The organism is Novosphingobium sp. G106 (assembly GCF_019075875.1).
Lineage (GTDB): Bacteria > Pseudomonadota > Alphaproteobacteria > Sphingomonadales > Sphingomonadaceae > Novosphingobium.
In genome coordinates, this window is sequence record NZ_JAHOOZ010000001.1 from 1,928,821 (window position 1) to 2,044,163 (window position 115,343).

Below are 115,343 nucleotides of genomic sequence, written 5' to 3' on the forward strand. Positions count from 1 at the left end.
TCCTCACTGGAAATGCCGGCCTCGAGCAGCAGCGCGCGGGTCTTCTCGTAGGGCGCGCGCTCCTTGCCCGCGGCGAGCTCGTCCTTGGTGGCGTTGTAGTTGTCACCCACGCCCGCGTGCGGCCCGAGGCGATAGGTCATGGCTTCGACGAAGACCGGGCCCTTGCCCTCACGAACGTAGTCGATGACTTCCTTCATGCCCTTGTAGAAGGCGGCGGGATCGTTGCCGTCGAGCTGGACGCCCTTGAAGCCCAGCGCTTCGGCGCGGCCGAAGAAGTTCGGGCTGGCGGTATAGGTCGGGATGCGCGTGTATTCGCCCCAGGTGTTGTTCTGGCACATGAAGATCACCGGCAGCTTCCAGGCGCCGGCAAGGTTCATCGCTTCGTGCACGGCACCGATCGAGGTCGCGCCGTCGCCGAAGTTGACGATCGTCACGCGGTCCTCGCCGCGCTCCTTGGCCGCGATGGCGAGGCCGTTGGCGATCGGCGCACCGGCGCCGACGATCGCGGTGGTGACCATCGACCCCGACGAAGGATCGGAGATGTGCGGGGAACCGCCCTTGCCCTTGTTGACGCCGTCTTCGCGGCCGAGCGCTTCGGCGAACATGCCGTACAGGTCGACGCCCTTGGCGACCTGGTCATGGATGCCGCGATAGGTGGTGATCATGTAGTCGCGGCTCGTGGTGAGCTGCGAGATCGTCGCCGGAATGCACTCCTGGCCGGTCATCGGCCAGTAGGTGAACATGAACTTGCCCGACGAAAGCCCGGCCTGGACGGCCTTGTCGACCGCACGGATGCGCGCCATCTGGCCGTAGATCGCCTTGAGGACTTCAGGCTCGATTCCAAGATTTCCTTGTTGCATCACGTCACTCCCGATCGATTGTGAGGCGCGACGGCACACAGCCCACCCGCCGCCAGATTTCCCGCCATCAGAGCTCGCGGAGCAGCCCGGCGAGCGTGGTGCCGAGTTCGGACGGCGACGGCGAAACACGGATGCCCGCGGCTTCCATCGCCGCGATCTTGTCCTCGGCGCCGCCCTGGCCGCCCGAGACGATCGCGCCGGCATGGCCCATGCGGCGGCCCGGAGGCGCCGTGCGGCCGGCGATGAAGCCGACCATCGGCTTGCGGCGGCCCTTCTTGGCTTCGTCCTTGATGAACTGCGCGGCTTCTTCCTCGGCCGAACCGCCGATCTCGCCGATCATGATGATCGACTTGGTGGCGTCGTCGGCCAGGAACAGCTCGAGCACGTCGATGAAGTTGGTGCCGTTGACCGGGTCGCCGCCGATGCCGACCGCGGTGGTTTGGCCCAAGCCTTCGTTGGTCGTCTGGAACACGGCTTCATAGGTCAGCGTGCCCGAACGCGAAACGACACCGACCGAGCCCTTCGAGAAGATGGAGCCGGGCATGATGCCGATCTTGCACTCGCCGGGGGTCAGGACGCCGGGGCAGTTCGGGCCGATCAGGCGCGACTTCGAGCCCGAGAGCGCGCGCTTGACGCGGACCATGTCGAGCACGGGAATGCCCTCGGTAATGGCGACGATCAGCTCGATCTGGGCGTCGATTGCCTCGAGGATCGCATCGGCGGCGCCGGCGGGCGGCACGTAGATGCAACTCGCGGTGGCGCCGGTCGCGGCCTTGGCCTCGGCGACGGTGTCATACTGCGGCAGGTTGAGGTGCGTCTGGCCGCCCTTGCCGGGGGTCACGCCCGCGACCATCTGCGTGCCATAGGCCAGTGCGGCTTCGGTGTGGAAGCTGCCGGTTGAGCCGGTCATGCCCTGGGTGATGACCTTGGTGTTCTTGTCGACGAGAATGGACATTTTCAGGCGGCCTTCTTCACTTCGGCGACGATCTTCTTGGCGGCGTCGCCCAGATCGTCGGCCGGAACGATGGCCAGACCCGAGTTGGCCAGGATCGCCTTGCCCTGATCGACATTGGTGCCCTCGAGGCGAACGACCAGCGGCACCGACAGGTTCACTTCCTTGGCGGCGGTGACGATGCCTTCGGCGATCGTGTCGCACTTCATGATGCCGCCGAAGATGTTGACGAGGATGCCCTTCACCGCGGGGTCGGCGAGAATGATCTTGAACGCCGCCGTCACCTTCTCGGTCGTGGCGCCGCCGCCGACGTCGAGGAAGTTGGCCGGGAACATGCCGTTGAGCTTGATGATGTCCATCGTCGCCATGGCGAGGCCGGCGCCGTTGACCATGCAGCCGATGTCGCCATCGAGCTTGATGTAGGCGAGGTCGTACTTGGAGGCTTCGACTTCGGCCGGGTCTTCCTCGGTTTCGTCGCGTAGCGCGGCGATCTCAGCGTGGCGGAACAGCGCGTTGCCATCGAAGCTGACCTTGGCGTCGAGCACCTGGATCTTGGCGGCGCCAGAAGAATCGGGGGCGGTCTCGATCAGCGGATTGATCTCGAGCATTTCCATGTCGGTAGCAATGAACGCGTCATAAAGCTGCGAGGCGACCTTCTGCGCCTGCTTGTTGAGATCGCCCTTGAGCTTCAGCGCGAAAGCGACGGCACGGCCGTGGTGCGGCTGGAAGCCTTCGGCCGGGTCGATCGTGATCGTGGTGATCTTCTCGGGGGTCGAGTGCGCGACCTCCTCGATGTCCATGCCGCCTTCGGTCGAGACGATCATGGCGATGCGGCCCGTCGCGCGGTCGACCAGCATCGACAGGTAGTATTCCTTGGCGATGTCGGCGCCGTCGGTGATGTAGAGGCGGCCCACCTGCTTGCCGGCCTCGCCCGTCTGGATCGTCACCAGCGTCTTGCCGAGCATGTCGGTGGCGTTGGTGCGGACCTCGTCGAGGGTCTTCGACAGGCGAACACCGCCCTTGGCGTCGGGCCCCAGTTCCTTGAACTTGCCCTTGCCGCGGCCGCCGGCGTGGATCTGCGCCTTCACGACATAGAGCGGCCCGGGCAACTTGCCGGCAGCGGCAACGGCCTCGTCGACGGTCAGAGCGGGATAGCCCGCGGGTACCGCAACGCCGAATTTCGCAAGCAGTTCCTTGGCCTGATACTCGTGAATATTCATCTTAGATCTTTCCGGTGAGTTCGGGGACGGCGCCGAACAGGTCGGCGACGAGGCCGATGTCGGCGACCTGGAAGATCGGCGCGTCCTCGTCCTTGTTGATGGCGATGATGGTCTTCGAATCCTTCATGCCCGCGAGGTGCTGGATCGCGCCCGAGATGCCGATGGCGATGTAGACTTCGGGGGCGACGATCTTGCCCGTCTGGCCGACCTGGTAGTCGTTGGGCACGTAGCCCGCGTCGACCGCGGCGCGCGATGCACCGACGGCGGCGCCGAGCTTGTCGGCGAGCGGGAAGATGACCTGTTCGAAAGTCGGGCCGTCCTTGAGAGCGCGGCCGCCCGAGACGATGATCTTGGCGCTGGTCAGCTCGGGGCGTTCCAGCTTGGCGATCTCGGCGCCGGCGAAGCTCGAGATGCCGGCATCGCCCGCTCCCGAAACGCTCTCGACGCTGGCCGAACCGCCGCTCGCGTCAGCCTTGGCGAAGGCCGTGCCGCGCACGGTGATGACCTTCTTGGCATCGACCGACTGAACCGTGGCGATGGCGTTGCCCGCATAGATCGGACGCGTGAAGGTGTCGGCGCTCTCGACCGAGAGGATGTCGCTGATCTGCATCACATCGAGCGAAGCGGCGACGCGCGGGGCGATGTTCTTGCCGTGCGCCGTGGCGGGCGCGAGGAAGGCGTCGTAGCCCGCCATCAGGCCGGCGACGAGCGGTGCGACGTTCTCGGCCAGCTGGTTGGCATAGGCCGCGTCGTCGGCCAGCAGCACCGTGGCGACGCCGGCGACCTTGGCGGCCTGGTCGGCGACCGCGGCAGCGCCGCTGCCCGCGACGAGGACGTGGACTTCGCCGAGCTGGGTGCCAGCGGTGACGACGGCGAGCGTGGCGTCCTTCAGCGACGCGTTGTCATGCTCTGCGTAGACGAGGACGCTCATGCGGCGACTCCCATTTCCTTGAGTTTGGCGACCAGCGCGTCGACGTCGGCAACCTTGATGCCGGCGCTGCGGACGGGCGGCTCGCCGACCTTGAGCGTCTTGAGGCGCGGTGCGGTGTCGACGCCGTAGTCGGCGGGGGTCCTGTTCGCCAGCGGCTTGGACTTCGCCTTCATGATGTTGGGCAGCGAAGCATAGCGCGGCTCGTTGAGGCGCAGGTCGGTGGTGACGATGGCGGGAAGCGTGAGCTTCACCGTCTCGAGGCCGCCATCGACTTCGCGCTTCACGATGACCGAATCGCCTTCGACGGTAACTTCGCTGGCGAAAGTGCCCTGCGGGCGGCCGAGCAGCGCGGCGAGCATCTGGCCGGTCTGGTTGCTGTCGTCATCGATCGCCTGCTTGCCGAGAATGACGAGGCCAGGCTGCTCTTCCTCGGCGATCGCCTTGAGGATCTTGGCAACGGCCAGCGGCTCGACTTCGTCGTCGGTCTGGACGAGGATGGCGCGGTCGGCGCCCATGGCGAGCGCGGTGCGCAGCGTTTCCTGGGCCTTCTGCGGCCCGACGGAAACCGCGATGATCTCGGTCGCGACGCCCTTTTCACGCAGGCGGATGGCTTCCTCGACGGCGATTTCGTCGAAGGGGTTCATGCTCATCTTGACGTTGGCGAGGTCGACGCCGGTGCCGTCGGACTTGACCCGCGGCTTCACGTTGTAATCGATCACCCGCTTCACGGGCACGATGATCTTCATGCAATTCGTCCTTCGCTGCAAAGTATCGCGGAAAGCGTCCCTAGCCGGGGAATCGGCCAAAATTCCGCAGGTCCACTGAACGAAATTAATGATTCGAGCAAGGTGCATTTCAATTTACACCGAACACACCAAACTTGCTCCGGGCTGGACGAAATGCTGCCTCAAGCCCTCAACGGCCGCTTCTCAATCTCGCCGAAGCAGCAGCGCACCGTAGCCAAATCCGCCGTTCGAGACCGCACATGTTCTCGCTCCCGCTACCTGACGGTCTCCGCCGCGTCCCCACAGTTGAATGCAGGCTTCGTGAGTGTGGCCATAGCCATGGAAACGCCCCGCAGACAGCTGGCCGCCGCTCGTATTCAGCGGCAATTCTCCGCCCAAACCGATACGACTTCCCCCTTCGACGAAGGAAGCAGCTTCACCAGGCTTGCACAGTCCAAGCGCCTCAAGCCAGAGAAGCGTCAGGATCGAAAATCCGTCATAGATCTGGGCAACATCGACGTCCTTTGGCTTCAAGTCCGTCCGCGACCAAAGCATGTCTCCTGCTCGCCTGGCGGGAAGTTCGGTAAAATCCCCGCTGATGTGTCCCAGACCTAGAGCCCCAATGGACATTCCCATTGCTTCGATGTGGATGGGTGGTTGCCGCAGGTCCCCGGCCACATCCCGCCGTGAGAACACGATCGCTGTGGATCCATCGATATGGGTATCGCAATCGAAAAGGCGCAGCGGCGTGGTGATCACGCGTGACGCCATATATTCATCAATTGTCAGTGGCTTGCGGTAGATCGCATTTGGATTGCCTGCGGCCATCGCTCGGCTGTTTACGGCGATGGCTCCAAGTTGCTCAGCCCGGGCGCCATACTTCTGGAAATAGGCCTGGGCATATAGCGCCCAAAGGTGCGCAGGTGAAATGGCATTGAACGGTACGTTCCAGGACTGTCCTCCCTCGACCCGCAGACTTCCTTTTCCCAGGAGTGCGGAATCATGAGCGGCCAGGCGCGCCGTTGCCTGGTTCACGGTTCGGAATACCAGGACATGCCGGCACAGGCCTGACGCGATAGCCTGGATCGCGCTGATGATCGCACCCATGTGCGCATGCCCTTCGGTAGAGGCTCCGATCCAGGTGGGAGCCAATCCCATTGCGAACATGGTCTCGGTGGCACCAACTGGTGAGAAGCCCCCTGCTCCCTGCACAGGTCCAGGATAGGTCGTAAAGCCATCGATATCGGCCGCTGTCAGGCCAGCGTCCGCGATGGCCTGCTCGCATGCCTCGATCGTCAGGATGAGAGCGCTCTTGTCCGAGGGGCGCCCTACCTTGGATTGTCCAACGCCGGTGATGCACACCTGTTTTTCTGGATAGGATGGCACGCTCATCGACCGACCTCACGCGGCTGGAACAAGGGCAGGAAGACGTCCTCACGCTCCTCGAACAGCACTTCGACAGGCATATCGATGGTGACGGCCTCTACCGGACAGTTGACGATATTGGTGAGGACGTAGAGCTCGAATTGCTCTTCCAGCTCGACCGCTGCAAAGACGAAAGGCTCGCTAAGCACTGGCGTCCAGGCTTGCACATTCACGGTGAACGTCTTGACCCTCCCTCTGCCTGAAACCGGTTCAGGCTGAACCTTGGCGCTGCGGCAGAAGCTGCAACGCGGCTGCGGCGGATGCGTGTACGCCCGGCAATCTGCGCAGCGGCAAATTCGAAGATGGCCGTCGGCGCCGCTTTGCCAGAAGGCGCGATTGGCGCTGTCCAGCAGTGGTAGCTGCCGAGGCGTTTCCTCGGGCGCCTGGTGTCGATCGATGGCTGTCAATTCACGCTCCCTTGTTATCGCGTCCCCGCCGCCGCTTCGTGAAGCGCAATGCCGGCCGAACCGGACCGGTCTCCAGGTGCGCGACCGCGATGCAGGCATCCTCCCTTGCGCGGTCTCGTCCGCATGGCTGCGAAGGGACTAGCCTGAATTCCGAGTTTCCGGCCCTGCAGGCCTTGAGACAACCTGGCAGGATCAGCGGCCCTCACCCGAGAAACTGGGTAGCGCCACCGCTCGCTCGCCAGGACACGATCTTATTTCAGTAGGTCCCCGCGGGTTCGTTCAGGCGGCCGCGATCTCGGGATCAACATCATCGAACTGGTAGAAGCGCGCATATTGCCGGCGATAGGCGAGCAGCGGCCCATCGCCTTTCACCAGCATCGGCCGTTCCTGGAAGCGTTTGGCGTTCCATATCGGAATGTCTTGGTTCACCTGCTTGACGAGGTCGCGAATACGCGCCTGGGTCACGCGCTGCTTGCCCTCGCTTATGCCCGGGGGCACGAACATCTGCCAACGCAGGTGGGTATGCTCGGCGTCGATCGGCGTTACCTGCTGAGCCTGAACGACATGGCAGACGTCGATATACTCGACCATCGACTGACCCGGGCCAACCGCGGTCGTGTCGATCTTACCGGTCATGGGCCCACGGGGCGTGTTCATCTCAGCGACCACCGTGTTGCGACGTGTCCAGCCTTCGAGTTTGAACTCGCCCTTGGGCGCAAAAGGCACGCCGTGGACCGCGCCGAAATGAGCGTGGTCCTGACCGTTCTCGGTGATTTCCTGGACATGGATGTTGATCACCCAGTCATAGGTGTCGTGCAGCACCCACTCGCCATCCGGGCAATCGGGCAGTTTCGCGACTTCCCATTTGGGCGCCACCTTCTTGGGATGGTACCAGACATAGATCACGCCGTCAGATTCCGTCGTCGGCCAAGTGGGCAAGCAGCCGCGTTTGGCCTGAGGCGGAATGACATCAGAGTAGGGGATGTCGGTGACGGCGCCCTGCCCGTCGAAGCTCCAATGGTGGAATGCGCAGCGCAGATCGTTGCCGACCACCTCGCTGGCAACGCCGAGGTGTGCACCCAGGTGCGGGCAAAACGGATCGACGGCATGGACACTTCCGTCGACCCCGCGCCACATCACGAACTCGGTGGCGAAGTAGCGCAGGGTCTTCACCTCGCCCGGTGCGACGTCGCCAGACGTGGCGACGGCGAACCAGCCGAAGGGATCGGCAGTTTGGCAAAGCCGCGATCGAGAGGAGAGGTGGCAGCGTCCATCACATACTCCGAAAGAATCCCGATCCATCGACTCACGCAATGCACCAGATGAATTTCATTATATCCCGCGATGCCGGGCAGGTCAAAGTAGTGCAGGTTAGCGGCCTCTCGGGATCTCCCGGAAGGGCACGTTCTTGTCGACGCGGATGTCACCCGGCAGCCCGAGCACGCGTTCGGCAATGATGTTCTTCATGATCTCGTCGGTGCCGCCGCCGAGGCGCAGACCCGGCGCCCAGAGGAAACGGTGCTGGAACGCGCCGTTCATCGCCGCCTCGTCGGGATCGTCCATCAGGCCAGCGTGATCGAGCAGGTCGAGCGCCTTGTCGGTCAGGTTCTGGGCGAGGTTCGACCAGAGCAGCTTGCCCGCCGAGCCTTCGGGACCGGGCGTCGCACCCTTGGACAGCGAGGTCAGCGTGCGAAAGCTCATCAGGCGGATCGCCTCGGCATCGACGTAGAGGTCGGCCAGCCATTCGCGGAATGCGGGATCCTCGAGCGCGGGCCCGTCGAACGAAGGCGTTTCGGCAGCAAGTGCCATAATGTCGCGCCAGTTGAGCCCGGTGCCCGAACCGAGCGAGGCACGCTCGTTCATCAAGGTGGTGATGATGACCTTCCACCCACCGCCCTCTTCACCGACGCGCTGGCTGTCGGGCAGGCGCACGTCGGTGAGGAACACTTCGTTCAGTTCGTTGTCGCCCGACATCATGCGGATCGGCCGGACCTCGACGCCGGGGGTCTTCATGTCGAGCCAGAAGACGGTCAGGCCCTTGTGCTTGGGTAGGTCCGGATTGGTGCGGGCGACGAGCATGCCATAGTCGGCGATCTGCGCGCCGCTGTTCCAGACTTTCTGGCCGTTGATCACCCAGCCATCTCCATCCCGAACGGCAGCGCAGCGCACGCCGGCGGAATCGGAACCGCTCGCCGGTTCGGAGAACAGCTGGCACCAGATCTCCTCGCCGCGCACCGCCGGGGGCACGCGGGCGAGTGAGGCCTCGTCCTTGTTGTGCTCCATCAGCGCGGGCAGCAGCATGTCGAGCCCGGTGCGGAAGTAGTTGAACTGGAGCCCGGCGCGCAGTTCCTCCTGGCCGAAGATCGCCTCCTCGATCGCGGTGCCACCGGCTCCGCCCCACTCCGGGGACCAGGAAATGCAGGCGTATCCCGCCGCGGCCTTGGTCGCCTGCCAGACGCGCGCGACGTCCTTGTGCTTGTCGTGCCACTGGCGCCGCTCGGTCGGGGTGAGCCCGCTCATGTCGGGCGCGTTGTCGGCGATCCAGGCGCGGACTTTGGCGCGGTAGCCGGCCTCTTCAGGGCTTTCGTCGAAGTTCATGGCTGTTGTCCTTCGAGCGCGACGCGTTGCTCCAACCGATCCGCGAGCCGGCGCTTCCAGTCGCGCGGCGCTCCCAGGATCAGTCCGAGGTGCCGTGCGCGGCGGTAGAAGAAATGGCAGTCGGCCTCCCAGGTAAAGCCGATCCCGCCGTGCGTCTGAATGTTCTCGCGCGAGGCCAGGAGATAAGCGTTCGATCCCGCCACCCGCGCGGCGGCGGCGGCCAGCGGCAGTTCGGGCGCGTCGGTCGAGAGCGCCCAGGCGCCATAATAGGCATTGGCGCGCGCGACTTCGTTGCGGATGAAGACGTCGGCCAGCTTGTGCTTGATCGCCTGGTAGGAGCCGATCGGCCGGCCGAAGGCATAGCGTTCGAGCGCATAGTCGCGCGCCATTTCAAGCGCCCGGTCTGCCCCGCCGAGTTGCTCGAAGGCGACGAGGATCGCGGCACGGTCCTGGATGCGGGAGAGCAAAGCACGGCCCTCTCCCGCCGCGCCAAGCGGCTCAGCCACCACAGCCGAGAAGGTGATCCTGGCTTCGCCCCGCGTGGGATCGATCGTCGAGACCAGGCTGCGCACAACCCCATCGCCGTTCAGATCTACGAGATAGAGCCTGGGACCCTGGTCGGAATTGGCCAGAACGACAGCGCGATCAGCGGCGAGGCCGTCGGCCACGGGCAGCTTGGTTCCGCTAAGCTTGCCATCGGTAAAGCGCGCCGCGATGCGGTCCATCGTCGGCACGCCAGGCCCTTCCGACACGGCAAGCGTGCCGATCAGCGAACCCGCGGCAACTTGTGGCAAAAGCCCAGCCTTCTGTTCGGTCGAACCCGCCAGCAGAATGGCTTCGGCAAATTGATAGACGGTCGATGCGAAAGGTACCGGCGCCAGTGCCCGGCCCAGCTCCTCGGCCAGGGCGCAGAGTTCGACATAGCCCATGCCGATGCCGCCGAATTCCTCAGGGATGGCGGCACCGCACCAGCCCTGCTCACCGATGCGCTGCCACAAAGCTTCATCATACCCGGCGGCGGGATTCTCCAGCGCTGCACGCACGACCGTGAGCGGCGAAACTGCCGTAAGAAACCGCCGCGCCTCGTCTTTCAGCGCCTTTTGCTCATCGGTGTAGTCGAAATTCACGGCAGCTCTCCCGGCGGTCAGCCAGCTTTACAATACTCGACGCTCGTTGCAATACTAAGTGCACTCCTCGGTGCCGAAAATTGGATGGCTTTGGGGCTGCGCTCGAATACCGCGGGAGTGCTCTCGATCGCCAGGCTCGAGACATTGTGGAGGAGGTGCACGCAGGCCGGTTCGCGCAACTTTGACCACCAGACTGATGATCGAACGCCGCCGTGCGCCCTCTATCTTTATGGTTGCGCCCGGCCTCGTTTGCCCAATGGCAGCGAGCCGTGACGGCTAGACCCGCGACGGTAGGCCCATGACGGCGGCGGCATTGTCGTAGAGGAACTTCGGCCAGACCTCATCCTTGAACGGGATCTGATCCATTTCCGCAAAAATGCGCTTGAGCTCGAGCCCCATCGGAAAATAGCCGCCGTAGATCACCTTGCCGGCGCCGCGTGAATTGGCAAACTTGATGATCTCCTCCGGCCAGTATTTCGGCGCGAAAGCAGAGGTCGAGTAGTAGAGGTTGGGCCACTTCAGCAGCAGCTTGACCGCCAGCGCCTCGTCGGGCTCCGCGCCGTGGCGCATAACGACTTTGAGCTCGGGCAGGTCGTAGGCCACCTCGTCAAGATGGCCGACCCATTGGGGCATCATCGGAATACGTGGGCCGGGCACGCCGACATTTATGAAGATCGGCAGGCCCAGCTCGATGCACTTGGCATAGATCGGGTAAGCCCGCTTGTCGTTGATCGGCACCGGCGGGTTCTGGCCCGAGGGGAAGAATGACACCCCGTTGATATGGCCCTGGTCGAACTCGTGCTGGATCAGCCTGACGGCATCCATCCCCTTATTGGGGTCGACCGGCCGGATGGCAGCGAAGCGATCAGGGTGCCGGCGCATCGCCTCGATCGCACGGTCGTCCGACATGTGAATCACGCCGACACGGATGTTATGAGCATCCATTTGCGCGATCGTTTCATCGATCGAGGATAAGCGATCATCCCCGCTCCCAATCTCCTCGGGAATCTCCTTGAACATGTACTCGGCGGGATGCCGCTGCCAGTCGCCTTTCGTACTGGCAACGCCCATCTGATGGGTGTCACGAAAGCCGATGAGGGTATCGATTACAGGAATATCGCGGGGACGTGGCACGTATCGCCTTCCTCTCTAACGTCGGCACTGAAAGCGAGCCGGCCGCCACCTGCATCCGTTCCGAGAAACCGATGGCAGTTCGTTACCGCGGCCGACCTCCCTACTTGCCGGTGCCCCCGGGCTCTGCGAAGCGTTGGGGAATAGTCCTCACGATTTCCGCTTGGCCACCGGTTTAGTTGATTTCGAACTGGCCTTCGGACGTGAAGCGCCGAAGCGACCGTTGATGAACAGGTCGATCTTCACCTCGATGTCCGCTTCGGTGGGCGCTGCGCTGGCCCAGCCGAAGTAAATCATGACCGTGTGATTTCCGAGAAGGAGATCGACGAACAGTTCGGCCGACTGGTCGTGATCGCCGTCGGGAATGAGCTTCCTCTCGGCAAGTTCGCGGAAAAGCGCTGCCACATTGCTGGTGAAGCGCGTGAAGATCGTTGTCGCGATCTTGGTCATCAAGTCGGGAAAGCGGGCGCTTTCCGCGATCATCAGGCGCATCAGTTCGATTGACCGCGAGCGCAGAGCGACCTGGTAGGAATAATGTGCCGCCTTGCGCAGCGCGGAGTCGAGATCCTCAACCTCCGCGAGCACCGGCGGATCGATCTTGGCGGTGTCGCGAGCGAAGATCACTTCGCGGAATATCGCCTCCTTGTCACCGAAGTGCTGGTAGAGCGTGCGGGTCGCCACACCGGCCTTCTTGGCGATGTCGAGCAGGGTGGTCGCCGCAAAGCCGCGCCTGATGAACATCTCGGTCGCAACTTCCATGACCTTGAGCTTGCGCCGCTCGAGCTCGTCAAGCGTCGGGCGCCCGGCGCGGTTCCGCTTACGCTTGGGCGGCGCCTTGGCGCGCAGCGGCAGCGCCGCGACGCGGCCGCTGGCCTTTTTCGAAACTGGAGCAACCTTTTCCAAAATCTCACCTCATGAACGGCAGAAAAGCGTGTTTTCTCACAAAAGAATGCAACGCAATGGGGCCCAAATGGTCAATTTTTTATGTCGACACAACCCCATTCGCCTAGTTTTTCACCAGAGGCATTGCATTTCTGGACATCAAATCCGCCGCGCCAGGTAGGCTGCCTCGTGGATAGCATTGCCATAGGAGCGAGGGCTGCGGGCATCACCGACGACGTGAACCTCGATTCCGGTTCCGTGCAGACCCGCCGAAAGCGGGTCATGCGCCACGCGGCCCGGCGCTACCACGATGTGCGCGCAAGAGACGATCTCCTCACGGCTATCCCCGTGGCGGAGTACAACCTTGCCCCCGCCGACTTCGAGCAGTTCGACCGATGTCTCCGGCACCAGTTCCGCCTGCGCTGCCCACAGCATCACATAGCGCGCGCGCGAACCGATATAGGCGGCCGGCGCGAAGATAGCGCGCGGATCGAGCAGCCGGACCTTGCGGCCGCCGCGGGCGAGATCGAGCGCCAGCTCGACGCCTTCTGCCGCGCCCCAGACCAGGATCAGGCCTTCACCCAGCCCCTCGCTCCCTTCGGCCAACACGCGGTCGATCGTCCGGGCGAAGCCGCTTTCGAGAGCAGCGGCGAGGCCCGGTATCGCGGGCAGCGCCGGCCTCGCCCCTGTTGCGATCACGACGACATCGGGCCTCTCTGCCTTGATCCGGTCGATCGTCAGTTCTTCGCCGAGGCGCACCTCGACGCCGCGCTTGGCGATCATCGTCCGGTGCCAGTCGGGCTGGTAGGCGATCTGCTCCATGTTGCGCAGCGTCTTGTAATTGCCTGCCCAGTTCATCACCCCGCCGAGCTCATCAGCCCTCTCGAACAGCGTGACCTTGTGGCCGATCTCGTGCGCGGTCAGGCCATATTCCATGCCGCCCGAACCGCCGCCGGCGATCAGAACGCGCTTGGGGCGGCCCGTCGGAACCAGGCGGTACTCGCGGTCGCGTCCGAAGTTGGGGTTCTGTGCCGAACCGGCGACGCCTTTGCCGAAGATGTTGCCCTGAAGCAGCGAGGCGCCGGTGCGCGTCGACTTGCGGATCTCGTCTTCGCGGCCTTCGGCGATCTTGCGCGGGAAATCGGGATCGTCGAGCGACTGGCGGCACGAGGCGAAGAAGTCCGCCGCGCCGTCCCCTATCATTGCGCGCATCTGTTCAGGCGTATTGACGTTGCACGAGCCCATCAGCGGCATCGAGATGCCCTTCGCCTCCAAACCTTCGCGCATCCGCTTGATATAGGGCAACGTCACCAGGTTGGGGACGTAGAACCCGCCGCCGATGATCTCGCCCGAATTGATCTCGGGATCGCGGCTCTTGGCCGGCAACATCGACCCGAACGTGCAGTCGAGCGCGTCGATGCCCAGCGCATGGAGCCGCGGCGCGTAGTGCTCGATGAAGTAGTCGAGATCATAGCCGCCGACGAAGTTCTCGTCGCAGACGAGGCGCGGGATGATCGGGAAGTCCTTGCCGCAGAGCTCCTGCGTGCGCTGAAGGATCTGCTCGCAAAACAGAAAGCGATCGGAATATTCGTCGTTGCGGCCGGTATTTTCGAGGAGCGACAAGGTCACGTGCGGCAGCGAGCCATGGCAGAAGTGGAACGAGACGTAGTCGTAGCCTGCTTCTTTCGAGCGCCGCGCCGCCTGGGCATAGTCCTCGACGAGATCGCGATAGACCTCGGTCGGAACGACGCCTGGTTCCTTGTTGCCAATCGGGAATTTACCGGTCGGCCCCCAGGATACCGTGCCGGGGATCCAGCCTTTGCCCGGCTCGAGCGGGAAGGTCGCGCCGACGCCGGGGATCAGCCCGCCGTAGAACAGCTGGATGCCCGCCAGGGCATTGTTGTGGTGGATCACTTCGACCAGCTCGCGCTGGCTGATGATGTAGGTGTCGTCGTAAAATCCGAGCATGCGCTCGTTGATCAGCCCGTCCCAGCGAACACAGGTCGCGCCGACGCAGACCGCGCCATAGCCCCCCGCCGCCAGCGCCTCATAGGCGCCGACGGCCTGGCGGGTCACATAGCCGCGGTCGTCCGACATATTCATCGTCGTCGGTGCGTGAACCATACGGTTCTTGAAGGTCAGGCCACGCGTCCTGAAGGGCTGCAGCAAGGGATCAGTCACAAAGGGTCCTTTTGCAAATTAGTGTCTAAATCAAGCGCCCTGGGCGCGATCGATCGAGATGGTGGAGCCGGATATGAAGCTGGCGCGGTCGGATGCGAGGAAAAGTACGAGGTCGGCGATTTCCTCGGGCTGCGCGGGCCGGCCGCTGGCGAATACGGCCAGAGTCTTGTCGCGCCCGCCCAGCTTCTCGTCGAACTGATCGTAGACCGCCTGGGCCATCGCGGTTTCGGTAAAGCCCGGCAGGACGGCATTGACGCGGATGTCGCTGCCCGCCCGGTTGCATTCGAGCGCGGCGCTTCGCGTGAAGTGCGAAACAGCGGCCTTGCTCGCGCCATAGGAAGCCATCGCCGGGTTGCCCTTGAGCGAAGCGGTCGAGGAAATGTTGACGATCGCGCCTTTGCCCGCCGCGCGCATGAAACGCAGGGCCATGGTCATGCCAAACAGGGTACCATCGACATTTACCGCGAAAACTTCGCGGTATGTTTTGGCGATGCTCTCGTCGACGCGGTCGAATCGGGCGATGCCGGCGCTGTTGACCAGGACATCTACCTTGCCCCACCCTGCTTCCAGCCAGCTGCCAAGCCCCCGCCAGGCGGCCTCGTCGGTCACGTCGAGCGTGCGTGCAATCGCTTTGCCTCCAGAGGCTTCGATCGCATCCACGGTCGCGGCAGCACCGCTCTCGTCGCGGTCTAGCACGACGGTCATGGCGCCGGCTGCAGCAATTGCTCTGGCTGAGGCACGGCCTATGCCGGCCGCGGCGCCCGTCACCAATGCAAGCTTGCCGGAAAGGTCGATCCAGCCTTCAGAAGTTCCACTCATGCCGCGAACCTATGCTTTCTCGAGTATATGAACGCCGGCAGCGGCACCGAAGCCGAGGACGTGAGACAGGCCAATCTTTGCGCCCGACACTTGGCGCGCTCCCGCTTCGCCGCGCAGATGCTCGACGATCTCGACAATGTTGGCGACGCCGGTCGCACCGATCGGGTGACCCTTGGAGAGCAGCCCACCCGAGACGTTGACTGGAATTCGTCCCCCGAGCGCGGTGTCGCCGCTGTCGATCAGTCGGCCCGCTTCACCCTCGCCGCAGAGGCCGAGATTCTCGTAGTGCAGGATTTCCGCCGTGGCGAAACAGTCGTGGAGTTCGACGACATCGAGGTCCTGCGGTCCCAGCCCCGCCATCTCGTAGGCCTTGGCTGCGGCGAGACGCGTCACCGAATTGGCGTCGAACATCACCGGGTTGCGCGGCTCGTAGGGATCCGAAGTCAGCATCGAGGCGCGGATGCGCACCGCGCGGCTCATGCCGAGCTCTCGCGCCTTTTTCTCAGACACGAGGACGAGCGCCGCAGCCCCGTCGACGTTGGCCGAGCACATCAGCTTGGTCAGCGGCCAGGCGATCATCTCGCTCGCGAGCACTTCGTCGAGCGGCGTCTCCTTGCGATAGGCCGCCTTGGGATTCATCGTCGCGTGCTGGTGGTTCTTGACCGCCACTTTCGCGAACTGCTCGATCGTCGTGCCATAGGCGGCGGCGTGGACCATGCCCGCCTCGGCGAAGACCGCGGGCATCGATTCCGAACCGAACAGGCCTTCGGGCGGCGGGCCGTCGTGCGGCGCACCGCCCAGCATGCCGCGCGGGTTCTTTTCCGAACCGACCACGAGCACGGCGTCATAGATCCCGCTCTTGATGCCGATAAACGCCTCGCGCACCGCGGTCGCGCCCGAGGCGCAGGCATTCGAGACGTTGATGCAGGGCACGCCGGTCTGGCCTATCTCCTTGAGCACTTTTTGCCCAAGCATCGACTGCGCATTGAAGCATGACGAGGCATAGACCGCACCGATGTCCTTGATCGACAGCCCGGCGTCGTCGAGCGCCTTCAGCGAAGCCTCGGCGCCGAGCTGGTAGTAGGTCCGGTCGGGATAGCGCCCGAAGGCGATCATGTCGGCGCCGACGATATAGACGTCGCTCATCAAGCATCTCCTCGCGGTATGAAGTGGAAGCCGACGTAAGGCACGCCGTCTTTGTCACGCGCGCCGCCGGCGTCGTCGAACACCAGCGCGACCGGCATTCCCTGCCGCACGGCATCCGCATCGACGCCGCGCAGGGTGCCCTTGAGCGTCAGTCCATCCTCGAGATCGACGATCGCCGAAACGAACGGCACGGCAACGCCCGGATAGCTGCGATGGACCACCGACCAGCTGTAAAGCTTGCCGGTGTCCACCGCGCGAAATGCCTCCGGCGCATTGCGACTGGCGCAGCGACGACAGGCCATAGTCTGCTCGGTGAAGGCCGCGCCGCAGTCACCGCAGCGAAACCCTTCGATCCATGGGCGCCCATCGGCGCCGATGCGGATCACGCCGGTCGCAGGTTTCGGCATCACCAAGCTGTCTGTCGTCAAATCATATCTCCTGCGGTCAGACCATTTTTCCGCGCTGACCGCGACGCATCGCCCGCCAGGGAGCGCACTTTAAAAGGGCCGCCCCTCCATAGCCCAGCCACGATTGGAGTAAAGAATGAATACGACCTATTGCAATATCTCCATCAGCGGTTAGTGCAGCGATGCGTGCCCGGTGAGCGTCGCTGCCAGACACATTGGCCCGACGCGGATCGGGCAATTCAATTGGCGGGCGAACTCGATGCGAGCGCTGCGCTAAACCGAGAGCTGGATCGAAATGACAAGCAATCCCGACCCGCAATCCCTGAAAGATCTCGTCGCCAGCGAGCCGCAGCTTCTGGACGCGCATCTCGCTGCGCTCGATCCGGTACCGCTGCTGCTGGTCTACACCCATCTTTCCGGCGACGAGTCGCTGCTCGAGAAGTTTCGCCCGCACATCAAGGGCGCCTGGAGCTTCGAGGTCGACATCCCCCAAGCGCTTCAAGCCGAACTGCGCGAAAAGGCGATTGCGACGTTCAAGGACTACGCGGAGAATGATCGCCCGTTGCCGCCGGCGCCAGACGCCGACCGGCTGCAGCGCATGTGCGACACCGCTGTGGGCCAGCATGTCCCGTCTGAATACCTGCCGATGGTCGTCGAAGAGCTCAACTTCGCGAAGACCGACGCCAAGTCAGTCCAGTGGCGTAAATCGGTCCCGGAAGAGGTGCTGGAGCGGTACCACGTGCTGGTAATCGGTTCGGGCTATTCGGGGCTGGCGATGGCGATCAAGCTCAAGGAAGCGGGCATCCCGTTCACTGTCATCGAGAAGAACGACGATGTCGGCGGCACCTGGTACGAGAACACCTATCCGGGCGTCGCGGTCGACACCCCCAACCACTTCTATTCCTATTCCTTTCGCACCTCATCCGACTGGGACCACTATTTCGCGCAAGGCCCGGAGATCATCAGCTACATCCGCACCGTCTACCGGGAAGCGGACATCGCCGATCACATGCGCTTCGAGCAGGAAGTCGTGCGCGCGGTCTGGGACGAAGCTGGCCAGATCTGGGTCGTCACGATCCGCCGCAAGGACGGCAGTGTCTACGAGATGAAAGTCAACGTGCTGGTCAGCGGCACGGGCCTACTCAACCGGCCGTCGATTCCGCCGATCCCGGGCCTCGAGGACTTCAAGGGACCCAAGTTCCACTCGGCCCGCTGGGACCACTCCGTCGACCTGACGGGAAAGCGCGTCGTCCAGATCGGCACGGGCGCGAGCGGCATGCAGCTCGGCCCCCAGATCGCCCCCAAGGTTGGCCACCTGACCATCTTCCAGCGCTCACCGCATTGGGCCCGCAAGAACCCGCTGCTCTTCGCCGAAGTAAGTGAAGGCCTCAAATGGGGGCTCGAGCACGTCCCGTTCTACACGAAGTGGTGGCGCTTCCAGCTGCTTTACGCGACTTCGGACGGCATGCTGCCGCACCTGCGCCGGGACCCGAACTGGCCCGAGCCCGAGACATCGCTCAACGCCTTCAACAAGGACATCCGCGAACAGCTGATCTCCGAAATGCGCGCCGAACTGAACGGCGACGAGGAACTGCTCGCCAAGGTCACGCCGAGCTTCCCGCCTTATGGCAAGCGCATGCTGCGTGACAGCAAGTGGTTCTCCACGCTGACCCGCGACAATGTCGAGCTCGTTACGGGGACCGTGCAGAAGGTCACCTCGACCGGTGCGATCGACAAGGACGGCATCGAGCATCCGGCCGACGTCATCATTCTGGCGACGGGGTTCAAGGCCCAGACGCCGCTCTTCCCGATGGAGATCGTAGGTACCGACGGATCGCTGCGCGACAAATGGGGCGACGACGATCCGCGCGCCCATCTTGGGATCACCGTCCCTGACTTCCCCAACCTGTTCATCCTCTACGGTCCCGGCACCAACGGAGGCCACGGCGGCAGCGCGGTGTTCAATTCAGAGTGCCAGGTTCGCTACACGATGCTGGCCCTGCGTGAACTGATCGAGCGCGAGGCGACGAGCCTCGATGTTCGGCGCGAACCATTCGACGCCTACCAGGCCGAGTTCGATGCCGAGCATGAGCAGCTCGTCTGGTCGCATCCCGGCGTCACCAACTGGTATCGCAACAAGGCGGGCCGCGTCGTGACCAACAATCCCTGGCGGCTCTCGCGCTACCGCAACATGACCGCGAACTTCGACCCCGAGGAATACCACATCAAGACGGAGAAGGTGCCGGCATGAGCCTCGATTCCCTGCTCAGCCCGCGCTCGATCGCGGTCGTTGGCGCGTCGGACAATGCCAAGCGCATCGGCGGCGTGCCGGTGGACCTGCTGAAGCGCGCCGGCTTCGAGCGTCTCTATCCGGTTAACCCCAAGAATGAGACAGTTCAGGGCCTGACCGCGTACAAGGACATCGAGGACGTGCCCGAAGTGGTCGATCTCGTCGTGGTCGCGCTCTCGGCCGAGGCCACCCTCCCCTATCTCGAGCGCTGCCACGCGCTCGGTATTCCTGCCGCCATCGTTTTTGCCTCGGGCTATGCCGAGACAGGCGAGGCCGAAGGTGCCGCCAAACAGGCGGAACTGGTCGCATTCGCCGGGCGTACGGGCATGAAGGTTGCTGGCCCTAACTGCATGGGCAACGCCAATTTCTCGGACTCTATTTTCACCACTTTCGGCCAGTCGTTCCAGCCGGGCGAACCGGCAGGCAACACCGCGCTTGTTACCCAGAGTGGCAACATGTGCGCGACGGTGTTCCGCATTGCCCGGCGCGCAGGCGTAACTTTCAGCCAGGTGATCAACACGGGCAACGAGGCCAGTGTCGAGCTCAGCGACTACCTCGAATGGCTGGCGGACGATCCCAACACGACGTCGGCGCTTTGCTACATCGAAGAGCTCCGCGACGGGCCCAAGTTTCTCGCAGCCGCAGCCAAGTTCCGGGCCGCAGGAAAGTTGCTCGCAGTCTACAAGGTGGGAACGAGCGAGAAAGGCGCGGAAGCAACCCGCTCGCACACAGCCGCGCTCGCCGGAGACAGCGCCGCCTACGATGCTGCCTTCTCGCGTGCCGGCGTGGCACGCGCCGGCAAGTTATCGGAGCTCGCAGACCTCGCCTACCTGCACACCCTGGGAGACAAAATCGCGGGCAGCAATTGCGCGATCCTGTCGATCTCGGGGGCCGCGGGAGCAATTCTCGCAGACGCGCTGACGCTGGGCGGGGCAGAAGTGCCGACGTTACCTGCAGATGTACAGGCGGCTCTCACCGCGCAGATCCCCGGCCATTCGATGGTCTCGAACCCGATCGACATGACCGGCAACATGGTCAACTCGAACGACTTCCTCAGCGAATGCATTCGCCTGGCGCTCAGCCCCGATGATATCGACGTGCTGCTGCTCTATACCCCGGGCGCGTTCCTGACGGGCGCCCTCGACCAGGTCGAGGCCGCTGCGGCCGCGAGCAGCAAGGCGATCATCGTCATCGACACCTTCGCATTGGCCGATCAGACCCGGCTTGCAGAACACGGCATCGGCTACTTCGAAGATTTCGACCAGGCCGCCTGCGCCGTCGCGGCCTATGGCAAATGGAAGAGCGCGACAGGAAAGGTGACCGCCAATTTCGCGCCGACCGCCAGCTGGCCCGCCTTCCCCGCGGGTCGCAACGCATTATCCGAAACCGAAGGCAAAGAAGCGCTCGCCGCGTTCGGCGTGCCCGTCGTACATGACGCGCTGGTCCAAGGTGTCGAAGAGGCCCGCGCCGCCGCTGACAAGATCGGCTATCCCCTGGTGGCCAAGCTGGTCAGCCCCGACGTCGCGCACAAGACCGAGCATGGGCTCATCCGTCTTGGCCTGAGCGACGCCGATGCGGTGGCCCAAGCTTTCCGGCAGATGATGGCCAAGGCCCAGTCCATGTCCGGTGTCCATATCGAGGGCGTGACGCTCGAACCCATGCTCCAGGGCGGGGTCGAGATCCTCGCCGGCGTCACCCGTGATCCGGTTTTCGGCTGGATGCTCACGGTCGGCCTCGGCGGCGTCTGGACCGAGCTGATGCAGGACGCCTGCCATTCACTGCTGCCGGTGGATGCGAGCGAGGCAGCGGCGATGCTGCGAAGCCTGAAGGGCTTCAAGTTGCTCGACGGCTACCGCGGGGCCCCCAAGGCCGATGTCGCAGCGGCATCCCGGGCTATTGCCGCGCTGGGCCAGGCCGTTCTCGCGGGCGGTGAGCGCCTGCGCGAAGTGGAGATCAATCCGCTGCTGGTCCTTCCGCAAGGAAAAGGCGCCGTTGCGGTCGATGCGCTGGTGTTGCTGAATGCCGCAGCGGAAGAGGAGGAACTGGCATGAGCGACGACTTGGTGACCCCGCAGAAGGTCGACATCGTCTACGAGACCGAGGAACCCGTGCTCTATGAGGCCGCGGACGGCGTGGCCTTGATCACGATGAACCGGCCGCAGTTCAACAACGCCCAGAACGGGCAGATGACCTATGCGCTCGACGATGCTTTCCGCAGGGCCACGAACGACGACGCTGTGCGCTGCATCGTCCTCGCCGGCAACGGCAAGCATTTCTCGGCAGGCCACGACATCGGCACGCCGGGACGCGACCTGCATAAGGATTTCGACAACCGCCACCTGATCCCGGGCCACGTCAACAAGCCGGCGGCCGAACTGCTCTACACGCGCGAGCAGGAGCAGTACCTCGGCATGTGCCGCCGCTGGCGCGACATTCCCAAGCCGACCATTGCGATGGTGCAAGGTGCGTGCATCGCCGGCGGCCTGATGCTGGCCTGGGTCTGCGACCTGATCGTCGCGAGCGAGGACGCGTTCTTCCAGGACCCGGTGAACCCGTTGATGGGCATCCCCGGCGTCGAATACTTCGCCCACGCCTACGAACTGCCGCCACGCGTCGCGAAGGAGTTCCTGCTGCTGGGCGAGCGCATGAAAGCCCAGCGGGCCTGCGATTTCGGCATGGTCAACAAGGTGGTCCCGCGCGAGGAACTGCGCGCCGCGACCGAGGCCTGGGCGGCCAAGCTTGCCGGCCAGGGGCGTCTCGGCAACTGGCTGACCAAGCAGGCGGTCAACCACGTCGAGGAACTGCGCGGCAAGCGCGCGGCGATGGATGCAGTGTTCCACATGCATCATTTCGCCCATGCCCAGAACGATCTTGTCACCGGCAGTTCGATCGGCGGTGTGAGCGGCAAGGCTGCGGCGGCGGCGAACAAGAAGGCGGCTGGGGAGTGAACCTCGAATATACCGCCGAACAGCGCGCGTTCCGCCTGGAAGTGCGGGCGTGGATGGAAGCGAACGTCCCGAAGGAACGCCTGCCCTCGTTCGACCTGACGCGCGAAGGCTTCGAGGCGCACCGCGACTGGGAGCGTAAGCTGAGCGATGGCCGCTGGGGCATGGTCACTTGGCCCGAGGAACTGGGCGGCCGCGGGCTCGATCTGATCCGCTGGCTGATCTTCGAGGAGGAATATTACCGCGCCGAAGCGCCCGTGCGGGTAAACCAGAATGGCATCTTCCTGCTTGGCCCGACCATGATGGAATACGGAACCGAGGAGCAGAAGGCCCGCTTCCTGCCCCGCATGGCGGCTGGCGACGATATTTGGGCGCAGGCCTGGTCCGAGCCAGGCGCAGGCAGCGATCTTGCCGGAGTGCGATCGACCTGTACGCGTGATGGCGATCACTATGTGCTCAATGGCCAGAAGATCTGGTCGACCCGGGCCGTCTATGCCGACTGGGCCTTCGGCCTGTTCCGTGAGCCGGGCAGCGAGCGGCACAAGGGCATGAGCCTGATCCTGTTCCCGCTCGACGCGCCCGGGGTCACTCGCCGCCCAATCGAGCGGATGGACGGCGAGAAGGTCTTCGCCGAGATTTTCCTCGACAACGTGCGCGTCCCGGTAGCCGACCGGCTCGGCGGCGAAGGCGCAGGCTGGAAGGTCTGCATGGCGACCGCCGGCTTCGAGCGCGGGCTGCTGCTGCGCTCGCCGGCGCGCTACCAGCAGGCGGCCAAGCGGCTGATCGGCCTTTACGACCGCCACAAGAGCGAGTTGCCAGCCTCGATGGCGGAACGCGTTGCGCAAAGCTGGATGGACGCCGATGCCTATGCGCTGGCGATTTACGCGATGTGCTCACGCTTGGCCGCAGGCGGGACGATCGGGCCTGAAAGCTCGACCAACAAGATCTTCTGGTCCGAACTCGACATGTCGCTGTCGCAGACCGCGCTCGACATTCTGGGACCGCGCGCGGAACTGACCGAAGGCGATCCCGAACGCTGGCTCGACTACTACATCTTCGCGCTCGCCGGACCGATCTATGCCGGTTCGAACGAGATCCAACGCAACATCATCGCCGAGCGCATGCTCGGACTGCCGAAAGGCTGAGCGAAATGCATTTCGCCTTCACCGAAGACCAGGTCGCGATCACCGAAGCCGCGCGCGAGATGCTGGCCGAAAGCTGCACGCCCGCCGATCTTCGCCGACTGCTGGCGAGCGGCGAGGTGCGGGACAAGCATCGCTGGCAGACCATAGTCGACATGGGCCTGCTCGGCATCTGCGTGCCCGAGGACAAGGGCGGCCTTGGCCTCGGCTTGATCGACCTCATCAGTATCGCGGAGGCCGCCGGCTACGTCGCCCTCCCCGAACCGCTGATCGACCAAGCAGGGATCGTGGCACCGCTTCTCGCGGACCTCGATGACGACAAAGGCTGGCTGGAGCGCGTAATGGCTGGCGCCATCGTCGCCATCGGCCATCCCGCCAATCCCTTTATAACGGATGCGGACAGTGCCGAGGCTCTCCTGCTCGTTCACGGCGACGACCTTCATCTCGTTGAGCCAAGCGCTGTCACGCTTACACGCCTGGAAAGCTTCGATCCCCTGCGCCGCTTGTTCGAAGCGAAGTGGCAGCCTTCGGCCGCTACCCTCGTTGGCAAGGGTCGGGACGACGCAGCGCAGCGCGGTTCGGTCCTGGCTGGCGCTCAGATGCTCGGACTCGCCCAGCGCTGCGTCGACTTGGCCGTGGTTTATGCAAAGGACCGGCAGCAATTCGGCAAGCCGATCGGCTCCTACCAGGCGGTGAAGCACCTCATCGCTAACGCGCAGGTTAAGATCGAGTTCGCCCGACCTGTCGTTCAGGCCGCCGCGGCCGAACTGCCGCTCGGCAACCTCGCCGCCAAGGCCCGCGCCGCCCACGCTAAGCTCGCCGCGGCCGATGCCGCCGATCTGGCCGCACGCACCGCGGTGCAGGTCCACGGCGCCATGGGCATGACCTGGGAAGTCGACGTCCACTTCTTTCTCAAGCGCATCCTCGCTTTAAAAACCGCCTGGGGAACGGCGATGGAGCATCGCGCCAAGGTGATTGAACGGATGACCTCCGAACCAACCGGCCCAGCTTTCACCTTTGCTAGCGAGGGCGGCGGATAGCCCGACCCAAGGCTTCACCTGTCAAAACTGCTGAGCCCGACCTCGAATACCTGCACCCTACTTCCTATTGAGCATCGGAAAATCATGACAAACCAGGTCGCAGCCGCTCGGCTCGGACTTATCGGCATATGGTCCATGGAACTGCGCGACGGTGATCCGAGCGAGGTCGTGGACGCGGCAGCTGAACTTGATGAGCTTGGCTACGGAACGCTGTGGATTCCGGGCGCCATGGGGGGAGGCCTGCTCAGCGATACCAGTCGCCTGCTATCCGCGACGAGTAACGCAACCATTGCCACGGGCATTTTGAATATCTGGATGCATGACGCCCGCGAAGTCGCAGCTTGGTGGCGTGATCTGCCCGAGCACCATCGCTCGCGTTTCCTTTTGGGCCTAGGCGTCAGCCACGGCGCAACGATCGGTGACGCCTATCGCAAACCTCTAAGCGCCATGACCGAATATCTGGAGAACCTGTCGGGCGAAGGTTTTCCATCCGAGGACATCTGTCTTGCCGCCCTGGGACCCAAAATGCTCGAACTGGCGCGGGACAGAACTGCAGGCGCGCATCCTTACCTCGTAACCCCGGAACACACTGCCACAGCCCGCGCCGTGCTGGGAACAGGTCCATTCCTGGCGCCCGAACAGGGCGTCGTGCTGGAAAGCGATCCGCAGCGTGCCCGAGACATCGCGCGCCCTTTTGTCAAAGGCTATGGGCAGCTCGAAAATTACGCGAACAGTTGGCGGCGTCTGGGCTTTTCCGAGGAAGATATCGCCACCACGAGTGACCGGCTTGTCGACGCCCTATTCGCCTGGGGCGACGAGAACCGGATTGCCGAACGGATCAACGCCCATTTTGCCGCAGGTGCCGATCATGTCTGCCTTCAGGTCGTCGGCCCTCGTCCCGGCGTTGCCGACATCGGCGCTCTGCGACCCGCCTGGCGAAGCCTCGCGAAGGCCCTGATCTAACACGTTTGCTGCGGGCAAATCCGGCCGGCTGCTCGCAAAGCGTACCTCCTGTCAGGAATAGGCTGGGTCTTCCCACCACGGATAGTAGTCCGGCATGTCGGCCGAGACACGGTCGGAAAACGCGGGCGCTCGTTTTTCGAGAAAAGCAGCAACCCCTTCGGCGGCGTCTTTGCTACGCCCACGCGACAGGGTGCCGCGGCTCTCGACCCGGTGCGCATCCATCGGGTGGTTCATGCCGAGGCCCCGCCAGAGCATTTGCCGCGTCAATGCGACCGCGACCGGAGCAGTATTGTGGGCAATTTCCTGCGCGATGCGGCGCGCTTCTGGCAATAAATCCGCGAGCGGTACGACGGCGCTCACCAGACCTTCGCGTAACGCTTCCGCCGCAGGCACGAGCCGCCCCGTCAGGCACCATTCCAGCGACTTGGCTATGCCGACGACGCGCGGCAGGAACCATGACGAACCCACTTCGGGGACCATGCCGCGCCGGGCAAAAACGAAACCAAAGCGCGCCTCCTCGCTGGCAATTCGAATATCCATGGGCAAGATCATCGTCGCCCCCATGCCCACCGCGGCCCCATTGATCGCGGCGATAACGGGCTTGGTCATGGCATAAAGCCGGAGCGAAAAGACACCGCCCACCTCTCGTGCGGCCTCTGACCCGTAGTCCGCAGATCCATCCGCCGCGAATAGCGAGTCCGATCCGGGTCCCTTGAAGGTCTCGGCTCCCCGGGACATGTCTGCTCCCGCGCAGAATGCCCGGCCTTCGCCCGTGACAATCAGCACCCGGACATCGTCATCGGTATCTGCACGCTCGAGCGCGTCGCGCAGTTCCGAAATCATCGCGCCACTTATCGCATTGAGCTTGTCCGGCCGCGCAAGGGTCAGCAGCGCCACATGGTCGGCGACCTCGTAGCGAATGAAATTGTAACTCATGCCGCTCGCCCGCCTTGTCTCATCTTGAGGAATTTACCGCGATCGACTTTGCCTGAGGCCGTGCGCGGTAAGGGATCCGCGCTCAGGAGAACGGACCTTGGCACCTTGTAGATCGCGAGATGTTCGCGGCAGTGCGCCTTGATGTCGTCTTCGGTCACGGTGGCTTGTGGGGAGACCACCACGGTCGCGACCAATCGCTCGCCGAGCCGAACATCGCTCTCGCCATAGGCAATGCAGTCGCGGACGGCCGGATGGTCTGCGAGGACTCGCTCGACCTCGGCGCAGTAAATGTTCTCGCCCCCGGAGATGATCATGTTCTTCTTGCGATCGACAATCGTGAATATGCCCTGGGCGTCGACGGTCGCGACATCGCCTGATGCGAGCCAGCCATCCTGCAAGGTCTCGGAGGTGGACTTGGCATCACCGACATATTCGCTCATCAGCCCGGCGCTGCTGACCCACAACTCTCCCGCCTCGCCTATGGCGGCTTCGCTGCCGTCGTCTCGGCGCACGCTGGCATGTATTGTCGGTGCCGCCCATCCGCACGATGCCGGATTGTCCAGATAAGCCCGGCCACTGATCGAACATGTCCAGGCAGTCGTCTCGGTCTGACCGTAGGTATTGGACAGCAGGCAATTGGGCATGCGCGCGCGAATCTCTTCTAGCAGGGTCGGATTCAGCGCGGCTGCCCCGTTTGCCATATAGGCGACCTTGCCCAGCATCTCGGGCGTCGCACGGGGAGATCGCAGCATGTCCCAAAGCATGGCGGGAACGAACGAGAGCCGGCTCATCCCCACGTTCTCGATGGTGTCGAAAGCGATATCGACATTCCACTTGCTCATGATGTGGATTGTCGTTCCAAGACTAATCGCCCGAAAGATCGGCATGATCCCTGACAGATGGAACATCGGACCCAGGATCACCGCCGGCGTTGCCATGGATCGGCGTTCAGCCGGAAGGACTACGCCGGTCTCTTCCTCGTAGCGTGCGTCTTGCACAAGCCCCATGAAACAGGCGATCGACACGGAGTGAGCGAGGGCCCCATGGCTCAGGAGGGCGCCTTTAGGAAAGCCGGTGGTTCCCGAGGTGAACAGGATGATCCCGCCATCCTCGGGGGGCGCGTTCGTCTGGCTCGAATGCAAGTTCCTGGCGCGGAGCGCTCAGGAGACCAAAGTCTGCATCCTTTCCGGAACGCAACGACCCCGCGTCTGCGCCGACCACGATACGCGGCCAGACGGGATCGGGCAGTTCACCGGTAAGGATGCGGTCCCGCTCTGCGTCGAGGATCGCGAGTTTGCAGTCGGCTGTCGCAACTGCCCGGACCATTTCCTCGCCCACGCCTCGACTATTCACCAATGCGGCCACGCCGCCCACGGCGGTGATCGCCAAGACGCTCACAATCCATTCGGCACGATTGCCCATGACAACAGCGACGCGGTCGCCGGGCGCTACGCCAAATCGGTTCCGCAGGGCGTCCGCCAAAGCTGCGGCCTGGGCAAAGACTTCGGCATAGGTCCAGCGCAAATCGTCCTGAACGACCATCAGCCGCTCGCCGAATGCCATCCCCTGCCGATAAAGTCCGGCGAGGTTGCGCGCCGCACCCTCGAACACCTGCTGCGGGTGCCCGGCCACCTCGACCGTCACGAGCGAATGAGAACCTCCCGGACCAAGCATCCGCTCCGCCAGCGGGTCGCGTATATTCGGGCGCTGCATCGTCTCCGCAATGCCCCCCGAACTTCTCAAATGCTCAGACATTGCACACTCCCAGAACACCGCACTGTTGCCCGCGCTTCCAGAGCGCATCGGCTCGACGGGCCATCCAACTCTGCCAATTGATGTCTCCAAGCCGACAGTCGCACGAGACATTCTTCGCCGATGCCCTTATGCAATGCAAACGATGCATTTTGAAGCGGAGAAACAGCTTGTCGGCGGATTACCAGGTTAGCCAGGGACGAAAAGTTTCGCCGCGCGCAGAATGGCGAGGCAACTGGACAGTCGTCCTGGCAGCCTTCGCTGGTGTCGCCGCGTCGACCATCATTTCCTATTCCAGCAGCCTGTTCATCGAGCCGCTTCAGAACGAGTTCGGCTGGACGCGGGCACAGGCCATGTCCGGTCAGGCAATTGCATCGATTGCCGGGGTAATATGTGCTCCGTTCACCGGACTGCTTGTCGACAGGTTCGGGCCTCGCCGGCTCGGGATTGCCGCAGTCATTTCCATCTGCGCAGCGACGGCAATGCTCGGCTTGACCGGGCCGAGCCTGTGGATGTGGCGCGCGCTGTGGCTACCGGTCGCCTTTGGAATTGTCCTGATCCAGCCTTCGGTGTGGACTGCGGCCGTGACCAGTCTGTTCGTTACCGGCCGCGGATTGGCGCTTGCCGTCACGCTTTGCGGTTCAAGCGTTGCGGCAATCATCATCCCGCCCCTGACGTATTTCCTCATCGAAACCTATGGCTGGCGGTTGGCCTGGGCCGGTCTGGCGGGGTTCTGGGTCTTGGCGGCGCTGCCCCCCGATCTGGTTCTTCTTCACGAGCGCAAAAGACCGCCAGCGTCGGTCGCAATCGGCGAGTCACGAACCGGCTGCGCCGTCTCGTGCCACACTTCGGCAAAGCGGCATGCTGACGCGCCGCTTTCCTCAATTGCTGGTGGCGGGAGTCTGTGTTGCTGGCGTCGTCGTCACGCTCGCTGTCAGCCTCGTTCCGGTTCTATCTTCCAATGGCCTATCCCGCGCCGAGGCTGCCGGCATTGCTTCGCTCCTGGGCCTGTCATCCATTGCGGGGCGACTGACGATCGGGATGCTTCTTGACCGAATGAGCGGACGCTTCCTTGCTGCCTTTTGCGTAACATTGCCAATCGTCGGCATCCTGATTCTGATCCGTTATCCCGGATCGCCATTGGCCGCCTCTCTCGCCGTACTGATTCTGGGACTGTCGCTCGGCGCGGAATTGGACCTGATGGCTTACCTGACTTCGCGATACTTCAAGATCGCGAACTTCGGTTTGCTCTTCGGGACGATCGGCGGGTTTATCGGCCTTGCCGGTGGCAACGGGCCTATCCTGCTGAACGCGAGCTTCGATGCGACCGGCTCGTACACGCTTGCTCTTTGGACCTCGATCCGATCTGCCTGGTCTCGGCAACTCTGTTTCTGTTGCTCGGGCCTTACCCCGATCCGGAACCGGATGCTGTGATTTGAACGTAGAAGCGTCGACCACTCGCCCCGCAGGCCAGAGCGTGTGCCGGCTTTCTCCGGATTTGCAACTAAACGGACAAGGGGATTGGCGATTTTGTGTGACTTCACAAATTGCAAAGAGAGGCTAGCCACCGCTAATGCTCGCCGCTATGTGCATTAATATCGGGCCTTTGGCCAATGACCGCGAGCCGAGCAGAAATTGCACGCGGAGAGGTTTCGGCATCCAGCCCCCGTTTAGGAGATTTTCGCGATGACGCAGGTCATGAAGGGTATCCGGGTCCTCGAGGTGGCGCAGTTCACCTTCGTACCCGCCGCAGGCGCAGTGCTCGCTGATTGGGGCGCGGACGTCATCAAGATCGAGCATCCGATCCGCGGCGACACCCAGCGCGGCTTCATCAATTCGTTCGGCAAGAAGATCAATCCGATGCGAAACGGCATGATCGAACATCCCAATCGCGGCAAGCGCAGCGTCGGAGTCGACATCTCAACCGAGCAGGGTCAGGAGCTGATCTACGAGATCGCCAGAACCGCCGATGTCTTCCTGACCAATTACCTTCCTTCTGCGCGCCGGAAGTTGAAGATCGATCTTGAGCATATTCGCGCGGCCAACCCCAACATCATCTATGCCCGCGGCTCGGCTTTTGGCGACAAAGGGCCAGAGCGCGAGGCCGGAGGGTTCGATAACACGGCGTTCTGGACGCGAAGCGGCGTCGCCTATGCGATGACTCCAGAGGAGCTCGGCGGAGCCTTCATGCAGCCAATTGGCGCATTCGGCGATTCCATGGGCGGCATGAACATTGCGGGAGGTATTTCCGCCGCATTGTTTCACCGCGAAAGGACGGGCGAGGCTACCGAAATCGACGTGTCATTGCTCAGCACCGGCTGGTGGGCATGCGGTTCAGCGATCGATCAGGCGATCGAAGCCGGCAGCGTTTCGCGTGCGTCCATGCCCATGTCCGGCTCAGGCGCCGGCAACCCGTTCCTGGGCAATTTCCGCACTTCGGATGGCGGAACGATCAATCTGTGCACGCTGACCCCTGGTCCCTACGCGAGGGACCTCTTCGCGCACATGGGCATGCCGGCGCTGGCGGAAGATCCCCGCTTCGACAGTGCCGAGAATTTGATGACGAACTGGAAGGAAGCCAGCGATTTGATTGCCGCCGCATTCGCGGGCCAGACGTTCGACTACTGGCGCAACCATCTTCGCACCTACTCGGGCCAATGGGCGCCGGTGCAGAGCTTCCTCGACCTTGCTACGGACGAGCAGGCACTCGCGAACGACATGATCTTTGAAGTGGAAGCCTGCGACGGAGGCGCTCCGATCAAGCTGGTGCGCAACCCCGTCCAGTTCAATCACGAAGCGGTAGCATCGACCCGCGCGCCCCAGGCTTCGGAACACACGGAGACGTTCCTGATGGAACTTGGCCTCGAATGGGACCGGATTGAAACCTTGAAGGCAGCCGGTGTGATCGCCTGACCCCAAAGTCCAAAGGGACAAACGAACGCATGGCCCGTTTCCAGTATACCATTCTTTCGCGTGCCGTTCCCGGGCGGGAAGAGGAGTTCGTCGCCTGGTATCGCGAACGCCACCTGGCCGACGTTTGCCGTATGCCCGGCGTCGTCAGCGGCCGGTTGTTTCGCATGGATTTCCAGCGCGTCTATGAGTTGGACGAGGCGCCCCAGTGGACCTTGATGACGATCTACGAACTCGAGGGTGAGGATCCTGCTTCGATCATCGATTCAATCCGCGCTGCTTCGGGATCGGATGCCATGCCTGCGAACGACGCGCTGACAAAGGCTGGAATGATCCAAGCGGCCGGCCACCTCATCGCCTCGGAAGAGGGGCTCGGCGGTCAAAATGGCGTCGCAGATGCAACGCTTAGACTTCCGGCGCGAGAAATTCCCGCGCCTTCATTTCTAAGCGACCATGCTCGCGCCTATTTGAAGCCGCAGCGCGCTGCCGCGCCCTATCCTGCACTCGGCGACGCGGACGGATGGCGCGCCTATGTCGCAGCGAGAGACGAGGCCGTCCTTCCCATGTTGCAGGGGATCAGTACCCAGGTTCAGGCAAAGGTGGAAGAACGGGACGCCAATGGCGCGCGCATCTTCGACATCATCCCCCCTATGGTGTCGCCCGGCAGCCGAGGAATCGTGCTCGATATCCATGGCGGGGCGCTCATCCTTTGTGGCGGTGAGCTCTGCCGCATCATGGGCACGAATTCGGCGATGCGATTGCAGCGGCGGGTCTGGTCCGTCGATTATCGGATGCCTCCGGATCATCCGTACCCGGCAGCGCTAGACGATTGCATGGCAGCCTATCGGACGTTGCTACGCGAACGGGCACCGGAGGAAATCATCGTCAGCGGCGGGTCTGCGGGCGGGAATCTTGCGGCCGCGCTGATGTTGCGCGCACGAGACGAGGGCCTTCCCCTGCCCGCCGGCCTCATTCTGGGCACGCCCGAGATCGACCTCACCGAGTCCGGTGACAGTTTCAACACCAACGATGGCATCGATCCTGGCCTGCGCCGGCTGATGCCGGTGAATTTGCTCTACGCAAACGGTCATAACCTGGCGGATCCCTATCTTTCGCCGCTGTTCGGCGACTTCACCAAAGGCTTCCCGCCGACGATCCTGACGACGGGAACGCGCGACCTCTATTTGTCGAATACGGTCAGGATGCACCGCGCTTTGAGGGCGGCCGACATTCCGGCAACGCTACACGTCACCGAAGCTGGCCCTCACACCGGTTTTCCGGGCGGACCGGAAGGCGCCGAGATCGACCGGGAAATTCGGAATTTTATCCAGACAGTCCTGCGCGAGGGCTAGCCATTCCAAAGTGGCCCCAAAGAACTGTTGCGGGCCGCATAATGCAAGGACCAAGACCATGACCGCAGCTCCAGCCAGCTCTGAAAAGTTGGTCCGCTACGAAGACCCCGCACCCGGGGTCGCGCGCGTCGTCCTCGCTCGCGCGGACAAGCACAATTCGCTCAATCCCGCGCTGATCTTCCAGATCAACGAAGCCTTCGACCGCGCCCTGCGCGACGACAGCGTCAAGGTGATCATCCTTGCCGCAGACGGCCGTAACTTCTCGGCCGGGCACGACATCGCTGACACGGTCGAAGAGTATCAGCAGGCCATGCAGGACTCGAGCCCCGGCGTCTCGACCTGGAGCGGTTTCAAGGAGCCTGGCGCGCATGGCTGGTATGCGGCGGAGAAGGAAGGCTATCTCGAGAGCGCTCGGCGCATCCGCAACAATTCGAAGCCGACGATTTGCGCGGTACAAGGCAAGTGCATCGCGGGTGCACTCATCTATGCCTGGGTCTGCGACATCATCATCGCGGCCGACAATGCGCTGTTCTCCGATCCGGTGGTGAACTTCGGCGTCTCGGGCGTCGAATGGCTGGCGCATCCTTGGGAACTGGGCGCGCGCAAGGCCAAGGAGTTCCTGTTCACCGCCGATGCCTGGGACGCGGAGGAAGCGCATAGGCTCGGCATGGTCAACCACGTCGTCCCGCTCGATGAACTGGAAAGCTTTACCCTCGCCATGGCGCAGAAAATCGCCGCCAAGCCGGCTTTCGCGCTCAAGCTGGCCAAGGAAGCGGTCAACAAGACGCTCGACATCCAGGGTCAGATGAACGCGATCGACCAGGCCTTCTCGCTGCACCACCTCTGCCACCAGCAGAACTTCCGCCTGTTCGGTTACGGCATGGACACCTCGAACTTGCCGGCCATGGCGAGCGCCCCGAAGAAGACGGACTAGAGAATCAGCCGCTGCGGCGCTGAGGAGTACCCAGTTTCAAATTATATGCAGCAAGGGCGGGACCTCGCCGCCGCCCAATCGTTCGCTCAAGTAAGGAACAGCCGATGCACACCGAAATTCAGATTCTGGCACTCGGTGCATTGTTGCTGCTCGTACACGTTTTCGCGGCGGCAATCGTGAAGACACGCCAATATGGCTCGGGCTGGAACATGGGCGCGCGCGATGAGACCCTACCGCCCATGGAACCGCTGCCCGGGCGTTTGGTGCGCGCTCAGGCGAACTTTCTCGAGACCTTTCCCATCGCGATAGTAGCATTGATCGGCGTCGTCGTTGCCGGCCGGACAAGCCAACTCACCGAAATTGGCGGCTGGGTGTGGCTGGCTGCCCGGGTGATCTACCTACCGCTTTACGCGCGCGGCATTCCGAAGATCAGAACAGTCGTCTTTCTCGTCAGCCTTGTCGGCCTTGGTCTGGTTCTCTTCCCGCTGCTGGGCCTTTACGCCCTGCGATAGCGAGCCCATTACGCGCGGCGGCCGCTGTTGCAGGAGCGCTCTGTTTGGAGGTTGCTGAAACTCTCGATGGCGCGATGGTCCCGCCCATGCCTCGGTCAGGTTGTTATCCTACTCGGCACCGCTCCATCGCCTCTCGCGCCAGGGCAGCGAGCCGGGGAAAGGCAGCCGCGCGGTCACTGGCGTGAGCCGAGGAGGCCGTGCCTCGCAGGACGCGGCCTTTGATCCCGTGGAAGATCGCCGCGAGGCGAAAGAAGTTGAACGCCAGGTAGAAGTTCCAGTTCTCGATATGGCGCCGGCCGGTGCGCCGGCAGTAGGCGTCGACAAATTCGGCCTCGTTTGGCAGTCCAAGGGCGGCGGGATCCATTCCCCCTAGCCCCGCCACTATGTCGGGGGGGCATCCGATACATCATCGCGTGATAGGCAAAATCAGCAAGGGGATGGCCCAGCGTAGAGAGCTCCCAGTCGAGGACAGCCAGAACGCGAGGCTCGGTGGGATGGAAGATCATGTTGTCGCAGCGAAAATCGCCGTGGACGACGCGGCTTTCATCGCCGCCTGGGATGTTGCCCGGCAGCCATCCGATCAGCGCATCCATGTCGTCGTTACGTCCGGCAAGCTCGTCTGCCAGATATTGTCGCGACCAACGGGCGATCTGACGGGCGAAGTAGTTGCCCGGTTTGCCGTAGTCGCCGAGGCCTATGCCTTGCGGATCGTAGCTGTGGAGCAGCGCTATGGTCTCATTCATCGCATCGAAGTAGCGCCGCCGTTCCTCGCAGGCGACCTCGGGAAATGCCGCGTTCCAGAAGATGCGGCCTTCGACCATTTCCATGACGAAGAACCATGTGCCAATGACCGCATCATCGGCGCACAGGCCATATACCTTAGCGACCGGAAAGCCCGCAGCACCGAGCTTTGAAAGCACGAGCGCTTCGCGGTCGACGGCGTGAGCGCCGGGCAGGAGCTCGCCGGGCGGCTTGCGACGCAGGACGTATTTCCGCGCGGGCGTGATCAGCTGGTAGGTCGGGTTCGATTGACCGCCCTTGAATTGGCGGACTTCCAGCGGGCCCTGGTAACCCTCGACATTGACTGCCATCCACGTCGCCAGCGCGGCCTCGTCGAAGCCGTAGCCCTCGCGGACCGGATCGGTGCCCGAATTGGCAGCGGTCAGATCGCTCATTGCGCCAAGTGTCCTTGGCCCTGCTTCCAGTCGCGCTTGATCTTCTTGGCGAGGCTCCATTTGTGGACCTCGGTCGGGCCATCGTAGATGCGAAACGCGCGGATCTCGCGGTAGACCTGCTCGACGATCGTCTTGTCGGTGACGCCGAGCCCGCCCATGACCTGGACGCAGCGATCGGCGATGCGCTGCAAGGCCTCGCTGACCGCAACCTTGGCCATCGAGCTTTCCGCCGTGCCGAGCGAGCCCGTGTCTAGAACGCCCGCGCACCAGTCGATCATCAGCTCGCATTGCTTCAATTCGATCAGGTTCTCTGCGAGCATGAAGCCGACCCCTTCGTGGTCGATCAGCGGCTTGCCGAAGGCCTCGCGGCGGCAGGCATAGTCGGTGGCGATCTCCTGCGCGCGGATGCAGCAACCGAGCCAGCGCATGCAGTGCGACAGGCGCGCAGGGGAGAGGCGCACCTGGGCATATTTGAATCCTTCGCCGGCCTCGCCCAGCATCTGGTCGGCGGGCACGCGCAGGCCGTCAATCGTCAGCGTGGCGTGGCCGCCGGGCATCGAGTTGTCGATCGTGTTCGGGATGCTTTCGATGCGGATTGCCGGATCGGGTAGATCGACCAGGAACATGCAGGCGCCCTCCTCGGCTTTCGCCATGACGATGCCGACCTTGGCGCCGAGGAAGCCGGTGATGAAGGTTTTGCGCCCCTCGACTAGCCAGTAGTTGCCGTCGCGGCGGCACGTGGTCTTCATCATCGACGGGTCGGACCCTGCGCCCTGCCAGTCGGCCGGCTCAGTCATCAGGAAGGCCGAACGGGCGCGGCCTTCGACCAAAGGCTTCAGGAACTTCTCCTGGATCGCGGGACTGCCGACCTTGCCGAGCAGGTACATGTTGCCTTCGTCGGGAGCGTTGGTGTTGCAGGCGAGCGGCCCCAGCGGGGACAGGCCCGAGCGGATCAACACGATCGCGGTCTCGCGCTGGCTCAGGTGGCCGCCGCCCGCCAGGATATGCGGGCTGAGCACGCCGGCGGCGCGGGCCTTCTCCTTCATCTCGAAGACCAGCGCGTCGGTCGGCGCCCCGTGATGGTCGCGGCGCGGATCCTGCTCGTAGGGCACGACAACTTCACGGACGAAAGCCTCGACCTTGTCGGCAATTTCCATGGCACGCTGCGTCATAGGGCCAAAGTTCTCACAAGGATTGTCCATCGTCGATAGTGATGACCGAGCCCGTCATCGCGGACGAGGCGTCGGAGCAGAGGTGGAGCACCATCGCGTCGAGAGATTCGATCGGTTGCAGGCGCTTGCGCGGGAAGCTGGCGATCTGCGCCTTGCCGCCCTCGCTGGCGAACCATTCGCCCGCCATCTCGGTCAGGATGAAACCGGGCTGGATGACGTTGACGTTGATCCCGCTACGCAGCCATTCGCCCGCGAGGTTGCGCCCGAGGCTCGCCACCGCCGCCTTGCTCGCGCAATACATGACCTCGCCTTTGATCGGCGCTTCGGCACCGAACGAGCCAATGAAGAGGATGCGCCCCTTACCAGTTTCTCGGCTACCGGAGGCGATGAGGCGCTTGGCACCTTCGCGCGCTGTCAGGAAGGCGCCGAGGACATTGGTATCGAGGATGCCGGCCAGGGCCTCAGCGCCAATTTCGATCGAGCGGCCAGGCGACGATACTCCGGCATTGGCGATTATCGTGTCGATGGTACCGAGCGCGGCCTCTGCCGCATCATAGCCTGCGCGGACCGAGGCCTCGTCGGTAACGTCCATCGCGATCGCGACTGCTTCGCCCCCCACCGCGCGCAGTTCCTCCGCCAGCTCTTTTACGCGCTCTTTGCGACGCGCCGCGAGAGCCACCCGCGCGCCTGCGCGCGACGCGAGCCGGGCGAAGTGCGCGCCAAAGCCCGAGGAGGCTCCGGTGATGAGTACCGCGCGCCCGGAGAGTTCGTTCATCGATTTTCCTTATCCGTTCGCGCAGCGATTTGCCCGGTGATCAGAACACTTCGTACATTAAGGCGGCCCGCCGGCTGGGATCGTCGATACGCCCGACTTCGTCACGGGCAATCGTTGCCATCCCCTCGGCGTCGCTGCAGCTGTGAAGGAAAGCGAAACGATCTGCCCAGGTGAGATTGTCGTATGCATCGTATTCCACTGGAGAAACGCCAAACGCCGCGGCCGCTTCATCGCTTGCGGTTTGGTCGACATGAACTTGGTCGTAGGCCAACAAGCCTTCTCCAAGGACGGGGATCGCGATCTTCGAGTGTTGGTTGAACCACCACTCACGAAATTTCTGAGAGGTCGTGCCAGGGAAACGCCGGAACGCCAGCGACAGAACAGTGCCCCCTTGTCGCACCGGCACCATGGAGAACATCGGCCCGATCATGATCTCAAGAGAGGACGGCTCCGCCAGTTTTTCGAGCAGTGGCCGCAGGCCGGCAACGAATGCGGGCACCTCCGTCAACTGGGTCTCTGCAAATGTTGCTTCGACAGCACCATCCACGCGTCGCCCACCCGTGACGAGATCGGGATGGAGATCGGCCACCCCTATGCGAAGCGGCATTGCCTGCGCAGCCGCGCGGATGGGGTCGCCGACGCGCTTGAGCCCCTCTTCTAGCGCCGGAATATCCCCGCCGCGCGCATCGAACATCAGTGCAAGGCGCCAATAATCAGGCACGGCAATCCTCTCAAAACCGCCGGACACGGCGCAAAATCCCTTGCTGCCTATGCCGCACATCAATAAAATGCAACGATGCAATTACTTTATTGCATCACGGTTCCGATTCATCTTAGGGCCGCATTTGAAGAGCGGAAACTGGCACGCAGATCGAGCGTCGCGACACATCCTTGCGAAGCTCCCCGCGCCCCAATCGTCCGACGGACACGAGCAGGAGAGTATTGATGGCGACTGCAGCAACCCGGCGTGGCCATGTCCGCAATCCACGAGCCTTGTTCATCGGGGGCATCTGGGTTGAGCCTTCCGCACAAACGACGTTCGACGTAGTCGACAGCGCTACCGAGGAGGTATTTCTCGCGGTAGCCGAAGCACAGGCTCAGGACATCGATGACGCCGTTGCCGCAGCGCGCCAAGCCTTCGATGCTGGTCCGTGGCCGCGGATGAGTCCGGTGGAACGAGGCGTCTGGCTGAACCGGCTTGCCGATGCATGGGAGGCGCGCAGTGAAGCGCTGGCAGATACCTGGGCCCTCGAATCGGGCGTGCTGCGCTCGCTCTCGCTCCACGCCGCCAAGGGTGTGGCGGAGGTTTTTCGCTACTACGCGGGCCTGGGCGAGAGTTTCGCATGGGAGGAGAAGCATACTTCGACGATGGGACAGCCCGCCCTGCTGGTGCGCGAACCGGTGGGCGTGGTCGCGGCAATCATTCCCTGGAATGCGCCCCATTCGCTGATGGCCTATAAGGTTGCGGCCGCGCTCATCGCCGGTTGCACCGTCATCATCAAAGCGTCGCCCGAAGCGCCGGCCTCGCCCTATTTCATGGCAGAGATCTGCGAAGAGGTCAGTCTGCCCGCCGGTGTTGTCAACGTGCTCACGGCTGACCGCGATGTGTCGGAGCTTCTGGTCCGCAATCCTGGCGTCGACAAAGTGAGCTTCACCGGATCGACAGCTGCAGGCCGCAAGATCGCGGCGATCTGCGGCTCGCGGATCGCCCGTGTCACGCTCGAACTTGGCGGAAAATCGCCGGCGTTGATCCTTGACGACTATGATGTCGGCAAGGCGGCAACCTCGATAGCGCGCTATGCCCCGCTCATGACCGGACAGGTCTGCTCGTCTTTGACCCGCATAATCGTCAGCGCGAAGCGCCACGATGAATTCCTCGATGCGCTCTCCAGCGCGTTTGGAAGTCTGAAGGTTGGTGATCCGTTCGATCCGGAGAGCCAGATGGGGCCACTGGCAATGGAACGTCAACGCGATCGGATCGAGAGCCTCATCGCGCAGGCGAAATTGGAGGGCGCCCGGCTCGCGACCGGCGGCGGACGTCCATCACATCTCAATCGCGGATATTTCATCGAACCGACCGTGTTCGGCAACGTCGACAATAATTCGACCATCGCGCGCGAGGAGATTTTCGGTCCTGTTTTGAGCGTGATTCCCGCCATGAGCGAGGAACAGGCGATCGAGATCGCCAACGACACGATCTACGGTTTGAACAGCACCGTTTTCACCAACGATCCCGAACGCGCCTATGCTGTCGGCCGCCAGCTCCGTGCCGGCACAGTGGGTCACAATGGATTCAAGACAGATTTCGGCATCGCATTCGGCGGTTTCAAGCAATCGGGTCTTGGCCGAGAGGGCGGGATCGAGGGGCTGCACCCCTATCTCGAGGCAAAGACCATGATCTTCGAAAGTGCGCCTCGCGCGGCGCTGTAAGATGGCACGGGTGGCGCGAGAAATCGAAACAGATGTTGTTATCATCGGGGCGGGATTCAGCGGACTTTACGCCCATTACCGCCTTCGTAGCCTGGGCTTGTCCCTGACAGGATTCGAGGCGGGCCCCGATGTCGGTGGGGTCTGGTACTGGAACCGATACCCTGGCGCTCGCTGTGATGTCGAAAGCCTCGATTATTGCTATTCCTTTTCCCCTGACCTTCTCGACGAGTGGCGCTGGAGCGAGCGCTATGCAACCCAGCCCGAAATCCTCAGCTACATCGAACATGTCGCCCAGCGGTTCGACCTGCGCCGCGACATTGCCTTCGATGCCAGAGTGGTCTCGGCCCGATACGACGAGCGCGCGCAGCGCTGGACCGTCGAGACCAATCGCGGTCACCGGGTCTCGGCGCGTTTCGTCATTGCTGCCAGTGGTTGTCTGTCCGAACCCAAAGCGCCCGAATTCGAGGGCCTGGAGGATTTCGCCGGGCAATGGGTCCAAACATCGCTTTGGCCAGCCGAAGACGTGCAGTTTGCCGGCAAGCGCGTCGCCGTGATCGGCACCGGTTCGTCGGGTATCCAGTCGATACCGTTGATTGCGCAGACAGCGGGACATCTTACGGTGTTCCAGCGCACGCCAAACTACACGCTGCCCGCCCGCAATGCTCCGATCGATCCTGACTATGAGGCACGGGTGCGCGCCGACTACACGGCGCATACGGCGCGCAATAAGCTGACCAAGGGTGGTACGCAGTCGCGCCTTGCCACTGGGCTTTCCATTCATGAAGTTCCCGAGGATGAGCGGGCCAACGCCTTCGAGCACGCATGGTCTTTCGGCGGCCCCGGCATGCAGGTGCTGTACCGCGACATTCTTGCCGAGCTGCCGGCGAACGAAATTGCCGCCAATTTCGTCGCCTCCAAAATCAGCAAAATCGTCAGCGATCCCAAGACAGCGGCTTTGCTCACCCCGCGCGACTACCCTTTCGCCGCCAAACGCCTGTGTCTCGACACCGACTATTTTGCGACCTTCAACCGCGACAATGTCGAGCTCGTGGACATCAGCAGCACGCCGATCGAGCGCATAACTCCCGGCGGCGTGCAAGTTGGCGCCCGGGAGTATCCGGCTGATCTGATCGTCTTCGCCACTGGTTTCGACGCCATGACGGGCTCGCTGCTTGCTATGAACATTGTCGGACGCGGCGGCCTAACGCTGCGCGAGCATTGGCACGATGGTCCCACCAATCATCTCGGCTTGATGATGGCGGGGTTCCCTAATCTTTTCACTGTCAATGGGCCGGGAAGCCCTTCGGTCCTGGTGAACATGCTGGTGACAATCGAGCATCACGTCGACTGGATTGCGCAGTGCATTGCCCACCTGCTCGGCCGCGGACTGGCAACTATCGAGCCAGACCGGCAATCCGAAGCGGCATGGTCGGAAGAAGTGCAGGCGGTCGGCGCCAAGACGCTCTATCCGCGAGCCCGGTCCTGGTACATGGGCGACAATGTGCCTGGCAAACCGCGCAAGTTCTTGGCCTATGCGGGTGGTTTCGACAATTACGCCGCGCGGTGCGCCGAAATCGCAAACGATGAATATCGGGGCTTCAACGTCGAGCCTGCTGCCGAAATTGGCTCCGGGCAAGATCAACCCAATGGCGGGGCGCTCAAATGACCGGGAAACTCGATGGGCGGCGCATCGTGATCACCGGGGCAGCCAGCGGGATGGGTCGCGCAATCGCCGTCTTGTTTTCGCAAGAAGGCGCCGCCTTGGCGCTGCTGGACAGGAACGAGGAAGGCGTCAAAGCAGTCGCTGCGTCTCTGTCGGCACGCGCCTACGGCTGCGACGTGGCCGACCGGCAAATGGTCAACCAGGTTGTAGAGGCCGCGGGGATGGAACTGGCCGGTCTCGACGGCGTCATCAATGCTGCCGGTATCCTCGACATCACGCCGTTCGGCGATCTCGACCCGGACAGCTGGGACCGCATGATTGGGGTCAACTTGAACGGCCCCTTCAATGTAACAAAGGCGGCGTTGCCGTTTCTGCGGCAGGCAGACCAGGCGACAATCGTGACGATCGCATCGGTCAGCGCGCTCATGCCCATGCCCGGGACCACTGGCTACTCGGCGAGCAAAGCCGGCGCTGCGATGTTCACCAAATGCCTGGCTATGGATCTGGGCCCCAACATCCGCGCCAACAGCATCTGCCCGGGCGTGATCAAGACCGAGATGACCCGTTTCCTCTGGGAGAATCCGGAACACACAGCGCGTGCAACAGAACGGGTAGCGCTCAAACGCCTAGGGGAAACCGAAGACGTTGCCCGTGCGGCCTTATTTTTCAGCACTGAGGATTCCGGTTTTACGACAGGCACCGAACTTCCCGTCGATGGAGGCTTTTCATGGCGCTAGGCGCCTCACGGAATGAAGGTTCGCGTCCTGTGCCCCAGAGGGTCAATTAACAGGCGATCGCCAGGACCAAGGTCCGCTCCGAGCCGGGCATAGAGCCCGGGGGCTCGCCCGAGACGAGAGGAGACGATATGTCGCAGGATCCCAGCCGTGTCCCGGTTATCGTGGGGGTGGGCGAGATCAACGATCGGTCCGGCGGCGGCGAGGAAGCACTCGACTCGCTGCAGCTCATGCTCGCGGCCTTGGCGGCGGCAGACCACGATGCCGGCGAAGGCTGGTTGGCACGCTGCGAGCGGATCCTTGTCGTCCCGCAACTCTCTTTCAGTGAGATCGACATACCCCTGTCGCTCTCCACTGCGACCGGTCTGGATTTGTCGGCCGTCCAGCAAGCAGACGTAGCTTCGGGAGACACGCCTGTGCGCCTTTTGAACGATGCTGCCAACGCGATCAGTCGAGGCGAAGTGGCGGCCTGCGCCATCGTCGGTGCCGAGGCCATGCGGACCGCTCTGCGCGCCGGAAAACCCCTTTTCCCCAATGCGCAGAAGAACGCGTCAGACCTGCGGCGTCGCTACAGTTTGTTTCAGCCGGTCGAAGTCTATCCCTTTTACGAGAACGCGATGCGCGCGGCCGAAGGGCTGTCGCTCGCCGAGAGCCAAGCGGAAACTGGCCTGCTTTGGTCGCTCATGTCCCAGGTCGCTGAAAACAGCCAGGGGGCCTGGCTGCGCAGCCGCAAGTCGCCCGCCGAGATTGTCGAGCCTAGTGCGGACAACCGCCCGATCGCGTTCCCCTACACGAAGCTGATGGTCGCCAACGCGTCGGTCAACCAGGGCGCAGCAGTGATCGTCACGAGCCTGGCTGCGGCAAGGAAGGCAGGCTTGCCAGAGGACATGCTGGTCCGCATCGGCGCGGGCGCGGCGGCACATGAAGCGCATGAAGCGATGGCTCGATCCGATTGGACCGTCCCAACGGGCATGCGGGTCGCCATCGAGCAGGTCCTGTTACGCAATGGCCTGACAACCTCCGATATTGACCACGCCGAGCTCTACTCGTGCTTTCCCTGCGTCCCGAAGATGGCGCGACGTGTGCTGGGATGGCCGGCGGACCGACCCGCAACAGTCCATGGCGGCCTTACCTTCGGCGGCGGCCCTGTCGCGAACTACATGACCCATGCCATCGCCGCGATGGTACGAAAACTGCGTGTGGATGGCCGGACGGGCCTTCTCTTCGGCAACGGCGGCTTTTGCGAGCACAACCACTGTATAGTGCTGTCACGCGATCTGCTGACCGATAGTCCCCTTCCCCAGGACTACGATGCGCAGGCGTTCGCAGACGCTCGGCGTGGGCCGATCCCTTTGCTCAGCGATATGGTCGAAGGCGATCTCGTGGTCGAGACATACACCGTTCTTTACGACCGGGATGGAAGGGCGCGCCAGGGCATCGTGCTATCGCATGGACTTGGGGGCGAGCGAGTGATCGCCCGCGTGGACAGAGAAGACATTCGGTCGCTGACTTACCTCACCGACGGCATCACCGAGCCCATTGGCAACCCTGGAAACAATCGCCGACTAGGCGAGGTGCTTGTCTGGAGTGCTCCATGAGCAAGTCACCCTCTCAGACGCAGGCCCTGCGCCAACTGTTCTCATCGATGGATGTGGCGCTCGTCGGAGCTTCCGAACGCTCCGCGTGGAGCCACATGATCATGCGCCGTTTCCGTGACTTCGGTCATCAGGGGCGGGTCTACGCGGTAAACCGGGAGGGCAAGCCAGCGCACGGACTTCCAGGCTACCGGTCCTGCTGCGAGATCCCCGAAACACCCGGTACGGCTATCATTTTCGTACCCGCGCAAGCCGTGGCTGGAGTGCTGGAGGAAGTGGCCGATGCCGGGATTCCCAGCGCGGTCGTCCTGAGTTCGGGTTTCGCGGAAGCAGGAGCAGAAGGTCAAAAGCTCCAGGACGAGCTGGTCGAAATCGCAGAGCGACGCGGAGTGACCTTGTTTGGCCCCAATTCCCTTGGTTTTGCGAACATCGTCGGCGGCGCGGTCGCGACGGCGATCGGGACGCGCATTCCCGTTCTCGAAGGGGCGATCGGGGTGGTCTCCCAGTCAGGAGCCGTTGCCAACGAGATCGGCAAGTTCGCGCACCAGCAGGGGATCGGCCTCAGCTTCATCTGCGCCACGGGCAACGAAGCGATGGTCACGCCCGCCGACGTCATCGACTACTTGGTGGATGATCCGGCCACCCGCGTCATCACAGCTTATATTGAGGCTGTCAGCGCAACCGATTGCCTCGCCGCGGCAGCGCGGCGCGCCTTGGCCAGCGCCAAGCCCATTATAGTCCTCAAGGTGGGGTCGAGCAGCATTTCCGCCGACGTCGCAAAAGCGCACACCGGCGCCATGGTCGGTGACGATCGCGTGTTCGACGCCGCCTGCCTGAAATGGGGAATAATTCGGGTTCGCTCGATTGAGGAAATGATGGTGACGGCAGCGCTGATCGAAGCGGCCGGACCTCTTGAGCGTCAAGGCATTGCGCTCGCCTCGGTTTCGGGCGGGGGTTGCGGGATGTTCGCCGATCTTGCCGAACAGCACGGTGTGCCGATTCCGGCATTCGCTCCGCAGACCTGCACGAAACTCGCCGCTGCGCTGCCTTCCTTCGCCTCAACTCTCAATCCGCTGGATATGACCGGGGTGGTGCTCCAGGCCCCCTCCCTATGGACCAAGATCCTGCCCATCTTGTTCGACGATCCCGGAATCGGACTGGTCGTGACACTCATCGCCATGCCCGGAACCGAGGCAGAGATGCCGACCTGTCAGACGCATTGGCCGGTCATTGCCCAGGCCTACAGCAATGCAGGCAAGCGCCCGATGCTTCTTAGTCAGGTGATCCAGCCCATGGGCCGCGAAGCGCGCGAGGTCGCTGAGGCTAGCGGCCTGCGCGACATCATCTTCGGCATGGATTTCGGCACGCGTGCGCTGGGCCACCTGGCATCTTGGTCGCGGCGGCTTGGCAAGGGGAACGTCCCTAGGCAGGATGTCCAAGTTCTGGATATTCCACCGAGGCTCGCCGGGGAGCGAGCGGCGCTTGATTTCCTCGCCAGCAGAGGCGTTCCCGCCATCCCGGGAATCGTGGTGCAGAACGCCGAGGAGGCCCTCCGCGCCGCAGACACATTTGATAGCTCGGTTGTTTTGAAGATTGCCTCGCCAGATATCGCACACAAGTCCGAGATTGGCGGGGTGCGGCTCGACGTCGCCCCTTGTGACGCCGGCCAGGTGCATGACGAGATCCGCCGCACTGTCTCTCGCGTCCTGCCAGGTGCGCGCATCGAGGGAATTATCGCCTCCCCCATGCGCCAGGGCGGTATCGAACTCTTCGTCGGCGTCGCCCGCGATCCCGACTGGGGTTTGGCCATAGTAGTCGGTCTGGGCGGGGTCTGGGTTGAAATCCTCAAGGACACCGCTGTCCGCCTGTTGCCTGTCGACAAGACGGATGCCTGCGAAATGCTGAGCTCTCTGCGCGGTGCCGCGCTGCTCGAGGGCTATCGCGGTACCCTCCCCGCCGATCTCGACCGGCTGACCGAAGTCATCGTATCTGTCGGGGACGCCGCGCTCGCACTCGGCCCGCGTCTCGCTGCGCTCGAAATCAACCCGCTGTGGGTGCACGGCGATACCATCGAGGCGCTGGTCGTCTGGCGCGAATAACGCGTTATCGACCCTTCCAAATTGGCGCCCGCTTCTCGACGAACGCCCGAGGACCTTCGCGAAAATCCTCGGTCTGACGCAGCGCGCTGAGGTGCCGCGCCACCAGGGCGCGCCCTGCGCCATCGGTCTGTCCCAGGCTCTCTCGACCGGCGGATAGGGTGCGCTGGACGGCGAGCGGCGAATTCTCGGCTATTGCTTCGGCGAGCTTGGTGGCTTCCGCCCGAGCTTGGCCAGGCGAAGTCAGCCGATTTGCCAGGCCCCAGCGAAAGGCGGCTGCCCCATCCATGGGCTCGCCGGTTGCAAGCAGTTCGCTCGCGATGTTGCGCGGCACCGTCGCGACGATGCGGTGGATGCCGCCGGCCGCGGCCATCAGACCCCGCTTGACCTCGGGAAGGCCAAATCGCGCATTCTCCGAGGCAATGAGCATGTCGCAGGCAAGCGCAAGTTCCATGCCGCCTGCCACTGCGATCCCTTCGACCGCCGCAATCCAGGGCTTTGTGCGCGTGGAGTAGACGAAGCCAGCGAAGCCGCTGCGCGAAGTTTCGAGCCCTTCCGCTTTCCCGGCAGCGACCGCACCGAGGTCCGCGCCAGCGCAGAACACCCGATCGTCGATCGAAGTCAGGATCATGACCCAGATGTCGAGGTCATTCTCCGTGCCCTCGACAATCCGCTCGAGCGCGGAGGCCATCTCGGGATTGACCGCATTGCGCTTCTCGGGCCGATTGAGCGTGACCAGGCCTACATGGGCCGACAGGCGTTCGAACAGGACTGGTCCTTCGGTCACGTTTTCAAACTGCATGTCATCGCCTTCCTGGGGGCGGCGCGTCCCGCGTGGGATCGGCCAAGAAACAATTATGCGCATTGGTAACGGGCCACGTTCGGCGCAGGACGCCGCACCAGCCTCCCGACCGCACTGCCGCCTGGCTATGCCGCTGCGGGGAGAGGCGCCGGCGCCTCCTCTTCGGAGCTGATCGGAATCCAGGCGATCAAGGCTGCAGCTGCCACGACCGCTACGACGATGTAGACGAGATATCCGTGGTAGGACCCCGTAGCGTCGAACAGGCTCCCTGCAATGACCGGCCCGATGCTCGCGCACACCGAGACGATGGCCATGAACAGCGCATAGATCGAGCCGAATACATCGCGCCCGAAGCGGCGCGCGGCGATGAATGTGATGATGTCGAGTTCCGCGCCCGAGGCGAGCCCGAGCGCAGCGACCGCCGCGATCGCGGCCGGCATCGAACCGGGAAACACCATCAGGAAGAATGCCGACAGGGCCGGCAGGAGGAATGCGACGATCCCCACGAGGCGCGTCGGCAGATGGTCGAGCAGGAAGCCTGTCGCCAGCCGTCCGATTACCGAGAAGACACCGATAAGTCCGACGATACCTGCGGCGGTTCCAAGCGTCATACCGCCACTCTTGAGCAGAGGTGCCAGATGCACGGAAAGGCCAAAATAGGCGCTGGCGAACAGTCCAGCGGCAAGCACCAGCCCGATGAAACTACGTGATCGGAGGGCAGGACCGTAGGGCCTTTTCGTTCGCTTCGGCCGCGCATTCACAGCGCGATCGCTGGCGCCGAAGAAGAAGGCAAGCGTCAGGGGAATGGCGACTACGGCCCAGGTCCAGGCCATTGCCGGAAAGGCCAGGCGCCACCCAAGTTTCCCGATAAAGAGCGCCGCGAGTTGGGGCCAGACAAAGCTGCCCAGGCCCAGCCCGGCCAGAGTTACCGCCAGAGCCATCCCGCGGGACGCCTCGAACCTGCTGATGACTGCGGCGACCCAGGTCGTCTGGCCAAGGGCAATCTGAAAAAACGCGAAGAACACGCACAGTGCGGACCACTGCCAGAGCGGTCCGCTGGCAAGTCCGAGCATGGAAAAGGTCACGATGAATGGCAAGATGGCGATGAGGGCGACCCGGCGAGGCCCGATGCGATCGATCAGCCAGCCCGCCGCAGGGCCAAGAAACAATCCAAGCCCCATCATCATCACGAAGGTCGAGGAGAACTGAGCTCTGCTCCAGCCGAAGGCGCTCGTCATCTCCTCCATGAAGACGCCGCTCGAGAAAGCGAACATGGCTCCGCTCGAGATGCCCACCATCGAGGCGAGCGGTAGTGGCCACATCGTCGCCCATTCCTGCCGCGCCGTCAGTGTTCCCATGCGATCCTCTTCTCGGTGTGGCAAATTACAGGGACGATTGGTTCGGCATGGGCTCCAGTCCGGTCAGGCGGGCGCATATTTTTGGCGCAACGCTTTCTTGTCGGGCTTGCCGACGGGCGTGACGGGAAGCGCGTCGACGAAGTCGACGCTTTTGGGTGCCTGCACAGCACCTTTTCGCTCGCGTACGGCAGCAATCAAAGCTTCGGCGGTGACAGTGGCGCCCGGCTCGAGCACCACCACGGCCTTCACGGCCTCGCCCCATTTGGGATCTGGCACCCCGATAACGGCAGCCTGGCGCACGCCGACCTGGTCGACCAGTACGTCCTCGACCTCGCGGGCGTAGACGTTGAAGCCGCCAGTGACGATCATGTCTTTCTTGCGGTCGACGATGCGCAGAAAGCCGTCCGCGCTCCGGACCGCGACATCCCCTGTGTGCAACCAGCCGCCTTCGAAAGCCGCAGCGGTCTCCTCCGGCTTGCCCAGATAGCCGGACATCAACAAGGGACCGCGAACGCAGATTTCGCCCGGTGTTCCGTCAGCGACCTCGTTCATGCTGTCGTCCATGAGCGCAACATGCACGAGCGAGGTTGGGCGTCCGCAACTTGCCAGCCGATCAGGTTTAGTCACGTCGTGCTCACTGCGGCGCATCACCGTCACCGACATCGGGGCCTCAGCCTGACCGTAAAACTGGAAGAAGACCGGACCGAACCTCTCGATCGCGTGCCTGAGCCGAGCCGCCGGAAAGGCGGCAGCGCCATAGAAAACGACTTCAAGGCTCGACAGATCGAATTCGCCGAACCTGGGGTGGTCCATGATCGCGATAACCATGGTCGGCACCAGGAGAACGGAAGTAATGCGATGTTCCTCGATCGCCTGCATCGTGGACACCGGGTCGAAGCCCGGCATGACCACCATGAAGCCGCCCTTCGAGAGGACCGTGGTCAGGACAGCGGCGCCCGAATGACTGAGCGGCGCGCAGATAAGATGCCGAATTTCGGCCGGCCACTCCCATTCCAGTAATTGGATCATCGCCGAGGTCATCGCAGACTGGTGGGAGCACATGATGCCTTTTGGCTTGCCCGTGGTCCCGCCCGAATAGGCAATGCGGAAGAGAGCCGCCGGATCCGCGGGCTTCGCGGCCAGGGGCTGGGGCTCGTAGGTCTGGCTAGCCTCGACGATGTCGCGCCCGACACTGCCCTCGCCCATGGCCAGGAAGTGCCTGAGCCGGGGCGCCCGCTGTTTGAGCGCCGCCGCGATAGGCTCATAGAGTTCCGCATCGTAGACCAGCGTATCGATGCCGGCATCCTCGATGACATAGAGATAGTCTTCGACCGAGCCCATGGGATGAAGCGTCGTCAGGACGATACCGGCAAAGCCGAGCCCGTTGGTGGCATAGAGCACCTCCACCCGGTTGCGGGCGAGCACCGCCGCGCGTTTCGGCGCCGGATCGAGGTTCTCGAAAAGTTGCTGGAAGCGGCTGATGGAGTCGCGCATCCCGCCCGCTGTGACGCGCTCACCATCGACGCCAATAAGCACCAAGCGATCGAGATCGCGCGACAATGCGTGGGCGACGAGATCGCCAGTGGTGATCGCTTGGTGCAGAAAATCACTCATCACACGGCTCCGCTGCCTGCGCCCCTCTCCCGGGCTCTGGCGGAAAGTCCACCTCAGCCCGCAAGCAGGCATGGACGATGCGCGCGCGAAAAACAATGCAATTCATGCGATGCATTCGGTGCGCGCAAACACCGCTATTCGCCAGGCCATCCCCTGTCTGGGCAGCAATCGCCCGAATGGTCCATTTGCGGAGGTCGCGACAATATATTTTAGAATTGCGCGTGATGCATTGCGATAGTTCGCTCGACATCTATAAGGCAGGCAGGTCCTTTCGGGACAGCCCTCCACCCCGCGATCGCAAAGGCCTCCAGGTCCAATGCACCCCAGAATTCACGCCCAGAACTTTCCCGAGAAGGCCGCCGTCATCATGGCGGACACGGCCCAGACCGTGACCTATCGCGAGCTTGAGGAACGCGCCAATCGCGGTGCCCGAGCCCTGCGCGCGCTGGGTCTTTGCAGTGGCGATACGTTAGCGCTGGCGTCAGACAACCGGGCCGAGATATTCGATATCTATTGGGCGGCGCAGCGTGCGGGCCTTATCCTGGTGCCCCTCTCTGCCCGGCTCAAGACCGACGAGATCTCGTACATCGTCAACGACAGTGAAGCCAAGGCGCTCGTGGTCTCCGATGCGCTCGCTGGTACCGTCCGCGAAGTCGCAGCCCATCGCGAAGCCATGCCTGGACTGGTCCATATCGTCACAATCGGCGCGGTGGCTGGCCATCTGGATTGGCTGGTGCTTTGCAGCGTGCAGGCGTCGTCTCCGATCGATGACGAGCAGATCGGCGGAAGGATGGCCTATTCATCGGGAACGACGGGCCGGCCGAAGGGAATCCGGTTCGCGCCGGGTTCGGGAACACCGATCCAGCCAAATCCTGGCGCTCAACTGTTCGGACGGCTTTATGGGGTCGGTGCGGACACCGTCTATCTCTCGCCCGCTCCACTGTACCACAGCGCTCCGCTGGGCTTTACCGCCGGCATCCAGGCCCTGGGCGGCACCACTGTGGTCATGCCGAAGTTCGAGCCAGAAAAATTCCTCTCCGCCATCGAGCAATACGGGATCACCGCGGTGATGGTCGTCCCGACGATGTTCATCCGTCTTCTGAGACTGCCGCAGGACGTAAGGAACCGGTACGATCTCTCGCCACTCAAGAGGGTCATCCACGCCGCCGCCCCCTGCCCCATTCCCGTGAAGCACGCGATGATCGACTGGCTTGGCCCGATCATCGACGAATTTTACGCCGGCTCGGAGGGCAATGGCCATGTCACGATCAGCAGCGAGGAATGGCTGCGTAAGCCAGGGTCGGTCGGCCGCGCAGTCATTGGCGAGATCCATATCTGTGACGACGACGGCAACGAGCTTCCGGTCGGCGAAACCGGGACAATCTACTTCGGTGGCGGCAAGCCGTTTCGCTACCACAACGACCCAGCCAAGACCAAGGCGACGCAAAATGCGCTGAACCCCGATTGGACCACAATGGGCGATGTCGGAAGCGTCGACGACGACGGCTATCTCTTTCTTTCGGATCGCAAGGATTTCATGATTATCTCTGGCGGGGTCAATATCTACCCGCAGGAGGTGGAAAACCTGCTGCTAAGCCATCCCGCGGTTGCGGATGCGGCAGTCTTCGGCGTGCCACATCCCGACTTTGGCGAAGAGGTGAAGGCCGTGATTCAGCCTGCGCACTGGGCAGCTGCCAGCGACACCCTTGCCCAGGAACTGATCGGGTGGTGCCGCGAGCGACTGGCAGACGTCAAATGTCCGCGAAGCATCGACTTCGAGAAGGAGCTGCCTCGCGCGGAAACAGGCAAGCTTTACAAAAAGGAGCTGAAGGACCGGTACTGGCCTGCCAGCTAGTGGCCTATTCGCGCGGCGCGCGCTTCTGTTCGATCTCTTCCAGCACCTGCCAGATGCGTTGATTGAAAGCCTGCGCCTCGGGATTTGCCCTCATCTCGATAGCGGCATGGACTTCGACGAGCAGAGCACGCAGCCGATGGTTCTCGGCATCAAGGACACTGATTTTCAGACCAGGGTTCGCGGCGGCAGCGCAAGCGGCCAACCGCGTTGCCATGGGACGGTCTACCAAAGCCACGGCCTCGCCGAGAAGATCGCGGATCGCGGCATTCTCGTTGTGTCGCAGCTCGGCGGCATCATCGACCCAATTCGCGCAGATGTTGAGCAGTCCGCCGGCCAGCCGCGCCGATTGGGCGGCAAAATCGCTTTGCAGCTCAGGCGAGACCCGCTCGCGAAACATCTGACCGATCCGATGAAGCGAGGCTTCGAGCGTCAGCTTCATGCGATTGCTCCCAGCTCGCGCAAGAGCGCCAGCATTTGCTTACGGTGAAAATGGCCAGCCCTGATACCCGACAGGGCAACGGTCATCTCGTAGCTCGCGCCTGAGGCAACGCTCGCCTCGGCCGTCGTCCAGATGGCGCAGGCCTTTACGGCCGAAAACAGCCGCCACCACCCAAGCACCGAGCGGTCCAGCGAACAGCCACTGGCCTGTTCCCAAAGGCCCAGTCCCTGCTCCAACGGATAATGGCGCGTAATCGGCCAAAACGGATCGATAGCCCAGGCTATGTCCTCCATGGGATCCCCGATGTGGCACATCTCCCAGTCGAGTATCGCGCTAATTCGCCCATCCTGCGTAAACAGGAAATTGCCCGACCGGTAATCACCATGGACAATGGCCGGCTTCGCTGGCTCGGGCGGCGGGTTGCGCCGCAGCCAGCGTAACGCTCCGCGGACGATGGGTTCGATCACCCCCCTCGCCCTCATCGAGGATTGCCTCCCAGCGATCGAGCTCGAGCGACCAAAAACCTTTGCTTTCATTCCCGTTGCGCAAGCGGTCAAGGCCGACGGCACGATGGTCGATTGCGGCCAGCCGGCCCATGATCGTCCAGAAATGCCGGCCGACCTCTTCGCCGTGACCATCATAGGGATCGCCGGCACCGTAGGGATTTCCAGGTTTGCCTGGGCAAAGGTCCATTATGAAGAAGGGACGCTCCAGCCATTGGGAGTCCAGTTCCAGGAAATAGACCGCCGGGATGGGAATCCCCTGACCCGCGAGCGCCTTGTATACCGTATATTCGAGATCGCGTTCGGCCACCACCAGACCGGCGGCGGCATCTCGGCGCAGGATCAGGGAACGTTCGATGTTCTGCCCGTCCTGAGTCCAGCGTGCGCGAAACCGAAAGGTCTCCTGGCTGCTTCCTCCGTAGATCCTCGCGAGGTCGTATACTTCGACATCATCAACGCCGGGCATTTGCGCGGTCAGGTAGTGTGCGAGGCGATGCTCCATCACGCCGGGATTCCCTTGTTGAAGCAGTTGCCGCTGCGAAAATCGCCGGCTGCGGCGCCCAGCTGGGCCGGTTCGATCATCCACATTCTCCCGTGCCCGGGTCGCTTTCCGACCGAGGTCGTTTCGCGAGGCACCGTCAGGCGTTGAACATGATTACGGAGCGGGCAAGCTCACCCGTGCGCATATCGGCAAAGGCCTCATTGATTTCGGCGAGCGGCCGGCGCCGCGATACCATTTGATCGAGGTGAAGCCGGCCCGTCATGTAGAGATCGACGTAGCTGGGAATATCGATCGCAGGTCGCACCCCGCCCATCATGGAGCCCTGCACCCGCTTTTCGCGAAGAAACGCAAGGGCGGGCAATTCGAGCATCGTATCGAAGCGTGCCGCGCCGACGATCGTCTCGAGTCCGCCCTTTGCGAGCATGGCGAAGCCTTGCTCGATGGTCTGCTTGAGGCCGATTGCCTCGATCACATGATCGACGCCGCGCCCTTGCGTCAGGGCCATGACCTGCTCGACGACGCTTCCCTGCGTTCCATCGATCGCATCTGTCGCACCGAAAGTGCGTGCGAGGTCCAGTTTCGACGCAACCTGATCGATGGCGATGATCCGCCCTGCCCCGACAACCGCTGCGGCGTTTATCGCGGCCAGGCCGACGCCGCCGCAGCCGATCACCACCACGGTTTCTCCGGATTTCACTGCCGCACTGCGGGTCACCGCACCGAAGCCAGTGGTGACCCCGCAACCAATCAGACAGGCGCGGTCGAAGGGCATGTCGCGGCGAATGGCAACGCAGCCACTTTCATGGACCAGGATTTGCTCGGCGAAGGCTCCCATGTTCATGAAGGCCGCGAATTGCTCCTTGCCCTGGTAGAGGCGCGGGGGTTCATCCGCGGCGCGGGCAGCCTCGGCGGTGTTACAGCGGTGTGTATTACCGCCATGACACTGCTCGCAGTGACCACAGTGAAACGTGAGGCACACCACAACATGGTCGCCGGGACGCACTGCCCTCACTTCCGGGCCCACCATCTCGACAACGCCAGCCGCTTCGTGGCCAAGCACCGCCGGCAGCGGGTGCTGAAGGTCGCCAGTCAGGATGTGGAGATCAGAATGGCAAACACCCACGGCCTCGAGGCGCACCAGTACTTCGCGCCCTTGAGGTTTGGCGATCGAGATGTCCTCGATCTCCATGCGCTGCGCAATCTCGCGCAGGACAGCAGCTTTCATTCTATCACTCCCATTTTCGCGGGGGTCGCCTACTTGATGCCGAAGCGAACGCCGGCATCGAGGCGGATCGACTGGGCATTCATGTAGGTGTTGCGGCACAGTTCGAGCGCCATCGAGGCATATTCCTCTGGGTCACCGAAGCGATTTGGAAAGGCTGTCATCGCGCTCAGGCGGTCCTTCATTTCCTGGGGCGCACGGTTCATCAGCGGCGTGCTGAAGATGCCCGGCAGGATCGTGTTGATGCGAATTCCAAAGCGCCCGAGGTCGCGCGCGATAGGCAAAGTCATGCCGGCGATCGCGGCTTTGCCGGCGGCATAGGCCGCCTGTCCCATCTGCCCGTCCTGGGCGGCGACCGACGCAGTGCAGACGATCGCGCCGCGCTCTCCATCGATGGGTTCGAGCGTGGCAGCGCCTGCCGCAAAGCGCGTGATCGTCGCGAAAGTGCCGACTGCGTTCAGGCTCACGACCCGCGCAAATTCGGCGGTCGGGAATATGCTAATGTTGCCGGTCTCGCGATCCCTGCGGATCGTGGTCACCGCGTTTCCACCGCCGGCACAAGCGATCAGAATTCGTTCCTGACCATTGGCCTCTCGCGCCCGGACAAAAGCCGCATCAAGGCTGGAGTCGGAAAGGACATCGGCCTGGCAAAAAACGGCGCCCGTGTCTGCTGCGGCCCGTTCTCCGGCCTCAGGGTTGAGGTCGAAGATGGCAACTTTAACGCCGGCCGCCCGAAGGGCGTGGACGCTGGCCAAGCCAAGACCGGATGCTCCGCCGGTCACGACTGCAGAGATGGAAGGATCGATTCGCATTGCAAGGCACCTGTTGCATTTCTTTCTGTGCGCCTTATTGCCGAGCAAGCTGCGAGGAGCAAGCTTTGCCGCAGAAGCTCAGGATTTCACCACTTTTGGCCGCTGGCCCGTTGCCTTGCCTGTCCGACTCATTTGCACCGGAGATACAAATGTTCGATTCCGACCTGCCGGCAGAAGCGATTGCCGATCCCCGCACGTTTACCGACAACTCGGCGCTACATGGATTGCTTTCAAAGCTTCGGCAGACCGATCCGCTGCCCTACATCCAGGCCGATGACTACGCGCCATTCTGGCTGGTCACCCGGCATGCCGACATCATGGCGATCGAGCGAAATGCGAAGCGCTTCATCAACGAACCGCGTCAGGCGTTGCTGCCGCTGTCGTACGAAGCGATGACGAAGAAGGCGTCGGGCGGGAAGGAGACCAAGGATTTCATGCGCAACCTCATCTTGATGGATGGCGCAGAACATCTGGCCTATCGCGAGATCACCCAAAGCTACTTCACGCCTAAAGGTCTTGAAGCGATCCTTCGGGACATCGAGGCGCTGGCCGGCGAGTTCATCGCTCGCATGGACAATGGTGCTGGCGAATGCGACTTCGCGCAAATTGCCATGCCCTTCCCCCCTGCGTGTGATCATGTCGATGCTGGGCGTGCCGCAGCAAGACGAACCAATGATGATGCGGCTCACGCAACAGACTCTCTCGAGCCAGGATCCGGAATTTCAGAAGGAAGGCGGCAACGCGCGGTCAGCGATGATGGAAATGTACGCCTATTTCCAGAATATTATCGCCGATCGGCGCAGCCAACCCAACGGCGACCTTTCCAGCGTCATTGCCAATGCGCGCGTCAATGGCGAGCATCTCTCCGACCGGGACGTCTTCGGTTATTTCAACATTATCGCTACCGCGGGGCACGACACGACGAGCTACAGCCTGACGGGCGGGCTGCTCGGCCTCCTCGAGAATCCCGAGCAGATGGCAAAGCTGCGCGCCGATCCGGCGCTTCTCCCCCTGGCCGTCGAGGAGATCTTGCGGTGGACGACACCGGTCAAGCACTTTTGCCGGACCGCCGTCGAAGACAGCGAGATCGCCGGAAAACAGGTGAAAGCCGGAGATCACCTGCTCCTTAGCTATCCCTCCGCAAGCTTCGACGAGACGGTCTACGAGGATCCTTTCAAATTCCGTGTCGATCGGCGTCCAAATCGCCACCTCGCGTTCGGCACCGGCCCGCATGTCTGCCTGGGCCAGTATCTCGCCCGCTTTGAGCTTATCTCGTTCTTCCGCGAACTGCTTGCCCGAATTGAGCATATTGAACTCGCGGGCACACCGCGCATCGTCGAAGGCAGCTTCGTGGGCGGGGTAAAATATCTGCCGGTCCGCTACCGGATGCGATGACCCAGCCGGCTCGATGGATGGGCAGGTGATGCGGGCAGCCCAGTCAAACAAGCTTCAATGCAATACGATTGATTCATTTCTATCTTGCGCCCGAGCCTTTCCGAGCCTATGACAATGAGGCCAATATATTGGCTTCTCTCCACCTCAATGGGCCAGCCGGGCAACTGGCCGGCCCGTTTTTTTTAGATCCAGCGAAGGCGGTGAGAACGTTTCTGAGTCCGCCGGATGGCTGCGGCCCAAATTGCTTTTAGCGATTGCGCGGCGGCCGCACGATTACGGCAGCACTCAGGGCTGCGTCTGCAGCTCGATCAATTGGCCCATCAAGAACGAGCCCGACACGATCACATCCTGGTAGAGGAAGCCCTGGATCAGATTGCCGACTGCCGCATCCCCATCACCAGGGCGAAAGATGCGAAGATGGAGGCGCTCCTGAAGCTTTTGCTTGAGTCCTCCATTTATCCGCTCGGCCACTTCTTCGACCGCCTGCCCGGACGGATAACGCAGCGAAAAATGGGGAACCCCAAAGGGCTTTGTCCTGGCCGCCTCACGATAGGCGTCCAGGTCGGCGGCAAAATCAGAATCGGCGGACAGGCGCCGCAGGCGATCTTCGAGCGCCAGTTGCTCCGGCCTGACCTGCGACATGTAGAAGACGTTGTTCTGCCCATTTCTGTCGTCAGGGTTGGGGTGGACCGCAAGGAAGGTATCGACGCCATCGCCCTTGAAGCCGGTGTCACTGATCGCGCAGCCAAGCGCCTCTGCCAGCTCGATCGCGAGATCGCGCTCTCCGGGGCGGTACAGGGCCTCCAGGTGGTTCAACAGCTTGCCCTGATACTGCGCGATCTGTTTCATCGGACGAAATCCCGAAAACTGTTTGCGTCTCTCAAGCGCCGATGCTCGCGGCATGCTTGGCGGCAACATAGCCCCAGACAAAGGACGGACCCACGCTGGCGCCGGCCCCGGGATAAACCCGCCCCATGACGGACGCCGTAGAAATTCCTGTGGCATATAGCCCTGGGATCACGGAGCCATCCTCGCGCAGCACGCGAGCATGGTTGTCCGTGACCACACCGCCGTAAGTGCCGACATCGCCCGGCAGGACTTCCATGGCATAGAAAGGCCCTTGGCTGATCGATCCCAGTGAAGAGTTTTCCCCGTGGTAGCTGTCGCCAAGCCACCGGTCGTAGGCGCGGTTGCCTCTTTGAAAGTCGTCATCGCTGTTCTTGGCGACGAACCCGTTGAACCGATCGACCGTTTCGCGCAGTGCTGTTGGATCCACCCCAATCGTCGCAGCGAGATCCTCGATCGTGTCGGCCTTTCTCAAGAAACCCTCCTCGAACCAGGTCGCAGGCTTTTTCGATCCCGGCATCGTGCCCGCCAGCATGTAGCTGCGCATGAATTGCTCATCCATGATCGCCCAGCTCGGGACGGCAGGGACGATCCGGTGGCGCTCCAGCATGCCCTTGCAGTAGGCCATGTAGGAGCCTGCTTCATTCATGTAGCGAGCGCCCGACTGATCGACGAGAATGCAGTGGGGCGCCGCTGTCACGCCTTGAACGACTGGCTTTATCGCCTCGTTTTCCATGCCCGGCGGAATGGCGATCTGGTTCCCCACCATCTCCTCCATCTGGGCAATCGCGGCACCGTGCCGCATCATTTCGAGGATCATCTCACCGGTATCGCCTTCGGCCGTAAGGCTCCAGTTCGACTGGGTGCCGGGCTGATACTGGTCGCGCATCGACTGGTTGCGCGCGAAGCCGCCAGCGTTGACGAGGACGCCAAGACGCGCGCCGATCCGATGGGTTCTGCCGTCTTTCAGCGTCAACACGCCTCGTGTCGCACCGTTTTCGAGGATCAGCTCGTGGACCGGAGCATCTGTGCGCAGGTCGACGCCTGCCTTGATCGAGGCCTGCAGCATTCGGCCCTGCAGCGCGGCTCCGGCCGTGACATAGTGTTTACCGGTAAGCTTTGCGCCGATGGTTCGAAGAACCATGCGCACTGCGATACGCTTCGATTCCCAAGATTGCTTGATGAAGCGCAGTTTGAGCATCTCTTCGAGAGTGCTCATCATCGACAAAAAATTGGGCCGAAGCTTGGCCTTCCATTCACCGAGTTCATTGATGTTGAACAGATCGGCAACAACCGTGCGCCCCTGTTCCGATCCGCCGGGCCGGTCATCGTAATAGTCCGGCCAATAGGACACGCGGTTGAGCTTGATCCCCTGATCGACGAGGAAGTCGACCATTTCTGGAGCTTGGGCCAGGTACGTCTCCCGGCGCTCCGCTGTCGCGCCGGGGGTGTCATTGTGATCGCCGACGACCGCATCGAGGTAGGTCTTGGCTTGCTCGAAGCTGTCCTTCACTCCGTCGCGCTTCATAAAGCGGTTGTTGGGGATCCACATCACGCCGCCCGAGCGCGCGGTCGTGCCGCCCAGGAGAGGCGTTTTCTCAAGAACGACGACCGACTTGCCTGCCGCGCGCAGCGCGAGCGCCGCACACATCGAACCGCCACCGCTGCCAACCACGACAAAGTCGAAGGTCTCGTCGAAGTTGCTCATCGGCCGCCTACTGCTTCTGCTCTGGCTTTTGCCGAACGTGCGTGCGCTTCAGTTGCCGGCTGGTGAATAGCCACTTGCCGTCGCGCTTCTCGTAGGTCTCGTGGTAGAAGCCGAAGCCGTGGATCAGGAGTTCCTCGGTCTCGGAATCGAAGATCAGGTCTTCCATTCCCCAGATGCCTTTCGCCTTCGTCGGCGATTCAAAGGTGATGTCGGGGGTATGAGAATGATGAACGGTGATCCTGCCCTTGTCGAGCAGCGCCTTCACGTTATCGATCATCTCCTGGGCACTGTTCCAACGAGGAAAGCCGTCGTTGTGCGAGACATGATCGGGTGCATGGAGCGAAAAATAGAGATCCCAGTCCTTTGTGTCACAGGCGCGATCGCGGCGTGACTTCAGTAACTTGATCTCTTCACGAGCTACAAGTTGCTCGATATCGGTCATGTCTGCCATTTCATCCGCTCCTTGTTATAGTTCAATTATCCAGCTTCGGCGGGAAATCTGCCCCCGGCGACCGCATCGTGTGGTAATATTTCAGCAGTCGGCTGGTGAAGACCCAGCGCCCGTCCCGCTTCTCGTAGGTTTCGAAGTAGTGGCCAAAGGCGCGGAACCAGTGGTCCTCCTCGCCCTGCCGCCAGATCGAGAGGCCCGTCATGGCCCAGATCCCGCGTGCCCTCGTCGCAGATTCGAATTCGATCTCTGGCGTGTGGGAGTGATGCATGGTGGTGAGGTTTTCCATGCTCTTCCGCACGTTCGCGATCATCTCGGCGGCCGTCGTCCAGCGGCCGTAATCACCGTTTTCAGAGACGTGGTCCACGGCGTGCAGCGATTCGTAGAGTGCCCAGTCCTTGGTGTCGGCGGCAAAGTCGCGCCGCGCCTTGAGCAGGCCAATTTCTTCGAGAGCCATTAGCTTCTCGATATCGGAAATGACCGCCATGTCAGCCGCGCAGCCTCGCGATGACTTCCTCGCCAAACCACTGGACGTTCTCGACGTAGGCTTGCCGGCTCGAATGAGGCGGATCGACCATTGTCCAGGTTACACCGGCCTTGGCTAGTTCGGCCACGGACTCGCAGTATTGTTCGGCGCTATCCCGGTCGCCGAATTTCAGCCGCTTGCGCGCGCCGATCGCCACGTCGAACGGGCCGGTCTTGCCGAAGCTCGAGCGCATTTCATGCAAACGCGCGATGTTCTCGGCCAATTGTTCAACCGAGTGGATACCCGATTCCTGGTTGGCGGCAGTCATCGTCGGCGCTGCGAAGAACGGGCACCAGCCGTCCCCTCGCCGCGCCGCGCGCTCGACTGCCTTGGGACTGCCGCCCCCGATCCAGATCGGCGGTGGGTTGCTTAGCGCCGGGCGCGGCTCATTGCCGGAGGCGTTGAAGTTCATGCCCTGCTTCACAACGGCCCCGCCAGCCCAAGCAGCGCGAACGACGTCAAGCGCTTCATCGAAAATCGCTCCGCGCTTATGGAAATCGACGCCCAGCGCTTCGAACTCGACTTTTTGATAGCCGGCAGCAGCACCGAGGATCAGGCGGCCGCCCGAGAGCACCTGCAGCGTCGCCGCCGCTTTGGCCGTAAGGAACGGATTGCGATAGGCCATGACCAGGATGTTGGTGTGCAGCATCAGCTTGGACGATGCCGCAGCAACGAATGCAAAAGCGGTAAAGGGATCGAGAGCGTCGTGCCCGTTGGCATGGAGCCATTCGGCTGACGGAGCCGGATGATCGGTCACGTAGCAGGCATCTACGCCCGCTCCCTCGAGCGCGCCGGCCATTTCCTGGATGGCTGCGAAAGTCTGAAACTCACCCGGCGCGATCTCGCCCACCGGGATGTGAACGGTAAATTTCATGATGTCTTCGCCGTTTCGTGGAGCCGGGCCAGCAGTGCTGGACCTTCGCCGCTGCCATTCAACATGTAGTTCTGGCGGTGGACGATCTTCCACCCGCCGTCGGTCTGACGGGCCAGTTCCAATCGCGACGCGCTGAGGCGGCCGATGAAGAAGCCATTCTCGCCGTGCATTGGCACCATCGTGTGGCAAGTCGCCACCGCACGGTCTCCGTCAATGACCACGAAAGGAAGCGACGACATATGGGCGCAGCCGGCGCCTACGAGCTTCAGGTGACCTGCATCGCGTGTAATGGCCGCGATAGCGTCTCGTCCTACCCAGCTTGGCATGTCGCCGACGGCATAGACACCGTCCTCGACGTAGCAATTGCCCACCGATGCAGCATTGCAGCCATCGACCGAGTATCCGTAGCCGCAGACGAGTTGATAGATCGCCTGGCGATCCTCAAGCGCGAGGAGACGATCTTCAACCGTGAGTTTTGCCGATGTCATTATCCAGTCTCCCTCAACCGACCATGTATCCGCCGGCGTCGCAATTGATTGACTGCCCGGTAATGGTGCGGCTCTCGTCGCTTGCGAGGAACAGGGCCAGGTTGGCAATGTCGATGGGCTGAGAAATCGCGCGGAGGGGCACGGTCGCGAGTGCCTTCTCCTTCCACTCCTCGTAGGTAATTCCCTGTTCCTTGGCCATGCGGTGGCCGTAGTTCACCCAAAGCTCCGTCTCGATGCTTCCGGGCACGAGGCAGTTGCAACGAATGCCCTTCGGCCCGACTTCGAGCGCGATGGTCTTGGTCATCGCCCGCAAGGCAGCCTTCGCTGCGGTGTAGTGCGTCTTGCGCACCATTCCGGTCCAGCCGGCCGTCGACGAGAAATTGATGATCGAGCCGGTCTTACGCTCGAGCATCGATCGGTTAAGTACCTCGCGAGCACAGAGCATAGACGCGGTCAGGTCGATAGCGAGGGTCGCGTTGAAGTTCTCGACGGTCTGCTCCCAGACCCATTTGTCCTGCCCGGGAGCGGCTGCGTTGTTCAGCATGATATCGACCTGCCCGAAGGCGTCCATTGCACGATCGACCATGGCCGCCACGTCCGCTTCGCTCGTCACGTCCGCTCGGATAGCGATGGCGTCCTTGCCGATCTCCTTGGCCGCATCCTGCACGAGTTCCTCGCGCCGCGCAGCCAAGAGTACTTTCGCTCCTTGCTCGACGAAGAGCTTGGCCATCACCGGGCCGCATCCCGTGCTGGCGCCTGTGATGATGGCAACCTTGCCCGCAAGTCGTCCGGCACCGCTCATATCTCCATCTCCCAATACGTCGCTCACGAACGAGTCGGCCGTGCCGAAATGGTCGCGCGCCTGTTAAGCTAACGCGTGTTAGCCAGACGAATGCAACAGCGCAAGCGCATAATCAGGCAATGGGACTTCAGGGGATTAAGCCTGGAAGAGGAGGTCCAGAGTTTCCAGTACGAAGGCCTCGACCCCAGCCGCCGAATTTCCCTCTCGAGCGGGGGCCAGGTGCGCAAGCGCTATACGGCCATGGGCAAGCGACAAGGCGAGAAGCGCGGTCGGTGCTACCTCGCGAGCGGGCAATTTTCCGCCACCGTCGGAAATCACCTGGATCGAGTCGATGACGGCCCGGTAGGCCGGTCGCAGCGGACCACCGAGATCATGATCCGCTTCGGAGGACAGGGCGAAAAGCAGCCGATAGCGAGATGGCCTATCCATGGCATAGCGGACATAGGCGCTCATGATGGCTTTGAGCCTTGCGAGCGGCGTGCGGTAACGTTTCGCGACCGCAGCCTTCGACAACTCGGCGCCCATCTGGCGCCAGCACTCGCGAACGATCTCGGCAAACATCGCTCCGACGTCGGGGAAATGCATATAGACCGACGGCGCTGCGACGCCGGCTTCCTTCGCGACCATCCGCAAACTCAGCTGCACGCCCGGCCGCTGATCGAGCGTACGCATCGCCGCCTCGACCAATTCGTCTTTCAGGCGCGCGCCCTCTCCGCGTACGTTGCGCCGCCGTTTCTCGATTGGCGCCCTTATTTCCATGTCCGCTCCCATCGCATTCCAAAGCAAGTGAGCGTCCGACCGACGCGCCCGAGTGGTCGGCCAACGGCGCGCACCGCCCCTTGCATCGAATCTGAAATACCTTAAGCTAACATACGTTAGCCGTTTCGGCTTCGGCGGCAAGGCCGCTGATTCGCAGCACCTCGAAGAGGGGGCCGCGGCCGGTTCGGACCAGGATTTCTGCGACTTTCCATTTGGGTAGAGGAAGACATGAGCCAGAGCACCGAAGAGCTTCTCGACGCCGTTCCCTTTCGCGTCACGAATCCGGAATTGATTCCGGCCGAGCGTTACTACGACCCCCACTTCTTCGAACTCGAGAAGGAAAAGCTCTGGCCGCACGTCTGGCAAATGGCGTGCAGGCTCGAGGAAATTCCTGAGATCGGCGACTACGTCGAATATACCAATCTGGGCAAATCCGTCCTGGTGGTGCGGACCAAGAATGGCGTGAAGGCCTTGCACAACGCCTGCCGGCATCGCGGCGTCAAGCTTGCGACGGGCGCGGGCAATTGCGCCAAGCAAGGTTTCGTCTGCCCGTTCCACGGCTGGCGCTACAACCTCGAAGGAAAGAACACATTCGTCTTTGGCAAACAGATTTTCAGCGAGGAGTTGCTCGACCAGGCCGAAATCAGTCTGCAGCCTTGCCGTGTCGAGTTTTGGGGCGGTTGTGCCTTCATCAACTTCGACGACGATGCCCCGTCTCTGCTTGAAAGCCTGGGCCCGGTGGCAGAGCGACTGAACGCGCGCCATGTCGACCAACTCAAGATGGACTGGTGGTACGCGACGGAACTGCCGACAAATTGGAAACTTGCCATGGAGGCTTTCCAGGAAGGCTACCACACGATGAAGACGCATCCGCAGCTTCATCAGCTTTCAGCGCTTGGCAACTCCTATGGTATCGATTCCGATGGCCTGGTTTTGAACCGCGGACTTAGCGCGCGCGATACCGTCAACATGCACGTCGATTTTCTTGCCCGACTTAGCTCCGGCATGGGCGGTATGGTTCATGGTACCGAGGTGGCCGTGCTTGAGAAACTCCGCGACATGGATGTGCCGGAAGATCCATTGGCTGCAACGATGGCATTCTATGCCCGTGCCCATGAGGAAATCACGGTGGATGCGCGCGCGAGAGGCGTGCCTATTTTCGACATTGCCAAAGTCGCGCAGGAGGTCGAATTCCACGCCGTCGAATTCATGTTCCCACACTACTTCCTCTTGCCCATGATGGGCGCGATGTCGTCCTACCGGATCAGGCCGCTCACGCCCGAAACCTGTCTGTTCGAGATCTGGTCGCTGGTTCTGCGTCCCGAGGGCGAGGCTTACGACACCCCCAAGGCGCCGATCGTCCTGCCCTACGATTCCTCAGAATTTCCCGAGATCCCGCAGCAGGATTATTCCAATCTGCCACTTCAGCAGGAGGGTCTCCACGCCGGCGAATTCAAGTTCATGCGCCTGTCCAAGCAGCACGAAGGCATGATCAGCAATTACCAGCGCCTCATCGATGGCTACATCGCCGGACTTGAATCGAACCGCCTCGCCAGAGGAGCGCAGATCGTCAACGCTGGTTTCGAAGGGCCGATCACAGACATTGGTTTCTAGGAGCAACAATTAGCGGCGATTAGCATTTCCGATCAGAAGGCTCACCATGGACATTCTATCGGGATACAGGGGCAAGCGCGTCGTAGTGACTGGATGCCATTCGGGCATCGGCCACGCGACGGCGAGCTTGCTTCTCGGTGCCGGCGCGGAAGTGCACGGTCTTGATATCAAACCGGTCGATCTCACGCTGGCATCCTACACTCCGCTCGATCTCAAAGATCCCCATTCAATCGAAAGCGCGAGTGAGGCTATACCTGGCCCGATCGACGCTCTGTTCAATTGTGCTGGCGTCGCGCCGGGATGGGCGCCTGCCGATGTGATGGCGGTCAATTTCATAGGCACGAGGTATCTTACCGAGCGATTGTCAGTGGCAATGGGCGAAGGTTCCGCGATTGTCAGCGTTGCATCGAACGGCGGCGCGGGCTGGATGCAACACCTGCCGATACTCGGCGAATTGACCGCCACAGCCTCTTTCGAGGAGGCTGTCTCGTGGTACGGCGCCCATGCCGCACAAGCACCCCACGCTTACAGCTTCTCCAAGGAAGCCGTCATCGCCTGGACTCTGAAAACGTCTGGCTCCTTGATCCGCCGGGGCATCCGAATGAACTGCACAAGCCCTGGCGCCGTCCAGACGCCGATGCTCGACGAGATCGAAAAAGTGACGCCGAGCGCGTCGATCGATGTGATGGCCCAGCCGATCGGACGCCGCTCCATCGCGGTGGAGCAGGCTTGGCCATTGCTGTTTCTCAACAGCGACGCTGCATCCTACATCAACGGCGTAGTTCTGCCGGTGGACGGTGGCTTCCTCGGCGCGAAGTCCATAGACCCAGCTTCATCGCTAAGTGATATCGGCCGGAAATAGCGTCGGATAGAGGACTCAGGGACCGAAAAGAAGTTCTAGCGTCTCCAGGACGAACGCTTCGACCCCTGCGGCGTGATTGCCAGGCCTCAGCGGCGCGAGATGGGCCAGCGCGATTCGTCCGTGGGCGAGGGAAATCGTGAGAAGCGCTGTCGAAACGACATCTCCCGCCGGCAACTTACCTCCTTTTGCAGCAATTGCCTCGATCGTTTCCAGAACGGGGCGATAGGCAGGCCTCAGCGGTCCATCGAGGTCATGTTCGACGCCGGAGGAGAGCGCAAAGAGAAGCTGGTAGCGCGAAGGCCGTTCCATCGCATATTGGACATAGGCGCTCATCTTCACCTTAAGGGCCTTCAATGGCGAGAGCCGCGCACCCGTTACCGCGCTTGCCAGACGGTCACCCATCTGGGACCAGCATTCGCGGACGATTTCGGTCATCATGGTCCTGGCATCGGGGAAATGCCTGTACACAGAGGGCGCAGCCACACCGGCTTCCTTGGCGACCATTCTCAGGCTCAACTGCACGCCCGGCTGCAGATCGAGGATACGCATCGCCGCCTCAACCAGCTCCCCCTTTAGCCTGGGTCCCTCCCCGCGAGCATTTCGTTGCCGCCGCTCAGGCTCACTCTTCAAGTCCACTTCCAGTCTCGCTGAATTGTTCGATCGGCCGCCAATCCGCAGGCTTGCCCCGTTTGCCGATCTACAGCAAGCCGTGCCGAATCCGCGCGCAGCCGCGCCGCCTATTTGGAAAGCTGTCAGAAGAGGCACCAAAGCGGCACAAAGGAGTGCGACGTTCGCTGTGCCTGCAGGCCATCGGTATCTTGATCGAATGACATCCGCAAAGCCCGAGCCCACGTCTGAAGCCCGACACCCTTCGCCGCGCTTTCGCCGGAACACCGTCGGTCTGGGGTGAAGACGTGCCTGGCGCAGCCTCGGCTTCCACCCACTACCCCCCGGCACTTTCCCATCCGCCGCGCTGTTTGATCCGGGCGGAAAGACAAGCAGGTCCTCATTCACCTGCGTGTCGCACTGAGCTCCTTAGATCACTTTGCCACCGATAGGCGAAGGACCATGACATGCCGGTAAGGTTTGCCAGGATCGACACGTGCGGAAACGAAATGCGGCTGATTTGGCGCATCTGGAAACTTTTGGGGCTCGAGTGCGATGCCGTCACCCATGCGGTACACATGGCCATGTTTGCCCAGTAGCGTTCCGTCGAGGAAATTGCCGGTATAGAGTTGCAGGCCCGGCTCCGTTGACAGAACTTCCATGACCCGCCCGGAAGAAGGATCCTCCAGCCGCGCCATCATTTTCGGCGCAATCGTCAGTCCCCGATCGATTGCGAAATTGTGGTCATAGCCGCGACCGATACGGATCTGCGCATCGTGACCATCGCGCAGTCCGTCCGCAAGCACGCGTGCCTTCGTGAAGTCGAATACCGTTCCGGCCACAGGACGGATTTCGCCGGTCGGGATCAACGTGTCATCGACCGGAGTGTAACCACTCGCCGGCATGGTCAGACGATTCATCATCGCCCCCTCGGCCGAACCTTCTCCTGCCATGTTGAACAATGCATGGTTCGTCAGGTTGAGAATGGTGGGCTTCGTAGTCGCTGCAGTGAAACTTATCGTCAGTGATCCTGCGTCGTCGAGCGAATAGGTCACGCTTGCCGTGACCTCGCCGGGATAGCCCGAGGCCCCGTCGGGGCTCAGCAGCGTCATGGTGACGGATGCCTGCGCGCCGCTTTTCACGGAGCTGATCGACCAGACAGACCGGTCGAAGCCCTGACCACCTCCATGCAGAGTGTTAGCTCCGTTGTTCAGAGGCAATTGATACGACTGGCCGCCGAGGGTGAAGCGCCCTTTGGCGATACGGTTTGCGTAGCGGCCGATCGTAGCACCCAGAAAGGTCTGCTTTTCTTCGTAGCTCCGAACATCGTCGAAGCCGAGAACGACATCGGCAGTCAACCCGTCGCGGCCGGGGGCCACGAGAGATTGCAAGGTGGCTCCATAGGTGAGGATCCGGGCAGAAACGCCTTTGTCACCGCGTAGGACGACAGCTTCGACCGGCGTACCATCACGCAGGGTTCCAGCGGTCAGCCGTTCCGCAGTGGCGGCATCGGCAATACTTGCCGATACCGCCACAATTGCCGCTATCCCAAGGCCTATCGACCGTGCTTTTATCATGGATCGCCCCTTCTTGCCGTCAGGGTTCAAGGCGAACTACGGTCACGGACTTGGGTGGAAGCGTCAGCGTCAATTTGCCGCCCGCCGCCTGCGCGCTGAATGGCCTTGGTGCAACCGTCGCGGGCACCTGATAGGTGTTGATGCTGTCCATCTTCGGCGCAGTCAGCACTTCTCCGATCGCCGAACTTGCCGACACGCCCTGCACATTCACCGTGTAGTCCGCAGGATTGTTCGGATCCAGGTTGGTGAGCGCGACCCACACCTTGCCGTCCTTTCCTCGCGCCGCGATGGCGTCCACCTTGGGCATGGCAAACTTATCGAATTTGTATTCACCGCCGGCATAACTGACCGGAATGAACGTCGAATCTTGGAACGGGACGTACATCTTGAACACATGATAGGTTGGCGTGAGGACCATCTTCTCGTTCTCGGTCAGGATCATGCCCTGAAGAACGTTCACCATTTGCGCGATGTTCGTCATGCGCACGCGGTCCGCGTGACGGGCGAATATATTGATGTTGATAGAGGCTGCGATGGCGTCTCGCAGCGACGTCTGCTGTTTGAGGAACATGGGGTGCAGACCAGGCTCAGGCTTCAACCACACGCCCCATTCGTCGACAACGAGCGCAACCTGCTTTTTCGGATCATATTTGTCCATGATCGCCGATCTCTCGGAGATCAGCTTTTCCATTTCGTAGGTCTCTTTGAGAAGACCGGCATATTCCTTCTCGCCAAAGCCATAGGGAAGAGCCCGCAACATGGCCTCACCCCAGGTGTAATGGTGCATCGAGATACCCTCGATGTTCCAAAACCAGGGGGGACCGGGCAGCCCATGCCTTCATGATGGTTTCGGTGTAGCCGTCGCCAGCACTGCTGTCGCCGACCGCTATGCGCATTGCACCGGCCGGATTGCGCTTTCCGAACTCTGTGTCTTTCTGCGCGGGATTCTGACTATCCACATGTATAACATATTGCTTCATGTGCTCGACATAGTTTTCACCGGACATCGCACCGCCACAGCCCCACATTTCGTTACCGATGCCAATATATTTCATCGTCCAGGGCTTTTGTTGGCCGTTCGCAACGCGCTCTTTGCCCAATGCGCTCGGTTGGTCTGTCGTCATATATTCGAGCCAGTCGGATGCTTCGCCTGTGGAACCCGTTCCGACATTCACCGAGATATACGGCTGAGCGCCAATCTGCTCGATAAAATCCATGAATTCGTGCGTGCCGAACGTATTGGGCTCGATCGACCCGCCCCAGGTGGAGTTCAGACCGGGCCGGCGCTTGTTTGCAGGGCCGATACCATCCCGCCAATGATACTTGTCGGCGAAGCATCCGCCCGGCCAACGAACAACCGGAACGTGGATCGCCCTGAGTGCCGCGACGACGTCGCTGCGGATACCGCGGACATTGGGGATTTTCGAATCCTTGCCGACCCAGATACCTCCGTAGATACCTTGACCCAGATGCTCGGCAAACTGGCCGAAAACATCTCGATTGATGATTGCGCCGGGTTTGTCGGCCTCAACGGTCATAGTACCCTGCTGAGGGACAGTTTGAGCTTGGGACGCCGAATGACTAGCGAGCGAAAGAATTGTCGCAATGCCGGCCAGCATCGTTGTACGACCCGTCAATTTAACAGTCATGGTATTCACACCTTTTCTCAATTGGTCAGCAAGATTGTCAGATTACCCGGCCCAAGACCGGGGCTGAACACGCGAATGGCAGCTTCGCCGCGTTGGGTAGTCGGTTGCAGGACAGCGAGAGCGCGGCCATGGAAGCTTCGCGTGCGATAATCCTGGAAACTCTCGATGCCGTATGGATTGGCTGATCCTGCAGCCAGAAGTCTTGCACCGCCTTCGAGGGCGAAAGTCAGGGGTACCGCCGCATCGGGCACCAAACGACCTTGCTCGTCACATACTTCGGCGAAGACATACGCAAGATCCCCGGCGCTGCCCACGATGCTCGGACGCTCCGTCCTAAGCCTGAGCTTTGCAGGCGGGCCAACAGTCTCAAGCGATTTGCGGGCCAGCTCCTTGCCGCTTCCGTAAGCTAGAGCCGTCAGGGCGCCTGCCTTATACTCAACTTTGAATTCAGCCTTTTGCTTGTCGGTGGCGGACATCTGCTTTCGGCCAACTTCCTTACCATTGAGAAGCAACGCAACTTCGTCGCCGCTTGAATAGACATGCACGGTCATCGGCTGGGAATTTGGCTCGGGCCATGACCAGCTCTCCAACACGTCCGGCCAGCCCCACGCTGTCTGATCTTCATGGAATCCGGGCGGGACAGGGCGTTGGACAAAGACTTCCAGCTGGCTGCGTCCCCACACGACGTCGCGGTAGTAACTTGGCGGCTTCTTTTGCCCGATCAAGTCGATCTCGCCAGTGCCGGACTGGTATGCGGGAAAATCCCAGACGTAGAAATTCAGCATGCTTACATCCATGCCGAAGATAATCTTTTTCTCGCCATCGGGCTGCGCAGTGTTTGAACGAAGGCGTGACGAACCACATCCAACCTCCCCGATATAGTCGATACCTGTCCACAGAAACTCGCCCATATAAGCTGGATTGCGGTCCATATGTTGCCGGATATCGTAGGCGTCGGCGGAGTGGGTCTCCGTCGTTGTAAAGGTGAGGTTGGGATATGCCGCGTGATCTTTTTCGACGGCGTTGAACGAGTAGTTGTAGCTTGTGACGTCGAGCTGCGCGCGTGCTGCTTCACCCTTTGCACCCGAATAGGACGCGGTCAGAGCCTGGGTGATGAAGCGTGACGTGTCATGCTCTCGAATTGCAGCGCGCATCTGGGTGGCAATCTCGACACCGCGGGGGGAAATAGCTTCCGATATCTCGTTCCCGATGCTCCAGAACGCGACGCTCGCATGATTGCGATCGCGCCGCACCATGGCGGTCAAATCCTTGCGCCAATTTTCCTTGAAGTAGACGTTATAGGCATCTTTGAGCAATTTAGGCTGTTCCCAGACGTCGAAGGCCTCGTCGACGACAATCATTCCCAATTCGTCGCAGACGTCGAGGAAGTACGGCGACTGGGGATTGTGAGAACACCGGATCGCATTGAAGCCATGAGCCTTGACCAGCTCTACCTTGCGACGTTCCGCCCGGTCGATAGCCACCGCGCCGAGAATGCCATTATCGTGATGCAGGCACGCTCCACGCAGCTGATAGGTTTTACCATTCACTTGAAACCCGGTTTTCGGCGAAACAGATATCGATCGGATCCCAAAGCGTTCGCTTACCCGGTCCGAGATCTTTCCGTCGCATGCCAGGACGATTTCCGCGAAATGCAGGTTTGGCTGATCCGGTGACCAAAGTGCTGGTCGCTGAATATCGAGCGCGACATCAATCCTGCGCATCCGGCCCGCCGGTATTGCTAAGTTCTGGCTACCAGTCGCTACCTCCCGCCCCTGGCCATCGCGAATGGCAATTCGGCATTGCACGGTTCGCACTTTGCCGCCCCGGTTTTCCACTTCGACGGCAACGCCAACCTTGGCATGAGCCGTATCCGCAGCTTGAGTGGTGATCGCGGTGCCGGAAACCGGAACACGGACCTCCCCGGTCCGATTCAACCAGACATGGCGATAGATACCGGAGCCAGAATACCAACGAGCGGTCTCTCCCACGTTGGACACGCGCACCGCCAAAATATTGAGACTATCGGCTCGAAGATGGGGAGTAAGATCGAAAACGAAACCAAGATAGCCATTGATGTTTCGGCCCAATGGGACACCATTCAGCCACACCTCCGTGATCATGAAGGCGCCGTCGAAGCGGATTTCGACCTGTTCCCCCGCAGTTAGATCCGTGATCGCGAAGTGTTTACGGTACCAACCGACGCCTCCAACGGTCCAGCCTGTGCCCCATCCGAACGCCGTCAGATCTGCATCGAATGGTCCGACTTTGTGCGGCGGGCCCTCTGCGTTCACTGGCGGAACGGACGCCATGACGATTGGAAGCGCGGGGGGAAACAGGCTTTGCATCCTTGGGATGAGGGCCTGGATTCCACAGTGCGACGGGAGGCACCCAAGGGTCGGTCGCTTGTGGCGCGCCGGGTCGGTCTTCAATGCTCCAGTCGTGCGGGAGGGAAAGAATTCGCCATCCTGAGTCGTCGAGAGCTGAACTTTCGCCAAGCGCCACGTCGCCAAGGTGGAAGCGCCAGTCGCCATCAAAGGGCAGATCTCTCGCGGGCCACCCCGCCCTGTTCAATGAAGGCGTTTTTGCCAGAACTTGCTCACCGCTCGAAAGCGCCAGGGCTATTCCACCGGCTGTCGCTGACTTGAGGACATGACGCCTGTGCAAGAATTTTTTCCCTAAGATCATTCTAACAAAGTCCTGACATTCGCCGACGTCGGCGACGTTTGGATAGGCGAATAGGTCACGGGTGCGCTCCTGCCCGACGTGGATCGGGCGCGCCGTTGACCGGTCGATTCTCTTGCGGCTGCTCGGTTCTGCTAACGCAAGCTGGCCCTTCGAACCCGGCTGCCCAGGAAATCGCTCCGCCGATCAGCTGCTGGTGTTTCGGTTCGGCATAGGACTCGGCGGTATGGCCAAGGGCGGAATAGATCGCCCGCCCTCGGCCTACGCAGTGAGACCATACGAGCGGATGGTCCTTGCCCATGCTGATGTCCTTGGGCTTCAGAAAAGGAATGAAACCCTCGACCGGCCGATAGCTCGCCTCATCGATGGTCACGAGGATGTGATAGCCCTTGCTGCGCGGGCTGGACCTGAACGAGTACCATTCGTCCGAGCGCGTCCAGCTGGGCCCAAGATCCTTTGTGGCAGGGTGGTGCGGATCCTCGATCAGCAGTCTCGCCTGCTGAATATGCGGGTTGAGCGTATGCCCGATGAACTGCGTGCCGACTAGGTCATCGACGTACCATTTCCAGGCATAACTGGGGTCACCGCCGGCGCCATGCAGCCCAACGAAGCCACCGCCCTGCTCGAGCCAGGATTTGAATGCTGCGCGTTGCTCGGTCGTCAGAACGTCACCGCTGACACTGTTCCATACCACAGTCCGGAAGCGCCTAAGTTGGGCCGGATTAAAGACCGCCGCGTTCTCGGTGGTGTAGGAGGACCATCCCCGCCGCCTTGCGATATCGGCCAGAGCCGCATTTGCAGCCTTGATCTGCCCGTCATCTCGAAATCCGTTGGTCTTCGAGAAGATCAAAATGGCCTTGCCGCCAAGGTCTTCCGGGAGTGTCGAAGGAACCGTTTCGTAATGCTTGTAGCCGACCAATGCAGCGTAAGTCATGGGCCCGAAGGCGATCGCCGCCGAAATCACGACCGCGCCGATCAACACCAGCAACGACCACAGCATCCGTTTTATCACGCGGCGCATTGATGACTTCCTGGTTTTTCAATTCCGCAAAAACCTTCGTTCGCTCTGGCATCCGTGTCCGGCCGCAGGCCCTTCGCAAGGAATATCCTGTGCGATGGCCGCTGGCAGAGGGAGAAATTCCGCCAGCGGCCTGCTCGGAGTCCGGGCCTTTTTAGCGCGAACCCAAGGCGTAGCGCAGCGTCACGCCGATCTCGCGGGGACGCGAGGCCCGAACGACGTCGTAGCCCGCGGGGGCGGCAAAGGTCGTGTAGACCGAGTTGATCGTTGCCACCCGGCCAAGCTCGACCTGCTTGTCGAACACGTTCTTGGCATAGACCCCCAAATCCCAGCCGCTTTCATTGCCGGTTAGACCGGCAAACAGATCGACGATCGCGTAACTCGGGGTACTCTTGAAAGTTGTTCCCGTTCGGAAGTTCCCGAAATTCGGATTGTTGCCTTGATAGTTGACGTTAAATCGGAAGTAGCCGGCGATGTTCTCACTGAAAGGTATTTCGTAGCCGCCATTGACCGAAGCCTGGAACGGCGCCTGGGTGTTGAGTACCTGGCCTTTCGGTGACGCGCAGAAGTTGATTGGATTTGCCGCGTTGATCGGGCGGGCCGGATTATTACAGGGGACCTGGCCCCCTTGCGACTTGATCTGCGAGTAGCTCAAGTTGGCGCTCAGGGACAGATTGTCGATCGGCTGACCCGCGATTTCCAGTTCGAATCCGCGCACTCGGGCGTTGATATTGCGGTAGAATGCAAGGCTGGTCTGCGCGGTGGCCGCGCTGACCGTGTTGTAATAGTTGACGCCTTCAAACGTGGTCAGCTGGTTCTTGTAATCGAGTTGGAAGATCGCACCATTGATCCGTAGCCGGCGGCCGAAATTGAATTTTGCTCCCAGTTCATAGGATTTTGCAGTTTCCGGAAGCGGCGTGGTGAGGTTCGCGGGAAGGCCAGGGTTGTTGATCGCGGGAAGGCCGGTGCGGAAGGAACTACCTGTCGTCGCATATATCAGCAGGTCCTCGCCGAATTTGTGCGACAGGGAAAAGTTATAGAGTGCAGCAGTATACTTGTCGTTGTTATGCTGCGTTGAATTCCGGAAGCCGTCGGGAATGCCGACTTCGCAAACGACGCCTGTCGTGTAGACAGGGCTGGCGATCGCGCCCGGGGCGGCAAACGGACAGAAGGCGCGTGACGGCAGTAGCGGATTTGCAAAGGCGTTGAAGGCGGCAAATGTCTGGACATTGAGATCCACCGGCACCCGGTCCCTGACTATGGACAGGCCGGCCGTGAACTCGGTACGTTCGTCGATATGAGCCCTCACGTTCCCGTAGAAGCTGTCGAAGACCTGGCCAATCCGAATATTCGTATTGCTGTTCAGCACATAGCGCTGGTTTGGCGTGGTAGATGCGCCAGGGCCCGCAGTCGCGGGGCTGCCGAATGCCCCGGCGAGATAGGTCTGGTTCAGGAAGTAGAGACCCTCGCCGCCAGAATGCTTCGAAAACCAGCCGATGTCATATTCGAACGGGCGGTCGGCATCGGGAAGCGAGGACAAGCGAACCTCGTGCGTCGTGAATTTGGGTAGGCTCACGTTGCCGAACTGGGAGGAGGCCTCGAATCCCGGGAGGATATTCAGCGGGTCTGCGGCGTTGAACTGAATCGGGCTACGATTGAACTGGCGGCCGTAGTTATAGCTCAGCGTATGCCCGAAGACTTCCCAGCTGGCATTGACCGTGAGTAGATCGATGTGCTGATCGGCAACGCTCGGAAGATCCTGAACCGAGGCGCGGTCGGCCAGCGTCAGCGCCGGGCCGTTGAAGTGAGCCGGTATCGCCGGCGATGCACCGGGCACACCCGCAAATCCCGGGCTGCCGGTCCCTGCGACCTGGGTATAGGCACGGGTCAGAGTCCTGCGGCGCTGATACATCGCCTGGAGCGTCAGAGTATCGGTCGGCTTGAACAGCACTGTGGCGCGATAAGTGCGGTCCTTGAACTTCGGCTGGACCGAACTGTTCACACTGTAGATGCGGTTGGCGTCGCTTTCCTCGATGTTGGTGGCGAAGCGGACCGCCAGCATATCCTTGATGATCGGAATATTGACCGCTCCCTGAACGTCCCAGTGGTCGGCCGAGCCGTAGAGGCCCTGGATATAACCTCCGAATTGCTCGAGATCGGGTTTACGGGTGGTGATCGTCACGGCGCCAGAAATGGAAGGCGCGCCGCGTGACGTTCCTTGCGGTCCGCGTAGCACTTCGATCTGGCCGACGTCGAACAGCGAAACAATCGTCTGAGCTGGATCGAACGGCACTTCGTTGAAGTAGATCGGCGTCGCCGGCGTGCCCGAACCCGGCTGCCAGGTCACGCCGCGCAAGGTCACTCCGGTATTGGAGCCAGCGTTAACCAGCGTCAGGCCCGGCGCGAGCTTGGAAATCTCTTCGACCGATGTGATCGCCTGCTTCTGGAGCGCATCGCCCGTGACGACCTGCACGCTGACGGGAACGTCCTGCAGGCTTTCCGCCTCGCGGCGCGCTGTGACGATGATTTCGCCGCTATCGCTCGCAGCAGCACCGCTTGTGGCCACATCCTGTGCGGAAGCCATCGCAGGCAGTGCAAGCGTAATAGCGGTGGTCGCACAGAGCGAACGCAGGATCATGCTCGACATAGGTAACTCCCCTCCCCGGGCTCAATGGCCCAAATACTAACCCCGCCTTGGGCTTAAACCCCGAGGTCAAGACACTTCGATTTCCCGCGAACGAATCCGCGTCAGCGATTGCATATGCATCACGGCAATTTCATTAGCCGATAGACTCACGAGTGTTAATCGATAAATTATATAGTGTGAGTTTTTACGGCGAGATTCCGGCGCAAGTGTGGCCTTGCTGCATCAGCAGCCGCTGCAAAATCACCGATTTGGGCGAACTGGGCGTGCGCAGCAAATGCCGCCGCAATGCCAGGTGCCATTGGCGTAACCTGAGCTACATCAAGCTTGGGTATCAGCTGACAGGCCCAGCCCCCGCGTACAATCCAGGAAAGCTCAAGCCAAACTGCTTGATTCTAGCTTCATGGCTTACATTGAGAGCAACGCAGCCTCCGCGCCGATCCTCGCGTCACCATTTACAAAAGCCACAAAACGATGAGCCACCACTTCAGCGATCAAAGGATCGGCAGCCACGCTGGCGCCGCGAGCGGCATGATTGCCCTGGTCTAGAATTTCATAAAGCAGCAGCCAGGCTTCGATCCAGCGTTTCCGGTGCAATGGTGCGGCAGAGTCGAGCGCGAACGCAGGGATGATGCGGCCCAGTTCACTTATGAGGCTGCCGATAAAACCGTGGGCCTGCTCCGCGAATCCCGGCTCATCGGCATTGGCCTGCATGAACACACGCAAGATCGGCCCGCTGGCACGGTCGGCGGCGAAGAGCTCCATGATCCAATCCTGAACTACGATATGATCCCGGAAATCACGGTGTCCGACGGCCACGAAGCGCGGCATGGCAGCTTGGGAATTTAGCTTGAACAATTCGGCAGCAAGCGCCGCCTTGCTTCTGAAGTGCCGATAGAACGTCATCCTGCTGACCCCGGCCGCCGAAGCGATTTCATCGATGGAAACCGCGAAATAGCCTTCCGCGCAGAATGCGACCGTGGCTGCCGCCAGCAATTGCTGGCGGTTGTCCTCCTTGCGCCGGCGTTGGAAATCGCCGGGCAGCGGTCGCGACTGTGCTTGCGCTGCAGGCAAGGCCTATTCCGCCGCGACAGACAGCGAATGGGCGTTTGGCATTTCGGGCCCGATGAACTCACCCGGATAACGTCCGGTGAATTCGCCATGGTCGAATGTCGGCACCCCGGCGACCAGCGTCAGCCGCATCGGCGCCGGATCGCGGGTATAGCGATAGGTCCGCCCGCCAGTTCCGTCCCACACGTCCCAAATTTTCTTTTCAGGGCGCATCTCGATCTCGTCGAGGTTGAACACAGTGATGTCCGCCACCTTGCCGACCTCGATAAGTCCACGATCGTGCAGGCCGAAGAAGCTTGCGAGACGCCAGGTCAGCATGTGCACGCCCTGCTCGAGCGAGATGACTTTGCGGTCGCGCACATAATCGGTGAGGAGGAACACATTATAGCCTGCGCCGCAGAACAGCTTCCCGTGGGCGCCGGCGTCACTAACATTGGCCAGCGAGTGCGTATCGACCAGGAGCTTTTCGAGCACCGCCTCGTCTTCTTCCCAGCTCTTCTTGAGAACGGTCGATTCCTGGCCATTGGTGAGGACCCATTCCGCCAAAGCATCAGAGGGATGTTCGATACCGCTCTGTTCCATGTAATCGGCCAGCGTCACGCCGGTCGGCCCATAGCCCGATTCACTCTCGCGCAGCAGATTTGCGCTGGGGACGTGCAGGTAGGAATGGGCGAACTGGTTATCCCAGGAAGTTCGAGCCCGCTCGCGCCATGAAGGATCTGCAAGCATGGCGGCCTTCCCCTCCCAGCCAGGCGTGTTCACCAATTCCTGCCACACCGGGTTCCCGTTCTGCCCGAACACGAGCGTGCGCCCGAAATTGATCACCGAAGTCGGCGAAACCACGTTGAAAGAGGTGAAGATGTCAAGACCTTCAGCCTTGAACTGATTGTGCAGCTCTTCCGCGCGTGGCAACTGATCGGCCATATATTCGAGCGTCGGCATGCCGGCCCATTGCATGCGGATCCCGGCAGATTTCGCCAGCCGACCGAAGCGTTCGAGCGATGCATTGGCTGTCTTGCGCATGAAGTAGTCTAGGATGACTTGGAAGGTCGCACCTGGATAACGGGCGAGCACACCAAGCAGTGCGGTAAACTCCGCGTCGTCAGCCTGCTGCGAGGGTAGCGGACGCTCGTACTTGTCATAGTCGAGGTAGTTGGAGGACAGGCCCATCGCGCCAGCTGCCAGAGCATCGTCGAGCAGTTCGCACATCTCCTCGATTTCGGGAGCTGTCGCGGCGCGGGTCCAAGCGTCCTGCCCCATGACGCAGAGGCGAAGCGGGATGTGGCCACAAAAGGCTGCAAAATGCAGCGGCACTTTCACTTTAGCCTGCATCGAGGCCTTATACTCGCTCCATTTTTTCCAGTCCCAAGGGACTATCGCTCGCATGGGCTCTTCGGGAATATCCTCGAAGTAGTTGAAGATATCGATGACGTTCTGCCGGTCTTCCTCGGTCTGCGGTGCAGGAGCGAGCGAAAAGCCGCAATTGCCGTTGATCGAGGTGGTAGCGCCATATCCGGGAAGCGGCTCGAGGTTGGGATTCCACCAGACGCCGCCGTCCCAGTGATTGTGAGTCTCGATCAGACCGGGCGTGACATAGCACCCTCCGGCATCGACGACGCGCTCGCCGCGGCCCGCCTGAAGGTTCGCGCCGATCTCGACGATTCGCCCATCAGCCACCCGTACATCTGCCGCGTAAGCAGGGGCACCCGACCCGTCGACAACCGTACCGCCCTTGATCAGCAAGCGAATTTCCATGGCCGAACTCCCATTCCCGGCGCGAAGCGCCAACATGAACCAAAGGCCTGACGCCTCTTTGTGTGACAGGCTGTAACACTAATGGATTGCACCTGCATAGATGCATTTTCTTGACACAGCCGATGCCATGACCGCATTGCGACGCAAGGAAGCTCCAAGTGGCATATAGCCGGATCCCTGGACCGGTATTTGTTACAGTGCCGGCCTCCTGACCCGCACTTCGGGATCGTGGAAATCGAGGAACCCTGAAATGACACGGCGCGAAATGATCGGAATGGGCAGCGTAGCAGCCGTGGCAATCGTTGTTGCCGGTCGATACGCTCTTACGGCCAAGTCACCGGCGACAAGCTCAGGCCCAAAGCGGGCTGACGGCACGTTCCCGGTAAGCCATACCGATGCGCAGTGGCGGGCGACGCTGACTCCGGCAAGCTACAGCGTGCTGCGCGAGGCGGCGACTGAAAAGCCCTTCTCGAGCGCCTTGCTGACCGAGCACCGCCAAGGCGTTTTCAAATGCGCAGGATGCGCAAAACCGTTGTTCCGCTCCGGTACCAAATTCGATAGTCATACCGGATGGCCCAGCTTCTGGGCCGCAATCGCGCAGTCCGTGATCGAGCACGAAGATCGTTCAATGACTGAAGTGCGGACTGAGGTGCTTTGCGCGGACTGCGGCGGACATTTGGGTCACGTATTTGATGATGGCCCCAAACCGACGGGCCTGCGCTATTGCATGAACGGCGTCGCTCTGACGTTCATACCGGCTAAAGCGTAACAAACCATACGGGAGAAGAAGCAATGAGCGAGGTCTTCAACGGCATCATGCGCGGCATCAGCAGCTTGCTCGGTTTTGCGATGGTGCTGATGGGCGGCATTTGGATCCTGCAAGGGTTCAACATCGCCTTTCTCGACAGCTTCATGGCGAACGACAAACAATGGGCCTTGTGGGGCCTGCTCCTGGCTATCGTCGGCATTGCCCAAATCGTTTGGAGCAACACGCGCGAGAGCTACTACAAGGGAAAGTGAAGCGTGGCGGGTGCCGCCCGACGCGCTGAAGCGATCACAACTGCCGCGGACAGTGACTTGACCACCCGGTGCCATCACACACTTCTGCCGCCAAGTGACCGCGTGCAACCTCTTCCTAGTGTCATGGCCACGGCGTTGCAGCATAGCCAATCCGCCTTCGCGCCGGATCGCTATGGTTTGGCCGGGATTGGCGATGAGTTTGCGGCGGCGGTCATCGCACCAGCATCCTCCGCCGAGATCCACCGCCCCGCGAGAAGCCTGTCCGTCGCTGCCGAGAACTTTGCCACGTAGGCGTTGTGGTCCGGATAGAGACGGCTCAGCTCCGCCAATGCGAAGGGGGTCTTCGCGCCTGTGACACCGCCCATTCCGCCTGCGGTTAGATATCCGGTATGCGAGGCAACTGGGGCTTCAATGTACGGCATCCTTAGCCCGCCCATCGCATTGCCGTGTTCGTCTCGCCTGATCTCACGATTTGCGTCGAGCTCAATACCCGGTGCCTGGGGCGGCCTGATCCCGGCGCGGGCCCACTGCTCAAGATTGTGGAAGGCTCCGCGAACAAGAGGCTGCCAGACAAAATCGTTCGGCACCGATCCCGCGGCGCTTGCTCTCTGCGCGCCAGGCGCCGGCATCTGGAAGCCAGCCTTCATCAGGTCTGCTGGCGGGGGAAATGAAATCATGTCCGGCGCAAGTCCGGGGACATCGGCAGCTCGGTGGGAAGCGCCGGCAACTTCATAAGTCACCATGCCGCCTCCGCGAGTAAAGCGATCGGGTTGGTGGGTATATCGGGCCTGCCACATCTCGCCTTCGGAGGAGATGGATATGAAGGGGACATTTGGCGGCACGATCTTCTGCAGCGGATCGTCCAGCGGGACGTCGGCGGCACATTGGTTGATCCGGATCATGGCGGGTCCCACGATCGCCAGGTAGCCATCATATACGGGCTTGCCATCGGGAGTTCGGTAGCGGTCATGGAATCCCGCGATCCATGTCCTGATATAGATGGCGGACTGCGAGATTCCGGACATGAACACCCATGGCTTGCTGAAGCCGGGAAGGATTACGCTGCGGTGCTCGCTCTTGAGCAGCAGACCTAGCTGACCGAGCATGTCCCAGACGAGACCGTCCTCGCTTTCGGGCCAGCTATTCTTGACCCCTGACCTGAGGGCCGCTTCCATTTCTTCTTTGCTCCCGGCCATGTAAGTCGGGATCATCGTCGGTTGCGCGCAACGTCGCTCAGCCGGCGCAGGATTGCTCCAGTCGAGCGGTGCGTAGCGGACAGGGTCGAACTTTTTCAAAGCATTCGCGGTCACGGCCTTCGTCGTAATGCCGATCCAGACATCGCCCTGTCTAACCATGCGAGCAAAGTCGGTCGGTCCGCCAAAGTCGAGATTGAGACTGGCGTTCAGGACGGTCACCTCGACATTGCCGCCGAATCCGGCCGACTCGCGCGGTCGCATTACCAGGATGCGGGTGACGTATTTGCCCGGCCCGGCGACAATCTTCACGCCGTGACCCGAGCCGGTCCAATCATAGGTGTTCGCGCTTCCGGAAAGGAAATACTCTTCCTCCACGTAGCCTGCAGCCTCCAGGATCGCCGCCGGCGCTCCCAAGAACGGCCTCGACTGCGCAGTGACCAGGATGGGCCCAGAAACTTGAGGGAGTGACAGAACGGTGGCGCCAGCCGCCTGGACGGGCACATTCTTGGCTGCCACGGGCTGAGCCGACAGGACGAGGGCCGCTGCAAAGACGATAGTCTTGCTGAATTTCATACTTCCTCTCCCATTTTTTATACTGACACTTTTCTCGTTCTGGCTCTTCCGGCCTGCTTCGGTTTTTATTCGCCGGCCTCGGCTATCTCACGGGCCCGGATCCGCAGGACATCCTTCTTGATCTTGCCCGACGGCACGCGAGGCAAATCATCTTCGAGGACGAGATGTTCGGGAAATTTCTGCCGAGCGAGACCGGCCGCATCCAGGAAGCGCCGTATCTCGTTCATGTCGATAGAAGCCCCAGGCCGCGGAATTATGAAGGCACACCCCTTCTCTCCGGTGGCTGGGCTTGGCATGGCAACTATCGCTACATCCGCGACCGAAGGATGGGTGTAGAGGATATCCTCCACCTCCTTGGGGCTGATATTTTCGCCCGAGCGGATGATGATGTCCTTCTTGCGTCCGGTGATGACGACAAAGCGATCTTCCACGATGCGGCCAAGGTCACCCATGCGGAAGAAACCGTCGTCGTCGAAATTGCCATCGTTGTCCGCGGGGTGGGAATAGCCAAAAAACAGGCCTGGCCCCCTCGCGATGATTTCGCCTTCCTCGCCATCGGGAAGTTCTCTGTCGCCCGCGGGATCGACGATCCTGAGCTCAGCTGGATAGACAATCTCGCCATCCGTCTCAGCGCCGAGCCGGGCCTGGGACCGATCCCGGATGCCTAGCGTTGCCGTCACCATCTCGGTCGAGCCGTAGCAACGGAAGAACAGGCAATTCGGGAAAGTCTCGTTGGCTTCGCGAATGAGATCGGGCGAGACCGTCGTGCCGCCGCAGAAGAATAGCCGCAAAGACCCAACCGCTTCAGGCCGATCTCGTGTGGTCTCCAGCATCTGCTGCAGGAAGGGCGTGGCGCCGCCGTTCACCGTGCAGCGGTTCTCCTCGATGCAACGAATGCCCTCCTCTGCGGTCCAGACATCCATCAACACGCTGGCCGACCCGTGAATCCAGGTCATGTCAAAGGCCCACAGCGCGCCGGTGATATGAGTGACTGGCGAGGGCATGAACACCACGTCTTCGGGCCCGATTTTCCAGGCCTCTCCCATAGCCCGCGCCCGATGATCGTAGCTGTAATGGGTGTGGAGAACGCCCTTCGGCTTCCCCGTCGTTCCGGAGGTGTACATGGCCATCATGACCGAAGCGGGATCGACTTCGGGGAGCGACGCATCACTCGCTGGCGCCATCGCCATTATGTCCTGCCAAGCGAGGTCGCCCTCGTCTCGGACGCCCACCACGTCACGCAGATCGGGCAATGCGGCGCGCAGGCCGTCTAGCATTTTCCGATAGTCGTGCTTGCGAAATGTGCCTGGGATGAAGATCAGCTGCGAGCGGCAATCGGCGAGGATGTAGGCTAGTTCCGACTCTCGGTAGATCGGCGGGATCGGATTAATGACGAGGCCCGTCATTCGTGCGGCCAAGGCAATGATCGCTGTCTCGACCCAGTTGGGAAGCTGAAACGAGATGACATCACCCGGCCTGAGGTCACGTGACAGAAAGAATTCGGCGAGGCGAAGAGCCTGATCCCAGGCTTCTCGGCGTGTCAGCCGCCGCTCCCCCTCGATGAGCAACAGGTGGTCAGGATCGCTGGCCAGCGCGCTGCGGGCCGCATCGACCAGAGTGCTGTCCTTCCAGTGCCCTTCTTCGAGATAGCGTTCCGCCAGCTCGGCGGACCAGCGAAGCTCGAAGCCACTGGGATCGGTTTTCCTGGTCCATTTCATCTCGTGCTCTCGAAATCTGTTTCGCCGTTTTCGATCCGAAATATCCCTGCGCTTCCATCACCGCGCCGGGGAATTGCCGCGGCATTGGTCCGCAATCCTTGAGCGGTGCGGTAGATCACCGCGCCTTGGGCAGCTGGAGCAAGCGATCGGCGGTGATCTCGCGCTGAATCTCGCTCGTTCCCCCCCGAAATGCTGAAAACCCAGCTCCAAAGGTAATCATAGACCCAGGGATAGGCGGTTCGATCGCCGTCGAATTCGAGGAAGCTCCAGCCCAGCATCTCGCCGACAACTTCGCTGAGCGCCTTGTGCGTCGTTGTCACCATCAGCTTCATCATGGATCCTTTTGGACCCGGCACGCCGGCCCTGTCGGTCTCGGCGATGTCAGCCAATGTCATCGACCTGATCGCAATCGTATCGGCCTTGATCGAAGCAAGCCGCTGCGCGATGCCATCATCCTCGATCGCACGCCGGCCGTCCTCGAGGCGTACCTTCCCTGCAAGGTCGATCGCCCTGCCTACTCGTTCATAGAGCTCAAGCTGATCACCAATGAAGCCGAGGCCCCGCTCGAACGACAGTGTTGCCAGAGCGGTCGACCAGCCGCCGCCGATCTCGCCCACGACATTGCTGACCGGGATCCGGACGTCATCATAGAACACCATGTTGACGTGCTCGTCATGCAGCATGGTGCGGATAGGCTTGATGTCGATCCCCGGCGTGCGCATGTCGCAAATGATCCAGGTGAGCCCCTTATGGCGCAGCGAGTCCGGGTCGGTGCGAATGAGCAGTTCCTGGTAGTCCGCATGCTGCGCATCGGTAGTCCACATCTTCGCGCCGTTGACGACGATGTGATCGCCTTCGACGACGCCTCGCGTCTTGAGCGAGGCCAGATCCGAACCGGCATTGGGTTCGGAAAAGCCCTGGCACCAGAGCGAGTCGCCGCGAAGGATGCGGGGCAAATGGAACTTCTTTTGCTCCTCTGTGCCCCTCGCGGCCACCGTCGGGCCTGCGTGCATCAAGGCAATATAGGTCGTGTTGATGTAATGCGGCGCATTGGCGCGCGCGAGTTCCTCGTACCAGATGACCTGCTGCAAGCCTGAGAGACCAAGACCGCCGTATTCGCTTGGCCACGCGACCCCGGCCCAGCCGTGATCATACATCTTGCGCTGCCACTCGCGGTCGAACGCCGCCGCTTCGGACCCGTGCGCCGGGCGCGGCCAGTCAGGAACATTCGCCTTGAGCCATGTGCGGGCGCGAGACCGGAATTCGCGATCCGCGTCGGAGTAATAGAGATCCATCTCAGTCGTCCAAATGGGCGTGGAGAAGACTGCCCAGCAGTGCGCGCTTGGAACCGAAGATCCGCGCCAGCAGCATGGTATGCTTCAGCAGCAAATGGGCGTTGTGTTCTTCCGTAACTCCAATGCCGCCGTGCAGCTGGATATTGGTATCGGAATTGGCGAGCGCCGTTTGGTTCGCGATGTGCTTTGCCGCGTCCAGGTGGACACTGGCATCAATCCGCCCCTCCTTGAATGCGGTCGCCGCATACCAGAGCTGCGAGCGCGCAGCCTCGACCCGCACCGCCATGTCGGCGCAGGGATGTCGCACCGCCTGATAGGCGCCAATCTTGCGTCCGAACGTTTCGCGTACTTTGGCATATTCGACGATCAGGTCGAGCGCGGCTTCCGCGATGCCCACGAGCATGGCCGCCGCTCCAAGCTGCCCCAAACGCCAGATCCGCTCGCCCGCCATGCTCGCTGCCGGATCGGGAAGACTCGAGATCGTGCCCAGCGAGTTCGCAGGGTCGAGCGAAGGTCTGGCGGTCCTTGGCAAATCGCCGATTAAATAGAGCCGGGCTTCATCGTTCGAGACCAGCAATCCCCATTCGGAGGCAGGGGACCCGATCGCGCGGTAGCCTTCAGCGTCGACGACGAGCAATGCGACCCCTGCCTGTCCCGACATCAGGGCGGTTCTAAGCTCCTGGGTCGAAGCGACATTAGATGCGAGGCACTGAGCCAGGATATCAACGGGCCCGCACTGGCGTCCAACCTCTCGGAAAAACAGCGCATGCTCCACGGCGGACAATCCGCTGCCGCCGTCAGCCTCGGGAACGGCCAGCGCAAACCAGCCCATGTCCCCAAGCAGATTACGCAAAACAGCGTTCATGTCTGCTGCATCTGCCCCATGGAGCCTTTCGATCGCCATGGTTTCGCCGAGGAAACCGGCGGCAGCGTCCGCGATCTCGATTTCCTGCCCTTCAGGCGCGAGATACATAGTTCGCCTCCTCGCCAAGTGTCATACGGAGCCCAAGAGAATAATGCGCTACATGCCGTGCATTACTGCGTCGGACTTCCTGATACCCGTGCCGCAACAAATTGCAACTCCCCATGGTCATTTCACTTTCTCAAGTTCGACAAACTTAGTGGTCCGCGGGCCGTGTGCGGTTGCGTGACCCCAGAGTAGTGATCGGCCCCTGCGAATTGCCACCCAGCAGCGCCTGCTCGAAGAGTCCTCACCCCTTGCTTCCCAAGCGCTTTGGCAATGTGCCAAGCGTTGGCAGAAATTCACAACACCGCATGGCGCGCTATATTTGCAATACATCCGGCGAGATGCAATAGTGCCGGCCGCCGTCTCGATGCGCGCCACTCGCGACACTGCATCGCAAATGACAGGCGGATCACACGGGAGAGGATGCATTGGGCTACCGCGCAGAATTCGTGGACAACTGGCGGCAGCTAGCGGCGGCCAGCGTTGGCATGGCCCTTGGCCTCGCCCTCAACCATTACGTCATGAGCCTGTTTGCGCCGGCCATGATTGCTGAGTTCGGGTGGTCGCGCGCGAAATATGCGCTGGTGGGCGCGACGCCATTTCTAACAATGTTCCTGATTCCCCTCGCAGGACGCTTCACTGACAGAGTCGGCCCGCGCAAGGCCGCTGCCGTTGGCTTCATTGCCCTTCCCCTGGGTTATCTCGCACTCAGCTTCATGAATGGCAGTTTTGCGGTCTTTCTGGCGATCATCGTGGTCAAGTCGCTGTTAGGCACGCTGACGACAACGATGGTCTTCGCGCGGGTCATCGTCGAGCGCTTCGACCGCGCCCGAGGCATAGCCCTCTCCATCGTCATGTCGGGCGCGCCGTTGGTTGCCGCGCTGGCGATACCGTTCCTGGCCCAAATCATTGACGTCTACGGCTGGCGAAACGGCTTTAGAGCCATCGCAGTCGTCACCGTTCTGGGGGGCTGTTTCACGATGGCCATGATGGGGGGCGGAGAACCGGCCTCTGCAGCCCCAGGTGACGGCCAGTCGCCCCGCCTCTCCAAGAGCGAGATCGGCAAGCTCTTCGCCTCTCCGCTTTTCCTTCTGGCAATCGGAGGCATGCTGTTGGTCAACATTCCACAGCTGCTGGTCGCCTCCCAGCTCAAGTTGGTGCTCGCGGAAAACGGGGCCACGGGGCAAAGCGCAACCTGGATCGTGTCGCTCTATGCGATCGGCGTCGTGATCGGGCGCTTCATATGCGGTGCCGCGCTCGACCGTGTCCCTGTGCACAAAGTGGCCATCATGGCGCTCGGCGCGCCCGCGATTGGTCTCGCTGCTTTGGCCTCGCCCTTCGACTCGATTTGGCTTTTGAGCGGCTCAATCCTGCTCATGGCACTGGCCCAAGGGGCAGAAGGAGATATCGGCGCCTATCTGATCTCGCGAAAATTTGAGCTGCGGAACTACAGTCTGATCATGAGCTTCATGACGGTTTCGCTTACCCTGGGCTCCGCGTTTGGATCCGTGATGCTGAGCTACTCGCTCAGTCTGGCTGACAGCTATGCGGCGTTCCTGTCGCTAAGCGCCGGCGTGACTCTGGTCGGCGCTTATCTCTTTTTTCTCACGGGGCGCTTTCCTCCGCGGAACGTTTCCGATCCTATGATGCGCGGCGCCTTAGCCACCTGAAATCCTATCGATCGGTCTCACTAGAAAGCTAAGCGGAAGGTCCGGGATAGTCTGTCAACCGAGTCCCCTCGGTACCCGTTCTATGAGATGTCGGACGAAAGGCGTACCGGTTCCAACAATCTTCCCGCTACCGGCGCATCGAACGCAAAAAGGCTGCCGGCAAGCGGTTGTTCCGCAAGCGCACCAGCGCTCAAGCCAGTGCGGGCAGTCGTGACAAATGCGGTGCGCAAATCGGCACCACCAAAGGCAACCTTCGTCACTCTTGCACAGGGAAACGGAATGTCGAGAAGCAATGCGCCGTCGGAGGTATAGCGCCGCAAGCCCCATCCATCCCACAGCGCCACCCACAGACAATCCTCACTGTCGACGACTACGCCGTCAGGGAAGCCCTCGCCCTCGCCGAAGCGCACGATGATCTCTCCGCCTTCGAGCGCGTGGCCATCGCCGAGCACGAACCGCCAGATCGCCTGCTGGCCGGAATCGACGTGATACAGGAACCGTCCATCCCCGCTGGTCGCCGGCCCGTTGGTCACCACGGCTTCGCCGCCCGCCTGGTGGAGCTCGCCTTCAGCCAGGCACCAAATGCATCCCGTCGCCTCGATTTCCCTATCGTCCATCGTGCCGAACCAGAGACGGCCGTGGCGATCGACTGTGGCGTCATTGGTGCGGTTGTGTTCCGGCTGCGTGATGGCGGCGACGATTGGTCCCAACCTGCCGTCCTCGAGGCGGTAGACACAGTTTCCCGACCCTACCAGCAAACCGCCGTCGCTCGCGGGGACGATGAAGCTGGGCCTGCCTCCCACTACTGTCGTCTCGCGGCCACCGGTCACAGGATCGAAGCGGTGTAGGCATCCCTGCTTGATGTCGACAAATCGAAGTGCAGCTTCTTCAGGCAGCCAGACTGGCCCCTCGCCCAGCTCCGCGTTCAACTGCCAGACAGGCTCGGGACGAAACTTCATCATTCAGCCGGAAACGGGGCCGATACCGGCGGCAATGCCTGCGTCGGCTTCGAGCCCCACACCGCATAGAAAAGGACATAGACCTCGCAGGCAACGGTCAACCAGAAGCTGTTCTGCAACCCGTACGTGTCGGCGAGCCATCCCTGCACCACCACAAGAGCACCGCCGGCAATCGCGGTAATGAGCAGGCCAGAGCCTTCTTCGGTCAACGGGCCCAGCCCCCGGATACCGAGCGCAAAGATTGTAGGGAACATGATCGAATGGCCAAGTCCGACCAGGATCAACGCCCACATGGCGGCCGGCCCGTGGAGCAGCGCCGCCCCGATCATCGCGGCCATTGCAAAGAGTGCAAATGCAGTAAGGACCTTCTCGGCCGCGATGCGGCGCATGATGACCGCACCAACGAAGCGGCCCACCATCATTCCACCCCAAAGCAGTATCAGGTAGTTCGCCGCGGCGGCGTGCGTCATGTTACCGATTGTCGGCTGCGAAACGAAGTTGATGAAGAGGTTCGCGACACCGATCTCGGCGATCAGATAGATGAAGATTGCCGGGACGCCGAACACCAGATTGCGATGCTTCCACAGCGAGAGATGCTTGCGCTCTTCAGCGTTCGCACGGCGGGTATCCTCACCCAAAGTCGGCAGCTTGGCGCGCGAAATTACAAAAGCGATGATCGCCAGAACGATCGCAACGAGAATGTAGGGCAATTGGGTTGCCTGTGCGTCCCCCACGCGCTGCTCCAAGCTGACCGCAGTGCCCTCCATCGTCGTGCCGGACACCGTCCGGCTGAGAATCAGATAGCCTCCGAAATAGGGAGCAAAGAAGGTCCCCATCGAATTGAATGCCTGAACCAGTGTGAGCCGAGATTCGGCAGTCTCGGGCGGACCGATCACCGCAACATATGGATTGGCGGCCACCTGCAAGAGCGCGATTCCGCATGCGATCACGAATAGTGCGACAAGCGTGACTTCGTAGGAGGGGATGCGAGCTGCCGGAACCATGCCGAGCGCGCCCAGGGCCATCACCACCAGGCCGATGATGATCGCTTTCTTGTATCCGACCCGTTCGATCAGGAACGCCGAGGGCATCGAAGCGACTGCGTATGCGATGAACCACACGGATTCGATCAGCGTGGTCTGCGTGTAGTTTAACTCGAACACGCTGCGCAGATGGGGCAGCAGCGTATTGTTGATGACGGTGATGAAGCCCCACATGAAGAACAGGGTGGCGAGAAGCGCGAGGGATTTTCCGTAAGGCGCGCTGGCGCCCGAGGGATCCGCACGGTGCGTTCCCGAGCTTGGTGCCGGACCTGCCATCGATTTTCCCCTCACCGGTTGATAGTGATTTAGTATGAGTATATATCGCAGCAGATGACGTCAACTCCGCCACGCCGGCTTCGATCCACAGCCTGGTTCGACAATCCTGCCAACATCGACATGACCGCACTGTACCTGGAGCGGTACTTGAACTTCGGGCTGAGCCTCGAAGAACTGCGGTCGGGGCGGCCGATCATCGGCATAGCCCAGACCGGCAGCGATCTGTCGCCCTGCAATCGACACCACCTCGTGCTGGCAGAGCGCGTGCGCGAAGGCATTCGCGAGGCCGGCGGGATCGCCATCGAGTTCCCCGTCCATCCGATCCAGGAGACCGGCAAGCGTCCTACCGCCGGACTCGACCGCAACCTGGCCTATCTTGGCCTGGTCGAAGTGCTGTACGGCTACCCGCTTGACGGGGTGGTGCTGACGATCGGCTGCGACAAGACCACGCCGGCCGCACTCATGGCGGCGGCAACGGTAAATCTTCCAGCTATCGCGCTTTCTGTAGGGCCGATGCTCAACGGCTGGCACAAGGGAGAGCGCACTGGAAGCGGCACGATCGTGTGGAAAGCGCGCGAGATGCTGAGCCGAGGTGAGATCGACGACACCGGTTTCATCAAGCTCGTCTCGAGTTCGGCGCCGTCGACCGGCTACTGCAACACCATGGGCACAGCCACGACGATGAACAGCTTGGCCGAGGCCCTGGGCATGTCACTGCCTGGCTCGGCGGCGATTCCGGCACCTTACCGCGACCGGCAGGAGAACGCCTATCACACCGGAAAACGCATCGTCGACATGGTGCACGAGGACTTGAAGCCCTCGGACATCATGACCCGCGATGCTTTCCTCAACGCCATCGCGGTGAACACTGCGATCGGCGGATCGACCAATGCTCCGATCCACCTCGCCGCGATCGCCCGTCATATGGGGGTCGAACTCGATATTCGTGATTGGCAGGACCACGGTCACAAGGTGCCGCTGCTGGTAAACCTGCAGCCCGCGGGCGAATATCTCGGCGAGGACTATTACCACGCGGGCGGCGTGCCGGCGGTCGTCAATCAGCTGATGGGCGCAGGGGTGATCCGCGAAGACGCGATGACCGTCACCGGCCTTGGCATCGGCGACAACTGCCGCGATGCAACGATCGAGGACGAAAAGGTCATCCGGCCGTTCGGTCAGCCGCTGATGGAGGATGCGGGCTTCATCGTCCTGTCTGGCAACCTCTTCGACAGCGCGATCATGAAAGCGAGCGTGATCTCCCCCGAGTTCCGCGCGCGCTACCTCGCCAACCCCGCCGATCCCGAGGCCTTCGAAGGCCCGGTCGTCGTGTTCGATGGTCCCGAGGACTATCACGCGCGGATCGACGATCCGGTGCTCGCCATCGATTCCAGTACTTTGCTCGTCATGCGCGGCGCCGGGCCGGTCGGCTATCCGGGCGCCGCGGAAGTGGTGAACATGCGCGCCCCGGCTTATCTGCTGCGTGAAGGCGTCCGCAATCTGCCTTGCCTCGGCGACGGGCGGCAATCGGGTACCAGCGGCAGCCCATCGATCCTCAACGCCTCGCCCGAGGCCGCGACCGGCGGCGGGCTCGCATTGCTCGAAACGGGCGACCGCGTGCGAATTGATCTCAGGCGCGGCACCGTCGACGTGCTGATCGGCGCCGACGAGCTCGCGGCGCGGCGCGCTGAGCTCGATGCCGCAGGCGGTTACGCCTATCCGACCTCGCAGACACCCTGGCAGGCGATCCAGCGCTCGCTGGTAGGCGAGCTCGAAACCGGTGCGATCCTGGAAGGAACTGAAGCTTTCCAGCGCGTAGCCCAAACACGCGGGCTGCCGCGCGACAATCACTAGAGCGGGCTCAGTCCTGCCCAAATCCATTTGAAGTTCATTCGACAGGAATCCAATGATGATAGACGGCTCTATTCTCATCGGCGCGCGCGACGTTCGCCGCGCCTCGGTTTTTCCGGCGATCAATCCCGCCAGCGGGGAGGCCATGGCTCAGCTCTTCTGCGAGGCGGAGACCGAGGACGTGGCAGCGGCCTGCGTCCTTGCGGCTCAGGCGGCTCCGGAATTCGCTGCCCTGGCCCCGAGCGCGCGGGCAGACTTCATCGAGGCGGTGGCCGATGCCATCCTCGAGATCGGCGATGAGCTGATTGTCGTCGCGCTGGCCGAGACAGGCCTTCCCCGCGGCCGCCTCGAAAACGAGCGCGGCAGAACCGCCGGCCAATTGCGTCTCTTCGCAGCCGAAGTCCGGGCGGGCCTATGGTTGGACGCGACGATCGATCCTGCCCTGCCCGAGCGGGTCCCGCCGCGCGCTGATCTTCGCCGCATGAACGTACCCCTCGGCCCGGTTGCGGTCTTCGGAGCATCCAACTTCCCGCTCGCCTTTTCCGTGGCCGGCGGCGACACCGCTTCGGCCTTTGCGGCGGGATGCCCTGTTGTGGTCAAAGGTCACCCTGCCCATCCCGGCACAGGCGAGCTGGTCGCACGGGCGGTCCGCGATGCGGTTACCCGTTGCGGTTTGCACGAAGGCATTTTCTCGTTTCTTCCAGGCCGGTCCAATTCCCTCGGCGCAGCACTTGTCGCGGACCCCCGGATCAAGGCGGTTGGCTTTACGGGCTCGCGCGGCGGCGGACTTGCTCTGGTGGAGATAGCGGCGCGCCGACCAGCACCGATCCCCGTGTTCGCCGAAATGAGCAGCATCAATCCCGTCGTTTTGATGCCGCAGGCCTTGGCGGCCCGCGCCGAGGGGTTGGGCGCTGCCTTCGTCGCCTCGCTGACGCTGGGCGCAGGACAGTTTTGTACAAACCCTGGCCTCGTCTTGGCGATCGACGGTCCGGGTCTGGATAGATTTGCTACCGCAGCTGCCGAAGCACTGGGCAAGATAGATGCGCCGGTCATGCTTACGCCCGGCATCCACGCCAATTTTGTCGCTGGAATTGCCGCACTGGAAGGACGGGCAAGGCGCATTGCCAAGGGGCCTGCTGCCAACGCTCCCACCCGCTGCACAGGCGCGCTGTTCGAGAGCAGCGCGGACGAATTCCTGAAAGACAAGACTTTGGCCGAGGAAGTGTTCGGTGCTGCCGCGGTAATCGTTCGCTGCCGCGACAAGATCGAATTGACCCAGGTCATAGCCGCTCTCGAAGGTCAGCTCACCGCGACGATCCAGCTCGATCCTGGTGATGTCGCCGATGCAACGCTTCTGGTGCCCATGCTTGAAGCCAAAGCCGGCAGAGTGCTCACCAATGGCTGGCCAACAGGCGTAGAAGTCACCCATGCCATGGTGCACGGGGGGTCCCTATCCTGCCACTTCCGACGGCCGCACCACCTCCGTCGGCACTGGCGCCATGATGCGGTTCCTGCGTGCCGTCTGCTATCAGGACATGCCTGACGCCTTGCTGCCTCCAGCCCTGCAAGCAGCCAATCCCTGGCACCTGCCGCGCCGGATTGACGGCGAGTGGGCGGCATGATGCGCTCGCTCATCCAATTCGTTCAGGACGGCATGCGCGGCGTCGCCGCGCTTGATAGCGAGGGCAAGGCCTGGCGCCTTGATGACACGCCTTCGACGCTCGCACTCGCCGCCGACGCCCTGTCTTCGGGCGCTCAGATGGCGGTGCTGGCCGAAACCCGACAAGCCGAGGAGATCCACCTCGCGCAGGTTACGCTCCTCGCGCCGATCGACCATCCCGATCCCGCGCACCTGCTGGTCAGCGGCACCGGCCTCACGCATCTCGGCTCGGCTGAAGGCCGCGACAAAATGCACAAAGCCGCGGCCGCCGGCGACCAACTTACCGATTCGATGCGCATGTTCCTCACCGGACTCGAGGGCGGCAAGCCGCCCACGGGCGCGGCGGGCGTTCAGCCCGAATGGTTTTACAAAGGCGACGGCGACATCCTCGTGCCCTCTGGCCAAGCGCTCGGCCTTCCTTGTTTCGCCGGCGACGGCGGCGAAGAACCTGAAATCGCCGGCGTCTATTTGATCGGCGCGAACGGGGCCCCTCTTCGCCTCGGCTTTGTCCTCGGCAACGAGTTTTCCGACCACGTGACCGAGCGGCAGAATTACCTATTGCTGGCCCATTCCAAACTGCGCCAGGCGGGGATCGGCCCCGAGCTACTGCTCGGCGAATTGCCCGGGCGCATAACCGGCGTGAGCCGCATTCTTCGCGGCAACGCGGTTGTTTGGGAAAAGCCGTTCCTGTCGGGTGAAAGCAACATGTCGCACTCGATCGCCAATCTTGAACATCACCATTTCAAGTATACGCCCTTCCGGCGTCCTGGCGACTTGCATGTCCACTTCTTCGGCACAGCAACCCTGTCGTTCAGCGACGGTATTGCTGCGCAGCCGGGCGATACATTCGAGATCGAGGCCGATGCATTTCAACTGCCCTTGCGCAATATCCTCGAGGCAAGCACTGACGAGGGCGTCATTTCGGTGAAGGCGCTGTGAACGCAGTGTTGCAGCTGGGGCTCGTCGGCTTCGGCAAGATCGCACGTGACCAACACTTGCCTGCTATCGAGGGCACGGTGGGCCTCGAACTGGTTGCGGTGGCGAGCCGCCATTCCCACGCCGAAGGTGTTAGCAGCTATCCTGACATCGGATCCATGCTGGACGCCGAGCCGGGGATCGACGCGGTCATCCTTTGCATGCCTCCACAGCCTCGCTTCGATGCAGCTCATGCAGCCTTGATCGCGGGCAAGCACGTCTTTCTCGAAAAGCCTCCTGGCGCAACGCTCTCCGAGGTTCAGGCGCTCATCGCCCTGGCCGAACGTCAGGGTGTGTCGCTCTTCGCTTCATGGCATTCGCGCGAGGCGGCGGCAGTTGCTCAAGCCAAGGCTTGGCTTCTGGGCGCAGAGATCCACTCTGCCTCGATTGCCTGGAAGGAGGACGTGCGCGTCTGGCATCCAGGTCAGACGTGGATCTGGGAACCCGGAGGATTCGGCGTCTTCGATCCGGGGATCAACGCGCTATCCATCCTGACCGAAGTTCTACCGGAGCCGGTCAGGGTGCTATCCGCGGAACTCGATGTGCCGGTCAATTGCGCCGCGCCGATCGCCGCCAGGCTGACGCTGGCAACCGGCGCAAACACGCCGATCGCCGCCGAGTTCGATTTTCGCCAGACCGGTCCGCAAAGCTGGGATATCAGCGTGGAAACCGACAAAGGGAGCCTGGTGCTTGCCAACGGCGGCAATACCCTTGCAATCGACGGAGCGGCTCAGAGCGTCGACGTTGAGGCTGAGTACCCGCGGCTTTACAGCCGGTTCGCCGACTTGGTCCGACGCGGCGAAAGCCACGTCGACCTTGCTCCGTTGCAGCTTGTGGCGGACGCCTTCCTTTGCGGTCGCGCTCGCCCTACTGAGGCATTCTACGACTGAACTGGACCTCGATAGGCATGCCACCCAAAAGCGGACCTCGATCACTGCGAATCCACCAGTCGGTGGCCCGTCAGCTCGGCGTTGCCATCCTTTCGGGGGAATACCTGCCAGGCGACACTATACCCCGGGCGAGTCAACAAGCCGAGACGCTGAAGGTATCGCGCACGGCCTATCGGGAGGCGGTTCAGATTCTCACGGCCAAGGGCCTGCTCGAAAGCCGGCCCAAGGCCGGAACGCAGGTCACACCCCGCGAGCGCTGGAACCTGCTCGACCCCGACGTGCTCGCCTGGATGTTCACAGGCACCCCCGATGAGGTTTTCATCCGGGATCTGTTCGAACTGCGCAATCTGCTCGAGCCCGCAGCAGCGCGATGGGCAGCCGTGCGCCGCACCGAGGAACAGTGCGAGCGTATGCAGGTTGCGATCGAGGGAATGCGAGAGCACGGCCTGGACACCCCAGAGGGGCAAGCCGCAGACCAGCGCTTTCACGCGGTAATCCTGGAGGCAGCCGGCAATCTGGCCCTTGCCACGCTCGCAAGTTCGGTAGGCGCCGCGGTGCGGTGGACAACCCATTACAAACAACGAGCCAGCAAGCAGCCGCGGGATCCGCTCCCCGAGCATGAAGCGGTGAACGACGCCATTGCTGCAGGAGATCCCGAGCGCGCCGACGCCGCGATGAAGGAGCTCTTGCGCCTAGCGCTCAAGGACATGGCGAGCGCTTTATAATGCAGCGTCGCTACAGAGCGTAGACCTGCGCCTGACACCTGCAGGCGCGCCGCCCACAGCGCGAATTAAACGCCGCTAAACACTGAACAATCAGCTCGCGGACCGCCGCGCTCCCTCTCTTGGCCCGACCCTACCCGGCCTGGACCGCGGCAATTCGTCCCCATAACCCTCACGGAATTAATGAATATACGCTTTCGCATTGCAAATTATAAGCTAACACACGTTAGTCAAGAATTTGGGGAGGATCTATGGATAGGGCTTCATTCAATATCGCGCGCGTGCGCTCTGCGCTTCTGATCGGTTCGGCGCTCGTCAATCTCGGGGTTCCGACCTGGGCCCTTGCCGAGACCGCACCCGAGAGCGATAGCGGCCTCGAAGAAATCATTGTCACCGCGCAGAAGCGCGAGCAAAGCCTGCAGGACGTGCCAGTCGCGGTTACCGCGATTAGCGAGGCTTCGCTGGAGACCAACCGCATCGTCAGCGTGGCCGACCTCAACGGCATTGCCCCGAACGTAACGGTTCGTCCGGCGGCGGGCGGCACCCAGATCGCTTCGTTCTCCGTTCGCGGCGTGAACAGCTATGGCGTCGTGCCCGGTTCGGACAAGGAGGTCTCGATCAACCTCGACGGCGTCTACATCAGCTCGGCGCGCGGTTCGATCTTCGACATCGCCGACATCGCCCGCATCGAAGTCCTCCGCGGACCGCAGGGCACGTTGTTCGGCCGCAATGCGACGGCGGGCGCCGTCAGCATCATCACCCGCGACCCTACGGGCAAGTTCGGCGGCACATTGTCGGGCACAATCGGCAACTACCACCAGCGCCGGCTGCGCGCGACGCTCGAATCGCCGCAGGTCGGCCCCTTCAGCGCCTACGTGACATTCCAGCACAACGAGCGCCGCGGCGACACCGTCAACACGGCTGCCGGCCTCGTCTGGGACAAGACCGGGCCGGACGGCCTGGGCAAGCAGACTTCGCCCAAGACGCTTGGCGACAACAATGCCGAGTCCGTTTTTGCAGCGCTGAAGTTCGAACCCAGCGACAGCTTCAACATGGTCTACAAGTACGATTGGGCCAGCAACGACTATACGCCCGAGGCCAACGTGGCTGTGGCTCTCAATCCTAACTCCGGCAACGGTCGCCTCCTCAGTCTGGTCATGAACAACCAGGTTGCCGGCGTTGCCACGACCGGTGCTTTTGTCGGTCAGACCATCCAGGCAGGCGTGGTTCCCGTTTTTGCCACCAGCGGCCTGCGTACCGGTTTTGCCACCAATGGCTGGACCGTACCCGGCAAGCAGCGGTACTCCGGCCACAACCTGACCGCCAATTGGCGCGCGACGGACAACTTTTCCGCCAAGGCAATCCTCTCTTACCGTAAGTCGTTTCTTTACGGTGCGAGCGCCCTTCAGGGCATGAGCGGCATGGTAATTACGCCCGCCGCCAATGCGGCAATTCAGGCCGATACATCCGGGCTCATATCCACGGCAACCAAGGCGGCATACGCCGCTGCGGTCGGTAACCGTCTCCACGAAGGTGGCACGCAGCGCATTTACCGCAACGAGCAGTACAGCGGCGAGCTGCAGCTCAATTATACGACCGAGCTTGTGAACGCGACGGCGGGCGGGATCTACTTCCACTCGAACGAGCAAGAGGGCGGTCCGTCCACGATGTGGTCGTCCAAGTCGATGTACATCCAAATTCCGAACAGCACCGGCCTTCTGCCGCAGGCTAACGGCACAACTGGCGCACAATCGCCGAACGAAGCGCGGTTCCTGCCGCGGGCGACTTCGATCGCCGCCTATGGCCAGGTTGAAGTGCATGTCCTGCCAGTTGTCGATCTGGTCGGTGGCGTGCGCTATACCCATGACCACAAGACCGGCACATCCTACATCGGTGGCCTGTGGAATCCGGCGACGCCGGGCGACCGCGTCAACGGCGTCATGACTTACACTCCCAGCCAGGTGTCGAGCTTCGTCTACAACAACAACCAGTGGTCCTATACATTTGGCGTCAACTACAAGCCGAACAACGATACGCTGCTCTATGCCAAATATTCGCGCTCATACGTGTCGGGTGGTCAGATCGGCAACCTGCCGTGGAAGCCTGAAATCGCCAAGTCTTGGGAAGCGGGAGCCAAGACGACCGTGTTTGACGGCAAGCTGCGCGCCAACCTGGCCGTATTTTCGGTCACCTATGACAACCTGCAATTCGCCAACGGCGGCGCGGCGTACGCACTAATTCGGCCCGATCTGGCTCTCTTCCCGACCCTCGTCGTCAGCTCGCGTCCCCCGGCCCGGGCCCGCGGTGTCGAGCTGGAACTCACCGCGGCGCCTACCCGCGGTCTGACGCTGGGCGCCAACCTGGGTTACACCAACTTTAAGTTCCTCGGCCCGCTAAACGGCGAAGTCCTCTCGATTGCCGGACTGTGCGGCACGGAATTCGCGCTCAATTTGCCGACGCTTGGCGCCTGCGAGATCGCGCAGTCGAAGAATTACAGGAACACCCTGACGCCCAAGATCACCAGCAATCTTTGGGCTCAGTGGGAATCCGAGCCGCTGTTCAACGCCGACACCCGTCTGAGCATCCGTCTGGACGCCCAGATCAAGTCGTCGATGCGCATCGATGCCAACCTCGATGCGCCGCTTCCGCAGCCGGGCTGGGCCGCTCTCGAAACGGTTCCGTCGACTCTGATCCTGAACGGCCGCATCGCGCTTTCGGACATCCAGATGGGTGGGATCAATACCACCTTGGCGCTGTGGGGCCGCAACATCACCGATGACAAGCACATCCAGTTCCCTGGCGGCGTCGGGGCCGGCGTCGAGCGCTCTGCCAGCTTCCAACAGGCCCGCACCTACGGTGTCGACCTGACGGTGAAGTTCTAAGTACCAGGACTGCAGGTCGATATTCGGTTGGGGGGCTTATTTGGTCGGGCTACCGATAGCCCCCCGACCGACAATTGAAACCGCAAGCAAAACCAACTGCCGACGTTCTATTTCAACGTCTGACAAAGCCCCGCGCGGGATGGCCTGCGCTACGGCTAAGTTACCGAACACAGTTATACCGCCGCCGCATTAGTTGGCCGCTTTCCAATACTTCCGTGCACGGTTCAGGCGAACGACTGCAGCACGATGAGCAACTCAGGCGGGCGCGCTACTCGCCGATCGACGAACTCAAATTGCCGCTGTCCTGTCGCGACGTTGGTGCGGGGCTATCGCTGCCGTCACTCCACTGTCCGCGCATTACGATCTTGAATTCAGACCTCAGGCGTGTGTCCGAAGACGAACTGCCCACCATCACTTCGTAGCGTCCCGGCTCGAGCACCCACGCTTTTGCCTGACCATCCCAGAAAGCCAAATCCTTCGGGTCGACGGTGAAGCTGAGCCGACGCTTCTCTCCTGGCGTAAGAGGCACGCGCTGAAAGCCGACGAGTTGGCGTTTTGGTAGCTTCACCGACGCTGACGACAGTGCACGGACGTAGACCTGGACAACTTCGTCGCCGGCTCGCTTGCCGACGTTCTGGACTTGGGCGTGCACGACCAATTGGCCTTGCGGCAATCGGTTGGGCATGACCGCCAATTTGTCATAGGCAAAACGGGAATAGCTGAGGCCATGGCCAAAGGCATATTCAGGCGTACCCTCATAATACAGGTAAGTGGTTCCCTTGGTGATATCGCGGTCGTTCATCGGCCGAAGAAAAGTATCCGAGCGATAAACCGTATAGGGCATGCGGCCTGCGGGATTATAGTCGCCAAACAACACATCCGCGACGGCGTTGGCACCTTCCTCACCGGCCCAGAACATGTCGAGAATTGCTGGCGCCTCCGCCGATTTCTCGCCCGGGAATGTGTAGCCTGTCAGATATTCGATCTGTGTCGCTGCCAGCGAGATCGGTCCGCCGTTCTGAAGCACAAGCACCGTGCGCGGATTGGCGGCGCGCACCCGGCGGATCAGCTCACCTTGTACCGGCGGCAGTGTCAGCCCAGTGCGATCAAGCGTTTCCCGCTCAATCTTGTCGTTCGTTCCGGCAAAGACGATTGCAACATCGGCCTTCCGCGCGGCTGCTTCGGCTTCCCTGAGACTAGCTTCCGCGTTGTCAGTTTCCATAACGCCGCTTCCGCGTGCATAAATGACTTGAGCGCTACTGCCCAGTTTCCGCCTTATGCCGTCGAGATTGGACGGGAAATCGGACGATATGCCGGTATATTGTGCGCCGCGCGTGATTTGCGCGGCCATCGGCCCAATCACCGCGATAGTGTTAATCCTCCCGCGATCGAGCGGCAGCAGATCACTCTCGTTCCTCAATAGAACGATTGCCTCGCGTGCTACCCGCAGCGCCACCTGTCGATGAGCGGGAGAGTCTATGATGCTGGGGGAGATGCTTTTGTAGGGGACCATGGCCGGCGGATCGAACTCCCCCAGCCGGAATCGCACTCGCATAATCCGTCGCAAGGCCTGATTGACCTCACGTTCTGACAGCAAACCCTGCTTGAGAGCTTCGTCGGCATAAAACGCGAAGGAGCCCGTATCGAGATCGGTCCCTTGGCGGATGGCGTCTGCCGCGGCGTGAACCATGTCGGGATAGGCACCAAAGCGGCGCACAAGATTCTCGACTGCACCAGAATCGGGCACGGCTATGCCGGTAAACCCCCAGTCCTTTCGCAGCAGATCAATCATCATCGCGCTGTTGGCCGCGCCCGGTACTCCGTTGATGGCATTGTACGATGACATCACCGAGGCGACGCCGGCCTCGACCACACCTGCTTTGAAAGGCCTTAGGTAATATTCGTGCAGCACCCGGTCGCTCACCGAAACGCTGATTGACGAACGATCGCGCTCTTCGTCGTTCAGCGGGAAATGCTTTAGTGTCCCGCCGATCTTGAGATAGCGCGGGTCATCGCCCTGCATTCCCTTTACATAGGCTACTGTCATCCGCGACATGAGCCATGGGTCTTCGCCAAAACCTTCCCATATCCGGCCCCAGCGTGGATCGCGCGCGAGATTGATTACCGGCGAGCGATAAAGCAGTCCGTTGTGGCCGTAAGTCTCGCCTTTGGCTGTCACTGTCACCCGCATACCCAACAGGCTCGGGCGATCCTCCCCAGCGATCGTGGGCCAGAGGTTGTTTATCGCGCGAGCCTCATCCGCGATGATCGATGAAGCCTCGTGGACCAGCGCCGGATTCCAGGTGGCGGCCATGGCAATTGGGACGGGAAAAGTTGTGGTCGGCCGCGTCCAGACAACCCCATGCAAACTCTGATTGAAGCCATTGAAAGCAGGGATCTTGAGGCGTTCGATGGGTGCTGCCGTGGTGCTGAGAAGCGAGATCTTTTCCGGCAAGGTTAGCCGGGCAAAAAGATCGTCAAGGCGCGTTTCGAGGGCCTGAGCGGGATCGAGATAGGGAGGACGTTCTTCCGCTGCGACTGGACTTGATACAAGCATCAACCCCGCGAGAAGGCCAGCGGCCAACCGCTTCGAGAAACGACCCATAGCCTTGCCCCAACTTACCTGTTTCTGATCTTCAATGGATAGCACATAGGCTGACCATCTACTTCTGTAGTCCACATTGATTTGAACATGGAACTACAACGCGAAATATTAGGCAATTTCACAGCGGAATTAGACCGTATGGTTGCTTTTCCGTCGCCCATCTTTCGCCGCCAGCGCGCTGCATTTCAGCAATTCGGTCCCAATAGACATCAGATTTGCTGCGGTAATGCGTGTCGTAATCTGGCGATGTCCGCATCTCGAGAAACTCTACGCCGTCCTCGCCCGGGTTTACCGTATAGGGGGCGCCGGCCGGAATCAGGACGCCGTCTCCCTTGCCGAGAAACTCGGTGCCGACCTTCATCGAACCTGCAACGATCAGGTAATAGCAGTCGGTGTCGTGACTGTGCAGCGGTAGCGGAAAGCCGCTCTTGAACCACACGTACGATACGTGGAGGTTGGGCTGGCTAAGCAAAGTCTGAGCCGCAGCGCCCCCGCTCCCACTCTCGCCGAACAGCTTGAGACCTCGTACAACGGCCGGGTGCGGCTGGAAATCGGGATCCTCCGCAGCGCGCTGGCTTCGCGGATGGTGAGGCACGCCCTGGTTTGCGCGAGTGAACGTGTAGCCTGTGGCCACTTCCGTTTCGGCCACGGTGTCTTGCTCGTTGTCCGGTCTCATTCCGTTGCACCTCAATTCAGGCCGTAGAATCGCAAAGCGTTATCGTGGACGATCGGACGTACCTCGTCTTCGCGCAAACCTTCGAACTGCCAGTCCAGTACCTTGCGAGAATCTGGCCAGGTGGTTTCGGAATGAGGGTAGTCGGTCGACCACATCATGTTTCGTCCGCCAGGAAGCGAGCGATTGCGAATGCCTTCACGGTCACGGATAAAAGACGTGTAGACGTTACGATCGAAATATTCGCTGGGCGGCATCGCCAGCTCGAGTTTCAACCAGTGGCGCTGACTCTCGTAGATACCATCCATGTACTCGGCGGCAAAAGCTGCCCAGCCTGACCCACTTTCAATTGTACCGTATCGCAAATCCGGAAAGCGGTCGAACACGCCGCCGAAGATCATGATGGCAATAGGCTCTGCCATACAGAGTTTGCTCATCACCATATTCGGCAGAAATTTGAATTGGCCTGGCCGGGCAATACGGGCGCCGAGATGGATGGTGACGGCCATGTTGTTGTCGACACAGGCCCCCCCAGAACGGATCGAATGCGGCATCATCGTATTGAAGCTGCCCGTCAGGATCACCGGTCAAAGCCAGGACCTGCGCGCCGAAGCCGCCCGTCGTAATTGCTCCGCTCTGCGGAAATGCGGGAATGTTGACGGCCTTGAGGCCGCGCTTGGCCGCATCCTGAACCATGGCAGTCGACTGAGCGACGTCCTGCATCGGCAAATATGCCGCGCCGGCAAGGCGCGCGGGGGAGTAGGCACAAAAGTCGGCAAGCCAGCGGTTATAGGCATCGAAGCTGGCAAGGTAGAGTTCGTTGTCTGCCGTGCCGAGTGGCCCACCGCCGTAGAGTACCGCTGTCTGGACGCCGTCGCGGTCCATATCAGCCAAGCGAGCGGCGGGTTCCCAATTTCCTGCGCGCAGCAAGTCCTTGGTTCCTGTCGTACGAAACGTTTTACCTTGCCCAGAAGTCGCCGACTGAAGGTTTAGCGGCTTGCGGACCCCCTCGAACACCATCCAGTCGTGAGTATCACCAGGACCTGCCGGTTCCCACTTGGGCCCTCGCCCGGCAAACTTTTGAGGCAGATAATCATCCCAGAACGTCGGCGCCGGATTCACATGGGCGTCAGCGTCGATCAGGTCGCAGTTCACAATAGTCATAACAGCTCTCCCTGCCGATGTACGACAGTCCGGTCGCTGCCGATCACACGAGCAGCGCCGCTCTCAGCTTGATGACGCAAGATCGGACAAGGCGCGAGCTATTTGAATGATCGGAGCGCAATTCAAATCGACATTTGTATATATGGATTTGACCAGTGCAGCGGGCGAGCGCTTGCTCGCTCGGCCGGCTGTCCATACCTTCGGTGTCAATGTCGCCAAAAGAGCGCTCCTCATTTGACGCAAACAACCTCGGGAGATCGCGAATGGACTACGACCTGATCGTGCGCGGTGGCATGGTAATCGACGGCACCGGACTTCCCCGTCGCCGGGTCGACTTGGCAGTGAAAAATGGTCGCGTGGTCCGGATCGGCCGGCTGGATCATATGGGAGCGGTCGAGGAGATCGACGCTACAGGTATGATAGTCGCGCCCGGCATCGTCGACGCGCACACGCACTACGATCCGCAAATCACGTTCGACCCTTATGCCACCATGTCCTGCTTCCATGGGGTGACAACTGTTCTTGCCGGCAATTGTGGTTTTTCCGCCGCACCCACGAAGGCTGAGGATCGCGAATTTATCCAAGGCGTGTTCGCCAAGGTCGAGGACATGAACCCTATCGCGCTTTCCGGCGTGGCTTGGGAAAGCTTCGAGACTTTCCCTGAATTTCTCGCGTCGCTGGAAAACAGGCTGGGCATTAATTTTGCCTGCTATGTTGGCCACTCGAATGTACGTCGTTGGGTCATGGGCGAGGCCGCAATTGAACGTGCAGCTTCTGCCAACGAGATCGCCGATATGTGCGCAATCGTCGCGGAAGCAATGGAGGCCGGTGCTGCCGGATTTTCGACCTCATTGTCACCTACCCAGAACGACATTCACGGCAGGCCTGTGCCCTCGCGCTTCGCCGACCGCGACGAAGTGGTCGCACTGGCAGAGGCGGCAGGACGCTCCGGGTCGGGCTCCATCTGCTTTTTGCCCGCCGGAACAACGCGCGGCCTAAACGACGAGGACTATGATCTGATCATCGAGATCGGTCAGCGCTCAGGCCTCCCGGTCGTGATCCAAGGGCTCGGCGCGCGCAGCAAGACTGACGTACCTGGGAGCGGCTGGGACGATGCGGTGAAGGTTCTCGACCGCGCTCAGGCGCAAGGCGCGCCGTTCTACTCCATGCTGATAGCGCGTCCCTTCGACCGACAGGTGGCCTTTGATGAGACCAATCATCACTGGCAAGCTGTGCCGACCTGGCAGGCAATGACCCGTATGCCGATCGAGCAGCGCCGCGCGCTGCTGAGAGATCCGGCGGCCCGTGAAGAGATGCGCTTTGCGGTGGAGAATCAGAACCGCGCCCCAGACAAGGGAACCACCCTGCCCGCGCCTCAATGGCAGGTAGTGTTTGTTGAAGCCTCATCATCGCTTCCCTTCGAGCAGCATCAAGGGCGCAGCATTGCAGAGATGGCCAATGCACAAGGCGTTGCGCCTGGCGATTTCGCGCTCGACCTCGCCCTGGCCGACGACTTTGCGACAAAGCTTCGTTGGCGGATGGACAGCACCGAGTGGTCCGATGCCGTCCGTAAATCTCAGGTGGACCCGCGGATAATAGTCGGCACATCAGACGGTGGCGCCCACCTTGCCAAGGACGATCAGGCGGACTGGAGTTCCTATTTTCTCGCAACCTGGGTGCGCGAGCGGAAAGTGTGGACGCTTGAGGAAGGAATTCGCCAACTTACCCAGGTTCCGGCAGCCATCCTCGGCTTCCATGACCGCGGAACATTGCGTGTGGGCGGGTATGCCGACATCATGATCTTCGACGAGGCCAGCATCGGGCCGCTGCGCAAAGAATTCGTGCACGACCTTCCCGGCGGCGTCGGCCGCTACAAGGCCATCGGCAAGGGCGTGAAGGCAACCATCGTCAACGGTCGACCGATCGTTATGGACGGTGAGTTGACGAGCGAACTGCCTGGGTCGCTCGTCAGACCGTCGTGAGCGCGACATGCCGCTGGCTTCACCCAGCTGGCAGAGAACCGCCAACTCAGAACCTCTAAATCTCAAATTCGGAAAGTTACTTCCGCAAGAGGAAGCGCATTGCCCTCAATGGGAAGGCCAGTACCTTGGCTATTGCGCTCAGCCTGAGGATGTCAGAAACTACAGACCTCAATGAGTTGAAACGAACCGAAATTCAGGCGGCGCCACATTCACACTTGTGATTGAACCCGCCTGCTTACGAGCCACGAATTACCTTATTGAGACATTTGCAGTAAGGTACTTGAGGCCGAGGAAAGATGGAGAAGCTTTTCTGCCATTTCTTCTTGAGTGCCATCGCTTCTGAATGATGCCCAATGGAAAGGCGGGCCTACGTTGACCCGCTCGAATAGGATACCCATGCCGCCTCGCCTCGAGAGATACCATCAAGCCGCTTCCTTGAATGCGGCGCGATAGCGCGCGACCAATTGCTGAGTTTCAAGTGTTGGAAGCCTGAAAAAGTTCGATATGTGTCTCACTCGGCCGACCAATAAATTGAATTACTTACAAGATCTAACCGAACACATTTTACAGGTCGTCTTACACCGACGGCTTCATGATAGGCTCGGTGATGGCGGCGACCACCTTTGCGTCGTCGACATATTTGCCCCAGATCGTGGCCATATTCTTGTTGGTCCAACCAAGATGTCTGCGATCTCGTCGTCGCCCGGTCCGGCACCTTCGCATCATCGAAGCGCGAGCGGCGCTCATGGGACGAGCCGCGGCAGCGTGACAGCAATGCGCAGGCCGGGACCTGTATCCTCGACGGCAATCGTGCCACCGTGAGCAGAGGCTGCAGCTGCGACGAGAGTTAGGCCTAGTCCGTTTCCAGGCGTCGTCCGGCTAGCCTCGGCGCGAAAGAAGCGGCGCAGCAATTGCGGGCGTTCGGAAGGTGAGACGCCCGGGCCGTTGTCACTGATGGTCAGGCAGGCAGTGCCATCCTCTCCCATGAGTTCCAGACGGACGGAGGTACCGCGCGGTGTATGGATCCGGGCGTTGTCGAGCAGATTGGCCACGCTCTGGACGAGAATTCCACGGTCGCCCCACACTGCGATATCGGGCGCGATCGTCCAGTCGAAGAAATGGCCGCTGTCGGCGAAAGCCGATGCATAGCCGCTGGTGATATTGTCGACATCGGTGCTGAGGTCGACCCGAACCATGTAGTTCTCCAGTCCGCCGCCCTCGACTTCGGCGATGCGCAAAATGGCGGTGAACAGCCTGAGAATCTCATCGAGCAGTTCGATCGCGCGTTGCTCGGCGCCTTCGACATTGCCGACGAGATCGAGCTGGTTGCGCAGGCGCAATAGCGGCTTGCGCAGATCGTGCGCGACGTCGCTCGATACCTGCCGCAGGTTCTCCATCAGGCCGTCGATCCGGTCGAGCATGGCGTTGAGGGCGAGCGAAACCTCATCGAATTCGTCGCCGTGCTTGCCGACCGCAATGCGCCGCTCGCCTTCGCCCGCCACGATCGCGCGCGCGGTCCGGCTTATGCTGCCGAGCCGCGTGCGCAGATAGCGCCCCAGCATCAGCGCCGCACCCACGCCAATGACAAGAATCGCAATGAAGGTCACTGCAAAGACCGCCAGGATCGTTCGGTCGATTGCGTCGACCGCTTCCAGATCGAGCGCGACGACCAGCCGGCTGCCATCGCTGAGCGCCATGGCCTTTGCGCGACCTTCCTCCCACTCTCCCGCCAGATCACGGAATTGGACGAGGCTGTAGCCGATAGGCGGCCGGGGGATATCGAGGCTGCCGCCGATCCTGCGCCCGGCGCGATCGAACAGCGCATAGGCGAAATCCTGCCTCGTGCGCAGTCGGCCGCGCTCCTCTAGCTCATGGATCAATCGCCGGCCCAGGCCTTCGTTCGCAAGGTCTTCCATCTCCTCAGACAACACCCCGTCGCGTTGCTGGCGGAACTCGGCATCGGCGACGAAGAAGATGGCCGTGCCCAGCAGTAGAATCGCAAATGCGAAGGCGGCAGCGTAACCGAAGGCGATGCGGTATGCTGCGCTCCGCCAGAGGTTATGCATTGGCACGCATTCGATAGCCTTCACCGCGTACAGTCTCGATCGGGTCGTCTGCGAAGCCTTCGCGCAACTTCGAACGCAGGCGGCTGAGATTGCTGTCGACGATGTTGGTCTGCGGGTCGAAGTCGCAGCCCCATACGTGTTCGAGGAACATGGCGCGGGTCACGACGTTGCCGCCGTTTCGCATAAGCAGTTCCATCATGGCGAACTCTCGCGGCTGTAGCGGGAGTTGCTTGCCGGCGCGCGTGACCTCGCGCCGGATGAGGTCCATCGCAACGTCACCGACGTCCAACCGCATAACGGGCTCGTTCGCCGGACGCCTACGCATCACGGCTGTCAGGCGGGCCAGAAGTTCGCTGAATGCGAAGGGCTTGACGAGGTAGTCGTCCGCCCCGGCGTTGAGGCCATCGACACGGTCGGCTACCCCGCCTTTCGCCGTGAGCACCAGGATCGGCGTATCGATCTCCGCCGCGCGGAGCCGGCGAACCACGTCGATCCCTTCGATCCCGGGAAGCATGCGGTCCAGCACGATCACGTCGAACTCTTCCGTCAGACCGAGACGAAGCCCGTCACGGCCATTGGCGGCACGATTCACGGCATGGCGCATCTCGACCAGGCCCTGCTCGATGTAGCCGGCGATCTCCTCATCGTCTTCGATCAGCAGAACGCGCATCGGAACACACTCCTGTTCGGCGGCGGCGGCGGCCCGGCCGATCATGGTCAGACGCACGCAAGCATTTCCGCTCTTAGCCTCGTAAAGCCAAACGCCAGATTGGGGTTAGATTAAACATTTCCAACAATTGGCCGATGTAACCGAACCGTCACATACGCTTCCTAGCGCACCTACACGCCGCTGGGGGGCGTCGGAGTTCATACTGATGGAAAAGGGTTTTGGCTCGCTCGCGCGCAGCGCGGGTGTGAGCGCAATGGCGCTCGTCCTGGGCATGCTGAGCACGACGGCTCATGCCGACGCCGCCGCCGATGCCGAAAGCGGCACCGCGCCTGCAACGGGTATTGCCGAAGGCTCGGACATCGTCGTCACTGCGACGCGCGCCAACGAGATCGCGCCGGCCACTTCCTCGCTCGAAGCGCGCCAGCCGCAATCGATCGTCAGCCGTTCGCTGATCGAGGATTCGCTGCCCGCCACGGCCGACTTCGACCAGATCGCGCTGATCACGCCCAGCGTGTCGAACTTCGGCGGCAACAACGGCATCGGCCTCGGCGAATCCAAGGCGCAGATCCGCGGTTTCCAGGACGGTGAATACAACATCACCTATGACGGTGTTCCGTTCGGCGACACCAACGACCCGACGCACCACTCGACGACCTTCTTTCCGTCAAACACGATCGAGACGATCGTGGTCGATCGCGGCCCGGGCAACGCCAGCCAGCTCGGCCAGGCCAGCTTCGGCGGCAACATCAATCTGTTCAGCCGCGCTGCGCGCGACGATTTCGGCGGCCAGCTCAAGGCGAGCTACGGCAGCTTCGACACCTGGCTGCTGCGCGGGCTGCTCAATACCGGCGCGATCGACGCGCTGGGCGGCACCAAGCTGGTGGTGACCGGCCAGTACGTCGATACCAACGGCCGTTCGAGCCATTCGCCTTACAAGAACTACAATCTTTTCGCCAAGGCAGTGGTGCCGGTCTCGCCCGACGTGACGCTCACGCTGTTGGGCACCTACAACCACAACAAGTTCAACCAGCCCGACAAGGACGGCTCGACGCTCTATCAGCAGTCGCTCTACGGTAAACATTTCAGCCTGAACGACGATCCGACGACCGAGCAGTATTTCGGCTACAACCACACGACCAAGACGACCGATTTCGAGATCGTCAAGCTCGAGGCGCAGATCGCCCCGGGCAGCACCTTGGAAAACCGCGCCTATACCTACTATTACGACAACGAGACGCTTTCGGCCAACGACGTCACCGTCTGGGATAAGAGCACGCTTTCGACCACGCTGGCGGATGGCAAGACGAAAGTCGCCGGTGACGTGCCCGGCTACACCAAGACCAACAAGTACCGCGTCTATGGCGACATCGCCAAGCTGAAGGTCCAGCTTGCGCCGATCGCGACGCTGACCGTCGGCGCCCAGATCGAATGGAGCCGGACCTATCGCCAGCAGACCGACGTCGACCTTACGACCGGCGGCTTCAACTATGTCGAAAAGGCCGTGACCGCGCCGCCGCCGCCGGCCATCGCGACCAATCCGGGCGAGAAGACGCCGCAGTACATCAAGTTCGATCAGAACAGCCAGGGCAACAACGCGGCCGAATTCGTCGAGCTGGAAATCAAGCCGGTCCCCGGGCTGTCTATCACGCCGGGCTTCAAGCACGTCGACTACAACCGCAAGATCTTCGCGCGCTGGAACCAGACCACGCGCTATGCGCAGAACCTGACGAACACCTATGACGCCAACCTGCCGTTCCTCCAGGCCAACTGGCAGGTCTCGCCGCAGCTCTCGTTCTACGGCGAATATGCGCGTGGCTTCCTGATCCCGTCGCTGACCTCACTCTATGTCGCGAACCCCAGCTTCTCCAACGTGGTGCCGGAGCGGTCGACCAACTACCAGGCCGGTTTCGTGTTCCATGGCGATCATCTGTCGGTCGACGCCGACGTCTATTCGATCGATTTCAAGAATAAGTTCGCCAGCACCAACGATCCCGTGTTCGGCACGGTCTGGACCAACATCGGCGGTGCGCTCTACCAGGGTATCGAAGGCCAGGTGACCTATGCGGTGACGCAGGACCTCGGCATCTTCGCCAACGGTTCGCTCAACCGCGCGATCGAAAAGACCACGCGGCTCCAGGTGGGCCAGGCGCCCAAGTACACGGCGGCCGGCGGCGTGATCGTCAAGCACGGACCGATCCGCTTCTCGCTGATCGACAAGCTGACCGGGCCGCAATATGCCAACAGTCCGACCGTGCCCGGGCCCACCGACAGCGCAGCGACGACCGCGCAGAACCGCGCGCTCTATTTCGCCTATCGGATCAAGGCCTACAATACGGCGATCCTGGCGGCGAGCTATGAGATCGGACCGTTCCGCGTCGGCGTGGAAGTGACCGACCTGTTCAATTCGCAGAACGTGGTCACCATCACGTCCACCGGCAAGACGGCGCTGAACCAGATCGGCCTGCCGCTGAACACCAATTTCGACCAGTACTATTACCAGCCCGGCCGCGCGGTCAGCGGCGACATCACGTTCACGTTCTGATGCGCCGGCCCGAACTCGCGCTCGCCGTAACGAGCATCGCGCTCCTCCTCGCCGTGCCGGTCGCGGCGAAGGAGGACCATGACACTGACGACGTGAGCCTGCTCACCGCCGCCGATCTCGATCCGGCAAAACTGCTGCCGGCCCCTCCGGCGGCGGGCAGCGCCCAGGCCCAGGCCGAACTGGCCGAATTGCACACGATCGAAACCGCGCGCAGCGAAACGGACGTCGCCGCTGCCAAGCACGACAGCGAGACCAAGAACGCCTCTATCTTCGCCGAGGTGCTGGGACCGTCGTTCGATCTCGCCAAGCTGCCGGCCACGCGCGAGATGTTCGAAGCCGTCCGCGAGACCGAAAAGGATGCCGCCAATCGCGGCAAGGCCGAGTTCCGCCGGCCGCGGCCGTGGATCGTCGAGGACACCCTCAAGACCTGCAGCCGCGACGACGAGCCCCTGTCGAGCTACCCGAGCGGCCACACGACCATGGCCTATTCGATGGGCGCGGTACTGGCGCGCCTAGTGCCGGCAAAGGCGCCGGAGATCATGGCCCGCGCCGCGGTCTACGGCCAGAGCCGCATCGTCTGCGAACAGCACTTCCGCAGCGATGTTACCGCTGGCGAAGCACTAGGCCTGATCGTCGCCGAACGCCTGATGGCCAAGCCGCGCTTCCAGCGCCTCTTCGAAGCGGCCAGCCGCGAACTCAAGCAGGCGGGGCTACTTTGAGAAGCCGCTGAAGCGGACGCTCGCCGCGGGCCAAACATTGGAAATCGTTAAGTGTTTTGCGAGGCGGATCGTCCCTAGCAGGACGGTCCGTTCCGCGAGCCTGCACAGGCACACCAGAGGCACCGGGGATTGAACAGGGCGAAGACCTACCGCGGATTCCGCGTGGCCGCGGTGCTGGCGGGCTGCCTTCTTGCAGCCCAGGCGCCGCTCGCGCGAGCGCAGGATCGTGACGATGACGACGATGATGACGATGTCCGGCCGAGCAGCGCTCCCGCGGAGATAGTCATCACCGCGCGGCGCCTGGACGCCGCGCGCGCCGACATCGAACCCGATCTGGGCGCTTCGACTTTCTCGCTCTCTAACGAAGCCATCGAACGCCGACCGGCAGGCGAAACCGCCAGCCTTGCCCAGGTCATGCTCCAGATGCCCGGCGTAGCGCAGACCGGCAAAGGCCAGATCGGCCTGCGCGGCTCGCAAGGTGGAATCCAGTATCGCATCAACAACGTGATCCTGCCCGACGGGATCGACGACCTGGGCGAACAATTGAGCCCGCGCATGGCCGACAAGATCCAGCTGATCACCGGCGCCTTGCCTGCACAATACGGCCTGCAGGTCGGCGGCGTCGTCAACATCACCACCAAGAACGGGCTCTACGGCGAAGGCAGCCAACTGGAGCTTTACGGCGGCGGGGCCGGCCAGATCGAACCCGCCGTCGAGATCGCCGGCGCGTCGGGATCGACGAGCTATTTCGCAACGGGCAGCTATCTGCACGATGCGGTCGGCATGGCTTCGCCAAATGGCGCGCACAAGCCCGACCACGACCGCACCGACCAGTTCGAGGGGCTGACTTTTCTCGATCATGTGATCGACGACGCGTCGCGCGTCTCGCTGGTTGCCGGCCTTTCCGACGAACGCTTCGAGATTCCGGAAAATCCGAAAGTCGATCTCAGCGACCCGGCTCAGGTATCTTCCGCCAATCCAATAGACGCAGGACGGCTGTACCAGCGCGATTTCTACGGTGCGCTGAGCTATCTGCGGTCGGAAGGGGCGAGCACGATGCAGGTCTCGGTCTATGGACGCTTGTCGCACAACACATTGCGTTCGGGAGCCAGCACAGGGGTCTTCCAGACCGGGCTCGGCGGAGAGACGACGGAAGATGGCGCAGCCTTGGGTGTCCAGGCTGAAGGAGCGTTCAAGCTCGGTGCGCAACATACCCTGCGCGCGGGCGGCATCGCCAGCTACAACCGCCTGCACAGCCGGCTTGATGGTATCGCCCTGTCGAGCGTTGCGCCGACCGTGGTATCCTTCGCGAGCGTCGACCGCGTTCACCGCGATGACGCCAGCCTCTTCGTTCAGGACGAATGGAAGCCAACCGACCGCCTGACGCTCAACTACGGCCTGCGCTTCGACCGCATCGCCGGCTTCGTCGACGGAAACGCCTTCGGGCCGCGTGCGAGCCTCGTCTGGTCCGGCCCGCAGGGCTTCACGCTGCACGCCGGCTATGCGCGTTACCTCGTCGCACCGAACCTGTTTGCCGGCTCACACGCCCAGGCTCTAGCCGCGGCGAGCGGCGGACGAGCGGGCGAATCCGGCGCTCCTCTCCGACTCGAGCGGGACAATTATTACGACGCCGGGCTGCAGCGGAAGATCGGCGAGTTCACGATCGGCCTCGATGCCTTCTGGCGCGATGCCGACAACTTCCTGAGCGAAACCCAGGACGGCTCGCCGCTGCTCGCGAAACCGTTCAACTACCGCAAGGCGCGCATCCGCGGCGCCGTGGTCAGCATGACCTATGCCAACGGCCACCTGTCAGCCTGGGCCAATGCCACCCTCACCCAAGCCAGAGCGACGGGCCTGGTTTCCGGACAAGCCTATTTCCCGCCCGCAGCTCTGGCCCTCATACAGAACAATTGGGGCCGCCCGGAAGGCACCCAGCGCCTATCCGGTTCGACCGGAGCCACCTATTCGCTCGGTGCGCTCAGCCTGAGCGCGGAGATGCTCTACGGCAGCGGCGAGCCCCGCGCTCTACGCGCCAGCAGCCTGCAGCCCTCATCCTTGCCGGGCTACGTGCAGGTGAACCTGGCCCTCACCTGTCGCCTCGACGGCTTGCGGCACCACCCGCTCGACCTGCGCCTCGATGCGATCAATCTCTTGGACCGACGATACGAAATCAGCGACGAAAGCAAAGTGGGGCTCCCGCAATGGGGGCCGCGGAGAGCGATATTCGTTGGCGTCGAACAGTCCTTCTAGGCTGCGTGGACGGCCTCGCGTCCGGTTGTGGTAAGTCGTCGTAGTCTTCTGGCTCAGCATCATCCTCGCGGCGGTGTGGTCTGCGTTGCAGGCAGGGTAGACTCGTGTGTGCACGGTGGGGGTTCTGGAATAGTCGCGATAATCGGGCTGTCGAACAGCGACGGAGCGCGCTAGGAACACGCCGTGCCAGCAGAAAGTTCACGCGGCCTTGAATCGGTCTACCGCTTGCATCGCGGCGAGTTACTTCGCTTCCTGACCGCGCGTACCGGAGATCCCGGCGAGGCCGAGGACATTCTCCAGGAGGTCTGGTTTCGGCTGCACCGATCCGCTGATGCGCCGGTGGCCAACGCCCGCGCCTATCTTTTCCGGGTGGCGCAAAACCTGGTTGTGGACCGGTTGCGCGAGCGGCAGCGCAGAATGAAGCGGGAGCGGCTCTGGCTGGAGGAACATGCCGCCACGGCGGCATCGGGCGAGACGTTGGATCCCGGCCGGAATGCCGAGGAAGCGCTCCTGGAAAAGGAAGAAACCGGCCTGCTGGCCGCGGCAGTCGAGACCCTCCCGGAAGGAGCACGCCGCGTGTTCGAACTGCACAAGCAGGAAGGCCTCAGCCATGCCGAGGTGGCAATGCGCCTCGGTATTTCGAAAAGCGGTGTAGAAAAACACATGGCCGTCGCGATGAAATATTTTCGCCGCGCCTTGCTGGACTGAGGTGGCCGGGCATGCTTGACGTCTCTTGCGCGGCCACGACACTTCAGGGACATTCCGGGGCATGACGGCAAGGCCTGCAATAGACGAGCACCTGCTCGACGAAGCCGAGGCCTGGCACGGCGCGCTCGAGCTCGCCGACGCCGATTGGGATGGCTATACGACCTGGCTGGAAGCCGACCCGCTTCATCGCGAGGCCTTCGACGCGGTGGTCCTCACCCATCGGATTGTCAACGAACGCGTCGGCAACCTGGAAAAGCCGGCGCCGATCGAAGAACCGGCGGAAGCCGGCACGCGCGGCTGGCCCAGGCGATGGTTCTACGGCGCCGCCGCTGCGGCCGTGGCGCTTGCGCTAGCCGTCCCGGCGATCTGGCTGCGTTCGAGCGATACCGTCTACGCTACCAAGCCCGGCGAAACGCGTCAGATCGCGCTGGCGGGCGGAATCAACGTCGACCTCGCGCCGGCCAGCCGCCTGATCCTGGCCGATGGAAGCGCCAAGGACCTCGAACTGTCACGGGGCGAGGCGATTTTCACCGTGGCGCATGACCCTGCGCGCAAGCTCTCGATCAAGGCCGGCGAATATGTAGTGGGCGACATCGGTACGACTTTCGCAGTCAACGTCTCCACCGAGACTGTGAAAGTCGGCGTTGCCGACGGTCGTCTGACCGTCATGCCGAACGGCGGCGAGGCCGCCAGTGTAACGGCAGGGCAACAGCTGATCGCCTCGCGGACAGGCGGGACTATGCAGCTGAGCTCGGTCGCTTCGACAGACGTGGGCAGTTGGCGCAAAGGAAGACTGGTCTATAGCGACACGCCCCTGGCGGTCGTTGCCGCCGATATTTCCCGCTACACGGGCAAGACCATTGCCGTCGATCCCGCTATTGGCTCTCAATCCTTTTCCGGGGTTCTCGCGATTGGCGATGGTTCCAAGCTTCTTTCCAGTCTGGCAGATCTTACGGGCCTCACCTACCAGGAGGAGGGCAATCGCGCTCGCCTGGGCGCTTCTCCCGCTCGCTGAAGCACTGGTTTCGCCATCGGCAGCCTATGCGCGCGAAACCGAGTATCGCTTCGACATACCGGCCGGGCCGGTCAGAGCATCGCTCGAGAAAATTTCCCAGACGAGCGGCATCTCGATCGGCTGGCCTGGTGACCTCCCGTCGTTCCGAGTGCCCGCGCTACGCGGCTCGATGAGCATTTCGCAGGCGGTCGGCAAGCTTCTCGCCGGCAGCGGATGGCAAGCGCGGCGAGCTGGTTGGAGCGCCTTCCGCATCGAACGCGAGCCGGTCTCCCGGCGAGCATCCTCCCACCCTTCCTCGCCTCCGCCGCCTGCACGGACGGCCACAGCCGTCCAGCCGCCTGCCCAGGACATCATCGTCACCGGGCACAAGCGGCAACAACGCCTCAACGATGTCCCCATGTCCATTTCGGTTGTGCCATTGACGCAGGGCACGAGCGACGGGCTCGCGATGGGCAGCCGCGAGGTAACCTACGAGGTCGACGGCCTGACGCTCACCAATCTTGGCCCCGGACGCAATCGCCAGTTCATCCGCGGTGTCGCCGATAGCGCTTTCAACGGCCCCAGCCAGTCGACAGTCGCCGTCCAGCTCGACGAAGCGCGCATCACTTTCGATGCTCCCGACCCCGATCTGCGTCTGGTCGACATGGAGCGGATAGAAGTGCTCAAGGGGCCGCAGGGTCCGCTTTACGGATCGGGTGCGCTCGGCGGCATATATCACATGGTCACGCGCAAACCCGACCTGTCCGCTCCCGCCGGCGAAATCCGGGCGATCGGCGAGGCCGTCGACCACGGCGATCTGGGCTGGGGCGGCGAAGTTACCTTCAATCTGCCGGTGGTGACCGACAGGCTCGGGCTGCGCGGTGTCGCCTATTCGGTGCGCGCGGGTGGCTGGATCGACAACATCGGCCGCAACCGCAACGCCAACGGCACGGCAACCGACGGCCTTCGGCTCGCCCTGCGCTGGCAACCGGCACCCGAATGGACGCTCGATGTGGCCGGCGCGCTGCAGGACATCAATTCGAAGGACAGCCAGTACGTCATGGCTCCCGAAGAGACGGCCCGGACCAATGTTCGAATTCCCGAGCCGACGGACAACGATTTCAAGTCGCTCTCAGCAACCCTGCAAGGTCCGGTCGGCGCCCTCAAGCTGCTCGCGACGTCGAGCTATGTGAACCACGAAGTCAGCTACACGCTCGACTCCACGGACTCCTCCGCGGACTTCGGCCTTTCGGGCGCCTCGCGCTTCGATAGCGACAGCAAGTATACGATCATCAATCACGAATTGCGCCTGACACCCGCCGCTTCCTCGCTATGGCTCATCGGCGTCTCCTACCTGCACGCGCACAGCCATACGATCGGCACGATCGAAACCGCTACGGACCGCCTGACGGTCGAGGCGCTGGATCGCTACACCACCGAATTTTCCGTCTTCGGCGAAGGCACCATTCCGCTGTTCGATCGGCTGAGCGCGACGGCGGGCGCCCGGTTGTTTCGTTCGATTGCCGAAGACGAAACCTCGGAGCAACACGGCCTATCCTCGGACCGGGTCACCAAGACGATCCTCTCTCCAAGCCTTTCACTTGCCTGGACGCCCA

Annotated in this window: 93 protein-coding genes and 3 pseudogenes (2 of these 96 only partly in view); 36 read left to right on the top strand and 60 right to left on the bottom strand. The window is 61.9% G+C overall.

The genetic code is table 11. The features are described 5' to 3' along the window. The 16 genes from KRR38_RS09270 to KRR38_RS09345 form a co-directional block, all read right to left on the bottom strand. A protein-coding gene (locus KRR38_RS09270) for a thiamine pyrophosphate-dependent enzyme (RefSeq protein ID WP_217400807.1) crosses the window boundary here: on the bottom strand, window positions 1-860 show its 5' end (the start). It extends 1,165 nt beyond the left edge of the window; 860 of the gene's 2,025 nt are visible here — the first part of the coding sequence; the start codon lies at window positions 858-860; the stop codon falls past the left edge of the window. Window positions 861-927: 67 nt separating this feature from the next. Continuing rightward, window positions 928-1,815 carry a succinate--CoA ligase subunit alpha gene (gene sucD / locus KRR38_RS09275; RefSeq protein WP_217400809.1) on the bottom strand — a complete coding sequence of 296 codons (888 nt, stop codon included), beginning with the start codon at window positions 1,813-1,815 and terminating at the stop codon, window positions 928-930. A gap of 2 nt (window positions 1,816-1,817) precedes the next feature. Next, window positions 1,818-3,032 carry an ADP-forming succinate--CoA ligase subunit beta gene (gene sucC, locus KRR38_RS09280; protein WP_217400811.1) on the bottom strand — a complete coding sequence of 405 codons (1,215 nt, stop codon included), beginning with the start codon at window positions 3,030-3,032 and terminating at the stop codon, window positions 1,818-1,820. 1 nt (window position 3,033) lies between these two features. Next, complete coding sequence (locus tag KRR38_RS09285; protein ID WP_217400813.1) at window positions 3,034-3,963, bottom strand: electron transfer flavoprotein subunit alpha/FixB family protein; 930 nt, start codon at window positions 3,961-3,963, stop codon at window positions 3,034-3,036. Next, complete coding sequence (locus KRR38_RS09290) at window positions 3,960-4,709, bottom strand: electron transfer flavoprotein subunit beta/FixA family protein (protein ID WP_217400815.1); 750 nt, start codon at window positions 4,707-4,709, stop codon at window positions 3,960-3,962. Before KRR38_RS09290 ends, KRR38_RS09285 begins: the two co-directional genes overlap by 4 nt. A 183-nt stretch (window positions 4,710-4,892) precedes the next feature. Next, on the bottom strand, window positions 4,893-6,080 hold the full coding sequence (locus KRR38_RS09295) for a thiolase family protein (protein ID WP_217400817.1): 1,188 nt from the start codon (window positions 6,078-6,080) through the stop codon (window positions 4,893-4,895). Then, window positions 6,077-6,520, bottom strand: a complete 444-nt coding sequence (locus KRR38_RS09300) for a Zn-ribbon domain-containing OB-fold protein (RefSeq protein ID WP_254514714.1) — start codon at window positions 6,518-6,520, stop codon at window positions 6,077-6,079. The genes KRR38_RS09295 and KRR38_RS09300 overlap by 4 nt, the downstream gene beginning before the upstream one ends. 279 nt (window positions 6,521-6,799) lie before the next feature. After that, the gene (locus KRR38_RS09305) at window positions 6,800-7,822 is read right to left on the bottom strand and encodes a Rieske 2Fe-2S domain-containing protein (RefSeq protein WP_217400821.1); all 1,023 of its coding nucleotides are present in this window, start codon (window positions 7,820-7,822) and stop codon (window positions 6,800-6,802) included. A 69-nt stretch (window positions 7,823-7,891) separates the two neighbouring features. Beyond that, window positions 7,892-9,118, bottom strand: a complete 1,227-nt coding sequence (locus KRR38_RS09310; RefSeq protein WP_217400823.1) for an acyl-CoA dehydrogenase family protein — start codon at window positions 9,116-9,118, stop codon at window positions 7,892-7,894. Then, the gene (locus tag KRR38_RS09315) at window positions 9,115-10,245 is read right to left on the bottom strand and encodes an acyl-CoA dehydrogenase family protein (protein ID WP_217400825.1); all 1,131 of its coding nucleotides are present in this window, start codon (window positions 10,243-10,245) and stop codon (window positions 9,115-9,117) included. Before KRR38_RS09315 ends, KRR38_RS09310 begins: the two co-directional genes overlap by 4 nt. Before the next feature lie 276 nt (window positions 10,246-10,521). Further along, the gene (locus tag KRR38_RS09320) at window positions 10,522-11,379 is read right to left on the bottom strand and encodes an amidohydrolase family protein (protein WP_309141005.1); all 858 of its coding nucleotides are present in this window, start codon (window positions 11,377-11,379) and stop codon (window positions 10,522-10,524) included. A 147-nt stretch (window positions 11,380-11,526) separates the two neighbouring features. After that, the gene (locus KRR38_RS09325; RefSeq protein ID WP_217400827.1) at window positions 11,527-12,279 is read right to left on the bottom strand and encodes a TetR/AcrR family transcriptional regulator; all 753 of its coding nucleotides are present in this window, start codon (window positions 12,277-12,279) and stop codon (window positions 11,527-11,529) included. A gap of 138 nt (window positions 12,280-12,417) precedes the next feature. Continuing rightward, window positions 12,418-14,439: an FAD-dependent oxidoreductase gene (locus KRR38_RS09330; RefSeq protein WP_217400829.1), complete on the bottom strand. Its 2,022-nt coding sequence runs from the start codon at window positions 14,437-14,439 to the stop codon at window positions 12,418-12,420. A gap of 30 nt (window positions 14,440-14,469) precedes the next feature. After that, window positions 14,470-15,258, bottom strand: coding sequence for an SDR family NAD(P)-dependent oxidoreductase (locus KRR38_RS09335; RefSeq protein WP_217400831.1), 789 nt, complete (start codon window positions 15,256-15,258; stop codon window positions 14,470-14,472). Window positions 15,259-15,267: 9 nt separating this feature from the next. Beyond that, window positions 15,268-16,404 (bottom strand): thiolase family protein, encoded by a 1,137-nt coding sequence (locus KRR38_RS09340; RefSeq protein ID WP_217400833.1) that lies wholly within the window; start codon window positions 16,402-16,404, stop codon window positions 15,268-15,270. Next, entirely contained in the window at window positions 16,404-16,832 is a 429-nt protein-coding gene (locus KRR38_RS09345; protein ID WP_217400835.1) for a Zn-ribbon domain-containing OB-fold protein, read from the bottom strand. The genes KRR38_RS09340 and KRR38_RS09345 overlap by 1 nt, the downstream gene beginning before the upstream one ends. 274 nt (window positions 16,833-17,106) lie before the next feature. Here KRR38_RS09345 and KRR38_RS09350 point away from each other — a divergent pair, with 274 nt between their 5' ends. The 6 genes from KRR38_RS09350 (at window position 17,107) to KRR38_RS09375 (ending at window position 25,190) form a co-directional block, all read left to right on the top strand. Further along, on the top strand, window positions 17,107-19,062 hold the full coding sequence (locus KRR38_RS09350; protein WP_217400837.1) for an NAD(P)/FAD-dependent oxidoreductase: 1,956 nt from the start codon (window positions 17,107-17,109) through the stop codon (window positions 19,060-19,062). Next, window positions 19,059-21,152, top strand: coding sequence for an acetate--CoA ligase family protein (locus KRR38_RS09355; protein WP_217400839.1), 2,094 nt, complete (start codon window positions 19,059-19,061; stop codon window positions 21,150-21,152). The genes KRR38_RS09350 and KRR38_RS09355 overlap by 4 nt, the downstream gene beginning before the upstream one ends. Beyond that, on the top strand, window positions 21,149-22,048 hold the full coding sequence (locus tag KRR38_RS09360; RefSeq protein ID WP_217400841.1) for an enoyl-CoA hydratase: 900 nt from the start codon (window positions 21,149-21,151) through the stop codon (window positions 22,046-22,048). The genes KRR38_RS09355 and KRR38_RS09360 overlap by 4 nt, the downstream gene beginning before the upstream one ends. Continuing rightward, a complete protein-coding gene (locus KRR38_RS09365) occupies window positions 22,045-23,190 on the top strand; it encodes an acyl-CoA dehydrogenase family protein (RefSeq protein ID WP_217400843.1) in 1,146 nt (381 codons plus the stop codon). The genes KRR38_RS09360 and KRR38_RS09365 overlap by 4 nt, the downstream gene beginning before the upstream one ends. Before the next feature lie 5 nt (window positions 23,191-23,195). Next, a complete protein-coding gene (locus tag KRR38_RS09370) occupies window positions 23,196-24,227 on the top strand; it encodes an acyl-CoA dehydrogenase (protein ID WP_217400845.1) in 1,032 nt (343 codons plus the stop codon). Between the two features lie 84 nt (window positions 24,228-24,311). Continuing rightward, entirely contained in the window at window positions 24,312-25,190 is an 879-nt protein-coding gene (locus KRR38_RS09375) for an LLM class F420-dependent oxidoreductase (protein WP_217400847.1), read from the top strand. A gap of 51 nt (window positions 25,191-25,241) precedes the next feature. Here the strand turns inward: KRR38_RS09375 and KRR38_RS09380 are convergent, their stop codons facing one another. Genes KRR38_RS09380 through KRR38_RS09390 form a run of 3 tightly spaced genes read right to left on the bottom strand, consistent with a single transcriptional unit; the run spans window position 25,242 to window position 27,839 of the window. Next, entirely contained in the window at window positions 25,242-26,126 is an 885-nt protein-coding gene (locus KRR38_RS09380; RefSeq protein WP_217400849.1) for a crotonase/enoyl-CoA hydratase family protein, read from the bottom strand. Then, complete coding sequence (locus KRR38_RS09385; protein ID WP_217400851.1) at window positions 26,123-27,268, bottom strand: class I adenylate-forming enzyme family protein; 1,146 nt, start codon at window positions 27,266-27,268, stop codon at window positions 26,123-26,125. The genes KRR38_RS09380 and KRR38_RS09385 overlap by 4 nt, the downstream gene beginning before the upstream one ends. Beyond that, window positions 27,189-27,839, bottom strand: coding sequence for an AMP-binding protein (locus tag KRR38_RS09390; RefSeq protein ID WP_254514716.1), 651 nt, complete (start codon window positions 27,837-27,839; stop codon window positions 27,189-27,191). The genes KRR38_RS09385 and KRR38_RS09390 overlap by 80 nt, the downstream gene beginning before the upstream one ends. 170 nt (window positions 27,840-28,009) lie before the next feature. Here KRR38_RS09390 and KRR38_RS37725 point away from each other — a divergent pair. The 5 genes and pseudogenes from KRR38_RS37725 (at window position 28,010) to KRR38_RS09420 (ending at window position 33,586) form a co-directional block, all read left to right on the top strand. After that, window positions 28,010-29,312 (top strand): annotated as a pseudogene (locus tag KRR38_RS37725) (MFS transporter). 252 nt (window positions 29,313-29,564) lie between these two features. Next, on the top strand, window positions 29,565-30,791 hold the full coding sequence (locus KRR38_RS09405) for a CaiB/BaiF CoA-transferase family protein (RefSeq protein ID WP_217400857.1): 1,227 nt from the start codon (window positions 29,565-29,567) through the stop codon (window positions 30,789-30,791). A 29-nt stretch (window positions 30,792-30,820) separates the two neighbouring features. Further along, window positions 30,821-32,140 carry an alpha/beta hydrolase gene (locus KRR38_RS09410; protein WP_254514719.1) on the top strand — a complete coding sequence of 440 codons (1,320 nt, stop codon included), beginning with the start codon at window positions 30,821-30,823 and terminating at the stop codon, window positions 32,138-32,140. A gap of 58 nt (window positions 32,141-32,198) precedes the next feature. Beyond that, window positions 32,199-33,074, top strand: a complete 876-nt coding sequence (locus KRR38_RS09415; RefSeq protein ID WP_217400859.1) for an enoyl-CoA hydratase — start codon at window positions 32,199-32,201, stop codon at window positions 33,072-33,074. 104 nt (window positions 33,075-33,178) lie between these two features. Next, window positions 33,179-33,586 carry an MAPEG family protein gene (locus KRR38_RS09420; RefSeq protein ID WP_217400861.1) on the top strand — a complete coding sequence of 136 codons (408 nt, stop codon included), beginning with the start codon at window positions 33,179-33,181 and terminating at the stop codon, window positions 33,584-33,586. Window positions 33,587-33,689: 103 nt separating this feature from the next. On the opposite strand, the pseudogene KRR38_RS09425 reads toward KRR38_RS09420, so the two are convergent. The 4 genes and pseudogenes from KRR38_RS09425 to KRR38_RS37325 all read right to left on the bottom strand — a co-directional run bounded on the left by KRR38_RS09425 (window position 33,690) and on the right by KRR38_RS37325 (window position 37,456). After that, window positions 33,690-34,761 (bottom strand): annotated as a pseudogene (locus tag KRR38_RS09425) (phosphotransferase). Further along, window positions 34,758-35,933, bottom strand: coding sequence for an acyl-CoA dehydrogenase family protein (locus KRR38_RS09430; protein WP_217400863.1), 1,176 nt, complete (start codon window positions 35,931-35,933; stop codon window positions 34,758-34,760). Before KRR38_RS09430 ends, KRR38_RS09425 begins: the two are co-directional and overlap by 4 nt. 13 nt (window positions 35,934-35,946) lie before the next feature. Further along, window positions 35,947-36,708 carry an SDR family NAD(P)-dependent oxidoreductase gene (locus KRR38_RS09435; protein WP_217400865.1) on the bottom strand — a complete coding sequence of 254 codons (762 nt, stop codon included), beginning with the start codon at window positions 36,706-36,708 and terminating at the stop codon, window positions 35,947-35,949. Between the two features lie 40 nt (window positions 36,709-36,748). Next, complete coding sequence (locus KRR38_RS37325) at window positions 36,749-37,456, bottom strand: EthD domain-containing protein (RefSeq protein WP_217400867.1); 708 nt, start codon at window positions 37,454-37,456, stop codon at window positions 36,749-36,751. 197 nt (window positions 37,457-37,653) lie between these two features. Here KRR38_RS37325 and KRR38_RS09445 point away from each other — a divergent pair, with 197 nt between their 5' ends. The 5 genes from KRR38_RS09445 (at window position 37,654) to KRR38_RS09465 (ending at window position 45,229) form a co-directional block, all read left to right on the top strand. Beyond that, complete coding sequence (locus KRR38_RS09445; protein WP_217400869.1) at window positions 37,654-39,138, top strand: aldehyde dehydrogenase; 1,485 nt, start codon at window positions 37,654-37,656, stop codon at window positions 39,136-39,138. A gap of 1 nt (window position 39,139) precedes the next feature. Then, window positions 39,140-40,804, top strand: a complete 1,665-nt coding sequence (locus KRR38_RS09450) for an NAD(P)/FAD-dependent oxidoreductase (RefSeq protein ID WP_217400871.1) — start codon at window positions 39,140-39,142, stop codon at window positions 40,802-40,804. Beyond that, entirely contained in the window at window positions 40,801-41,538 is a 738-nt protein-coding gene (locus tag KRR38_RS09455; protein ID WP_217400873.1) for an SDR family NAD(P)-dependent oxidoreductase, read from the top strand. The genes KRR38_RS09450 and KRR38_RS09455 overlap by 4 nt, the downstream gene beginning before the upstream one ends. 128 nt (window positions 41,539-41,666) lie before the next feature. Next, window positions 41,667-43,133, top strand: coding sequence for an acetyl-CoA acetyltransferase (locus KRR38_RS09460; protein ID WP_217400875.1), 1,467 nt, complete (start codon window positions 41,667-41,669; stop codon window positions 43,131-43,133). A 47-nt stretch (window positions 43,134-43,180) separates the two neighbouring features. Beyond that, window positions 43,181-45,229, top strand: a complete 2,049-nt coding sequence (locus KRR38_RS09465) for an acetate--CoA ligase family protein (protein WP_217400877.1) — start codon at window positions 43,181-43,183, stop codon at window positions 45,227-45,229. 4 nt (window positions 45,230-45,233) lie between these two features. Here the strand turns inward: KRR38_RS09465 and KRR38_RS09470 are convergent, their stop codons facing one another. The 3 genes from KRR38_RS09470 to KRR38_RS09480 all read right to left on the bottom strand — a co-directional run bounded on the left by KRR38_RS09470 (window position 45,234) and on the right by KRR38_RS09480 (window position 49,000). Then, window positions 45,234-46,028 (bottom strand): enoyl-CoA hydratase-related protein, encoded by a 795-nt coding sequence (locus KRR38_RS09470; RefSeq protein WP_217400879.1) that lies wholly within the window; start codon window positions 46,026-46,028, stop codon window positions 45,234-45,236. 125 nt (window positions 46,029-46,153) lie between these two features. After that, complete coding sequence (locus KRR38_RS09475) at window positions 46,154-47,386, bottom strand: MFS transporter (protein ID WP_217400881.1); 1,233 nt, start codon at window positions 47,384-47,386, stop codon at window positions 46,154-46,156. Between the two features lie 63 nt (window positions 47,387-47,449). Next, window positions 47,450-49,000 (bottom strand): AMP-binding protein, encoded by a 1,551-nt coding sequence (locus tag KRR38_RS09480; protein WP_217400883.1) that lies wholly within the window; start codon window positions 48,998-49,000, stop codon window positions 47,450-47,452. A 316-nt stretch (window positions 49,001-49,316) separates the two neighbouring features. Between KRR38_RS09480 and KRR38_RS09485 the strand changes: the two genes are divergently transcribed. Then, on the top strand, window positions 49,317-50,855 hold the full coding sequence (locus tag KRR38_RS09485) for an acyl-CoA synthetase (protein ID WP_217400885.1): 1,539 nt from the start codon (window positions 49,317-49,319) through the stop codon (window positions 50,853-50,855). Window positions 50,856-50,859: 4 nt separating this feature from the next. Here KRR38_RS09485 and KRR38_RS09490 read toward each other — a convergent pair whose 3' ends face one another. The 6 genes from KRR38_RS09490 to KRR38_RS09515 form a co-directional block, all read right to left on the bottom strand. Beyond that, window positions 50,860-51,294 carry a hypothetical protein gene (locus tag KRR38_RS09490; RefSeq protein ID WP_217400887.1) on the bottom strand — a complete coding sequence of 145 codons (435 nt, stop codon included), beginning with the start codon at window positions 51,292-51,294 and terminating at the stop codon, window positions 50,860-50,862. Then, the gene (locus KRR38_RS09495; protein ID WP_217400889.1) at window positions 51,291-51,761 is read right to left on the bottom strand and encodes a phosphotransferase; all 471 of its coding nucleotides are present in this window, start codon (window positions 51,759-51,761) and stop codon (window positions 51,291-51,293) included. The genes KRR38_RS09490 and KRR38_RS09495 overlap by 4 nt, the downstream gene beginning before the upstream one ends. Then, window positions 51,673-52,383: a phosphotransferase gene (locus KRR38_RS09500; protein WP_217400891.1), complete on the bottom strand. Its 711-nt coding sequence runs from the start codon at window positions 52,381-52,383 to the stop codon at window positions 51,673-51,675. Before KRR38_RS09500 ends, KRR38_RS09495 begins: the two co-directional genes overlap by 89 nt. A gap of 52 nt (window positions 52,384-52,435) precedes the next feature. Then, entirely contained in the window at window positions 52,436-53,524 is a 1,089-nt protein-coding gene (locus KRR38_RS09505) for a Zn-dependent alcohol dehydrogenase (protein WP_217400893.1), read from the bottom strand. Between the two features lie 29 nt (window positions 53,525-53,553). Further along, window positions 53,554-54,333, bottom strand: a complete 780-nt coding sequence (locus KRR38_RS09510; RefSeq protein WP_217400895.1) for an SDR family oxidoreductase — start codon at window positions 54,331-54,333, stop codon at window positions 53,554-53,556. 230 nt (window positions 54,334-54,563) lie between these two features. Continuing rightward, on the bottom strand, window positions 54,564-55,022 hold the full coding sequence (locus KRR38_RS09515) for a hypothetical protein (RefSeq protein WP_217400897.1): 459 nt from the start codon (window positions 55,020-55,022) through the stop codon (window positions 54,564-54,566). Between KRR38_RS09515 and KRR38_RS09520 the strand changes: the two genes are divergently transcribed. Continuing rightward, window positions 55,006-55,728, top strand: a complete 723-nt coding sequence (locus tag KRR38_RS09520; protein ID WP_217400899.1) for a cytochrome P450 — start codon at window positions 55,006-55,008, stop codon at window positions 55,726-55,728. The genes KRR38_RS09515 and KRR38_RS09520 overlap by 17 nt on opposite strands. Before the next feature lie 285 nt (window positions 55,729-56,013). Here KRR38_RS09520 and KRR38_RS09525 read toward each other — a convergent pair whose 3' ends face one another. From KRR38_RS09525 to KRR38_RS09560, 8 genes are all read right to left on the bottom strand, one after another. After that, entirely contained in the window at window positions 56,014-56,577 is a 564-nt protein-coding gene (locus KRR38_RS09525; RefSeq protein WP_217400901.1) for a hypothetical protein, read from the bottom strand. Window positions 56,578-56,608: 31 nt separating this feature from the next. Further along, window positions 56,609-58,282, bottom strand: a complete 1,674-nt coding sequence (locus tag KRR38_RS09530) for an FAD-dependent oxidoreductase (protein WP_217400903.1) — start codon at window positions 58,280-58,282, stop codon at window positions 56,609-56,611. Window positions 58,283-58,289: 7 nt separating this feature from the next. Next, window positions 58,290-58,733, bottom strand: coding sequence for a nuclear transport factor 2 family protein (locus KRR38_RS09535; protein ID WP_217400905.1), 444 nt, complete (start codon window positions 58,731-58,733; stop codon window positions 58,290-58,292). A gap of 22 nt (window positions 58,734-58,755) precedes the next feature. After that, complete coding sequence (locus KRR38_RS09540) at window positions 58,756-59,217, bottom strand: nuclear transport factor 2 family protein (protein WP_217400907.1); 462 nt, start codon at window positions 59,215-59,217, stop codon at window positions 58,756-58,758. A gap of 1 nt (window position 59,218) precedes the next feature. Then, window positions 59,219-60,130: a TIGR03619 family F420-dependent LLM class oxidoreductase gene (locus tag KRR38_RS09545; protein ID WP_217400909.1), complete on the bottom strand. Its 912-nt coding sequence runs from the start codon at window positions 60,128-60,130 to the stop codon at window positions 59,219-59,221. Further along, window positions 60,127-60,618 (bottom strand): nuclear transport factor 2 family protein, encoded by a 492-nt coding sequence (locus KRR38_RS09550; protein ID WP_217400911.1) that lies wholly within the window; start codon window positions 60,616-60,618, stop codon window positions 60,127-60,129. The genes KRR38_RS09545 and KRR38_RS09550 overlap by 4 nt, the downstream gene beginning before the upstream one ends. A 13-nt stretch (window positions 60,619-60,631) precedes the next feature. Further along, window positions 60,632-61,420 carry an SDR family NAD(P)-dependent oxidoreductase gene (locus tag KRR38_RS09555; protein WP_217400913.1) on the bottom strand — a complete coding sequence of 263 codons (789 nt, stop codon included), beginning with the start codon at window positions 61,418-61,420 and terminating at the stop codon, window positions 60,632-60,634. Between the two features lie 135 nt (window positions 61,421-61,555). Then, on the bottom strand, window positions 61,556-62,107 hold the full coding sequence (locus KRR38_RS09560; protein WP_217400915.1) for a TetR/AcrR family transcriptional regulator: 552 nt from the start codon (window positions 62,105-62,107) through the stop codon (window positions 61,556-61,558). Window positions 62,108-62,407: 300 nt separating this feature from the next. Between KRR38_RS09560 and KRR38_RS09565 the strand changes: the two genes are divergently transcribed. Together KRR38_RS09565 and KRR38_RS09570 are read left to right on the top strand one after the other, a co-directional pair. Further along, window positions 62,408-63,793, top strand: a complete 1,386-nt coding sequence (locus tag KRR38_RS09565; RefSeq protein WP_217400917.1) for an SRPBCC family protein — start codon at window positions 62,408-62,410, stop codon at window positions 63,791-63,793. A 46-nt stretch (window positions 63,794-63,839) separates the two neighbouring features. Beyond that, the gene (locus KRR38_RS09570) at window positions 63,840-64,655 is read left to right on the top strand and encodes a coniferyl-alcohol dehydrogenase (protein WP_217400919.1); all 816 of its coding nucleotides are present in this window, start codon (window positions 63,840-63,842) and stop codon (window positions 64,653-64,655) included. A 15-nt stretch (window positions 64,656-64,670) separates the two neighbouring features. Here the strand turns inward: KRR38_RS09570 and KRR38_RS37330 are convergent, their stop codons facing one another. The 9 genes from KRR38_RS37330 to KRR38_RS09610 form a co-directional block, all read right to left on the bottom strand. Beyond that, window positions 64,671-65,669 carry a TetR/AcrR family transcriptional regulator gene (locus tag KRR38_RS37330; protein WP_309141006.1) on the bottom strand — a complete coding sequence of 333 codons (999 nt, stop codon included), beginning with the start codon at window positions 65,667-65,669 and terminating at the stop codon, window positions 64,671-64,673. Between the two features lie 26 nt (window positions 65,670-65,695). Then, complete coding sequence (locus KRR38_RS09580; protein ID WP_217400921.1) at window positions 65,696-66,838, bottom strand: aldose epimerase family protein; 1,143 nt, start codon at window positions 66,836-66,838, stop codon at window positions 65,696-65,698. A 19-nt stretch (window positions 66,839-66,857) separates the two neighbouring features. After that, window positions 66,858-67,625, bottom strand: coding sequence for an alpha-L-arabinofuranosidase C-terminal domain-containing protein (locus KRR38_RS35945; protein ID WP_254514721.1), 768 nt, complete (start codon window positions 67,623-67,625; stop codon window positions 66,858-66,860). Next, window positions 67,603-68,376, bottom strand: a complete 774-nt coding sequence (locus KRR38_RS35950; RefSeq protein WP_254514722.1) for a hypothetical protein — start codon at window positions 68,374-68,376, stop codon at window positions 67,603-67,605. Before KRR38_RS35950 ends, KRR38_RS35945 begins: the two co-directional genes overlap by 23 nt. Before the next feature lie 128 nt (window positions 68,377-68,504). After that, a complete protein-coding gene (locus KRR38_RS09590; RefSeq protein WP_217400923.1) occupies window positions 68,505-70,985 on the bottom strand; it encodes a glycoside hydrolase family 2 TIM barrel-domain containing protein in 2,481 nt (826 codons plus the stop codon). A 245-nt stretch (window positions 70,986-71,230) separates the two neighbouring features. Continuing rightward, window positions 71,231-72,193 (bottom strand): ThuA domain-containing protein, encoded by a 963-nt coding sequence (locus tag KRR38_RS09595; protein ID WP_217400925.1) that lies wholly within the window; start codon window positions 72,191-72,193, stop codon window positions 71,231-71,233. 151 nt (window positions 72,194-72,344) lie between these two features. Continuing rightward, window positions 72,345-74,837: a TonB-dependent receptor gene (locus KRR38_RS09600; RefSeq protein ID WP_217400927.1), complete on the bottom strand. Its 2,493-nt coding sequence runs from the start codon at window positions 74,835-74,837 to the stop codon at window positions 72,345-72,347. A gap of 405 nt (window positions 74,838-75,242) precedes the next feature. Beyond that, window positions 75,243-75,908: a TetR/AcrR family transcriptional regulator gene (locus KRR38_RS09605; protein ID WP_217400929.1), complete on the bottom strand. Its 666-nt coding sequence runs from the start codon at window positions 75,906-75,908 to the stop codon at window positions 75,243-75,245. Between the two features lie 3 nt (window positions 75,909-75,911). Beyond that, window positions 75,912-77,660, bottom strand: a complete 1,749-nt coding sequence (locus tag KRR38_RS09610) for an amidohydrolase family protein (RefSeq protein ID WP_217400931.1) — start codon at window positions 77,658-77,660, stop codon at window positions 75,912-75,914. Between the two features lie 250 nt (window positions 77,661-77,910). Here KRR38_RS09610 and msrB point away from each other — a divergent pair, with 250 nt between their 5' ends. Together msrB and KRR38_RS09620 are read left to right on the top strand one after the other, a co-directional pair. Beyond that, window positions 77,911-78,429, top strand: coding sequence for a peptide-methionine (R)-S-oxide reductase MsrB (gene msrB, locus KRR38_RS09615; protein ID WP_254514723.1), 519 nt, complete (start codon window positions 77,911-77,913; stop codon window positions 78,427-78,429). Window positions 78,430-78,452: 23 nt separating this feature from the next. Beyond that, window positions 78,453-78,680: a hypothetical protein gene (locus KRR38_RS09620; protein ID WP_217400933.1), complete on the top strand. Its 228-nt coding sequence runs from the start codon at window positions 78,453-78,455 to the stop codon at window positions 78,678-78,680. Window positions 78,681-78,850: 170 nt separating this feature from the next. On the opposite strand, the gene KRR38_RS09625 is transcribed toward KRR38_RS09620, so the two are convergent. The 4 genes from KRR38_RS09625 to KRR38_RS09640 all read right to left on the bottom strand — a co-directional run bounded on the left by KRR38_RS09625 (window position 78,851) and on the right by KRR38_RS09640 (window position 84,435). After that, complete coding sequence (locus tag KRR38_RS09625) at window positions 78,851-80,449, bottom strand: alpha/beta hydrolase domain-containing protein (protein WP_217400935.1); 1,599 nt, start codon at window positions 80,447-80,449, stop codon at window positions 78,851-78,853. A gap of 65 nt (window positions 80,450-80,514) precedes the next feature. Next, a complete protein-coding gene (locus KRR38_RS09630) occupies window positions 80,515-82,167 on the bottom strand; it encodes an AMP-binding protein (RefSeq protein WP_217400936.1) in 1,653 nt (550 codons plus the stop codon). Then, a complete protein-coding gene (locus tag KRR38_RS09635) occupies window positions 82,164-83,462 on the bottom strand; it encodes an acyl-CoA dehydrogenase family protein (RefSeq protein WP_217400938.1) in 1,299 nt (432 codons plus the stop codon). Before KRR38_RS09635 ends, KRR38_RS09630 begins: the two co-directional genes overlap by 4 nt. A 1-nt stretch (window position 83,463) precedes the next feature. Further along, a complete protein-coding gene (locus tag KRR38_RS09640) occupies window positions 83,464-84,435 on the bottom strand; it encodes an acyl-CoA dehydrogenase family protein (protein ID WP_217400940.1) in 972 nt (323 codons plus the stop codon). 422 nt (window positions 84,436-84,857) lie between these two features. On the opposite strand from KRR38_RS09640, the gene KRR38_RS09645 reads away from it, so the two are divergent. After that, a complete protein-coding gene (locus KRR38_RS09645; RefSeq protein WP_254514724.1) occupies window positions 84,858-86,099 on the top strand; it encodes an MFS transporter in 1,242 nt (413 codons plus the stop codon). Between the two features lie 80 nt (window positions 86,100-86,179). On the opposite strand, the gene KRR38_RS09650 is transcribed toward KRR38_RS09645, so the two are convergent. Both KRR38_RS09650 and KRR38_RS09655 read right to left on the bottom strand, forming a co-directional pair. Further along, entirely contained in the window at window positions 86,180-87,058 is an 879-nt protein-coding gene (locus KRR38_RS09650; protein ID WP_217400942.1) for an SMP-30/gluconolactonase/LRE family protein, read from the bottom strand. Continuing rightward, a complete protein-coding gene (locus KRR38_RS09655) occupies window positions 87,058-88,377 on the bottom strand; it encodes a sugar MFS transporter (protein WP_217400944.1) in 1,320 nt (439 codons plus the stop codon). Before KRR38_RS09655 ends, KRR38_RS09650 begins: the two co-directional genes overlap by 1 nt. A gap of 54 nt (window positions 88,378-88,431) precedes the next feature. Between KRR38_RS09655 and KRR38_RS09660 the strand changes: the two genes are divergently transcribed. From KRR38_RS09660 to KRR38_RS09685, 6 genes and pseudogenes are all read left to right on the top strand, one after another. Next, window positions 88,432-90,228 carry an IlvD/Edd family dehydratase gene (locus KRR38_RS09660; RefSeq protein ID WP_217400946.1) on the top strand — a complete coding sequence of 599 codons (1,797 nt, stop codon included), beginning with the start codon at window positions 88,432-88,434 and terminating at the stop codon, window positions 90,226-90,228. 55 nt (window positions 90,229-90,283) lie between these two features. Further along, window positions 90,284-91,847 (top strand): annotated as a pseudogene (locus KRR38_RS09665) (aldehyde dehydrogenase (NADP(+))). Then, window positions 91,844-92,824: an AraD1 family protein gene (gene araD1 / locus KRR38_RS09670; RefSeq protein WP_217400948.1), complete on the top strand. Its 981-nt coding sequence runs from the start codon at window positions 91,844-91,846 to the stop codon at window positions 92,822-92,824. The pseudogene KRR38_RS09665 and the gene araD1 overlap by 4 nt, the downstream one beginning before the upstream one ends. A gap of 5 nt (window positions 92,825-92,829) precedes the next feature. Next, window positions 92,830-93,750, top strand: a complete 921-nt coding sequence (locus KRR38_RS09675) for a Gfo/Idh/MocA family protein (RefSeq protein ID WP_217407187.1) — start codon at window positions 92,830-92,832, stop codon at window positions 93,748-93,750. 17 nt (window positions 93,751-93,767) lie between these two features. Beyond that, entirely contained in the window at window positions 93,768-94,475 is a 708-nt protein-coding gene (locus tag KRR38_RS09680) for a FadR/GntR family transcriptional regulator (protein ID WP_217400950.1), read from the top strand. A 248-nt stretch (window positions 94,476-94,723) separates the two neighbouring features. Continuing rightward, complete coding sequence (locus KRR38_RS09685) at window positions 94,724-97,354, top strand: TonB-dependent receptor (protein ID WP_217400952.1); 2,631 nt, start codon at window positions 94,724-94,726, stop codon at window positions 97,352-97,354. A gap of 268 nt (window positions 97,355-97,622) precedes the next feature. Here the strand turns inward: KRR38_RS09685 and KRR38_RS09690 are convergent, their stop codons facing one another. Genes KRR38_RS09690 through KRR38_RS35955 form a run of 3 tightly spaced genes read right to left on the bottom strand, consistent with a single transcriptional unit; the run spans window position 97,623 to window position 101,189 of the window. Next, window positions 97,623-100,034, bottom strand: a complete 2,412-nt coding sequence (locus KRR38_RS09690) for a glycoside hydrolase family 3 C-terminal domain-containing protein (protein ID WP_217400953.1) — start codon at window positions 100,032-100,034, stop codon at window positions 97,623-97,625. Window positions 100,035-100,077: 43 nt separating this feature from the next. Continuing rightward, on the bottom strand, window positions 100,078-100,635 hold the full coding sequence (locus KRR38_RS09695; protein WP_217400955.1) for a cupin domain-containing protein: 558 nt from the start codon (window positions 100,633-100,635) through the stop codon (window positions 100,078-100,080). Window positions 100,636-100,646: 11 nt separating this feature from the next. Then, window positions 100,647-101,189: an amidohydrolase family protein gene (locus KRR38_RS35955; protein ID WP_309141007.1), complete on the bottom strand. Its 543-nt coding sequence runs from the start codon at window positions 101,187-101,189 to the stop codon at window positions 100,647-100,649. An 870-nt stretch (window positions 101,190-102,059) separates the two neighbouring features. On the opposite strand from KRR38_RS35955, the gene KRR38_RS09705 reads away from it, so the two are divergent. Next, window positions 102,060-103,778, top strand: a complete 1,719-nt coding sequence (locus tag KRR38_RS09705; RefSeq protein ID WP_217400957.1) for an amidohydrolase family protein — start codon at window positions 102,060-102,062, stop codon at window positions 103,776-103,778. 743 nt (window positions 103,779-104,521) lie between these two features. Here the strand turns inward: KRR38_RS09705 and KRR38_RS09710 are convergent. Together KRR38_RS09710 and KRR38_RS09715 are read right to left on the bottom strand one after the other, a co-directional pair. Next, complete coding sequence (locus KRR38_RS09710; RefSeq protein WP_217407189.1) at window positions 104,522-105,844, bottom strand: HAMP domain-containing sensor histidine kinase; 1,323 nt, start codon at window positions 105,842-105,844, stop codon at window positions 104,522-104,524. Further along, window positions 105,837-106,571: a response regulator transcription factor gene (locus tag KRR38_RS09715; RefSeq protein WP_309141008.1), complete on the bottom strand. Its 735-nt coding sequence runs from the start codon at window positions 106,569-106,571 to the stop codon at window positions 105,837-105,839. The genes KRR38_RS09710 and KRR38_RS09715 overlap by 8 nt, the downstream gene beginning before the upstream one ends. Window positions 106,572-106,719: 148 nt before the next feature. Here KRR38_RS09715 and KRR38_RS09720 point away from each other — a divergent pair, with 148 nt between their 5' ends. The 6 genes from KRR38_RS09720 to KRR38_RS09745 form a co-directional block, all read left to right on the top strand. After that, window positions 106,720-109,056, top strand: a complete 2,337-nt coding sequence (locus tag KRR38_RS09720; protein ID WP_217400959.1) for a TonB-dependent receptor — start codon at window positions 106,720-106,722, stop codon at window positions 109,054-109,056. Then, entirely contained in the window at window positions 109,056-109,775 is a 720-nt protein-coding gene (locus KRR38_RS09725; RefSeq protein ID WP_217400961.1) for a phosphatase PAP2 family protein, read from the top strand. The genes KRR38_RS09720 and KRR38_RS09725 overlap by 1 nt, the downstream gene beginning before the upstream one ends. Before the next feature lie 129 nt (window positions 109,776-109,904). Then, a complete protein-coding gene (locus KRR38_RS09730) occupies window positions 109,905-112,025 on the top strand; it encodes a TonB-dependent receptor (RefSeq protein ID WP_217400963.1) in 2,121 nt (706 codons plus the stop codon). Window positions 112,026-112,208: 183 nt separating this feature from the next. Further along, window positions 112,209-112,733: an RNA polymerase sigma factor gene (locus KRR38_RS09735; RefSeq protein ID WP_217400965.1), complete on the top strand. Its 525-nt coding sequence runs from the start codon at window positions 112,209-112,211 to the stop codon at window positions 112,731-112,733. 61 nt (window positions 112,734-112,794) lie between these two features. After that, window positions 112,795-113,748 (top strand): FecR domain-containing protein, encoded by a 954-nt coding sequence (locus KRR38_RS09740; RefSeq protein WP_217400967.1) that lies wholly within the window; start codon window positions 112,795-112,797, stop codon window positions 113,746-113,748. 4 nt (window positions 113,749-113,752) lie between these two features. Beyond that, window positions 113,753-115,343: the 5' portion of a TonB-dependent receptor domain-containing protein gene (locus KRR38_RS09745; RefSeq protein ID WP_375293456.1), read on the top strand. Its footprint extends 716 nt past the window's final position; the window shows 1,591 of its 2,307 coding nt (coding positions 1-1,591); the start codon lies at window positions 113,753-113,755; its stop codon lies beyond the right edge, outside the window.

Bases quoted from the DNA above. Each gene is read 5' to 3' on its own strand.
- sucD (WP_217400809.1), bottom strand. From the start codon at position 1,815: ATGTCCATTCTCGTCGACAAGAACACCAAGGTCATCACCCAGGGCATG.
- sucC (WP_217400811.1), bottom strand. From the start codon at position 3,032: ATGAATATTCACGAGTATCAGGCCAAGGAACTGCTTGCGAAATTCGGC.
- KRR38_RS09285 (WP_217400813.1), bottom strand. From the start codon at position 3,963: ATGAGCGTCCTCGTCTACGCAGAGCATGACAACGCGTCGCTGAAGGAC.
- KRR38_RS09290 (WP_217400815.1), bottom strand. From the start codon at position 4,709: ATGAAGATCATCGTGCCCGTGAAGCGGGTGATCGATTACAACGTGAAG.
- KRR38_RS09295 (WP_217400817.1), bottom strand. From the start codon at position 6,080: ATGAGCGTGCCATCCTATCCAGAAAAACAGGTGTGCATCACCGGCGTT.
- KRR38_RS09305 (WP_217400821.1), bottom strand. From the start codon at position 7,822: ATGGATCGGGATTCTTTCGGAGTATGTGATGGACGCTGCCACCTCTCC.
- KRR38_RS09310 (WP_217400823.1), bottom strand. From the start codon at position 9,118: ATGAACTTCGACGAAAGCCCTGAAGAGGCCGGCTACCGCGCCAAAGTC.
- KRR38_RS09335 (WP_217400831.1), bottom strand. From the start codon at position 15,258: ATGAGTGGAACTTCTGAAGGCTGGATCGACCTTTCCGGCAAGCTTGCA.
- KRR38_RS09340 (WP_217400833.1), bottom strand. From the start codon at position 16,404: ATGAGCGACGTCTATATCGTCGGCGCCGACATGATCGCCTTCGGGCGC.
- KRR38_RS09350 (WP_217400837.1), top strand. From the start codon at position 17,107: ATGACAAGCAATCCCGACCCGCAATCCCTGAAAGATCTCGTCGCCAGC.
- KRR38_RS09355 (WP_217400839.1), top strand. From the start codon at position 19,059: ATGAGCCTCGATTCCCTGCTCAGCCCGCGCTCGATCGCGGTCGTTGGC.
- KRR38_RS09360 (WP_217400841.1), top strand. From the start codon at position 21,149: ATGAGCGACGACTTGGTGACCCCGCAGAAGGTCGACATCGTCTACGAG.
- KRR38_RS09370 (WP_217400845.1), top strand. From the start codon at position 23,196: ATGCATTTCGCCTTCACCGAAGACCAGGTCGCGATCACCGAAGCCGCG.
- KRR38_RS09375 (WP_217400847.1), top strand. From the start codon at position 24,312: ATGACAAACCAGGTCGCAGCCGCTCGGCTCGGACTTATCGGCATATGG.
- KRR38_RS09380 (WP_217400849.1), bottom strand. From the start codon at position 26,126: ATGAGTTACAATTTCATTCGCTACGAGGTCGCCGACCATGTGGCGCTG.
- KRR38_RS09390 (WP_254514716.1), bottom strand. From the start codon at position 27,839: ATGCAGCGCCCGAATATACGCGACCCGCTGGCGGAGCGGATGCTTGGT.
- KRR38_RS09405 (WP_217400857.1), top strand. From the start codon at position 29,565: ATGACGCAGGTCATGAAGGGTATCCGGGTCCTCGAGGTGGCGCAGTTC.
- KRR38_RS09410 (WP_254514719.1), top strand. From the start codon at position 30,821: ATGGCCCGTTTCCAGTATACCATTCTTTCGCGTGCCGTTCCCGGGCGG.
- KRR38_RS09415 (WP_217400859.1), top strand. From the start codon at position 32,199: ATGACCGCAGCTCCAGCCAGCTCTGAAAAGTTGGTCCGCTACGAAGAC.
- KRR38_RS09420 (WP_217400861.1), top strand. From the start codon at position 33,179: ATGCACACCGAAATTCAGATTCTGGCACTCGGTGCATTGTTGCTGCTC.
- KRR38_RS09430 (WP_217400863.1), bottom strand. From the start codon at position 35,933: ATGACGCAGCGTGCCATGGAAATTGCCGACAAGGTCGAGGCTTTCGTC.
- KRR38_RS09435 (WP_217400865.1), bottom strand. From the start codon at position 36,708: ATGAACGAACTCTCCGGGCGCGCGGTACTCATCACCGGAGCCTCCTCG.
- KRR38_RS09445 (WP_217400869.1), top strand. From the start codon at position 37,654: ATGGCGACTGCAGCAACCCGGCGTGGCCATGTCCGCAATCCACGAGCC.
- KRR38_RS09450 (WP_217400871.1), top strand. From the start codon at position 39,140: ATGGCACGGGTGGCGCGAGAAATCGAAACAGATGTTGTTATCATCGGG.
- KRR38_RS09455 (WP_217400873.1), top strand. From the start codon at position 40,801: ATGACCGGGAAACTCGATGGGCGGCGCATCGTGATCACCGGGGCAGCC.
- KRR38_RS09460 (WP_217400875.1), top strand. From the start codon at position 41,667: ATGTCGCAGGATCCCAGCCGTGTCCCGGTTATCGTGGGGGTGGGCGAG.
- KRR38_RS09465 (WP_217400877.1), top strand. From the start codon at position 43,181: ATGGATGTGGCGCTCGTCGGAGCTTCCGAACGCTCCGCGTGGAGCCAC.
- KRR38_RS09470 (WP_217400879.1), bottom strand. From the start codon at position 46,028: ATGCAGTTTGAAAACGTGACCGAAGGACCAGTCCTGTTCGAACGCCTG.
- KRR38_RS09475 (WP_217400881.1), bottom strand. From the start codon at position 47,386: ATGGGAACACTGACGGCGCGGCAGGAATGGGCGACGATGTGGCCACTA.
- KRR38_RS09480 (WP_217400883.1), bottom strand. From the start codon at position 49,000: ATGAGTGATTTTCTGCACCAAGCGATCACCACTGGCGATCTCGTCGCC.
- KRR38_RS09485 (WP_217400885.1), top strand. From the start codon at position 49,317: ATGCACCCCAGAATTCACGCCCAGAACTTTCCCGAGAAGGCCGCCGTC.
- KRR38_RS09490 (WP_217400887.1), bottom strand. From the start codon at position 51,294: ATGAAGCTGACGCTCGAAGCCTCGCTTCATCGGATCGGTCAGATGTTT.
- KRR38_RS09505 (WP_217400893.1), bottom strand. From the start codon at position 53,524: ATGAAAGCTGCTGTCCTGCGCGAGATTGCGCAGCGCATGGAGATCGAG.
- KRR38_RS09510 (WP_217400895.1), bottom strand. From the start codon at position 54,333: ATGCGAATCGATCCTTCCATCTCTGCAGTCGTGACCGGCGGAGCATCC.
- KRR38_RS09520 (WP_217400899.1), top strand. From the start codon at position 55,006: ATGATGATGCGGCTCACGCAACAGACTCTCTCGAGCCAGGATCCGGAA.
- KRR38_RS09525 (WP_217400901.1), bottom strand. From the start codon at position 56,577: ATGAAACAGATCGCGCAGTATCAGGGCAAGCTGTTGAACCACCTGGAG.
- KRR38_RS09530 (WP_217400903.1), bottom strand. From the start codon at position 58,282: ATGAGCAACTTCGACGAGACCTTCGACTTTGTCGTGGTTGGCAGCGGT.
- KRR38_RS09535 (WP_217400905.1), bottom strand. From the start codon at position 58,733: ATGGCAGACATGACCGATATCGAGCAACTTGTAGCTCGTGAAGAGATC.
- KRR38_RS09540 (WP_217400907.1), bottom strand. From the start codon at position 59,217: ATGGCGGTCATTTCCGATATCGAGAAGCTAATGGCTCTCGAAGAAATT.
- KRR38_RS09545 (WP_217400909.1), bottom strand. From the start codon at position 60,130: ATGAAATTTACCGTTCACATCCCGGTGGGCGAGATCGCGCCGGGTGAG.
- KRR38_RS09550 (WP_217400911.1), bottom strand. From the start codon at position 60,618: ATGACATCGGCAAAACTCACGGTTGAAGATCGTCTCCTCGCGCTTGAG.
- KRR38_RS09555 (WP_217400913.1), bottom strand. From the start codon at position 61,420: ATGAGCGGTGCCGGACGACTTGCGGGCAAGGTTGCCATCATCACAGGC.
- KRR38_RS09565 (WP_217400917.1), top strand. From the start codon at position 62,408: ATGAGCCAGAGCACCGAAGAGCTTCTCGACGCCGTTCCCTTTCGCGTC.
- KRR38_RS09570 (WP_217400919.1), top strand. From the start codon at position 63,840: ATGGACATTCTATCGGGATACAGGGGCAAGCGCGTCGTAGTGACTGGA.
- KRR38_RS09580 (WP_217400921.1), bottom strand. From the start codon at position 66,838: ATGATAAAAGCACGGTCGATAGGCCTTGGGATAGCGGCAATTGTGGCG.
- KRR38_RS35945 (WP_254514721.1), bottom strand. From the start codon at position 67,625: ATGCACCATTACACCTGGGGTGAGGCCATGTTGCGGGCTCTTCCCTAT.
- KRR38_RS35950 (WP_254514722.1), bottom strand. From the start codon at position 68,376: ATGACCGTTGAGGCCGACAAACCCGGCGCAATCATCAATCGAGATGTT.
- KRR38_RS09595 (WP_217400925.1), bottom strand. From the start codon at position 72,193: ATGCGCCGCGTGATAAAACGGATGCTGTGGTCGTTGCTGGTGTTGATC.
- KRR38_RS09600 (WP_217400927.1), bottom strand. From the start codon at position 74,837: ATGTCGAGCATGATCCTGCGTTCGCTCTGTGCGACCACCGCTATTACG.
- KRR38_RS09610 (WP_217400931.1), bottom strand. From the start codon at position 77,660: ATGGAAATTCGCTTGCTGATCAAGGGCGGTACGGTTGTCGACGGGTCG.
- msrB (WP_254514723.1), top strand. From the start codon at position 77,911: ATGACACGGCGCGAAATGATCGGAATGGGCAGCGTAGCAGCCGTGGCA.
- KRR38_RS09620 (WP_217400933.1), top strand. From the start codon at position 78,453: ATGAGCGAGGTCTTCAACGGCATCATGCGCGGCATCAGCAGCTTGCTC.
- KRR38_RS09625 (WP_217400935.1), bottom strand. From the start codon at position 80,449: ATGAAATTCAGCAAGACTATCGTCTTTGCAGCGGCCCTCGTCCTGTCG.
- KRR38_RS09630 (WP_217400936.1), bottom strand. From the start codon at position 82,167: ATGAAATGGACCAGGAAAACCGATCCCAGTGGCTTCGAGCTTCGCTGG.
- KRR38_RS09635 (WP_217400938.1), bottom strand. From the start codon at position 83,462: ATGGATCTCTATTACTCCGACGCGGATCGCGAATTCCGGTCTCGCGCC.
- KRR38_RS09640 (WP_217400940.1), bottom strand. From the start codon at position 84,435: ATGTATCTCGCGCCTGAAGGGCAGGAAATCGAGATCGCGGACGCTGCC.
- KRR38_RS09650 (WP_217400942.1), bottom strand. From the start codon at position 87,058: ATGAAGTTTCGTCCCGAGCCTGTCTGGCAGTTGAACGCGGAGCTGGGC.
- KRR38_RS09655 (WP_217400944.1), bottom strand. From the start codon at position 88,377: ATGGCAGGTCCGGCACCAAGCTCGGGAACGCACCGTGCGGATCCCTCG.
- KRR38_RS09660 (WP_217400946.1), top strand. From the start codon at position 88,432: ATGACGTCAACTCCGCCACGCCGGCTTCGATCCACAGCCTGGTTCGAC.
- araD1 (WP_217400948.1), top strand. From the start codon at position 91,844: ATGATGCGCTCGCTCATCCAATTCGTTCAGGACGGCATGCGCGGCGTC.
- KRR38_RS09680 (WP_217400950.1), top strand. From the start codon at position 93,768: ATGCCACCCAAAAGCGGACCTCGATCACTGCGAATCCACCAGTCGGTG.
- KRR38_RS09685 (WP_217400952.1), top strand. From the start codon at position 94,724: ATGGATAGGGCTTCATTCAATATCGCGCGCGTGCGCTCTGCGCTTCTG.
- KRR38_RS09695 (WP_217400955.1), bottom strand. From the start codon at position 100,635: ATGAGACCGGACAACGAGCAAGACACCGTGGCCGAAACGGAAGTGGCC.
- KRR38_RS35955 (WP_309141007.1), bottom strand. From the start codon at position 101,189: ATGATGCCGCATTCGATCCGTTCTGGGGGGGCCTGTGTCGACAACAAC.
- KRR38_RS09705 (WP_217400957.1), top strand. From the start codon at position 102,060: ATGGACTACGACCTGATCGTGCGCGGTGGCATGGTAATCGACGGCACC.
- KRR38_RS09710 (WP_217407189.1), bottom strand. From the start codon at position 105,844: ATGCATAACCTCTGGCGGAGCGCAGCATACCGCATCGCCTTCGGTTAC.
- KRR38_RS09720 (WP_217400959.1), top strand. From the start codon at position 106,720: ATGGAAAAGGGTTTTGGCTCGCTCGCGCGCAGCGCGGGTGTGAGCGCA.
- KRR38_RS09725 (WP_217400961.1), top strand. From the start codon at position 109,056: ATGCGCCGGCCCGAACTCGCGCTCGCCGTAACGAGCATCGCGCTCCTC.
- KRR38_RS09740 (WP_217400967.1), top strand. From the start codon at position 112,795: ATGACGGCAAGGCCTGCAATAGACGAGCACCTGCTCGACGAAGCCGAG.